The organism is Pseudomonas sp. Pso3, assembly GCF_055393275.1.
Window position 1 is genome coordinate 390,746 of the sequence record NZ_AP043687.1, and the last position, 111,474, is coordinate 502,219.

The window sequence follows — 111,474 nt, forward strand, 5'->3', positions numbered from 1 at the left end:
GCTGAACATCGCATCGCGTCCTTGCGAATCGAAAGCTCCAGTGTGCGCTACAGGGTTGCACCGACTCAAGCGCCGAAAGGTGCATTCTAGAGCCTTTTAACAGGCAGATTCTGGCGCAGTGCCTGGCTGGGAGGCGGCGAAGAGATCCCGCGGCGGCGGCAGTGCGCCTTCCAGTTCCAGCAGGAATTGCTTGGTCGGCAGGCCGCCGCCAAAGCCGGTCAGGGCGCCGGACGCCCCTATCACCCGGTGGCAGGGCAGCACGATGGGCAGCGGATTGCGCCCGTTGGCGGCGCCCACCGCGCGCATCGCCTGGGGTCGGCCGAGATGGCTGGCGAGTTGACCATAGCTCCAGGTCCGGCCGTGGGGGATCTCCGCCAGGGCCTGCCAGACCGCCAGCTGGAAGGGGGTGCCGCGCGGTGCCAGGGGCAGCTCGAAGGTCCGGCGCTGCCCGGCGAAGTACTCGCCCAGCTGCTCGCGGGCCAGGTCGAGGATGGGGTGGTCGGCGGCGCTCCAGCTGGCGTCGCGCTTGGCCAGGTAGCGATTCTCGGGAAACTCCACCACGCGCAGGCCACTGTCGTCGGCGGCCAGGGTGAGCGTACCTATGGGGCTGTCCAGCAGGCAGTAGGCGATCATCGGGGCGACTCCTTGGCGAGGCGGGTGGGGACGGGTTCGGCGGGGGCGTCGGCGGGCGCCTTCCAGGTGGCTTCGCGCCAGACCTGCATCACCCCGTAGGCACGCCAGGGCCGCCAGGCTTCGGCGCGAGCGTACAGGGCCTTGGCGGTCAGGCGCTCGCCGGGCGGCGCCAGCCGCTTCTGCAGCACCAGGTCTTCCACCGGGCAGGCATCCGGATGGGCCAGGGCACGCAGGGCGATGTACTGGGCGGTCCAGGGCCCTATGCCCTTGAGCGCGATCCAGCGCCGGGCGAAATCGTCCAGGGTGCGCCCGGTGTCGAAGTCCACCTCGCCGGCGCGCAAGGCCCGGGCCACGGTGCCGAGGGTGCCGGCGCGGGCGCGGATCAGGCCGAGGCCGGTGAGGTCTTCCAGGGCGGCATCGGCCAGGGCATCCACCGTGGGAAAGAAGTGATGCAGACCGGCTGGCGGTCGACTGGCCTCGTGACCAGGCTCGCCCCAGGGACGACCGAAGCGCTGCACCACCCGGGCGGTCATGGTGGTCGCTGCCACCACGCTGACCTGCTGGCCGATGACGGCGCGCACGGCGATCTCGAAGCCGTCCCAGCCACTGGGCAGGCGCAGGCCCGGGCGGCGCGCCACCAGTTCGGCCAGGGTCGGATCGACCGCCAGACCCTGGGCGATGGCTTCGGGATCGGCGTCCAGATCGAACATGCGGCGAATACGCGCCACCGCGGCCTGCAGCTCTCCAGGGGCGGCACCGTGCAATTCCAGGCGCAGCGCCGGCGTGTCGGCGTCCCAGGCCGAGACGCGCAGCCAGCCGGGCTGTTCGGGGGTACCGATCACCCGGGCGTAGCTGGTGTCGTCCAGCACCTCGACGCCGGGCAGGGCGTGGCCGCGGAGAAAATCCAGCTGGGCCGCGAAGTCGTAGGGCGGTCGATAGGCCAGGCGCAGGACCAGCACCGGCGAAGCCGCGGCCTGACCCTTGCGCACCTGACTGGGGGCCAGGCCGTAGGCGTCGCGAAAGGCGGTGTTGAAGCGCCTGAGACTGCCGAAGCCGGCGGCCAGGGCCACCTCGGTGATGGGTAGCCGGGTCTCGCTGAGCAATTGCTTGGCGAACAGCAGTCGGCGGGTGGTGAGCACCGCCAGGGGCGCGGCGCCCAGGCGCTCGACGAACAGCCGGCGCAACTGGCGTTCGCTGAGGTCGAGGCGGGCGGCGAGGGCGGGCAGGCCGCCGTCGTCCAGGCCTTCGTCCATCAACCGCAGGGCACGGGCCAGGGTGGCGTCGCCGCGTTGCCAGTGGCCGCCGGCGGGGGAGAGCTCCGGGCGGCATCTCAGGCAAGGGCGATAGCCCGCGGCCTCGGCGGCTGCGGCGCTGGGGTAGTAGCTGACGTTTTCCGGGCGTGGCGGTTGCGCCGGGCACACTGGCCGGCAGTAGATGCCGGTGGTGAGCACCGCGGTGTAGAACAGGCCGTCGAAGCGCGGATCCCGCGCCAGGCGGGCGCGTTCGAAGGCGGGAATATCGGGGAATGCGTTCATGGCGGCAGGTTAGCACCGCCGGGGAGGGGGGACTGGCCGTTTTCGGACGGGACCGCTGAGGTAGAGAGCTATCGCGGCCATGGGCCGCTCCTACAGGAGCATCAGGCGTTTGTAGGAGCGGCCCATGGCCGCGATAAGCCGTATTACTAGCGTCGTGGCGTGGAAAACGGCGCAGCCTTTTCTGCTGGGGACTTCGCGGCGAGGGGCGCCCTCACCCCAACCCTCTCCCAGGGGGAGAGGGGGCTTGCCGGAGCAGGCCGGTTCAGCGTCGTAGCGAGGAAAACGGCGCAGTCTTTTCCACTAGAGCTTCGTCGCGAGGGGCACCCTCACCCCAACCCTCTCCCAGGGGGAGAGGGGGCTTGTCGGAGCAGGCGGCCGGCTCAGCACCGTAGCGTGGAAAACGGCGCAGCCTTTTCCACTGAGGGCTTCGTCGCCCGGGGCGGCCTCATCCCAACCCTCTTTCGGAGGAAGAGGGTGCTTGACGAAGCAGGAGGCTGGCTCAGAAATCCCAATCCTCGTCCTCGGTGCTGACCGCCTTGCCGATGACATAGGACGAACCCGAGCCGGAGAAGAAGTCGTGGTTCTCGTCGGCGCTGGGCGACAGGGCGGCGAGGATCGCCGGGCTGACGTCGGTCATGCTGCTGGGGAACAGGGCTTCGAAGCCCAGATTCATCAGCGCCTTGTTGGCGTTGTAGTGAAGGAATTTCTTCACGTCCTCGCTCCAGCCGACGCTGTCGTAGAGGTCCTCGGTGTAGGCCACCTCGTTGTCGTAGAGATCTTGCAGCAGCTCGTAGGCGAAGTCCTTGACCTGCTGGCGACGCTCCGGGCTTTCCTTGGCCAGGGCCTGCTGGAATTTGTAGCCGATGTAGTAGCCGTGCACCGCTTCGTCGCGAATGATCAGGCGGATCAGGTCGGCGGTGTTGGTCAGCTTGGCGCGGCTGGACCAGTACATCGGCAGGTAGAAGCCCGAATAGAACAGGAAGGACTCCAGGAAGACGCTGGCCACCTTGCGCAGCAGCGGGTCCTCGGCGTGGTAGCGCGCGAGGATCAGGTCGGCCTTGGTCTGCAGATAGGGATTCTCCTCGCTCCAGCGATAGGCCTCGTCCACGTCCGGCGTCGAGCAGAGGGTGGAGAAGATCGAGCTGTAGGAGCGCGCATGCACCGCTTCCATGAAGCCGATGTTGGCGATCACCGCTTCCTCGTGGGGGGTGACGGCATCGGCCAGCAGGGTCGGCGCGCCCACGGCGTTCTGGATGGTGTCCAGCAGGGTCAGGCCGGTGAAGACGCGGATGGTCAGCTGCTGTTCCTTGGGCGTCAGGGTCGCCCAGGAGGGGATGTCGTTGGACAGCGGGATCTTTTCCGGCAGCCAGAAGTTGCCGGTCAGGCGATTCCACACTTCCAGGTCCTTCTCGTCCTGGATGCGGTTCCAGTTGATGGCGTTGATGCGATTCAGGCGCGGGGCGTTCATAGCTGCATTCATGACCTTTTCCTCACAGGCTGCAGGACACGCAGCCCTGCACCTCGGTGCCTTCCAGGGCGGCCTGGCGCAGGCGGATGTAATAGAGCGTCTTGATGCCCTTCTTCCAGGCGTAGATCTGCGCCCGGTTGATGTCGCGGGTGGTGGCGGTGTCGCGGAAGAACAGCGTCAGCGACAGTCCCTGGTCGACATGGCGGGTGGCCTCGGCATAGGTGTCGATGATCTTTTCCGGGCCGATCTCGTAGGCGTCCTGGTAGAACTCCTGGTTGTCGTCGGCCAGGTAGGGCGCCGGGTAGTAGACGCGGCCCAGCTTGCCTTCCTTGCGGATCTCCACCTTGGCGACGATGGGGTGGATGCTCGAGGTGGAGTGGTTGATGTAGGAGATCGAGCCGGTCGGCGGGATGGCCTGGAGGTTGCGGTTGAACAACCCGTGCGCCATCACCGAGGCCTTGAGTTCCTGCCAGTCCGCGCGGGTCGGCAGGCGGATGCCGGCCACCTCGAACAACTCGGCCACCCGCGGGGTGCGCGGGGTGAAGTCGCCCTCGGTGTACTGATCGAAATACTCGCCGCTGGCGTACTTGGAATCGGCGAAGCCCTGGAAGCTCTGGCCGCGCTCGATGGCCAGGCGATTGGAGGCGCGCACCGCATGGTAGGTGACGGTGTAGAAGTACAGATTGGTGAAATCCAGGCCTTCGGCCGAGCCGTAGTGGATGTGCTCGCGGGCCAGGTAACCGTGCAGATTCATCTGCCCCAGGCCGATGGCGTGGGAGGCGGCGTTGCCGGCGGCCACCGAGGGTACGCAGCGAATGTCGCTCATTTCCGAGACCGCCGTGAGGCCGCGGATGGCGGTTTCCACGGTGCGGCCCAGATCCGGCGAATCCATGGTGCGGGCGATGTTCAGCGAGCCCAGGTTGCAGGAAATGTCCTGGCCGACATGCTCGTAGCCCAGGTCTTCGTCGAAGCGGCTGGGGGTGTTGACCTGGAGGATCTCCGAGCAGAGGTTGCTCATGTTGATGCGCCCGGCGATGGGATTGGCGCGATTCACCGTGTCTTCGAACATCAGGTACGGATAGCCGGATTCGAACTGGATCTCCGCCAGGGTCTGGAAGAATTCCCGGGCGTTGATCTTGCGCTTGCGGATGCGCGCATCGGCCACCATCTCCGCGTACTTGTCACTCACGCTGATGTCGGCGAAGGGCACGCCATAGACCCGTTCCACGTCGTAGGGCGAGAACAGGTACATGTCGGCGTTGCGCTTGGCCAGCTCGAAGGTGATGTCCGGGATGACCACGCCGAGGGACAGGGTCTTGATGCGGATCTTCTCGTCGGCGTTCTCGCGCTTGGTGTCGAGGAATCTCAGGATGTCCGGGTGGTGGGCATTGAGATAGACGGCCCCGGCGCCCTGGCGCGAACCCAGCTGGTTGGCGTAGGAGAAGGCGTCTTCCAGCAGTTTCATGATCGGGATGATGCCGGAAGACTGGTTCTCGATGCGCTTGATCGGCGCCCCCACCTCGCGCACGTTGCTCAGCAGAAAGGCCACGCCGCCGCCACGCTTGGACAGCTGCAGCGCCGAATTCACCGCGCGGCCGATGGACTCCATGTTGTCTTCGATGCGCAACAGGAAGCAGGACACCAACTCGCCGCGCTGGAGCTTGCCGGCGTTGAGAAAGGTCGGCGTGGCCGGCTGGAAGCGCCCGCTGATCATCTCGTCCACCAGCGACTCGGCCAGGCCCTCGTCACCACGGGCCAGACTCAGGGCGACCATGCACACCCGGTCTTCGTAGCGTTCCAGGTAGCGCTGGCCGTCGAAGGTCTTGAGGGTGTAGCTGGTGTAGTACTTGAAGGCGCCCAGGAAGCTCTGGAAGCGGAATTTGTAGGCATAGGCGCGCTCGAACAGCGCCTTCACGAAGGCCGGCGCGTATTGCTCCAGCACCGCTGCCTCGTAGTAGCCCTTGTCCACCAGGTAGTCGAGCTTCTCGTCCAGGTTGTGGAAGAACACGGTGTTCTGGTTGACGTGCTGCAGGAAGTACTGGCGCGCCGCCTGGCGATCCTTGTCCAGCTGCAACTCGCCGTTGGGACCGTAGAGATTGAGCATGGCGTTGAGCGCGTGGTAGTCCGCCTCGCTGCCGGTCGGGGTCAGGCCTGACGTTGCCAAAAGTCGTTCACTCCCGTGCGCACCCGGTCGACGTCTTCCGTCGTGCCGAGCAATTCGAATTGGTAGAGCAGGGGTACCGCGCATTTCTGGGCGACGATGCGTCCGCCCAGGCAGTAGCCCTCGCCGAAGTTGGTGTTGCCGGCGGCGATGACGCCGCGGATCAGGGCACGATTGTGCGGATCGTTGAGAAAGTGGATCACCGGCTTGGGCACCGCGCCCTTGCTGCCGCCGCCGCCATAGGTCGGCAAGACCAGGATGTAGGGCTCGCGAGCCTTGAGCGGTTCGGCGGCGGGATCCTGGGGGATGCGCCGCGCCGGCAGTCCGAGTTTCTCGACGAATCTGTGGGTGTTCTCCGAGGTGCTGGAGAAATACAGCAGCTCGCCCATGGTCCTGGCCTCAGGCCACCAGCTGGCCGAGCTTGTCCGGGCGGAAGCCGGCCCAGTGGTCGTCACCGGCCACCACTACCGGTACCTGGCGATAGCCCAGGGATTCCACGGTCTGGCGCGCCTTGGCGTCCTGCTCGATGTCCACCACCTGGTAGGCGATGCCCTGGCGATCCAGGGCGCGATAGGTGGCGTTGCACTGCACGCAGGCGGGCTTGCTGTAGATGGTGATGGTCATGGCTGACTCCTGTCCGTAGTGGGGCGAACTCAAAGGAAAAAGCCTGTCGCCAGCCGGGCTCTGCCGGGGCGGCGCGGGTCCTTTCCTTTGAGTTCGACTTGGGTCTCAAGTTCGGTCCAGATACTACATATGGTGTTTTTGAATTTCTACACCACAACAAGTGGGGATTTTGATCTGGGTCATGGCTCTGCTCTATCACGCCTGGATGACGATTTCAGTCAGGCCATGGCCGCTGAACCAGGTAGTCCCTCCGCCCCTGGGGCTACCTGCGGACTTCCCCCTGCAGACCGCAAGACGCCGTGGCTGCAGCAGGGGCGTCTGGCCAGAGGGTGGATTTCTTTCCTGTCTGCCAAGAAGAGCGCCTTTTTGTAGTGCGAAAGTCGCCCTGACTACGCTCGCGACTCCCATTCGTCGTCGAACCGCCGCATAATCGGCCTTTCGCTTGCGCCCGAGTCCGTTCACGCATGAGTTCCGCTCGCTATCGCCTTGCTCTCAACGGCTACGGTCGCATCGGTCGTTGCGTGTTGCGTGCCCTGCACGAGCGCGGTGCGGCGAGCGAGCTCGCCATCGTCGCCCTCAACGACCTGGCCGACCGGCCCAGTCTCGAATACCTGACCCGCTTCGACTCCACCCATGGCCGCTTTCCCGGGCGGGTGGCGCTGGACGGCGAACGCCTGCGCATCGGCGACCAGGCCCTGGAGATCCGTCGCGAGGCGGAGCCCGAGCGGGTGGACTGGCGCGCGCTGGACGTCGATCTGGTGCTGGAATGCTCCGGCGCCTTCAGCACCCGTGCCGAGGCCGGGCGCTTTCTCGCCGCCGGTGCGCCGCGGGTGCTGTTCTCCCAGCCCATGGTCAGCGAGACCGACGTCGACGCCACCGTGGTCTATGGCGTCAACCAGCAGGCCCTGCGCGGTGACGAGACGCTGGTCTCGAATGCGTCCTGCACCACCAATTGCAGCGTCCCGGTGCTGAAACTTTTGCACGAGACCCTGGGTCTGGAGTACGTCTCCATCACCACGATCCACTCGGCCATGAACGACCAGCCCGTGATCGACGCCTACCATGCCGAAGATCTGCGTCGGACGCGGTCGGCGTTCCAGTCGATCATCCCGGTGGCGACCGGCCTGGCGCGCGGCATCGAACGCCTGCTGCCGGAACTGAGCGGGCGCATCCAGGCCCGCGCCGTGCGCGTACCCACGGTCAACGTCTCCTGCCTGGACATCACCTGCATCGTCGGCCGCGACACCACCGCGCCGGCGCTCAACACCCTGTTGCGTGACGCCGCCCGGAGCGGTCCCCTGGCCGGGCTGATCGACTACACCGAGTTGCCCCACGCCTCCTGCGATTTCAACCACGATCCCCATTCCGCCATCGTCGATGGCAGCCAGACCCGCGTTTCCGGCCCCCGGCTGGTCAATCTGCTGGTGTGGTTCGACAACGAATGGGGCTTCGCCAACCGCATGCTCGACGTCGCCGGCCATTGGCTGCGCATCGCCAAGCCCACCTGAAACAAGCACAACTAAGGGATTGCCTGTATGTCCGTGTTGAAAATGAGCGACCTCGATCTGAAGGGTAAGCGCGTCCTGATTCGCGAAGACCTCAACGTTCCGGTGAAGGAAGGCCAGATCAAGAGCGATGCCCGCCTGGTCGCCGCCCTGCCGACCCTCAAGCTGGCCCTGGAAAAGGGGGCCGCGGTGATCGTCTGCTCGCACCTGGGTCGTCCCACCGAAGGCGAGTTCAGCGAGGAAAACAGCCTGGCCCCGGTCGCGGCCTACCTGAGCAAGGCCCTGGGCCGCGAGGTGCCCCTGGTGAAGGACTACCTGGACGGCGTCCAGGTGGAGCCGGGTCAGCTGGTGCTGCTGGAGAACGTGCGCTTCAACGCGGGCGAGAAAAAGAACGCCGATGAGCTGGCGAAGAAATACGCCGCCCTGTGCGACATCTTCGTCATGGACGCCTTCGGCACCGCCCACCGCGCCGAGGGTTCGACCCATGGCGTGGCCAAGTTCGCCAAGGTCGCCGCGGCCGGTCCGCTGCTGGCCGCCGAGCTGGACGCCCTGGGCAAGGCGCTGGGCAATCCCGCCCGCCCGATGGCCGCCATCGTCGCCGGCTCCAAGGTCTCTACCAAGCTGGACGTGCTCAACTCCCTGGCGCAGATCTGCGACCAGCTGATCGTCGGCGGCGGCATCGCCAACACCTTCCTCGCCGCGGCCGGCTACAAGGTTGGCAAGTCGCTGTACGAAGCCGATCTGGTGGACACCGCCAAGGCCATCGCCGCCAAGGTCAGCGTGCCGCTGCCGGTGGACGTGGTGGTCGCCAAGGAATTCGCCGAGACCGCCCAGGCCACTACCAAGTCGATCAACGACGTGGCCGACGACGACATGATCCTCGACATCGGCCCGGTCAGCGCCCAGCAATTCGCCGACCTGCTCAAGTCGGCCAAGACCATCCTCTGGAACGGTCCGGTGGGCGTCTTCGAATTCGACCAGTTCGGCGAAGGCACCCGCACCCTGGCCCAGGCCATCGCCGACAGCGACGCCTTCTCCATCGCCGGTGGTGGCGACACCCTGGCCGCCATCGACAAGTACGGCATCGGCGAGAAGGTCTCCTATATCTCCACCGGTGGCGGCGCCTTCCTCGAATTCGTCGAGGGCAAGGTCCTGCCGGCCGTCGAAGTCCTCCAGCAACGCGCCCAGGAGTAATCGCCATGCGTACGCCGCTGCTCGTCTGTTCCGCTGTCCTGATGCTGGCCGGTTGCGCCGGTGGCAATGCCGACAAGGCCTGCGCGGTGTTCGCGCCGCCACCGGCGGCAGCCGCCACGCCCACGGCGCAGAATGGCGAGCGGGTCGATACGCTCAATGGCAACGCCAGCCGTCCTGCCAGCGGTTGCGCCCAGTGAAGGGGCGCACGCTCGCCCTCGGTCTGCTGGGTCTCGCCGTGCTGACCGGCTGTGCCGGTCGCGGCGCGCAGCAGACCGGCGGCTGGACCCACTGGGTCTGCGATTCCAAGGCGGCCTTCGACTGGCGCTATGTGGATCGCAGCCAGTCCATCGTCGACCTCAAGCTGGAAGGCGATGGCCTGATCCGTCATCTCAACCGCGAACCGGCCACCGATGGCCAGTCCTATACCGACGGGCTGGTGGCTTTGCACATCCGCGGCGACCAGGGACTCGTCTACTGGATCGCCAACAACGACCTCATCGGCCGCGGCTGCCGGACGCCTTGAAGCGGCGAATGTCAGCTGAACCGATTAATCCAGGGCGGCCAGGGGTCGGCCGCTTGAACCCTGCCAGCCGCTCATGCAGGCTGGCGCCACCACCGCCTTTGTAGGGAGATAATCACCAATGGCACTCGTCAGCATGCGTCAGCTGCTGGATCACGCCGCCGAATTCGGCTACGGCGTCCCGGCCTTCAACGTCAACAACCTCGAGCAGATGCGCGCCATCATGGAAGCCGCCGACAAGACCGATTCGCCGGTCATCGTCCAGGCCTCCGCCGGTGCCCGCAAGTACGCCGGCGCTCCCTTCCTGCGTCACCTGATCCTGGCCGCGGTGGAAGAATTCCCGCACATCCCGGTGGTCATGCACCAGGACCACGGCACCAGCCCCGACGTCTGCCAGCGCTCCATCCAGCTGGGCTTCTCCTCGGTGATGATGGACGGCTCGCTGATGGCCGACGGCAAGACGCCGTCCGACTACGACTACAACGTGCGCGTCACCCAGCAGACCGTGGCCTTCGCCCATGCCTGCGGCGTGTCCGTGGAAGGCGAGCTGGGCTGCCTGGGCAGCCTGGAAACCGGCATGGCCGGTGAAGAAGACGGCGTGGGCGCCGAAGGCACCCTGGATCACAGCCAGCTGCTGACCGATCCGGAAGAAGCCGCCCAGTTCGTCAAGGCCACCAAGGTCGACGCCCTGGCCATCGCCATCGGCACCAGCCACGGCGCCTACAAGTTCACCAAGCCGCCGACCGGGGACACCCTGTCGATCCAGCGCATCAAGGAAATCCATGCGCGCATCCCGGACACTCATCTGGTCATGCACGGCTCCAGCTCGGTGCCCCAGGAGTGGCTGAAGATCATCAACGAGTACGGTGGCGACATCAAGGAAACCTACGGCGTGCCGGTCGAAGAGATCGTCGAAGGCATCAAGTACGGGGTCCGCAAGGTCAACATCGACACCGACCTGCGTCTGGCCTCCACCGGTGCCATCCGCGAGTTCATGGCCAAGAACCGTAGCGAGTTCGACCCGCGCAAGTACCTGGCCAAGACCGTCACCGCCATGCGCGACGTCTGCATCGCCCGTTACGAAGCCTTCGGCACCGCCGGCCAGGCCTCCAAGATCAAGCCGATCTCCCTGGACGCCATGTTCGAGCGCTATGCCCGCGGCGAGCTGGATCCCAAGGTCAACTGATCCCGCGCTGCAGGAAAAGGCCCCGTATGGGGCCTTTTTTTATGGCCCGCAGTCAGGCTCAGGCGCTTTGTTGCAGCGACACCTGATCGGCTTCGGCGGCCAGGCAGGCGCGGGCGAGGAGCAGCCAGAGACGCTGGTGCAGGGTGTTGAGCGCAGGCAGCAGCTCCGCGCTGTGGCGATAGACCGCGGAGAGGGAATCCTCGGCGAGATCGAGCCGGGGGCAGTGACGCTGCAGGTAGTCGCCCAGGCTGACCGTGGCGATGGCGGGAGGCAGGGGCAGGTCGCAGGCCAGCCAGTCCGCGACCCGGCGTCGATAATCCTGCTTGGCGAATTCGCACAGGGCATTGATCTGACTGGGGCCCTGCGGTCGCCGCTGCAGGGTGCGGTATTCCTTCACCAGCAGGCGCGCCTCGCGCAGGCGCTCCACGTCCGGATAGCGCTCGGCCAGGGTGAGCAGCAGCCGATAGAGCTCGGCAGCCTGCTCCTGGCCGGGCAGACGCTGGGCCAGGGCCCGTTCGATGCGCTGCCGATAGAGCGGCGCCACGGCCAGCAACTGCTGGCGCGCGGCGGTCTGCCAGGTATCGATGGCCCGATACTCCTGCAGGTGCTCCTGGTTGAACGCCCCTTCGCCGTGAACGACGTGGGCCAGTCCATGACTGTGCAGCTCTTCGTAGAAGGCCAGCAGGCAGCGCCGCTGGCTTTGCTTTTCTGCTTCCTGCCAGGCGTCCGCGGTGCCGGCGGCCAGCAGCAGGATGCGTTCGCGGACAGTGTCTGCCTCGAGGGCGCGGGTGGTCCGCTCCAGCGGCAGGTGCAGGGGTAGCCAGGGGCAATCGGGCCAGGCATGGCCACTCCAGCGCTGCAGGTCCGTGTCACTGTCCTGGACCGGTTCCGGAACCAGCGTGGCCACCGTGGCCGCTGGCTCCGCCTCGGGCTGGCGGCCGGCCAGGCGATGGACCAGCAGGGTCAGGGCGCGGCCATGCGCATCGGGCTGCTCCAGCAGGGCACTGGCAGGGCGCCGGTCGTCCAGCAGTCCGGGGAGCGGATGCCGCTCGGCCCAGGCGATCCGCTGCCGATCCGCCGGATGACGACCCCAGTAGCGGCTGCTGGCGGAGGTCGGCGTGGGGGAGAGCGTCTGGCGAGCCAGCAGGGCCGCGTGCAACTCCAGCAGATTGCCGACCAGGCCCTGGGCCGCGGGTGCCGTCAGGCTGCGCCGTCTGGCTTCACGCCAGGCCTGCTGGGCCAGGCGCATCTGGTGCGCCGTTGTGCGAAAGGCCGCGCTGCCGCCCAGCAGGACCTGGTAATGATCGGCGCGGGCTTCCCGGCGCTGGCTGGCGGTGTGGGTGAGGCGCTGGCCGCTGGCAAAGAGCAGGCGGGCCCAGCCACGGGCGACGCGGGCGAGGAGCCCTCGGGACGCCGCCTGGCCGAGGCGTTCCAGTTGCGCGAGGCAGGCATTGAGCAGGGCGCCCCCCAGACGATCCAGAGCGCTCACCTGGTGCCCCAGCACATGGGCGAGGCTGGCCAGGTACTGATCGCGGGTGAGTGCCGTCATCAGCGGCAGGCCCAGGCGCAGCGTCCGGGTCCTGACCGCGAAGCGGATGTCGACCTCCGCCGTCAGCAGCAGGCGCCGAGGCGGGCAGACCCCCATGGCCTGGCAGAGCGCTGCGATCAGCGAATGCAGCGCCGGCTCCTGGGCTGGCGTCAGCGGCCGTTCGGCGGCGGCTTCTGTTCCTCGGCCCGGGCGCGGCGCCAGAAAGCCCAGGGCCAGCCAGGCGCCCAGGCCGGCCAGCGGCAGGGCCAGGCCACAGGCGACGACGATATCCTGGTGCGGCAGAGTGATGAAGGCCGCCAGGGCACAGATCGCCAGCAGCAATCCGGCCAGGCCCGGCAGCAGATAGAGCAGGCTGAGCGTCAGGCCGAGGAGCACGGCCGCCAGCAGTTGCAGGCGCTCACCCAGGGAGAAGGCCGGGCGCGGCAGGCCCGCTGCCTGCAACGCGGCCAGGCGCGCCTGCAGATCGAGGTCCTGGGCGACGGGGGTGGAGTCCTGGCGCTCGACCAGATGGACATCCAGTCCCGTATCCCGCAGCCGCTCGACCCATTCGTGGGCTTGCGCGCTGGCGAGGTCCCGCTTGAGGACACCCCTGGCCGGGGGCAGCAGGCGCTCCACCTGCTCCGGTGCCAGCTTGAGCTGATAGAGCAGGCTGATCCTCAGGGTGTCGGGGGAAACATCGTCGCGGCAGCTGCCGCTGAGCAGGAGATCGTAGCGAGCCATGGGCAATCCTTTGCGCAGTCGTCCGCCGGGGCGGTAGGTAGAAATCCAGAGCGGCTTTCTACCTCACTGCTGCAATCGCGTTGCGTGCATGGCTCTCAGTTGAGCGGTCCCGGGCCGCTCTGGCACGCCGTTCTCGCGGATTCGTGACCGATTACCGCTCCGCTGCGGTCAGGACCTCTTCCATCCAGGCCACCATGGCGGCGCCATCCATGCCCAGGCAGACCGTGACCGGCGGATTGCCGGACCAGCGCCCGTCCAGGTAGGCGCGCCCCTCGGGGGCGAAAAAGGTCTGGCCTTCCGCCAGGCCTTCGGTGCCGACGCTGAGATGACCGCGGGCGGTGTGGAACAGCTCGGGGCGGCGCAGATAGGCGAGGGCGCAGCTGTCGTGGGGATGGCAGCCGTCGATGTCCTTCACGCTGCGGTAGAAGTCCGCATAGAAGTCATAGCTGCGGGCGAGCACCTCGCCGAGGGCGCCCTGGCGCGCCGCGATGCGCTGCAGGCGGGGCGGATCGAGCACGGCGCGGTGGGTGGCATCGAGGCCGACCAGGGTCAGTGGCCAGGGAGCGGCGAAGACCCGCGCCGCGGCATGGGGGTCGGAAAAGATGTTGGCTTCGGCCACCGGCGTGACGTTGCCCGGCTCGACGATGGCGCCGCCCATCACCACCACTTCGCGGACGCGCTCGGCGACCGTGGGATCCAGCGCCAGGGCGAGGGCCAGGTTGCCCAGCGGCCCGACCGCCACCAGGGTGATCTCGCCCGGTCGCAGGCGGGTCTGCTCGACGATGAAGCGCGCCGCATCCAGGGCGTGGGGTGTCTGGCTTGGTGTGGGCAGCTGCTGGTTGCCCAGGCCATCCTGGCCATGCACGTGCAGGGCGTGGTTGCCGGCCGGCTTGACCAGGGGCTCGGCCACCCCTGCCGCGACGGGCGTGTCCCGGCCGGCCAGCTCGGTGAGCAGCAGGGCGTTGCGGGTCGCCGTGGTGACCGGCACATTGCCGAAGGTGGTGGTCAGCCCGATCACCTCGAAGGCGGGATCGGCAAACAGCAGGGCGATGGCCTGGGCGTCGTCCACGCCAGGATCGGTATCGAAGATGATGGGAAGGGACAAGAGGCTTTCTCCGGCTCAGATCTCTTCCCAGGCTACCCGAGGGGCAGCGCCCCTTGCTAGCTGGACAGGTCCAACTCGCCCAGCGCATCCGGCTGGTTGCGAAACGCCCGGGCGAAGACCTCGCGATTGCGGGCCATGAACAGCCCCAGGTCTTCGCACTGCTTCTCGGCAAGACCGGGTACGGCCTTGTCCAATACGCTGGCGAGCGACTCGGCCAGCTCCAACATCTTGTCGTGACGATCGGCTTCGGCTTTATCCATGAACAGGCGCTCCGGATCTCGGCTGCTGCGATACAACACTTCGACGGCCATGCGTCACCTCGTATTCTGTATCTGGTTATATATACAGTAGTTGGCTTGCCGCGGGATTGCAAGGACTACCGCTCGGCGGTCAGCCTTCGGTCACTCATGGCAATTTGCCAATCGTTCGACATTTCTGCGTGTCTCCAGATTTGCCTCGGGAAACTTAAGCGCGGAAGCTGGTCTCTGAGTCTGGACCAAACGGGCATCACTGCCCGCCTTTATCCGGATCACCTCCGGCTCACGGAACGAGACCGCCAATGCCTGCCATCTTTATCCGTCCGCTTATTGCCGCGCTTGGCCCGTCTGGGTCGATCGAGGTGCGGGCGTGAGTTCGACCCTCATCATCCTGGCCATCACGGTCGCCAGCTTTCTGCTGGGGTTCCTGCGCGACCTGTTGATCGCCCGCCAATTCGGCGTGAGCTGGGAAGCCGACCTGATCTTTGTCGCGCTCATCCTGCCGGTGTTCTTCGAGAGCTTCTTCGGCCTCGCCCTGCGCGATGCCATGATTCCCTATCTGCAACGCATCCGCGACCGCTGCAACGCCCAGTACGAGCAGGTCGGTCGCTGGCTGTACTGGCGCATCGGCCTGTTCGGCCTGCTGTTGTCGGTGATCGGCGTCCTCGCCAGTCCCTGGCTGATGCATGCCCTGGCGCCGGGCTGGAGCGACGAGCAGGTCGAGACCGGCAAGCTGGTCTTCGCCGTCGGTACCCTGCTGATCTGCGTGCAGGCCGTCCTCTATTGCCAGGGCGCGCTGCTCAACCTCGATCGCATCTTCATTCTGCCGATGACCCGCACCCTGATGCTCAATCTGGGCGCCATCCTGGCCATCGTCATCCTGCAGCCGAGCGGTATCGCGCTGTTCACCGGCATGCTGCTGCCCCAGGTGCTGCTGATCGTCATCCAGCACCGCCGCCTGGGCTATCTTGGCGAGCGCTCGGTGGCCTTCGAGAAGCCCGAAGGCAGTCCCTTCGCCGTGACCTTCGCTCCCGTGCTGCTCGCCGCCGGCGCCCAGCAGGGTTGCATGCTGGCGGAGCGTTTCTTCGCCTCGCTGCTGGCGGAGGGCAACATCACCATGCTGTCCTTCTCCTACCGCATCGTGACCATTCCGCTGACGCTCTATGCGCTGTCCATCCTGGCGATGATCTTTCCCGAGCTGACCCGCAGCTGGAACGAGGGCAATGCCGACAAGTACAGCGCGCTGATGCGCAAGGCGCTGCTCGGCACCCTGCTGTTCCTGGTGCCGGCCGCCGTGGTGCTGTTCAGCTACTCCGAGCCGGTGGTCAAGGTGCTGCTGGAGCGCGGGGCCTTTGGCGCCGAGCAGAGCGCGGCGACCGCCACCCTGGTGGTGGCCTATGCCCTGGGTCTGCCCTGGATGGGGCTGGCCCTGCTGTGGGGGCGTGCCCTGCTGTCGCAGCAGCGCGCCCGGACCTTCCTCTACGCCACCCTGGCCAGCTCCTTCATCACCGTGGCCCTGGACGCTGTTGTCTATCGGCCATTCGGTGCCCAGGGACTGGCCTACTCCTTTACCACCGGAGCCTTCCTGCAGGCGGTATTCATGGCGCTGGCGCTCTATCGCCACTCCCTGGCCGGCCTGCACCTGTCGCTGCTGCTGCGCTGGTTCAGCGCGGGCAGCGCAGTGGCCCTGCTGAGTTTCCTGTTGCCCAAGCCGGTCGGCCTGCTGGAGCTGATCGTCAGCGTCAGCGTGGCCATGCTGGGCTTCCTGGTGCTGTTGCTGGTCCTGGGCGAACGTGACCTGTTCCGCCGCGGCTATTGGGCGCGTGGTGACTCAGGCACAGGGCGCGCTGAACCGACGAGTTGAACGGCCGTCGCTGGACGGCAAGGAAAAAGGTGGCGATCTGCAGCCATTGGTCGCTATCTGTTACGAAGTCATGAATTTTTGATTTGGCTTCGAGTCGCACGGAAAGATTGATCCCAGTCAAAGAATTTCTGATGGAAGCTTTTTTCCATTTGCAAGAGATCGGACATGTAGTTGGGGTCGGCACTTCGCATGGTGGCTTTGCTCGCTACCGACATTCTCTTTGAAAGGAATCGATCCTATGTCCTCCCAATCCCCTGTCACCCGTATCGGCATCGTCGGTACCGGCATGATCTCGCGCTGCCTGGCCCGGCTCATCAGCCGTCACTATGACGACATGACCGTGACCCGCGTCCTGACCCGCCGGCCCATCGCCACGGTCACCGACTATCCGCTGACCGAGGCGCTCACCCAGTCGGTGGCGGATCTCATCGATCATTGCGACCTGCTGGTGGAGTGCAGCGGCGACCCCTACCACGGCACCGAGATCATCGAGCGCGCCTTCGAGGCCGGCATCAAGGTGGTCACCATCAATGCCGAACTGCAGGTGACGACCGGTTCCTACCTGGCCGGCAAGGGTTTCCTGACCGAGGCCGAGGGCGACCAGCCGGGTTCGCTGGCGGCGCTGCACGAAGAAGCCGTGCAGATGGGCTTCAAGCCGCTGGTCTACGGCAACATGAAGGGCTATCTGAACCACAACCCGACGCCGGAAGACATGGCCTACTGGTCCGCGCGCCAGGGCACCAGCGTCGACCAGACCACCTCCTTCACCGACGGCACCAAGGTGCAGATCGAGCAGGTGGTGGTCGGTAACAACTATGGCGCCACCATCACCCGCCAGGGGCTGGAAGGCCTGAATTCGACCAACCTGCAGGACAGCGCCAACATCCTCGCGCAGATGGCCGAGCAACTGGGCCAGCCCATCGTCGACTACGTGATCCCCAGCGGCTACTCCGCCGGTGGCGTCTTCGTGGTCGGTCGCCATGACGAAGACCAGGCCGGTGCCATCGAGTACTTCAAGCTGGGCAAGGGCCCGTACTACGTGCTGGTACGCCCCTTCCACCTGTGCTCCCTGGAGGTCGGCAAGACCCTGAGACGCGTCATCGCCGGCGGCAAGATCCTGCTCAACAACTCCACCACGCCGACCCTGAGCGTGGCCGCCATCATGAAGAAGCCCATGGCGGCCGGCGACATCATCGAGCGCGGCATCGGCGGCTACAGCGTGCGCGGCGAGGCGGTCAAGATCGCCGAGTGCCCGGATCACCTGCCGATCGGCCTGCTCAAGCACAGCGTGCTCAAGCGCGCCCTGGAGCCGGGTCAGATCGTCACCTTCGACGACGTCGAACTGACCCCCAGCCGCGCCCTGGACATCGTCCTGCAACAGCATCGCGAGGCGATCCATCGCCAGCTGCTGGAAACCCAGCTGAGCGAGTCGGCCTGGAACGCCAGCGCCGACCTGGCACCGGTCGCGCTGCCCAAGGCGGTGGGTGCGGTCCTGTCCTGATTTCGCCGAGGCGGAACGCGAAGGGGCCCTGAGGGCCCCTTTTCTATTGCCCGCCGCTGGCGGCGGCGCGGAGGCGGGCGACGGTCGCGGGGAGTTCGTCCATGTGCGCGATCAGCGCGGTTACGCCCAGCGCGCTCAGGGTCTCGCCATGGCTGGGCGGAATGTGGCTGGCGCCGGTAAAGCCGATGACGCGCATGCCGGCCGCCAGCGCCGCGCGCACGCCGGTGGCGCTGTCCTCGATCACCAGGCAGCGCTCCGGCGCGACGCCCATCGTCCTGGCGGCCAGGAGGTAGACATCGGGTGCCGGCTTGGGCTGGGCCACCATGTCGGCACTGAAGATATGGCCCGCCACCCGCTCGACCAGATCGGCCCGGCGGACCGAGGATTCGACGCTGTGCCTGAGGCTGTTGGAGGCGACCGCCAGTGGCAGGTCGATGCTCTCCAGGGCACGCTTCACCCCGGGAATGGCTTCCACGCTGGTGGAGATCAGCGTTTCCGCCTGGGTGCGCAGGTCGCTGAACAGCGCGGGCGGCAGGGTGATGCCGAAGCGCTGCTCGACCAGGGCGAAGATGTCCCGGGTGGTCAGGCCAAAGGTCCCGTGCAGCAGGGCTTCGAGTTCGGCGCGCGGTGCATGGGCGGCCAGGCCGTCGAGGACGACGCGTTCGGCGAGGATTTCGCTGTCGACCAGCACGCCATCGCAATCGCTGATCAGCAGTTCCACAGGGGTGACGTTCATCGGTATTCCTTGCAGGGGGATTTCATGGTCGGGCCGTGGGCCCGGGCCATTCGAAACGGCGGGAAAGAAGCGCGGAAGCAGGACTGGCGAGGGTTTGCGCCGCTGTCCGGGTGGTCGAAAACCGGCTCCACAGTACCTTGCATGGCGCGACAAATTACCTCTTGTCAAAAACGATTTCGGTCTCCGGAGGGTAATCGCTTTCCAGAAAAATATGGCGTAGAGTTCGAGAACTGTGTTTGCTTGGGTCGCCGTCGATCGTGACCTGAGGCGGTAGGCTTTCCGTCCACCCCTTGCTGCTCGATTCTTGTTACTCCTTGCAACTCAGTACCGGGTGCCTGGTCTATGCAACGCGCTGCCGCGCCAGCACCTGTCATAACAAACCCGTTATTCCAAGGAGCAACACCCGTCATGTCGAATCGTCAGAACGGCACCGTCAAATGGTTCAACGAAACCAAAGGCTACGGCTTCATTACTCCCGAGAGCGGTCCGGACGTGTTCGTTCACTTCCGCGCAATCGAAGGCAAAGGTTTCAAGACCCTGGCTGAAGGCCAGAAGGTCAGCTTCGAAGTCGTGCAAGGCCAGAAGGGCATGCAGGCAGAGCACGTACAGGTCATCTGACACCTGACGTCGCCCGAAGCTCACGAAAAACCCCGGCCAGGCCGGGGTTTTTCGTTTATGGCGTGTCGAGCGGTGCTATAGCCCGCTTCACTCGACGTTCTGCGCGCTCTTTTCCGGTTCGGCCGCCAGCGGCTTGACCCGACGCCCGGTCTCCCGCGAGGCCTGCAGGAAGATCGCCGCCGCCAGCATCGAGAGCGCGCCGACGCAGAGAAAGGTCGCGCGAAAGGCGGACAGCACCTCGGTATCGCCATAGTCGTCCTGGAAACCGCCCAGCAAGGCGGCCGCACAGGCCACGCCAAAGCTCATGGCCAGTTGCATCACCACCGACAGCAGGCTGTTGCCGCTGGCCGCCTGCTGGTCGTGCAGGTCGATGAGGGTAATGGTGTTCATGGCGGTGAACTGCATGGAATTCACCGCGCCGAGGATGCCGAGGTGGATGAGCAGCCAGACGAAGGGCGTCGAGGGACCGATCAGGGCGAGGCTGGCGATCAGGCAACCCAGCAGCAGGGTGTTGCCCACCAGCAGGCGGCGATAGCCGAGGCGCCCGATCAGCGGACCGGCGATGGGCTTGGCCAGCATCGCCGACAGCGCCAGGGGCATCATCAGCAGGCCGGCCTGGGTCGGCGAGTAGCCGAGGCCCACCTGGAACAGCAGCGGGATGAGAAAGGGCAGGGCGCCGCTGCCGAGGCGGGCGAAGAGATTGCCGAAGATGCCCACCGCGAAGCTGCGGATGCGAAACAGCTCGGCGGAGAACAGTGGCTGGTCGTGGTGCAGGGCGCGCAGCCAGTAGGCCACCATGCAGGCCATGCCGGCCATCAGCAACAGCACCACCCGCACATGGGGCAGGTGCAATTCGCCGAGGCCTTCCAGGGCGATGCTGATGAGGATCATGGAGGTGCCGAAGAGCAGGAAGCCCAGGCCGTCGAAGCGTTGCGGCAGGGGGCTGCGCAGATCCGGCAGCAGGCGGCGGGTGGCCAGGCAGCCGAGGATGCCCACTGGCAGGTTGATCAGGAAGATCCAGTGCCAGGACACGGCTTCCACCAACCAGCCACCCAGGGCCGGGCCGGCCAGGGGGCCGATCAGGCCGGGAATGGTGATGAAGCTGAGGATGCGGACCAGCTCGCTGCGCGGATAGACGCGCAGGATCACCAGGCGCCCCACCGGCAGCATCAGCGAACCGCCGAGGCCCTGGATTACCCGGGCGGCGATCAGCAGGTTGAGGCTGGGCGCCAGGGCGCAGAGCAGCGAGCCAAAGGTGAAGAGGGCGATGGCGGTGAAGAAGACGCGGCGACTGCCGAAGCGATCGGAAATCCAGCCCGAGGCGGGAATCAGCAGCGCGACAGTGAGCAGGTAGGCGATCACCACCCCCTGCATGCGCAGCGGATTCTCGCCGAGGTCGGCGGCCATGCGCGGCAGGGCGGTGTTGACGATGGTCGCGTCCAGCGACTGCATGAAGAAGGCCACGGCGATCAGCCAGGGAAGCCAGCGGGCCGTGGTGGTATCCAGGGTCGGGGAGGGCATGGGAGGTCCTTGTCGAGACAGCCGACTACCCGCTCTCTGACTGTCTGGCGGCGGCAGGGTGCCCCGCTCCTTCAGCGCGAGCGGGAATCTAGCAGCGCCTCGATCCGCTGGTCCTTCTCTGCCCAGAGCGTGCTGACCCACTGCTGGAAGCCTGCGCGGAATTCCGCATCTTCGCTGTAGTCACCCGCCCAGCGCGCCGGATCCAGAGGTCGCGCGCGAATATCGATGATAACGCGTTTGACTCGTCCGCAGAGCAGGTCCCAGAAGCCGGGCACGCGACCGTCGGGATAGACCAGGGTGACGTCCAGCAGGGTGTCCAGCTGCTCGCCCATGGCGGCGAGGACGAAGGCCATGCCGCCGGCCTTGGGCTTGAGCAGGTGGCGATAGGGCGACTGCTGCTCCGCATGCTTGGCGGCGGTGAAGCGGGTGCCTTCCAGGTAGTTGACGATGGTCACCGGCTGGCGGCGGAATTTCTCGCAGGCGCGGCGGGTGATGGCCAGGTCCGCGCCCTTGAGTTCCGGGCGGCGGGCCAGCTGGGCGCGGGTGTATCTCTTCATGAAGGGGTAGTCCAGCGCCCACCAGGCGAGCCCCAGGAAGGGTACCCAGATGAGCTCCTTCTTCAGGAAGAACTTGAAATAGGGCACCTTGCCGTTGAAGGTCTCGATGAGCGCGGGGATATCGACCCAGGACTGGTGATTGCAGATGACCAGGTAGGAGCGGTCACGGCTGAGCGCCTCGGTGCCGCGGATGTCCCAGTCGGTGGGGGTGAGGCGGGCGAAGATGGCCTTGTTGATCTCGGCCCAGGTCTCGGCGATGGCGGTGACCACCCGGGAGCAGAGGTCGCGCAGCGCGACAAGGGGCAGCAGCTTGATCAGGGCGAATACCAGTAGCGGACCGATCATGACCAGGGTGTTCAACAGGAGCAGCGCAGAGACGGTGATACCGGTCAGGAGGTGCATGGATTCTCTCGTCTAGAACTTGGGGCGATAGTCTTTGGCGTGACATAGCATTTTGCGATCATCCGCCTCTGGATGGCTGCTGCCGATCCGCTGCGAAGTGAACGCCATGCTCAAAAAGGTTACCAGTGCCGAGGTCTGCCTCGGCATGTACATCCACAAATTCGAAGGCAGCTGGATCGACCATCCGTTCTGGAAGGCGCGCTTCCTGCTGCAGGAGCCACGCGACCTGCAGAAGATCCAGGACAGCGCGGTGACCGCGGTGTGGATCGATATCGCCAAGGGCCTGGATTGCCGGACCCCGAGCGAATGCTCGCCCGCCCCGGATCCGGTGGCGGTCCCTGAGCCCGTTGCCGCGCCGGTCGCTGCCCCCGCGGCGCTCCCCGCTGCCGCTCCGACCCCGGAGACGGGCACCGCACCGGTCGCCGCCATCAGTTGTCCGCAGGAAATGGCGCAGGCGTCGGCGGTGAGCGCCCACGCCAAGCAGGAGGTGGCGCGGCTGTTCCAGGACGTGCGCCTGGGCCAGGCCATCGAGCTGAGCGAAGTGGCGACCGTGGTCGAGCAGATCTCGGCGTCGGTGTTGCGGCACCCCACGGCACTGATCAGCCTGACGCGGCTGCGCACGGTCGACGAGTATACCTACATCCATTCGGTGTCGGTCTGCGCTCTGATGACTGCGGTGGCGCGGCAGATGGACCTGCCGGCTGAGCAGGTGCTGCTGGCCGGCCAGGCCGGTCTGCTGCACGACGTGGGCAAGATGCGCACCCCCGTCGAGGTGCTCAACAAGCCGGGCAGGCTGACCGAGGCCGAATTCGCCGTGATGCGGCGGCATCCCGAGGAAGGCGTCGCCCTGCTGCGGCAGTGGGGCGCATCCGCGGAGGTCATCGACGTCTGCCTGCACCATCACGAGAAATTCGATGGCAGCGGCTATCCCCATGGCCTGGCCGGTACCCAGATCAGTCTGCTGTCGCGCATCGCCGCGGTCTGCGACGTCTATGACGCCGTCTCCTCGACCCGGCCCTACAAGACCGCCTGGAGTCCGGCCGAGGCGATCCGGCGCATGGCGGAGTGGAAGGGGCACTTCGATCCCCGGGTGTTCCAGGCCTTCGTCAAGACGCTGGGCATCTATCCGATCGGCTCCCTGGTGCGACTGAGCAACGAGCAGCTGGCGGTGGTGGTCGAGCAGCACCCGGACAGCCTGCTGACCCCGCGGGTGCGGGTGTTCTTTTCCGCGCGTTCGCGCACGCCACTGCCGCAGCGGCTGCTGGATCTCGCCCGGCCGCCCGCCGACGAACGCATCGTGCGGCGGGAAGATCCGCAGGAGTGGGGCTTTCGCAATCTGGAGCGGCTTTGGCAGCAGGCCTAGCGCCCGCTCAGGGACGGGTGGCCTGCAGCGAGGGCCGCTCGCCGGTACGGGCGTACCAGGCGGCGATGCGCGGACAGTCGCTGCGCCAGGCCCAGGTGGGGATGCGGAAGTCCAGATAGCCGAGCAGGCAGGCCATGCCCAGGCTGGCCACGTCGAATTCGCCCTCCAGCTCGGCGATGGCCTCGCGCTCGAAGTAGTCCAGCGCCCGGGCGATCTTTTCCTGCTGGTTGTCCAGCCAGAGCTTCCACTGCATGCCCGGTGGGCGCATGAAGCTCTCGTAGCGGATCTGCACCGCGGCTTCCATCATGGCGTCGCACAGCGAGGCCAGGGTCAGGCGCCGCCAGCGCTCCGGGCCCTGCCGCGGGATCAGCGGGGTGCGCGCGTGCAGGGTATCCAGGTAGTCGAGGATGACGCGGCTGTCGTGCAGGCAGGTGCCATCGGCCAGGCGCAGGGCGGGAATCTTGCCGGCGGGGTTGGTATCGAGGACGTCACGATTGGGGTTGAGCGGCGTCTGCTGGACGATTTCCACCTCCACCTGCTCGATCAGGTCCGTCTCGTGGAGCATCACCACGACTTTGCGACCGAAGGGCGAGGCGGGAGTGTGGTACAGGATCATGGACATGGGCCGGGCTCTCCAGAAGGCAGGACTGCATTCGCTTGTGGCGAATCCCTGCACTGTAAGCCCTAGGCCGTCCCGGGTAAAAGATGGCCTTGGTCGTAGGTGGCCGGATCAGGCCAGGCCGGGTAGCTCGACGTATACCCCCAGCCCGCGTCCCTGCAGGCCTTCGCCCAGGTGCAGGCTGCCGCCATGGATTTCGACGATGCGCTTGACGATGGGCAGCCCCAGGCCGCTGCCGACGTTCTGGCCAGCGCTCTCGCTGCGGTAGAAACGAGTGAAGATCACCGCCCGTTCTTCCGGACTGACCCCGGGGCCGCTGTCGCAGACGTCGATACGTACCTGGCCGGGCACCTCCTCGACGACCCGGACCAGCACCTGGCCGCCGCTGGGGGTATAGCGGATGGCATTGCCCACCAGGTTGGTGAGCAGCACGCCCAGCCAGGTGGGAATACCCGACAGCTTGACCTCCTGATCCTCCAGCACCAGGTCGATGTTCTTCTCGATGGCCAGGGGCGCGAGTTCCGACAGGGTATCCGCCGCCAGCCGGCCAAGATGGACGGGGACGAACTGCTCCTGCAGGGCGCCGCTGTCCAGCCGCGCCAGGAGCAGGATCTGCTCCATCAGCTGGCTGATGCGTTCGGCGCTGCGACGCACCTGCACCAGGCCGCGGGCATGGGCCTGGGGGTCGCTGGACCTCAGGGCGACCTGGGTGTGGGTCAGCAGACTGGCGAGGGGGGTGCGGATCTCGTGGGCGGCGTCGCTGGTCAGCCGGCGCTCCGCCTCCAAGGCCCCGTCCAGGCGTTCCAGCAGGGCGTTGATCTCCTCCACCAGGACCGCGGCTTCCAGCGGCACCCGGCTCAGCGGCAACGGCTCCAGGCGCTGGGCGGAGCGCTGCTTGATCTGCGCGGCCAGCTGGCGCAGGGGTTCCAGACCGCGGGTGACGCCGAACCAGATGAGGGCGGCCAGCACCGGCAGGGCCAGGGCCAGGGGAAACAGCGAGCCGAGCAGCAGCAGGTTGGTGGCGCCGCGGCGATCGGCCAGGTTTTCGTAGATCCAGATGCGCCCCTCGCCGCTGCTCAGCCGCAGCACGCGCCAGTGCTGCCCCTCGGCCAGCAGGCTGCTGAAGCCGGGCGGCTGGTCGGCCAGACCGGCCGGCGGCGCCGGGGTGCCGAGGCGCTGATCACCGGCCTGCAGCAGATAGCCCAGGGCGTTGCGCCGCTTGAACAGCGGCAGGTCGGCGATGGCCGTGCGGCTGCGCTCCAGGGCCCGGGCCGCGGGCGGCAGACTGCGGTCACCGCCCTCGCCCAGGGTGGCCAAGTGCAGGGCGGCCGAGCCGAAGTCGAGCATGTCCTCGTCCGCCAGGCGATTCACCTGGCGCAGGACCAGCTGGTAGGTCACCAGGGCGGCGATCAGCCAGCAGGCGAAGATGCCGCACAGCAGCAGCGTCAGCAGCCGCCGGCGCAGCGAGACGGCCGGGCCGTCGGTCATGGAGCCGGCCGCTCGGGCTGGTCGATGCCGTAGCCGATGCCGCGCACGGTGCGGATCAGGCTGGTGCCGAGCTTGCGTCTGAGGTGATGGATATGCACCTCGATGGCGTTGCTCTCGACGTCACCGTCCCAGCCATAGAGCGCCTGCTCCAGGCGATTGCGCGAGAGCACCTTGCCCATGTTTTCCAGCAGCAGGCGCAGCAGGGCGTATTCCCGCGGTGCCAGCTCCACCGGCTGGCCGGCCAGGGTCACCCGGTGGGTGGCCGGATCGACCCGCAGCTCGTTGTGCTCCAGTTGCGGCAGGGCCCGGCCGGCGCTGCGGCGGGTGAGGGCGCGGACCCGGGCGAGCAGTTCGTCCAGGTCGAAGGGTTTGGTCAGGTAGTCGTCGGCGCCGGTGTCCAGGCCGGTGACCCGGTCGGTGACCTTGTCGCGGGCGGTGAGGATCAGTACCGGGGTAGCGTCGCCGCGCTTGCGCAGCGCGGCCAGAACCTCGAGCCCCGAGCGGCGGGGCAGGCCGATGTCGAGCACCACCAGATCGAAGGGATCGGTTTCCAGCGCCGCCTGGGCGGCCTGGCCATCGGTCACCCAGTCGACGGTATCGCCTTCCAGGGCCAGGCCGGCGCGGATGCCGTCGCCCAGCAGCATGTCGTCTTCGGCCAGCAGTATTCTCATCGGATTTTCCCAGGCGGTTGAGCGGTTTTACCGCTCCGGGCCGGCCTCGGCAAGAGCGGTGACCATCTCCAGGATGGTCAGCCTCCAGCCTAGGCCAGGGCGCTTAAGGCCGGATTAACACGGCTCAGGGACGCTGGGCGCTGACCCGCCAGATCGTATTGCCGACATCGTCGGCCACCAGCAGGCCGCCGTGGCCATCGTTGACTACCCCGACCGGACGTCCCTGGGCCTCTTCCTTGCCATTGAGGAAGCCGGTAAGCAGTTCGCGCGGCGGGCCGCTGGGCTTGCCGTTCTGGAAGGGCACGAAGACGACCTTGTAGCCGCTCTTGGGATCGCGATTCCAGGAGCCGTGCTGGCCGACGAACATGCCCTGGCGAAACGCCGTCGGCAACCCGCTGTCGGCGCTCGCGAAGGCCAGGCCCAGGGAGGCGGTGTGGGTACCCAGGGCGTAGTCCGGGGTCAGCGCCTTGGCCACCAGATCCGGGCGGGGCGGCTGTACCCGGCTGTCCACGGTCTTGCCCCAGTAGCTGTAGGGCCAGCCATAGAAGCCGCCGTCCTGCACCGAGGTGGCATAGTCCGGCACCAGGTCGCTGCCGATCTCGTCGCGTTCGTTGACCACCGTCCACAGTTTGCCGGTGGTGGGCTCCCAGTCCAGCCCATTGGGGTTGCGCAGACCGGTGGCGAACAGGCGTTTCTGGCCGCTGGCGCGATCCAGCTCCCAGATGGCGGCGCGGCCTTCCTCGATATCCAGGCCGTTTTCGCCGACGTTGCTGTTGGAGCCCACGGTGAGATAGAGCTTCTTGCCGTCGCGGCTGGCGATGACGTTCTTGGTCCAGTGGTGATTGATGCCCGCCGGTAGCTCGGTGACCGTCACCGGCTGGCCTTCCAGGCGAGTCGCACCGGGGCGATAGGAGAAGCGCACCAGGGCATCGGCATTGGCGACATAAAAGTCCTCGCCCACCAGCACCATGCCGAACGGCGAATGCAGCTGTTCGGCGAAGACGGTGCGGGTCTCGGCGACGCCATCGCCGTCGGCATCGCGCAACAGGGTGATGCGGTCGGCGCTGGGCACCCCGGCGCCGGCCTTCTTCATGAACAGACCCGCGATCCAGTTCTTGATCCCGGGAAAGCCCTCGCGCTTGGGCGCATTGCTTTCCGCCACCAGCACATCGCCATTGGGCAGCACATAGAGCCAGCGCGGATGGTCCAGGCCACGGGCGAAGGCCTGGACCTGGGTGCCGGGCGCGGCAGTGGGCTTGCCGCCTTCGGGCCAGCCGACCGCCGGGGCCACGTTGATGGTCGGCAGCAGTGTCTTGTGGGGTTCCGGCAGGGTCGGCGTCGGCCCATAGCCGGCTTCGCGCTGCAGGCGCGCGGTCTCGCCGCAGCCGAGCAGGGTAACGGCGGCCAGGGTCAGGGCCAGGGTACGCAAGGGATAGGGCGTGCTCAGGGGCATGGCAGGGCTCTCGCGAGGGGCTCGCAGGATAGAGCCCGGCTGCCGGCGAACGTTCCGGGGCCGGTCCCATGGCCATCCTGGGCATCTGTGCAGTTCGGTTTTGAAAATGACTCTTTTTACCCAGTCGGTCTTTTTGAGTGCTCTGGCGCTGCGCTCGTTCTTTCACGGATACGGAAAGTCCTGCCGATTCAAGGCGTTAGCGAGACTGCGCCGAGGTCTGCGGAAAAGCGCCGGCTATCTGACGTAAATCAAAGCGTAACCATCTGTTTTTGAACGAAAAGATTCACTAAAGCTGGCGCAGCTGACGCCGATAGCTGCCCCAACAATGACGACGAAGTCGCACCCAGTGGCGCCGCAAGCGGACGCGGCCGCCTGAACTCGCCTACGCCAGGACCCGCTAGCTTGCGGGGGCGGGGAGTCTTTCTTTTCACAGGTGCAGTCATGCAATCCCTTACCCGGCGCTTGCGCCAGTTTTCCCTGCGGCTGGCCGGTACCCTGGCCCTGAGCAGCGCACTCCTGGGTTCGGCCCAGGCGGTCGACCTGGTCGGTCTCAACTTCTCCGGTGCCGGCTTCGCCAGCCAGGTGCTACCCGGCCTCAACAACCGCAACTACATCTTTCCCAGCGAACAGCACTTCAAGGACTGGAGCGCCAAGGGCATCAAGCTGGTGCGCTTTCCGATCATCTGGGAGCGCATCCAGCCCAACCTGAATTCGATGCTGGATCCGGACTATGGCGCCCTGGTCACCCAGACGCTGAATTACGCCCAGAAGTATGGCGTCAAGGTGATCCTCGACCTGCACAACTATGCGCGCTATCGCGGCGAGGTGATCGGCGCCGGCAAGGTCACCTACTTCAACTACTGGGACGTGACCTATCGCCTGGCCTTCCGCTTCGGCAAGCACCCGGCGCTCTTCGGTTACGACATCATGAACGAGCCCCACGACGCCGTGGCCTTCTGGCCGACCGCCGCCCAGCACGGCATCAACGGCATCCGTACCGTGGACAGCGTCCACCCCATCATCGTCGAGGGCAACGGCTGGTCCAGCGCCGTGCGCTGGCCGCAGTGGAACGATCCGCTGCTGGCGCTCAAGGACCCGGCCAACAAGCTGATCTTTTCCGCCCACGTCTATTTCGACAATGACGGTGGCGGCCAGTACGCCAGCAAGGACATGAGCGGCTTCGACCCCATGGTCGGGGTGAATCGCGTCAAGCCCTTCGTCGACTGGCTGAAGAAGAACGGCAAGCAGGGCTACATCGGCGAATTCGGCGTGCCGGACGACGATCCGCGCTGGCTGGTGGCCATGGACAACATGCTGGCCTATCTCAAGCAGCACTGCATTCCGGCCAGCTACTGGGCCGCCGGTCCCGGCTGGGGCAACTACAACCTGGCGGTGGAACCCATCAACGGCGTGGATCGACCCCAGTGGGCGACCCTGAAGAAGTACGTCGACAGCAGCAGCTGCGCGAGCATCGGTCCCAAATAAGCCCGGCCAGCGATGGCGGTCCCCGGGGTCGGCAGGCTACCCTTGCCTTTTAACCGTGCCAGCCCCGAGGACCTCTCATGAGCCAGATTCCCGCCGACCTGCGTTATGCCGCCAGCCACGAATGGGCCCGTCTGGAAGCCGACGGTAGCGTGACCGTCGGCATTTCCGACCATGCCCAGGAAGCCCTGGGCGATGTGGTCTTCATCGAACTGCCGGAAGTCGGCAAGACCCTCGCCGCCGGTGACCAGGCCGGGGTGGTGGAATCGGTGAAGGCGGCCTCGGACATCTATGCCCCGGTGGGCGGCGAGGTGATCGCCGTCAACGAGGCCCTGGCCGACGCCCCCGAGCAGGTCAATGGCGAGCCCTATGGCGCCTGGTTCTTCAAGCTCAAGCCGCAGGATGCGGCCGAGCTGGACAAGCTGCTCGACGCCGACGGCTATCGCGCCGCCAGCGAGAGCTGAGGCGCCATCCGCCGCCCGGACCCCGAGCAAAAAAGAACCCCGCGCGGCGTGGCCGGCGGGGTTCTTTTTTGCCTGGCCCTTACTGGCTCAGGATACGCATGGCGAGATCGCTGTCGCTGGCCTTGAGGCCCGGCTCGGCGGCGCGCATGTCGCGCAGCGCGGCCTCCAGGTAGGGGCCACGGATCTGGCCGTTGCTGGCCAGGTAGGAGCTGGCGTCGTCCTGGGTGGCGGCGACGATCTTGTGGTCGTCACGGCTGGTGGTATAGAACGAGCCCGAGGTCGCCCCGAGGGTCGCGGCATGCCGCCAGAACCGAGCATCCGCATTGGCGGCGGTGGTCGCGGCCAGCAGCGGCAGGCCGATCAGGGAAACCAGAGCAAGCTTCTTCAGGCGCATGGATGAGATCTCCTTCTTGAGGTTTCCTATAGAGAGCTCAGACGTCCTTCGAGTTCCAGCGCCCTGTGCCGGCTTCTTCGCCAGTGCCTAGCGTTGGATCATGCTGTGGATGCGCTCGGCCAGGGCATCGATGTCGAAGGGCTTGATCAGCATGTCCATGTTCTCGCCGAGGAATTCGCCGCGCACCTTGGCGTTCTTGGCATAGCCGGTGATGAACAGCACCTTGAGCTCGGGGCGCCGACCACGGGCGATCTCGGCGAGCTGGCGGCCGTTCATGCCGGGCAGGCCGACGTCGCTGATGAGCAGGTCCAGCCGCTGATCGCTCTCGATGATCGGCAGGGCGCCATCGGCATCGCTCGCCTCCAGCGCGGTGTAGCCCAGCTCCGCGAGCACCTCCAGCACGATCATGCGCACCGCGTATTCGTCCTCCACCACCAGCACGGTCTGGCCGGCCTCGGCGCGGGGCGCGACCTTGAGCGTCGGCTGATCGGTGGCGGCGGCCGCCACCTCCGGATGGCGCGGCAGATAGAGACTGATGGTGGTGCCCTGGCCCTGTTCGGTGTCGATGCGCGCGGTGCCGCCGGACTGCTTGACGAAGCCGTAGATCATCGACAGGCCGAGCCCCGTGCCCTGGCCGGCCGGCTTGGTGGTGAAGAAGGGTTCGAAGGCCTTGGCCTTGACCTCCGGTGGCATGCCGGTGCCGGTGTCGGCCACGCTCAGGCGCACATAGTCGCCCGGGGTCAGGGATTCGCGGGCCGCCGCCTCGGCGTCGAGGCTGAGGTTGGCGGTGGCGATGCACAGCTCGCCGCCGGCGGGCATGGCGTCGCGGCCATTGATGACCAGGTTGAGCAGGGCGTTTTCCAGCTGGTGGGTATCGCTGTGGGCCAGCCAGGCGACCGGCGCCAGATCCAGGCGCAGGGCGACGTTTTCGCCCACGGTGCGCACCAGCAGGTCCTGCAGCGAGCCAACCAGCTGGTGGACGTCCACCGGCTGCGGGTCCAGGGTCTGGCGGCGGGCGAAGGCCAGCAGCCGGTGGGTGAGGGCGGCGGCACGGTCGGCCGAATTGACCGCGGCGTTGATGTAGCGATCCAGGTCCTGGGTGCGGCCGTTGGCGATGCGCAGACGGATCAGGTCGAGGGCGCCGACGATGCCGGTGAGCATGTTGTTGAAGTCGTGGGCGATGCCGCCGGTGAGCTGGCCGATGGCTTCCATCTTCTGCGACTGGCGCAGGGCTTCCTCGGTGCGCTCGCGTTCGTAGATCTCGGCGATCAGCCGCGCATGGCTGCGCCCCAGTTCCTGGGTGCGTTCGGCGATGCGCTGCTCCAGCTGGTCGGTGGTCTGCCGTGCCTCGGTGACGTCCACGCCACAGCCCACCAGGCCATGGAATTCGCCGTCGAGCTCCAGGCGCGGGGTGCCCTCCAGGCGCAGCCAGCGCCATTCGCCCTGGGCGTTGCGCACCCGCACCTCGGCACGCAGCGCGCTGTGGGTGGCGACGGCCTGCTTGAAGGCGCCCTCGAAGGCCGGGCATTCGCTGTCCGGCAGCAGGGCGCTCCAGCCCTGGTCGTGCAGATCGGCGTCGTGCAGATCGAATTCGCTGGCGAAGCGCTGGTTGACGAATTGCAGCTGGCCGTCGGCGTCGCAAGCCCAGATCAGCACCGGGGCGCTGTCGGCCATGAGCCGGAAACGGCCCTCGCTCTCGCGCTGGGCGTCCTGGGAGCGCTGCCGGCAGATGGCCGACCAGAGCCGGTCGGTGACGTCGCGCAGAAATTGCACCTCGCCTTCCGTCCACAACCGGGCGCGCTGATCATGGGCGACGAACAGCGCGCGCAGGCGACCGTCTTCATAGAGCGGGATGTCCACCAGCGCCGCGATCTCCAGATCGAGCAGGCGCTGCGCATTGGCCTGGGCGCGCGGGTCCTGGCTGACGTCGTCGATCACCAGGGGCGCTTCGCCCTCCTGGCTGCCCAGGCTGTCGGGGGCGAGCAGCGGATAGGCCAGGGCCTGGTCGAAGTGGCCATTGGGCGTCCACATCTGGTGCGGGACGAAGGTGCCGCGACTCTCGTCCAGACGGGCATAGCCGACCCGGCGCAGGCCCAGTCGGGTACCCACCAGTTCCAGGGCCGCGGCCACCCCGGCGCTTTCCGGGTCGCCTTCGCGCAGGCGGTCGCCCAGTTCGATGAGGGCGTGCTGGCGGGCTTCGGCGGCGCGGCGCTCCTCGATCTGCCGGCGCAGCTGGCGATTGGTCTCGCTGATGCGATCAGCGTCATGGCGTTCGCGGGTGATGTCGCGGGCGATGCCCACCAGCCGCCGCTGACCGCCGGGCTCCAGGCGTTCGCGGCCGCGGATGCTCAGCCACACCGGTTCGCCCTGGCGCGGACTGCGCACGCGAAAGGTCAGCCGCAGGTCATAGGCATTGCCGCCGCCCTGGATGGCCGCGCTGACATAGGCTCGCACCCGGGGCGCATCGGCGGGGTGCAGGGCGCGCAGGAGCGCCGCGCCGCGCAGGGTGCAGCGGCGCTCCGTGGCCCCGACCAGATGGGCGAGGCGCGAATCCCAGCTGATCAGGTCGCGGTCGATGTCATAGTCCCAGACGCCCAGGTCGGCCACGTCCATGGCCAGGGCGATGCGCTGCTCGGCCAGGCGCAGGGCGTCGGCTGCGGCGGTGCGCTCGATGACGATGCGGATGCGCTCGGCCACCTCGCGTACCAGGGCGACATCGCCGATGGTCCAGTGGCGGGGCGTGTCGGCATAGAGGAACAGCAGACCCACCAGCTGTTCTTCGGCGAGCAGGGGCACCACCAGGCCGGCGCGCACGCCATGCTCCACCAACTGGGTGCGCATCTCGCCCAGGCGACTGTCCTGGGTGCTGTCTTCCACGCTGACGATGATGCCGCGGCGCAGCTCCTCCACCGCCGAGGTGTGCCAGTGCGCCAGGCTGGGCAGGTTGAGACGGTGGGTTCGGCCCTGTTCGAGCCAGTCGCTGTCGATGGTCAGGCTGCCGTCGCGGCCGACCCGGGCATAGCCGATGCGCTGCACGGCGAGCAGGTGGCCGAGGCTGTCGCCCAGTACCGAGGCGACTTCGCCGGTGTGGGTCACGCCATGCAGCAGGTCGCCCAGTTCGAGCAAAAAGCGCTGGCGGTCATGGCTGCGAATACGTTCGCTGAGGTCGACGAAGGTGCAGATGGCGCCCTGGACCTCGCCGTCGCGCCAGAGCGGCTGGGCGCGCCATTCCACCGGCAGCAGACTGCCGTCCTCGCGCAGCAGGGCGTCGGCGGACAGGTGCAGGGTGGCGCCTTCGCTGGCGGCGCGCTGCAGGGCCCGGGCGCCATCCTCGCTGCGGGCGGAGCTGAGCCGGGTGTCGAGGCGCTCGCCGAGGATGTCGCGGTCCTCGGGCAGGCCGAGCATCTGCCGGAAGGCGCGGTTGCAGAGGGTGGCACGGCCCTGGCGATCCAGGGCGCAGAAGCCCTCGTGGGTCGATTCGAGCAGCAGGTGGGCGAAGGCCTCGCTCTCCCGCAGCGCCGTTTCCGCCCGCTTGCGGCTGTCGATGTCCTGGGCCACGCCCACCCAATGCTCGATCTCGCCGCTGGCATTGGTGAAGGGCATGGTGCGGGTTTCGAACCAGCGATAGTGACCCTCGGCATCGCGCAGCTGCAATTCCAGGCTGCCGGCGACGCGTTGCTCGCGCACCTCGCGCCAGCGCCGCAACAGCTGCGGACGCTGCTCGGGATGGATGGCGCCGGCCCAGAGATCGGGGTCGGCGACCACGCTGGCCGGACTCAGGCCGCTGTATTCGTACCAGTAGCGATTGGCGTATTCGAAGCTGCCATCGGGCCGCGCGAACCAGATGATCTGCGGATTGACGTCCATCAGGGCGCGGTAATGGGTTTCGTCGAGGGTGCTGTGCCGCGCCGGCGAGGCCGCCTGCAACCGCGTCTCGAACAGGCGCAGCACCTGGCGCGCCAGGCGTTCGAGGCCGCTCAGGCGTGCGGCGTTCAGCTCGCGCGGTTGCCAGTCGAGCACGCAGAGGGTGCCGAGAAAGACGCCTTCGGCCGTCCGCAGCGGAGCGCCGGCATAGAATCTCAGCCCGGCCGGATCGGTCACCAGGGGATTGTCGGTAAAGCGCGGATCCTGGCTCAGGTCCTCGATCTGCCGCGCCTCCCGGGCGTCGTGCAGGTGCTGGCAGAAGGACAGCGCCAGGGGAATTTCCGCCACGCCCAGGCCGCGTTCGGCGATGAACAGCTGCTGCTCCTCGCCAAGCAGGTTGACCGCGGCGATGGGCGTCTCGCAGAGGGTGGCCGCCAGTTCCACCAGGTCGTCGAGGGCCGGCTCCGGCTGGCCGTCGAGCAGGCCGCAGGTGGCCAGGAGCGCCTGGCGGCGACGGCGCTGCTCGGCGTCCTCGGCACCCACGGCAGGGTTCACGACGGTTGTCTGCACGGCTGGCTATCCTTGTTCCGCTCGCGGGCTGCTGGACCTAACGTTCGCTCTGGGGCGTGACGCGCAGTACTTCTTCCACGGTGGTGAAGCCGGCGGCGATCTTTTGCGCACCGGACAGCCGCAGGCTGCGCATGCCTTCCTTGAACGCCTGCCGCCGCAGCGCGGTGATGTCGGTATCCGCCGTCACCAGTTCGCGCAGACTATCGGAGAGGGTGAGGATTTCGTATACCCCGGCACGACCGCGATAGCCGGTGTCACGACATTCCGGGCAACCCACCGGTTGCATGACGCCGGTGGGCAGCGGGGCGTTCCACGGCTTGGTCAGTTCCTGCCAGGCGGCCGGGTCCAGTTCGGTGGGCGTCTTGCAGGCCGGGCAGAGGGTCCGCACCAGCCGCTGGGCCATGACGCCGAGCACCGTGGCGCGGATCAGGTAGTAGGGCACGCCCAGTTCGATCAGGCGACTCACCGAGCTGGGGGCGTCGTTGGTGTGCAGGGTGGAGAGCACCAGGTGACCGGTCAGGGCCGCCTGGATGGCCATCTCGGCGGTTTCCAGGTCGCGGATCTCGCCGATCATGATGATGTCCGGGTCCTGCCGCATCAGCGCCCTGACGCCACTGGCGAAGGTCACCTCGATGTTGGGCTGCACCTGCATCTGGTTGAAGGCGTCCTCCACCATCTCGATGGGATCTTCGATGGTGCAGACGTTCACCTCGGGCGTGGCCAGCTGCTTGAGGGTGGTGTACAGCGTGGTGGTCTTGCCCGAACCGGTGGGGCCGGTGACCAGGATGATGCCGTTGGGTTGCCCGGTCATGCCGGCCCAGCGGCGCAGGTCGTCGGCGGAGAAACCGAGCTGGTCGAAGCTCTTGAGCAGCACGTCCGGGTCGAAGATCCGCATCACCAGCTTTTCGCCGAAGGCGGTGGGCATGGTCGACAGGCGAAGTTCGACTTCCTTCTCGCCAGCCATGCGCGTCTTGATCCGGCCGTCCTGGGGCTTGCGCTTCTCGGCGACGTTCATGCGCCCGAGGTTCTTGATCCGGCTGACCACCGCCAGGGTGACCTGGGCCGGGAACTGGTAGACGGTGTGCAGCACCCCGTCGATGCGAAAGCGTACCGCGCCCTGCTCGCGACGCGGCTCGACGTGGATATCGCTGGCGCGCTGCTGGAAGGCGTACTGGAACAGCCAGTCGACGATGTTGACGATGTGGGCGTCGTTGGCATCCGGCTCGCCATCGGCGGCGCCGAGATTGACCAGCTGCTCGAAGTTGCCGACGCCGCTGGTCTTCTGCTCCACCGCCGAGGCGCCGGTGACCGAGCGCGCCAGGCGAAAGAATTCCTGGGTGTAGCGGGTGATGTCCGCCGGGCTGGCCACCACGCGCTTGATCGGCCGCTGCAGCACATGGGTGAGGTTGCTTTCCCAGCTGTGCACGAAGGGCTGGGCGCTGGCCACCGTCACCTCGTCCGGGCTCACCGCCACGGCGAGGATCTTGTTGCGCTGGGCGAAGGCGTAGGACATCAGCGGGGTGACCGAGGCCACGTCCACCTTGAGCGGATCGATGCGGTAGAAAGGCTGGCCCGAATACTCGGCGAGCCAGCGGGTGAGGCTGTCCAGATCCAGCTTGCGCCCCGGGCGACTGAGGTCGTCCACGCTCTGCGCCGCCAGGAACTCCAGCGGATGCTGCTGCGGATTGGCCGAACCGCGGCGCAGGAGCAGGCACTGTTCGGCGGTCTGCTGGTCGATCCGCTGCTGGCTGACCAGCTCGCGCAGGATGTCGCCCAGGTCGAGCCAACGATCAGCGGAAGGGGAAGCTATGGCGGACATCTGGACTCCTTGAAAAGGTGGTCGCACTCGGGGTGGCGCCCGGTGCCTGACCGGGGACGACCCGCCTGCGCTACCCGCCAGGTTGGTCGCCTCCTCCAGCATAGCGATTTTGTATTAAGGAATCGCTCGCGGCCTTGTGCCATCAGGATGGACGGCCGGATGCGCCAGCCGTTCCCGCCATTCGGCGGCTCAGGCCAGAGCTTTCCAGGGCGTCAGGCCATGGATCAGGCGCGCCTGCTCGGCCACCCCGGCGAGGTCGCCATGGGCGCTCAGCGGCGCCAGCTTGCCCAGTTCGCCATACAGCCGATCGGCTTCGGGCAGGTCCAGCGCGCCCCGCGCCAGGTGCAGCCAGACCTGCATGCGCTCCAGGCGCGGCAGCTGCTGCTCGATCAGCTCCGGTTCGGTGATGGCGCGCAGCAGCGGCAGCTCGGCCGCTTCCAGGGCGAGGAAGCGCGGCAGCCACTGGCCCAGGGGCGTCGCGCCCTGGCGTTCGCCACGGCCGGTGCGGCCCTGGGTCCAGGCGCGCTCGTGCAGCCAGCGCGCGGCGCGCAGGGAGAACAGGCCCCAGCGCGGCTGCTCTAGTTCGGCGGCGAAGCGCTGCGGTGCCTGGCGGCGGGCTTCCTCGTCGTCTTGGCCGATGGCGGCCAGCGGGCGCCAGTCGGCGAGCAGCTCGTCGAGGGTCTGGCGCAGGTCGCGGCTGGTGGCCCGCGGAGCGGCCTGGCCAAGGCTGCCGAGCAGGGCGCGCAGGTCGATCAGCTGGTGCACCCAGTCCACCAGCAGGCGCCAGTGGCCATTCCAGCGATACTGTTCGGCCAGGCGCTGGCTGCCGGCCAGCAGGTGTCCGCCGAGGCGGGCGACGGCCTCGTCCAGCGGCGTTTCGGCGTCGAGTTCCGGCGCAGAGAGGTAGAGGGTGTAGCTCGCCGCATCGTGCAGGCGATAGCCACGCTCGGCCTTGCTGATGTCGCAGGGCATCAGCGGGAATTCGGCGGCCAGTTGTTCGGCCAGTTCCAGCAGCGCGGCCGGTTCGCCCTGGCGCAATTCCAGCTCGACCTCGGCGATGGCCTCGCGCTGGTCGCCGGCACGCACCTCGCCCTGGTCGAGGGCGACTTCGATGATGGTTCGGGCCTTGCCCCGGCCCCAGGCGATCTCCGCGGCGTCGCGGACGAAATCGGTGTCGAACACCGGCTGCAGGCGGCGCAGGTCCAGGTCGGCCAGTTCCGCCGGCCAGCAGCTGTCGTCGAACAGCGCGGTGTCCAGGGTGGCATCGGCCAGCGGCCATTCCCACTCGTTGCGCTCGGACAGCCCGGCCAGGCTCTGGCCGCGACTCTTGAGCGTCTGGATGAAACGCTCGCCATCACGGCGCACACGCAGGGCGACCTTGGCATGGGCCAGGTCGCGGGTGTCGGTGTCGTAATAGCAGTTGGAAAGCTCGTGGCGCTGCCAGCCGTCCTTGCAACGCTTCTTCAGCAGCGGATGAGCGCGCAGGGCGTCGAGGGTCGCCGCACTGGCGCGCAGCTTGATTTCGGTTTCTTTGGCCATTGGAGGATCCTGGCGCCGGAAGAGAACGGTCCGGCTCCGTGCCGAGCGCGTCATGACGACGGACGGCGAGAACGTGGGCGCTAGTTTAGCCCGTCCCGCCCCCCTGGCGCATGAAGGTTTCATCGCGCGGCGGATGGCGCCATGATGGAGGCGTGACCAGGAGACCCCGCATGACCCTGCCCGCGCTGAAAGCTCTGTTCTCAACCCTGATCGCCGAAAGCTCGGTGAGCTGCACCCAGCCCGCCCTGGACCAGTCCAACGCTGGCGTCATCGCCCGCCTGAGCGACTGGTTCGGCGCCCTGGGCTTCGCCTGCGAGACCCAGGAGGTAGCACCCGGCAAGTTCAACCTGATCGCCACCCTGGGCAGCGGGCCGGGCGGTCTGGTGCTGGCCGGCCATACCGATACCGTACCCTATGACGCCGCGCTCTGGCAGGCCGATCCCCTGCGTCTGCGCGACGCCGACGATCGCTGGTACGGCCTGGGCAGTTGCGACATGAAGAGCTTCTTCGCGTTGATCCTCGAGGCGGTACGCGACCTGGATCCGCGCCAGCTGCGCCAGCCGCTGATCGTGCTGGCCACCTGCGACGAGGAATCCTCCATGGACGGCGCCCGGGTACTGGCCGAAGCCGGCCGCCCCCTGGGCCGCGCCGCAGTGATCGGCGAGCCGACCGGATTGCGGCCGATCCGCCTGCACAAGGGCATCCTCATGGAGCGCATCGACATCCTCGGCCAGAGCGGCCACTCCTCCGATCCGAGCCTGGGCCACAGCGCCCTGGACGCCATGCAGGCGGTGATGGGCGAGCTGCTCGACCTGCGCGCCCAGTGGCAGCGTGAATACCGCAATCCGCTGTTCCTGGTGCCCCAGCCGACGCTGAATCTGGGCTGCATCCATGGCGGCGACAATCCCAACCGCATCTGCGGCCAGTGCGCTCTGGAATTCGACCTGCGCCCCCTGCCGGGCATGCAGCCCGAAGCCCTGCGCCAGGCCATCCGCGGGCGGCTGCTGCCGGTCGCCGAACGCTTCGGGGTACGGATCGACTACCAGCCGCTGTTTCCCGCCGTACCGCCCTTCGAGCAGCCCGCCGAGGCCGAACTGGTGCGCCTGGCCGAGCGGCTCACCGGCCACCGCGCCGAGGCCGTGGCCTTCGCCACCGAGGCGCCCTATTTGCAGGCGATCACCCAGGAGGTACTGGTGCTCGGCCCCGGCGACATCAGCTGCGCGCACCAGCCCGAGGAGCACCTGGCGCTGGCGCGGATCGCGCCTACCGTCGAGCTGCTGCAGCAGCTGATCGGCCACTACTGCCTGGGCGCGGCCGCAGCGGTCCGATGAACAGACCCGCGCGTCCGGCGTGACTTTTTGTAAACTCCAGACGGTCTACTGAGGCTGTCTGCCCATCCGCTCCCTGTCGAGGAACCCCCGTGCTGCGACGACGCTGAACGCCCTGCCTGCCCCCGTTCACCCTCCCGCCTATCCTCCAAGGGTCTTCGTCTCGATGCACGAATACGTCAACTGGCTTCGCCACGCCTCGCCCTATATCAACGCCCACCGCGACGCCACCTTCGTCGTCATGCTGCCCGGTGACGGCGTCGCCCACCCCAACTTCGGCAACATCGTCCACGACCTGGTGCTGCTGCACAGCCTGGGTGTGCGCCTGGTGCTGGTGCACGGCTCCCGTCCGCAGATCGAATCGCGCCTGGCCGCGCGGGGCATCGAGCCGCGCTTCTACAACGACCTGCGCATCACCGACGGCCCGACCCTGGAAGCGGTGATCGACGCCGTCGGCAGCCTGCGCAGCGCCATCGAGGCGCGCCTGTCCATGGACATGGCTGCCTCGCCCATGCAGGGCTCGCGGCTGCGGGTCGCCAGCGGCAATCTGGTCACCGCGCGCCCGGTGGGCGTGCAGGATGGCGTCGACTTCCACCACACCGGCGAAGTCCGCCGCATCGACCGCCGCGGCATCGGCCGCCTGCTCGACGAGCGCACCATCGTGCTGCTCTCGCCATTGGGCTATTCCCCCACCGGCGAGACCTTCAACCTGGCCTGCGAAGACGTCGCCATGCGCGCCGCCATCGATCTGGGCGCCGACAAGCTGGTGCTCTACGGCGCCGAACCGGGCCTGCTGGACGAACACGGCGCCCTGATCCGTGAGATCGGTCCGCAGCAGATCCCCACCCATCTGGCGCGCCTGGGCAGCTCCTACCAGGCCGAACTGCTCGACGCCGCCGCCCAGGCCACCCGCGGTGGCGTACGCCGCTGCCACATCGTCGGCTACGCCGAGGACGGCGCCCTGCTCACCGAACTCTTCACCCGCGCCGGCAGCGGCACCCTGGTGGCCCAGGAACCCTTCGAGACCCTGCGCGAGGCGACCATCGCCGACGTCGGCGGCCTGATGGAGCTGATCCGCCCGCTGGAAGAACAGGGCATCCTGGTGCGCCGTTCCCGCGAGGTGCTGGAGCGCGAGATCGAGCAATTCAGCATCGTCGAACGCGAAGGCCTGATCATCGCCTGCGCGGCGCTCTATCCCATCGCCGACTCGGCGGCGGGCGAGCTGGCGTGCCTCGCGGTCAATCCCGACTACCGCCACGGCGGTCGCGGCGACGCCCTGCTGGCCCGCATCGAACAACGCGCCCGCGAGCGCGGCCTGAGCACCCTGTTCGTGCTCACCACCAAGACCGCCCACTGGTTCCGCGAACGCGGCTTCGAACCCAGCAGCGTGGAGCGCCTCCCTGCGGCGCGGGCCTCGCTGTACAACTTCCAGCGCAATTCGAAGATCTTCGAGAAGGGCCTGTAAGAGCGCGCGCTCGTAGGTTGGGCTGAGACGGCTGCATCGTCGAAGCCCAACACCGCCAAGCCCCTCGTCATCGCGGCCATGGGCCGCTCCTACAGTTTCAAGGCACACCCGTAGGAGCGGCCCATGGCCGCGATAGCGCCAGTCCCAACGGAAACCGCTACAAGGCGAAGCTGGCACTTCCTGCATCGATACCGGAAGGCGCACTCGTCAACCATCGAGTCGCCCGCTGGCGCCTGGAGACGTAGCGTGGAAAACCGCGCAGCGTTTTCCACTAATGGGCTCCGCTGCTCAGCGGACAAGGCTTCGCCGCTGTCCCCGCTACGGGCTACGGGCTACGGGCTACGGGCTACGGGCTGCGGGCTACGGGCTGCGGGCTGTTCAGGGTTCTTCATCCAGAACCTCCAGGCTGGCGAATCGCCCCGTTCAGCAGGGCGAGCGCCAGTGTCGTGGAGTGGGTCGAGCCGCATGGATGCGGCGAGAGGTCCAGTGGGCCATGGACGGCCCATCTGGACCGACCCCGGAACGGCACTGGCGTGAGCGAAACGTAGCGTAGCGAAGTAACAGCCGTAGGCTGGCCCGAAGGGCGAGCAACGCGAGTCACCCGGAGGGCAGCGGAGGGCCGGATGGTCGGGGCAAGCGTTTTTGCTTACTTTTTTCCGGGGCGCGCAGCCGCGACTGAAAAAAGTGAGTCGCCCGAGGGGGCGAAACAAGATCCATCAGCAAAGCACGACAATCAGCTAAGGCACCAACAAGCTCTTCGGCACTTGGCACCGCAATGTTGGGCTTCGCTCTCGCTCAACCCAACCTACGTATCTACACCCCGATCGTCGCCAGAATGCTCGCCTGATACGCCGCCACGAAGGTATCGAAATCCCCCTGGGGCGCCGCCTCGATCTCCGCCTGCTCTTCCAGCGACTGGCGTGCCATCTGGGCATAGCAGGCCTGCTCGCCGGCGCTCAGCGGGTGGCTGGCGAAATAGGCCGCATGAGCCTCGCTCTGGCGCAGACCGAAGTCGGCGAAGCTCTCGCCTCTTTCGCGCAGCTCCTGCAGCACCCGCGCCGAGGGGGTGAGGCGGACATCGGCGACCTTCTGCCGCTGCACCGCCACCGCCCGGCGATGGGCGTCGCCGCCCAGGCTGGCGTCCAGGGTCTCGGCGCAGCGCTCGATCTGATCGAGCATCTCCGCCGCCCAGTCGATCATGGTCACCGAGGCGCCATGACGCTGCAGGCGAAGGCCCGGCTTGCGGCCTTCGCGCACCACGCTGGCGAAGTTGTCGGTGCATTCGCTGCACTCGCCGTTGAGCGGCGGGCTGCCTTCCAGGGCGCAATAGAGCAGGAAGGCGTCGAGGAACAGCGCGGCGGTGGTATCGATGCCCAGCGGCAGGAAGGGATCGATGTCCAGGCAGCGCACCTCGATGTACTGCACGCCGCGCGCCATCAGCGCCTGCACCGGCCGCTCGCCGCTGCGGGTGACGCGCTTCGGGCGGATGGTGGCGTAGTACTCGTTCTCGATCTGCAGGATGTTGGTGTTGAGCTGCACCCACTCGCCGTTCTGGTGCGTGCCGATCTCCGCATAGGGCGGGTAGGGCGTACCCACCGCGCGTCTCAGGCTCTCGGTATAGGTGGTCAGATCGTTGTAGTCCGGCGTCAGGCTGGCCTGGGCGTTGCTCTGATAGCCCAGGTCGCTCATGCGCAGGCTGGTGGCATGGGGCAGGTACAGGGTCCGCTCGTCGAGGGTCTGCAACCGATGTGGCCGACCCCGCAGGAAGCCTAGGTCCAGCGCCGGCGAGGCGCCGAACAGGTACATCAGCAGCCAGCTGTAGCGGCGGAAGTTGCGGATCAGGGCGATATAGCGCGCCGACTGGTAGTCGCGGGCATCGCGGGCGTCACCTTCCTGCTGGCGCAGGAGCTCCCAGGCCGCTTCCGGCAGCGAGAAATTGTAGTGGATGCCGGCGATGCACTGCATGGTGCGGCTGTAGCGCAGGGCCAGGCCGCGGCGGTAGACGTGCTTGAGCCGGCCGATGTTGGAGCTGCCGTAGTCGGCGATGGGGATCTCGTCCTCCGCCGGCAGCGCGCAGGGCATGGAGCCGCTCCAGAGGCGCTCGCCGTCGAGTTCGGCGACCGCGGCGCGATGCACCCGATCCAGCGCGTCCAGCACCTCGGGCGTGCGGGTACCGGTGGGGGTGATGAATTCGAGCAGGGCCTCGGAGTAGTCCGTGGTGATCTGCGGATGGGTCAGGGCCGAGCCCAGCGCCCGGGGATGGGGGCGGCGGGACAGCTGGCCACGGGCGTCCACCCGCAGGGTCTCGCGCTCGATGCCGTGCAGGCATTCGGCGAGAAGGGTGGGATCAGCGCCGAGCAGGGCCAGGCGGCGGGACAGGATATCGCTCAAGTTGACTTCCTATGGCGGTACTCGCCCCGGGCAGGGTAGAAGAAACCGACTGAAATGAGGGTTGCCGGCCAGGGCCGACGCGGGGGCAGCAGTCACTGCTGCGGTCCGGGTTCAAGCCTCAGACCGCAACCCGCTCAGTTGTCTCCCAGCGTAGCTCAGGCGACGGCAAAGGGCGATATGCGCCGCTTCGCTGCCGCCCGCTCTGGCCGGTCACAGACAGGCGAAGGTCGCCTGGGCCAGGGCGATCAGCTTGTCGCCCTGATGCACCTGGGCTTCCAGCACATGGGTCTTGCGGCCCGGGTGGATCACCCGGGCGCGGCAGACCAGTTCGCCGTCGCTTACGCCACGCACGTAGTTGACCTTGCATTCCAGGGTCACGCTGCCGGCCTGGCCATCGAACAGGCTGTGGCTGGCCTGGCCCAGGGCGGTGTCGATCAGCGAGAAGATGGCACCGCCGTGCAGCTTGCCGTGCAGGTTGATGAGCGTGTCCTGCACGCTCATGCGCACCTCGGACTCGCCACCCTCGGCCTTGTGGATGGTCATGCCCAGCAGGGTGCTGAAGGCGCTGTCTTTGCCTGCAAGAGAACCGCTCATGCCTATTTCCTCAGTTGCTTGGCGTTGGCGAACAGGGACGCCATGGCATTGTTGGCCGGCGCGGCCTGGGTTTGGCGCGGGGCGCCCTTGTCGGTGCGCGGCTTGCCACCGTTGCCGCGAGCCTGGCCGCCGGGCTTGCCGTCGACCTTCTCGCCGGGGGTGTCACCCATGCGCATGGACAGTCCCACGCGATTGCGCGGCACGTCCACCTCCATCACCTTGACCTTGACGATGTCGCCCGCCTTGACCACCTCGTAGGGATCCTTGACGAACTTCTCCGACAGCGCGCTGATGTGCACCAGGCCGTCCTGGTGCACGCCGATGTCGACGAAAGCACCGAAGTTGGTGACGTTAGTGATGACGCCCTCCAGCACCATGCCGGGCTTGAGGTCGGAAAGCTTTTCCACGCCGTCCTGGAACACCGCGGTCTTGAACTCCGGACGCGGATCGCGCCCCGGCTTGTCCAGTTCCTGGAGGATGTCGGTCACCGTCGGCAGGCCAAAGCTCTCATCGGTGAACTTCTTCGGATCCAGACGCTTGAGAAAGGCCGAATCGCCGATCAGCGAGCGGATGTCGCGGCCGGTGTCGGCGGCGATGCGCTGCACCAGCGTATAGGTCTCCGGGTGCACCGCCGAGGCGTCCAGCGGATTGGCGCCGCTCATCACGCGCAGGAAGCCGGCGGCCTGCTCGAAGGTCTTGTCGCCCAGGCGCGGCACCTTCTTCAGGGCTTCGCGGGTGGCGAAGGCGCCGTTGGCATCGCGGAATTGCACGATGTTCTGCGCCAGGGTGGCGTTGAGCCCGGAGATCCGCGCCAGCAGGGCGGCGGAGGCGGTATTCACGTCCACGCCCACGGCGTTCACGCAGTCTTCCACCACGGCGTCCAGGCTGCGCGCCAGCTTGAGCTGGGAGACGTCGTGCTGGTACTGGCCCACGCCGATGGACTTGGGCTCGATCTTCACCAGCTCGGCCAGCGGATCCTGCAGGCGGCGGGCGATGGACACGGCACCACGCAGGGAGACGTCCAGCTCGGGAAATTCCCGGGCGGCCAGTTCCGAGGCGGAATACACCGAGGCACCGGCTTCGCTGACCATCACCTTGGTCAGGCCGAGTCCCGGGTACTTGCTGATCAGCTCGCCGGCCAGCTTGTCGGTCTCGCGGCTGGCGGTACCGTTGCCGATGGCGATCAGGTCCACGCCATGCTTGGTGCAGAGCACGCCGAGGGTGGCCAGGGTCTGGTCCCACTGATTGCGCGGCGCATGGGGATAGACCGTATCGGTGGCCAGCAGCTTGCCGGTGGCGTCCACCACGGCGACCTTGCAGCCGGTACGCAGACCCGGGTCCAGCGCCAGGGTGGTGCGCGGGCCGGCCGGCGCGGCCAGCAGCAGGTCGTGCAGGTTGCGGGCAAAGACCGCGATGGCCTCTTCCTCGGCCTTTTCGCGCAGCTCGCCGAGCAGGTCGGTTTCCAGGGAGGTATAGAGCTTGACCTTCCAGGTCCAGCGCACCACCTCGGAAAGCCACTTGTCCGCGGCGCGGCCCTGGTTCTTCAGCTCGAAATGCGCGGCGATCAGGCCTTCGCAGGGATGGGCGATGCCCGGGCCTTCTTCGCCGAGCTTGAGCGCGACGCTGAGGATGCCCTCGTTGCGGCCACGGAAGATCGCCAGGGCGCGGTGCGAGGGCACTGCCTTGAAGGGCTCGTCATGCTCGAAGTAGTCGCTGAACTTGGCGCCTTCGGTCTCCTTGCCGGGCACTAGGCGCGCGCTGAGGATGGCGTCCTGCTGCAGGACGCCGCGCAGCCGCGCCAGCAGGTCGGCGTCCTCGGCGAAGCGCTCCATGAGGATGTACTTGGCGCCATCCAGAGCGGCCTTGACGTCCGCCACGCCCTTGTCCGCGTCGACATAGCCGGCGGCTTCGGACTCCGGGGTCAGGGTCGGATCCTGCAGCAGCGCCTCCGCCAGCGGGCCGAGACCGGCTTCCAGGGCGATCTGGCCCTTGGTGCGGCGCTTCTGCTTGTAGGGCAGATAGAGGTCTTCCAGGCGGGTCTTGGTGTCGGCCAGGTTGATCTCGCGGGCCAGCTCGGGGGTCAGCTTGCCCTGCTCCTCGATGGAGGCCAGCACCGCGCCGCGGCGCTCTTCCAGCTCGCGCAGATAGCGCAGCCGCTCTTCGAGATGACGCAGCTGGGTGTCGTCCAGGCTGCCGGTGACTTCCTTGCGGTAACGGGCGATGAAGGGCACGGTCGACCCTTCGTCGAGCAGGGCCACGGCGGCGGCGACCTGTTGCGGGCGGGCGCCGAGCTCTTCGGCGATGCGGCTATTGATATCCATCGGGCTACCTGGCTTGCACGAGAAAAAGCGGGCGGCAGTATACCCGAGCCCGCCGGAGCCCTGCCTCCCATGCCGGCACCGCCACCCCGGAGTGGGCAAAATCTGCTAACAATGGCCCAATGCCGCGGTCGGATGGCCTACGGCATAATCCAGTGCTAGATCACAAGGAGATATTATGAGCACCCCCGTTGCCCCGGAAGGTGAAAAGATCCTGGTCGTCGACGACGACGCCCGGTTGCGTCGCCTCTTGGAGCGTTTTCTGGCCGAGCAGGGTTATCGCGTGCGTACCGTCGAGAGCGCCGAACAGATGGACCGCCTGCTGGCGCGCGAGGTCTTCAACCTGGTCGTGCTGGACCTGATGATGCCCGGCGAAGACGGCCTGTCCGCCTGCGGCCGGCTGCGCGAGAGCGGCAACCGCATCCCCATCATCATGCTGACCGCCAAGGGCGACGAAGGCAGCCGCATCCAGGGCCTCGACCAGGGCGCTGACGACTATCTGGCCAAGCCCTTCAATCCGCTGGAGCTGGTGGCCCGCATCAAGGCCGTGCTACGCCGTCAGGCGCCGGTGGTGCCCGGCGCCCCTGCCGGGACCGACGAGGTGGTGACCTTTGGCGACTACGCCCTGCACCTGGCTACCCGCGAACTCAAGCGCGGCGAAGAGACCCACATGCTCACCACCGGCGAATTCGCCGTGCTCAAGGCACTGGTCGACCACGCCCGCGAGCCGCTGACCCGCGACAAGCTGATGAACCTGGCCCGCGGTCGCGAATGGGACGCCCTGGAGCGCTCCATCGATGTGCAGATCTCGCGCCTGCGCCGGATGATCGAACCCGATCCGTCCAAGCCGCGCTATATCCAGACCGTCTGGGGCGTGGGCTACGTCTTCGTACCGGACGGCGCCGGCAAATAAGCTCTCACCGCCACACTTAGGTGTCGACGATACAGAGCGTGTTCAAAGTCTTGCGAGCTAGAGTCAAACGAGGCGAAAAGACCTGAGGAAGCGGAGTTTACAAGGCGTAAATGAGCATTCCGAAGGTCTTTTCAACGCTGTTTGGCCGACGCGCAGCTGACTTTGAATAGACTCAGGCGAACAGCCCCTGATGCACGCCGATCAGCAGGAAAATCCCCAGCAGCGCGCGATAGATGATGAAGGGCCAGGTCGAGAAGCGCTCCAGAAAGCGCATCAGGCCCCAGATCGCGGCAAAGGCCGACAGGCTCGCCACCAGCAATCCCACCAGCAGCAGCGACCAGGCTTCGGCCGGGATGTGCGCGTGCCAGAGCACCACCAGCTCCTTGAGTCCGGCCAGGGCGATGGCCGGCAGACCCAGCAGGAAGGAGAAGCGTGCGGCTTCTTCGCGACGCAGATTGAGGAACATGGCGGCGGTCAGGGTCGAGCCCGAGCGGGACACGCCCGGAATCAGCGCTCCGACCTGGGCGATCCCCACGATCAGCGCATCGCGCAGCCGCATTTGCGAGATGTCCCTGTTGTGCCGGCAGATCCGCTCCGCCAGCGCCAGCAGCGCGGCCATGGCCAGGCAGGCGTAGCCGATGACGCTGAGGCCGCGCAGCGGCGAGTCGCAGGCGTTGAGCAGGGGCGCCAGCAGCAGACCGGCGATGCAGATGGGAATGGTCGCCAGCACGATCATCACCGCCAGCAGGAAGTCCGGGCTGTCGAAGTCGCGCTGGCGCACCGCGGCCAGGCTGCCGCGGGTCACGCCACTCACATCGCGCCAGAAATAGCTGATCACCGCGGCCAGCGCCGCCATCTGCATGGCGGCGGAAAAGGCCGAGCCGGGGTCGCGCCAGCCGAGCAGGGCGGGTACCACCCGCATGTGTGCCGTGGACGAAATGGGAAGCAGCTCGGTGATACCCTGCACCACGCCGAGAAAGGCGATCTGCGCGTAGCTGAGCGAGGCGAAGCCGATGTCCAGGCCGGTCTGGCAGATGTCGGACACGAGAGAACTCCAGGTTGAAGGGAAGAAATGGACGAGCAAATGTATCCGAATGTGTCCGCGTCCGGTGGCCTATCTGGACCCTGCAATCCCAGAGGTTGTGATGGCTTTCGCGCCGTTTTGCGCGGAAATCCTGGCCAATGAAGGCGCCCAGCTGGTTTCCCCAGAGTTTCTTCGCCCGCTCGCTGTGGATGGTCCTGCTCGCGGTGCTGTTTTCCAAGGCGCTGACCCTGGTCTATCTGCTGCTCAATGAGGACGTCCTGGTCGATCGCCAGTACAGCCATGGCGCGGCCCTGACGCTCAAGGCCTACTGGGCCACCCCGGAGTCCGAGCGACCGCGCATCGCCCAGGCCGCCGGTCTGCGCTACGAATCACCGGAAACCGTGCCGGCCGGGGAATACCACTGGCCCTACAGCGAGATCTTCGAGCGCCAGATGAAACAGGAACTGGGCGAGGAGACCGAGGTGCGGGTGCGGGTCCAGCACGGTCCGGCGCTCTGGGTGCTGGCGCCGAGCTTGGGACCGGACTGGATCAAGATTCCGCTGATGGCCCACCCGCTGCGTGGCCAGCACATCTGGAGCGTGCTCGGCTGGTTTTTCGCCATCGGCCTGCTGTCCGTGGGCGCCGCCTGGGTCTTCGTGCGGCAGCTCAACCAGCCCTTGCGGCGCCTGGTGAACGCCGCGCGCGAGCTGGGCAAGGGCCGCAGCGTGCGGCTGCCGGAGACCGATGCCCCGAGCGAGATCCAGGATGTCTACCACGCCTTCAACCAGATGGCCGAAGACGTCGAGCAGGCCGGCCGCGAACGCGAACTGATGCTGGCCGGGGTCTCCCACGACCTGCGCACGCCCCTGACCCGCCTGCGTCTGGCGGTGGAACTGATGCCGCCGGCCGAGCGCGAAGAAGCCGAGGACATGATCCGCGACATCGAGGACATGAACGCCATCCTCGACCAGTTCCTCGCCTTCGTCCGCGATGGCCGTGACGAACCCCAGGAACTCACCAATCTCAACGAATTGGCCCGCCAGGTGGTGGCGCCCTACAACCAGGAGACGGAGCGGGTACGGCTGATGCTGGACGTGCTGCCGCCGCTGCCGGTGCGGCGCATCTCCTTCAAGCGGCTGCTGACCAACCTGGTGGAAAACGCCCTGCGCCATGGCGGCGGTGGCGGTATCGAGGTGGTCGGACAGGTCGCGGGCTCCGCCACGGCGCCCTATGTCGCTCTGAGCGTGATGGATCGCGGTCCCGGCATCGATCCCAAGGACCTGCAGGACATCTTCAATCCCTTCACCCGCGGCAATCGCGCCCGCACCGTCAGCGGTTCCGGGCTGGGCCTGGCCATCGTCAAGCGCATTGCCGCGCAGCACGGCGGCAGTGCCGAGCTGCGCAATCGCGAAGGTGGCGGGGTGGAAGCCCGGGTACTGCTGCCCTTGGGCCTGCTGCTGCCCCGCAGCGCCAGCTGACGCCGGATGCTGCTTCTGCACTTTGTAGGAGCGGCCGCATCGGCGGACCGCCATGGCCGCGATGCTGTGGCATAGCGAAATGGCCTCGACATCGGGCTCGCGCGATTTATCAGGAGATAGGGAGGTTGGGCCAGACGCCAGCGCAGCCCAACCTCCCAAGCCACGGCCTCAGCCCTTGCCCTTGGTCCGTGTCAGCCCCGGCTCGGCGTTCTTTTCCAGGTATTCGATGATGATCCCGGCGACGTCCTTGCCGGTGGTCTGCTCGATGCCTTCCAGGCCGGGCGAGGAGTTGACCTCCATCACCAGCGGGCCGTGGTTGGATCTGAGTATGTCCACCCCGGCCACGCTCAGGCCCATGGCCCGGGCCGCACGCAGGGCGGTCATGCGTTCCTCGGGGGTGATCTTGATCAGGCTGGCGGTGCCGCCACGATGCAGATTCGAGCGGAATTCCCCGGGCGCCGCCTGGCGCTTCATCGCCGCGATCACCTTGTCGCCGACCACGAAGCAGCGGATGTCCGCACCGCCCGCCTCGCGGATGTATTCCTGCACCATGATGTTCTGCTTGAGCCCCATGAAGGCCTCGATCACCGACTCGGCCGCCTTCTCGGTTTCGCACAGCACCACGCCGATGCCCTGGGTGCCTTCCAGCACCTTGATCACCAGGGGGGCGCCGTTGACCATCTGGATCAGGTCCGGTACGTCGTCCGGCGAGTGGGCGAAGCCGGTCACCGGCAGGCCGATGCCCTTGCGCGAGAGCAGTTGCAGGGAGCGCAGCTTGTCGCGCGAACGGCTGATGGCCACGCTCTCGTTGAGCGGAAAGACGCCCTGCATCTCGAATTGGCGCAGCACCGCGCAGCCATAGAAGGTCACCGAGGCGCCGATGCGCGGGATGACCGCATCGAAGCCTTCCAGCGGTTTGCCACGGTAATGGATCTGCGGCTTGTGGCTGGCGATGTTCATGTACGCGCGCAGGGTGTCGACCACGACCACCTCATGGCCGCGGCTGACGCCGGCCTCGACCAGGCGCCGGGTGGAATACAGGTTGGGGTTACGCGAGAGAACGGCGATTTTCATGGGGCACCGGAGGCCGGAGTAAGGGACAACTGGGGTTTGTCTTGCGCATAGGAGACGGCCGGATTCACCAGCAGGCCACCATCGATCAACGCCTTGGAGCCGAGCAGCATGCGATAGCGCATGCTCTTGCGGCAGGCCAGGGTGAATTCCACCGGCCACTGGCACTCGCCCAGGGCCAGCAGGGTACGGATGACGTAACGGGTCTGGGCGATGCCATTGGAGCTGCGGATGGTCTTTTTCGCCACCAGTGGCGCTTCGCAATGGCGGTGCCGGGACTGGACCAGGGTGCCCAGGTGCACGGTGAATCTCACCCAGCGCTCCTTGCCGCGCATGAACGGCTGGACTTCCGTCGCATGCAGCGCCGAGGTACTGGCGCCGGTGTCGATCTTGGCTCTCAGCCCGACCACGCCCAGATCGGGCAGGGCCACCCACTCACTCAGGCCGATAATGACCGGTTCGGCGGAATTGCTCATCGCTGCTCCTTGAAATCAGTGGCCTCCGCCTAAATGTTGCGGATCAACGAGCTGCTTGAAGGCTGGTTTGGCGAACAGATAGCCCTGCATCAGCTCGATCCCGAGGTCCCGCAGGCAATCGCGTTCGGCGACGGTCTCCACGCCTTCGGCGATCACCTGGGTGCCCAGTTCGCGGCACATGACGATCAGGTTGCGCACGATGGTCCGTCGCACCTGATCCTGGTCGATGCCGCGGATGAGCGCCATGTCGAGCTTGACCAGGTCCGGCTGGAATTCGGCCAGCAGGGTCAGGCCGGAATGACCGGCGCCAAAGTCGTCGATGGCGGTCTTGAAGCCGAATTGCTGATATTCGCGCAGGATGTGCGTCAGGTGGTTGCTGGCCACGTGCTCGGTTTCCACCGTCTCGAAGATCAGGCGCTCCAGGGGAAAGCCATGCTCGCGCGCGGCGGCCAGAGTGCTGCGGATGCACAATTCCGGACGATAGACAGCGTTGGGCAGAAAGTTGATCGAGAGACTCTCCTGCATGCCCAGGGCCGCCGCGGTGGCGATGGCCTTGGTGCGGCAGAGCTGGTCGAATCTATAGCGGTTGCTGTCGGTTACCTGATTGAGCACCGACAGTGCGCCTTCGCCGCCTGGTCCGCGCACCAGCGCTTCCCGGGCGAAGACCGCGCCTCTGCCCAGATCCACGATGGGCTGATAGGCAAAGTCGAAGTCGAAGCCCAGGGGTTCCGACTGCTGGCACCCCGCGCAGCGGGTCTGACCGGTCAGGTCGGAAGGAAAGAATGTGGTCATGGCTCTCCAGAGGCGCGCTTGCAGCGTCGGTCCGATGGTTTAGAGTTCTTGAGAAGAGTCTAAGACCCAATAGGGGACCTTTTATTCGATGTATGCAGTAGATCACACTGAAGAACGGATGCGCCTTGATAAATGGCTCTGGGCGGCACGTTTTTTCAAGACCCGCGCGCTGGCCAAGGCGGCCCTCGAAGGCGGCAAGGTCCAGTGCCGTGGCGAACGCTGCAAGCCCAGCAAGGAGCCGCGTGTCGGCGATGTCCTCACCATCCGTCAGGGCTATGACGAGAAGACCGTGGTGATCGTCGCCCTGTCGCAGAACCGCCGTGGTGCGCCCGAGGCCCAGCAGCTCTATACCGAGACGCCGGAAAGCCTCGAGGCGCGCGAACAGGCCGCTGCGGCGCGCAAGGCGGGCAACCTCGGTCTGCAGACCGACGGCCGTCCCACCAAGAAGCAGCGGCGCCAGATCCACCAGTTCCGCGAGTACGTCCATCCGTTCGACGACTGATCCCGTCGCGACTCGCCGGATCCTCTCAATGGCCAGGACCGCTCGGCGGCCCTGGCGTGTGCCGCAGCGTCAGGCTTCGCGGCCTCCTTCCTTATATAGGTAGTTCATGACTTCCCACGATTTCACCCAGCGCTTCCTGTTCGACGAAACCGATGTCCGCGGCGAACTGGCCACCTTGGATCGCAGCTATGTCGAGGTCCTCGCCAAGCACGCCTACCCGGAGCCCGTCGCCCAATTGCTGGGCGAGATGCTGGCGGCGGCCGCGTTGCTGTGCGGAACCCTCAAGTTCGAAGGGCTGCTCGTGCTGCAGGCGCGTTCCAGCGGGCCAATCCCGCTGCTCATGGTCGAGTGCTCCAGCGAGCGCGAGGTGCGCGGCATCGCCCGCTATGAAGAGGCCGAGATCAGTGCGTCCGCCTCCCTGGGCGAACTCATGCCTGATGGCGTCCTGGCCCTGACCATCGATCCCCGCCACGGTCAGCGTTACCAGGGCATCGTCCCGCTGGAGGGCGCGAACCTGGCCGAATGCCTGTCCGGCTACTTCGCCACCTCGGAACAACTGCCCACCCGTTTCTGGCTGAATGCCGATGGTCGCCGCGCCCGTGGCCTGCTGCTCCAGCAGTTGCCGCCGTCACGTATCAAGGATGCCCAGGCCCGCCAGGACAGCTGGGAGCACGTCGTCACCCTGGCCGATACCCTCACCGCCGAAGAACTGCTGGGCCTCGACAACGAGGTGATCCTGCATCGCCTGTTCCACGAGGAAACGGTGCGTCTGTTCGACGAGCAACCGGTGGCCTTCAGCTGCAGCTGCTCCCGCGATCGGGCGGCCAATGCCCTGATCAGCATGGGGCAGCCGGACGTCGAGAGTCTGCTCGACGAACAGGACGGACAAATTCGGGTCGATTGTCAGTTTTGCAATGAGCAGCAGGTCTTCGACGCCGCCGATATCGCGCAGATTTTTGCGGGCGGCGGCACGCAAACCCCAGGAAATACCCGGCACTAGCCGTTGCAAAAGCCCGAAGGCTTTCTGGCATAATCCCGCAACGTGTAGTTCTGCCGTGTAAGAGCTACAAGCATGAGGAACGGCCCAGGGCCATGGGGAACGAAATGACGAAAGCCAACGTGTATACCGATATCAGCGTCGCGCAGTTAGTGGAAGAGTCCCTGCGACGTGGCGAAGGAGAGCTGGCCGCCAATGGCTCGCTGGTCGTCAAGACGGGGCATCGCACGGGGCGTTCGCCGGTAGATCGCTTTATCGTCGAGGAAGCCTCCACGCGCGACGCCATCCACTGGGGGCCGATCAACCGGCCTTTCCCGGAGGAGAAGTTCGCCCCGCTGTGGGAGCGCGTCAGCGCCTACCTGGACGAGCGTGATCAATTCGTCTCCCACGTCCATGTAGGCGCCGATGTCGAGCACTACCTGCCCGTCGTCATGCGCACCCAGACCGCCTGGCACAACCTGTTCGGCCGCTGCCTGTTCATCAATCCGGCCGAATACAATCCCCAGTCCAAGCCGGCCTGGGAGATCCTCAATGCGCCCGAGTTCGTCTGCGAGCCCGAGCGTGACGGCACCAATTCCGACGGCACCGTCATCATCAACTTCGCGGCCCGCAAGGTGCTGATCGCCGGCATGCGCTACGCCGGCGAAATGAAGAAGGCCATGTTCTCGGTGCAGAACTTCCTGCTGCCGGAAAAGGATGTGCTGCCGATGCACTGCGCCGCCAACGTGGGCGAGGAGGGGGATGTCACCCTGTTCTTCGGCCTCTCCGGCACCGGCAAGACGACCCTGTCCGCCGACCAGAGCCGCTACCTCATCGGTGACGACGAGCACGGCTGGGGCGTGGGCACGGTCTTCAACATGGAAGGTGGCTGCTACGCCAAGTGCATCGACCTGTCCGAGAAGAACGAGCCGGTGATCTGGAAGGCCATCCAGTTCGGCGCCGTGCTGGAGAACGTGGTCCTGGATCCCCAGACCCGTCAGCCCAACTATGCCGACGACAGCCTGACCCAGAACAGCCGGGCGGCCTATCCGCGCGAGCTGATCGACAAGCGCGCCGAGCACAACCTGGGTGGCGAGCCCAATGCGGTCATCTTCCTGACCTGCGACCTCACCGGTGTGCTGCCCCCGGTTTCCATCCTTAATAATGAGCAGGCGGCCTATCACTTCCTGTCCGGCTACACCGCCCTGGTCGGCTCGACCGAGATGGGTTCCGGTCCCGGCATCAAGTCGACCTTCTCCACCTGCTTCGGTGCGCCCTTCTTCCCGCGCCCGGCGGCCGAGTACGCCGATCTGCTGATCAAGCGCATCCAGGGCTTCGGCTCCAAGGTGTACCTGGTCAACACAGGCTGGACCGGTGGTGGCTACGGCGTGGGCAAGCGCTTCAACATCCCCACCACTCGCGCGGTGATCGCGGCCATCCAGAGCGGCGCCCTCATCGGTGCCGAGACTCGCCATGTGCCGGTCATCAATCTCGACGTCCCGGTCGCCGTGCCGGGCGTGGACAGCGTCCTGCTCAATCCGCGCGACACCTGGCAGGATGGCGCCGCCTATGACGCCGCCGCTCGGGAGCTGGCCGGCAAGTTCGTCGAGAATTTCAAGAAGTTCTCCGGCGTCTCCGAAGGCATCGTGGCGGCCGGTCCCCAGCTGTAATCGGGGGTCGCCGTCTGCAAACAAAGGCCGCCGCTAGGGCGGCCTTTGTTTTTTAAGCTTTTTTTTCGTTTTGGGGTTGCGCACTCCGCCGTGGTTGCATAAACTGCGCCCGCTTTCGCTGATAACGCTAGCGAGCGAGGCGAAAGCACTGATTGTTAAGGAGATTTTAAAAAGATCCTTGACAAGAGGAGGGCAGATGAAGAAAATGCCGCCTCACTTTGGAGGGGTTCCCGAGTGGCCAAAGGGATCAGACTGTAAATCTGACGTCGCAGACTTCGAAGGTTCGAATCCTTCCCCCTCCACCAGATTGCTAGAGCGTTTAGGCTCTGCGGGTATAGTTCAGTGGTAGAACCTCAGCCTTCCAAGCTGATGATGCGGGTTCGATTCCCGCTACCCGCTCCAGTTTGACTGGCAAATGTTTCGCTCATGTAGCTCAGTTGGTAGAGCACACCCTTGGTAAGGGTGAGGTCAGCGGTTCAAATCCGCTCATGAGCTCCATCTTAAAAAGGCAGATATGAAAATATCTGCCTTTGTTTTAATGGCGGCATTGCTTTGCTCAATTCGTGAAGGGAGAGAGTGTCGATGGCTAAAGAAAAGTTTGAACGTAACAAGCCGCACCTGAACGTGGGTACCATCGGTCACGTTGACCATGGCAAGACCACTCTGACCGCAGCGCTGACCAAAGTCTGTGCCGACACCTGGGGCGGTTCCGCTCGTGGTTTCGACCAGATCGATAACGCGCCGGAAGAAAAGGCTCGCGGTATCACCATCAACACCTCCCACGTTGAGTACGACTCGGCGATCCGTCACTACGCGCACGTCGACTGCCCCGGCCACGCCGACTACGTGAAGAACATGATCACCGGTGCTGCCCAGATGGACGGCGCGATCCTGGTTTGCTCGGCTGCTGACGGCCCCATGCCGCAGACCCGCGAGCACATCCTGCTGTCCCGTCAGGTAGGCGTTCCCTACATCGTCGTGTTCCTGAACAAGGCCGACATGGTTGATGACGCCGAGCTGCTGGAACTGGTCGAAATGGAAGTTCGCGATCTGCTGAACACCTACGACTTCCCGGGCGACGACACTCCGATCGTCATCGGCTCCGCGCTGATGGCTCTGAACGGTCAGGATGACAACGAGATGGGCGTTTCCGCCGTGCGCAAGCTGGTCGAGACCCTGGACTCCTACATCCCCGAGCCCGAGCGCGCCATCGACAAGCCGTTCCTGATGCCGATCGAAGACGTGTTCTCGATCTCCGGTCGCGGCACCGTGGTAACCGGTCGTGTCGAGCGTGGCATCGTCAAGGTCCAGGAAGAAGTCGAGATCGTGGGCATCAAGGCCACCGTCAAGACCACCTGCACCGGCGTTGAAATGTTCCGCAAGCTGCTGGACGAAGGCCGTGCTGGCGAGAACGTCGGCGTGCTGCTGCGTGGCACCAAGCGTGAAGACGTGGAGCGTGGCCAGGTTCTGGCCAAGCCGAACACCATCAAGCCGCACACCAAGTTCGAGTGCGAAGTGTACGTGCTGTCCAAGGAAGAAGGTGGTCGTCACACCCCGTTCTTCAAGGGCTACCGTCCGCAGTTCTACTTCCGCACCACCGACGTGACCGGTAACTGCGAACTGCCGGAAGGCGTCGAGATGGTGATGCCGGGCGACAACATCAAGATGGTTGTCACCCTGATCGCTCCGATCGCGATGGAAGATGGTCTGCGTTTCGCCATCCGTGAAGGCGGTCGTACCGTCGGCGCCGGTGTGGTTGCCAAGATCATCGAGTAATCGATTGATCTTGGACTGTCAGGCCGGCATAATGGTCGGCCTGATTCAAGTTACAGGCCAGTAGCTCAATTGGCAGAGCGGCGGTCTCCAAAACCGCAGGTTGGGGGTTCGATTCCCTCCTGGCCTGCCAGATTCCCATCTGGCACTCCTTACAGGATTCATGCAATGAGCATCAAGGCGGAAGCCAAAGAGTCGCGCTTCGATGCGCTGAAGTGGCTGGTGGTTGTCGTTCTGGTAGCGGTCGGTGTTGTTGCCAACCACTACTTCGCTGCTCAGTCCATCCTGTATCGAGTGGTAGGTCTGTTGGTGCTGGCAGCCATTGCTGCCTTTGTTGCCCTGCAGACCGCCAAGGGGCAGGCCTTCTTCGGCTTGCTGAAAGACGCCCGTACCGAGATTCGCAAGGTTGTCTGGCCTACCCGGCAAGAGACCACTCAGACCACGCTGATCGTGGTTGCCGTGGTGCTCGTGATGGCTTTGTTGTTGTGGGGGCTCGACTCCCTGCTCGGTTGGCTGGTTTCCACGATTGTTGGTTGAAAGGGTTCGCCGTGGCTAAGCGTTGGTACGTCGTGCATGCCTACTCGGGTTACGAGAAGCATGTCATGCGTTCGTTGATCGAGCGCGTCAAGCTGCACGAAATGGAAGACCAGTTCGGCGACATTCTCGTGCCCACCGAAGAAGTGGTGGAAATGCGCAATGGCCAGAAGCGCAAGAGCGAGCGCAAGTTTTTCCCGGGCTACGTCCTGGTGCAGATGGAAATGAACGAAGGGACCTGGCACCTGGTCAAGGATACCCCTCGGGTCATGGGCTTCATCGGCGGTACCGCCGATAAGCCGGCACCCATCACTGATCGTGAGGCGGACGCAATCCTGCGTCGTGTCTCCGACAGCAGCGACAAGCCCAAGCCGAAGACCCTGTTCGAGGCTGGCGAAACGGTTCGGGTGGTAGATGGTCCGTTCGCCGACTTCAACGGCGTCGTCGAAGAAGTGAATTACGAGAAGAGTCGCATCCACGTGGCGGTACTGATCTTTGGTCGGTCGACCCCTGTGGAGCTTGAGTTCAGCCAGGTCGAAAAGGTCTAGGTTGTCCGCATCCCTCACCCCGTAGCCCAGGCTGCGGGGTTTTGTCGTCACTGGGATATAGCAAGTAATTGGGGAGCCCCGCGGGGCGTTGAACCCATCATTGGAGTAGCACATGGCTAAGAAGATTCAGGCTTACATCAAGCTGCAGGTTAAGGCCGCTCAAGCCAACCCGAGCCCGCCGGTCGGTCCGGCGCTGGGTCAGCACGGCGTCAACATCATGGAATTCTGCAAGGCGTTCAACGCCCGCACCCAGGGCATGGAGCCCGGTCTGCCCACCCCGGTGATCATCACCGTGTACAGCGACCGCAGCTTCACCTTCGAAATCAAGAGCACCCCGGCTTCCGTGCTGCTCAAGAAGGCTGCTGGCATTCAGAGCGGTTCCGCTCGTCCCAACAGCCAGAAGGTCGGTACCGTCACCCGCGCCCAGCTGGAAGAGATCGCGAAGACCAAGAATGCCGATCTCACCGCCGCCGATATGGACGCCGCCGTGCGTACCATCGCCGGTTCCGCTCGTAGCATGGGTCTGAATGTGGAGGGCGTGTAATGGCCAAGCTCACTAAGCGTCAAAAGGCTATCGCCGAAAAAATCCAGGCTGGCAAGCAGTACGGCTTCGAAGAAGCTGCAGCCCTGCTGGCCGAGCTGTCCACCATCAAGTTCAAGGAGTCCGTCGACGTCTCCGTGAACCTGGGCGTGGATCCGCGTAAATCCGACCAGGTCGTCCGTGGCGCCACCGTGCTGCCCAACGGCACTGGCAAGTCGGTTCGCGTTGCCGTGTTCACCCAGGGTGCCAATGCCGAAGCTGCACTGGCCGCTGGTGCCGAGAAAGTCGGCATGGACGAACTGGCTGCCGAAATGAAGGCCGGCGACCTGAACTACGACGTCGTCATCGCCTCGCCGGACGCCATGCGCGTTGTTGGCCAGCTGGGTCAGCTGCTCGGCCCGCGCGGTCTGATGCCCAACCCCAAGGTTGGCACCGTGACCCCGGATGTCGCTACCGCCGTCAAGAATGCCAAGGCTGGTCAGGTGCGTTTCCGTACCGACAAGAACGGCATCATCCACGCTTCCGTTGGCAAGATCGATTTCGAGCCCGTGAAGCTGAAGCAGAACGTTGAAGCTCTGCTGGCCGACCTGAAGCGCCTGAAGCCCTCGACCTCCAAGGGCATCTACGTCAAGCGCATCACCCTGAGCTCCACCATGGGCCCGGGTCTGCAGATCGACCAGGCTTCCCTGGAAGCCTAAGCAAGTTGCAAGTCGCCGTGCCCTCGGGCACGGCGCCAAGATTGGGGTCCCTGCCTGGCGGGGGCTGTCCAAGACCGTAGGGGACGCAGGTCTTAAACCGGGGAAACCCTAGCCTACGCAGATGGTGCTCCCGATTCGGTTACCGAGTCAGACACCAAAACGCCGCCCAGTCCATCGGGCGAAACGGTAACATCCAGGAGTTAAACCCGTGGCAATCAAACTCGAAGACAAGAAGGCTATCGTCGCTGAAGTCAACGAGGCTGCCCAAGGTGCCCTGTCCGCTGTCGTGGCCGATGCCCGTGGCGTGACTGTGGGTGCCATGACCGGACTCCGTAAAGAGGCCCGCGCGGCCGGTGTCTATGTACGTGTCGTACGTAACACCCTGCTGCGTCGTGCCGTTGAAGGTACGTCTTTCGACGTCCTCAACGACACCTTCAAGGGCCCGACCCTGATCGCGTTCTCCCAGGAGCATCCGGGCGCTGCCGCCCGTATCTTCAAGGATTTCGCCAAGGGTCAGGACAAGTTCGAGATCAAGGCCGCCGCGTTCGAAGGCAAGCTCATTCCGGCTAACCAGATCGACGTACTGGCATCGCTGCCGACCTACGACGAAGCTGTGTCCCAGCTGATGAGCGTCATCCAGGGCGCTACCAGCAAGCTGGCTCGTACCCTCGCCGCCATTCGCGACCAAAAGGAAGCTGCCGCCGCCTGATCAGGCGTGCTGCGTTTCCTGCAAGTCTTTCTTATTATTTGCGGCCTGAAGCCGCACCCTGTTATAGGAATATAGAGTCATGGCTCTGACCAACGAAGACATCATCAACGCCGTATCCGAAATGTCCGTCATGCAAGTGGTGGAACTGATCAAGGCGATGGAAGAGAAGTTCGGCGTGACCGCCGCTGCCGCCGTTGCCGCTGGCCCGGCTGCTGCCGCTGCCGTCGTCGAAGAGCAGACCGAATTCACCATCATGTTGACCGAAGCCGGCGACAAGAAAGTGAACGTCATCAAGGTCGTTCGTGAACTGACCGGTCTGGGCCTGAAAGAAGCCAAGGCTGTCGTTGACGGCGCCCCGGGCGTGGTCAAGGAAGGCGTTTCCAAAGAGGAAGCCGAGGCTGCCAAGAAGTCTCTGGAAGAAGCAGGCGCCAAGGTCGAGCTCAAGTAAGTTCGGTTCTTGCGTCTACAGCCAGAACGTCTCACGTTCGGCTGATGGCTGGTGGCGAACGCCACCGGCCTTTTGCCGTTTTGTGCAGGGCGAGCATATCCGCCTGGCAAAACGCGCTGTATCCACCTCGCTCTCGGGGTGCGGCAAACCAAGGGTTTGCACGATTTTCCGGCTGCTCCCGTCGGAGAGGCCAAACAAGCTGGTGACCAAGCTGGGGAACGCTGATGGCTTACTCATACACTGAGAAAAAACGTATCCGCAAGGACTTTAGCAAGTTGCCGCACGTCATGGACGTGCCCTATTTGCTGGCTATCCAACTGGATTCGTACCGCGAATTCCTGCAGGCGGGCGCAGGCAAAGACCAGTTCCGCGATATCGGCCTGCATGCGGCCTTCAAGTCCGTTTTCCCGATTATCAGCTATTCCGGCAATGCGGCCCTGGAATACGTCGGCTATCGCCTGGGCGAGCCGGCTTTCGATGTCAAGGAATGCGTCCTGCGCGGCGTGACCTTCGCCGTCCCGCTGCGGGTCAAGGTTCGCCTGATCATTTTCGACCGCGAGTCGTCGAACAAGGCGATCAAGGACATCAAGGAGCAGGAAGTCTACATGGGGGAAATCCCCCTGATGACCGAGAACGGTACCTTCATCATCAACGGTACCGAGCGTGTCATCGTGTCCCAGCTGCACCGCAGCCCGGGCGTGTTCTTCGATCACGACCGCGGCAAGACCCACAGCTCGGGCAAGCTGCTGTACTCGGCGCGCATCATTCCCTACCGCGGCTCCTGGCTGGACTTCGAGTTCGACCCCAAGGACGCCGTGTTCGTGCGTATCGACCGTCGCCGCAAGCTGCCGGCCTCGGTACTGCTGCGCGCGCTCGGCTACAGCACCGAAGAAGTGCTGGATGCCTTCTATGACACCAACGTCTTCCACATCAAGGGCGAGACCCTGAATCTGGAACTGGTGCCCCAGCGCCTGCGTGGTGACATCGCCAGCTTCGACATCAAGGACGAAACCGGCAAGGTGATCGTGGAGCAGGGCCGTCGCGTGACCGCTCGCCACATCAACCAGCTGGAGAAGTCCGGCATCACCGAGCTGGAAGTGCCCTTCGATTACGTCATTGGCCGTACCACTGCCAAGGCCATCGTGCACCCGTCCACCGGCGAGATCATCGCCGAGTGCAACACCGAGCTGACCCTCGACATGCTGGCCAAGATGGCCAAGGCCAATGTCGTACGGCTCGAGACGCTGTACACCAACGACATCGACTGTGGTCCGTTCATCTCCGATACCCTGAAGATCGATTCCACCGGCAACCAGCTGGAAGCCCTGGTCGAGATCTATCGGATGATGCGTCCTGGCGAGCCGCCGACCAAGGAAGCTGCCGAGACCCTGTTCAACAACCTGTTCTTCAGCGCCGAGCGTTACGACCTGTCCGCCGTCGGCCGCATGAAGTTCAACCGCCGTATCGGTCGCGATGCCATCGAAGGCTCGGGCGTCCTGAGCCGCGAAGACATCGTCGATGTGCTCAAGACCCTGGTCGACATCCGTAACGGCAAGGGCATCGTCGACGACATCGACCACCTGGGCAACCGTCGCGTCCGTTGCGTCGGTGAAATGGCCGAGAACCAGTTCCGCGTGGGCCTGGTGCGGGTGGAGCGTGCTGTCAAGGAACGCCTGTCCATGGCCGAAAGCGAAGGCCTGATGCCGCAGGACCTGATCAACGCCAAGCCGGTGGCCGCCGCGATCAAGGAATTCTTCGGTTCCAGCCAGCTGTCGCAGTTCATGGACCAGAACAACCCGCTGTCGGAGATCACCCACAAGCGCCGTGTCTCCGCACTCGGCCCGGGCGGTCTGACCCGTGAGCGCGCCGGCTTCGAAGTCCGTGACGTACACCCGACGCACTACGGCCGGGTCTGCCCGATCGAAACGCCGGAAGGTCCGAACATCGGTCTGATCAACTCCCTGGCTGCCTATGCCCGCACCAACCAGTACGGCTTCCTCGAAAGCCCGTACCGCATGGTCAAGGACGGCGTGGCCACAGACGAGATCGTCTTCCTGTCGGCCATCGAAGAAGCCAACCACGTGATCGCCCAGGCCTCCGCCGGGCTGGACGAGAACAACCGGCTGATCGACGAGCTGGTCGCCGTGCGTCACCTGAACGAATTCACCGTCAAGGCGCCCGAAGACGTCACCCTGATGGACGTTTCGCCCAAGCAGGTCGTCTCCGTAGCCGCCTCGCTGATTCCGTTCCTCGAGCACGACGACGCCAACCGCGCGTTGATGGGTTCGAACATGCAGCGTCAGGCCGTACCGACCCTGCGTTCGGACAAGCCGCTGGTAGGTACCGGCATGGAGCGCAACGTCGCCCGTGACTCCGGCGTCTGCGTCGTGGCCCGTCGGGGTGGCGTGATCGACTCCGTCGATGCCAGCCGTATCGTGGTGCGGGTCAACGATGACGAAGTCGAGACCGGTGAAGCCGGCGTCGACATCTACAACCTGACCAAGTACACCCGTTCCAACCAGAACACCTGCATCAACCAGCGTCCGCTGGTGAGCAAGGGTGATCAGGTGGCCAAGTTCGACATCCTGGCCGATGGCCCCTCGACCGATATGGGCGAGCTGGCACTGGGTCAGAACATGCGCGTAGCCTTCATGCCCTGGAACGGCTTCAACTTCGAAGACTCCATCTGTCTGTCGGAGCGCGTGGTCCAGGAAGACCGCTTCACCACTATCCACATCCAGGAACTGACCTGTGTGGCCCGTGACACCAAGCTCGGCCCGGAGGAGATCACCTCCGACATCCCGAACGTGGGTGAGGCTGCGCTGAACAAGCTGGACGAGGCCGGTATCGTCTACGTCGGTGCCGAAGTCGGTGCCGGTGACATCCTGGTCGGCAAGGTCACGCCCAAGGGCGAAACCCAGTTGACCCCGGAAGAGAAGCTGCTGCGCGCCATCTTCGGCGAAAAGGCCAGCGATGTTAAGGACACCTCCCTGCGCGTGCCCACCGGTACCAAGGGTACCGTCATCGACGTCCAGGTCTTCACCCGTGACGGCGTCGAGCGCGACTCCCGCGCCCTGGCCATCGAGAAGTCCCAGCTCGACGAGATCCGCAAGGATCTGAACGAAGAGTTCCGCATCGTCGAAGGCGCGACCTTCGAGCGTCTGCGTCAGGCTCTGGTCGGTCAGGTCGCCGAAGGCGGTCCGGCGGTCAAGAAGGGTGCCGTCATCACCGACGAGTACCTGAACGGGCTCGAGCGCGGTCAGTGGTTCAAGCTGCGCATGGCGGAAGATGCTCACAACGAGCAGCTGGAAAAGGCCCAGGCCTACCTGTCCGACCGTCGCCAGCTGCTGGACGACAAGTTCGAAGACAAGAAGCGCAAGCTGCAGCAGGGCGATGACCTGGCTCCGGGCGTACTGAAGATCGTCAAGGTCTACCTCGCCATCAAGCGCCGCATCCAGCCGGGCGACAAGATGGCCGGTCGCCACGGTAACAAGGGTGTGGTCTCGGTGATCATGCCGGTCGAAGACATGCCCTACGACGCCAACGGCACGCCGGTGGACATCGTGCTGAACCCGCTGGGCGTACCTTCGCGGATGAACGTCGGTCAGATCCTCGAAACCCACCTGGGCCTCGCGGCCAAGGGCCTGGGCGAGAAGATCAACGTGATGATCGAAGAGCAGCGCAAGGTCGCCGAACTGCGTGGCTTCCTGCACGAGATCTACAACGAGATCGGTGGCCGTCAGGAGAAGCTGGACGACCTGAGCGATCAGGAAATCCTCGACCTGGCGAAGAACCTGCGCGGTGGTGTTCCCATGGCCACGCCGGTGTTCGACGGTGCCAAGGAGCGCGAGATCAAGGCTATGCTGAAGCTGGCCGATCTGCCCGAGAGCGGCCAGATGCGTCTGTATGACGGTCGCACCGGCAACGCCTTCGAGCGCACCACCACCGTTGGCTACATGTACATGCTCAAGCTGAACCACCTGGTGGACGACAAGATGCACGCCCGTTCCACCGGCTCCTACAGCCTGGTTACCCAGCAGCCGCTGGGTGGTAAGGCGCAGTTCGGTGGTCAGCGTTTCGGGGAGATGGAGGTCTGGGCACTGGAGGCCTATGGCGCGGCTTATACCCTGCAGGAAATGCTGACGGTGAAGTCGGACGATGTGAACGGCCGGACCAAGATGTACAAGAACATCGTGGACGGGGATCACCGCATGGAGGCCGGCATGCCCGAGTCCTTCAACGTACTGATCAAGGAAATCCGCTCGCTCGGCATCGATATCGAACTGGAAACCGAATAACACGAGACCCTAGAGGAGACGACCGCGCGGCGGTCGTCTCCGGTCCGTGAGGAGGAAAGGCCTTGAAAGACTTGCTCAATCTGTTGAAAAACCAGGGTCAACTCGAAGAGTTCGATGCCATCCGTATCGGTCTGGCCTCGCCCGAGATGATTCGTTCCTGGTCGTTCGGTGAAGTGAAGAAGCCGGAGACCATCAACTACCGTACCTTCAAGCCCGAGCGCGATGGTCTGTTCTGCGCCAAGATCTTTGGCCCGGTCAAGGACTACGAGTGCCTGTGTGGAAAGTACAAGCGCCTCAAGCACCGCGGCGTGATCTGCGAGAAGTGCGGCGTGGAAGTCGCCCTGGCCAAGGTGCGCCGCGAGCGCATGGGCCACATCGAGCTGGCTTCGCCCGTCGCCCACATCTGGTTCCTGAAGTCGCTGCCGTCCCGTATCGGCCTGCTGCTGGACATGACCCTGCGTGACATCGAGCGCGTGCTCTACTTCGAGAGCTACGTGGTGATCGACCCGGGCATGACCACCCTCGAGAAGTACCAGCTGCTCAACGACGAACAGTACTTCGAGGCCCTGGAAGAGTTCGGCGACGACTTCGATGCCCGCATGGGTGCGGAAGCCGTGTTCCAACTGCTCGGCGCCATTGATCTGGAGCACGAGATCGGCCGCCTGCGCGAAGAGATTCCGCAGACCAACTCCGAGACGAAGATCAAGAAGCTGTCCAAGCGCCTGAAGCTGATGGAAGCCTTCCAGGGCTCCGGCAACAAGCCGGAGTGGATGGTCATGACCGTGCTGCCCGTGCTGCCGCCGGACCTGCGTCCGCTGGTGCCGCTCGATGGCGGCCGCTTCGCGACCTCCGACCTGAACGATCTCTATCGTCGCGTCATCAACCGGAACAACCGCCTCAAGCGGCTGCTCGACCTCGCCGCGCCCGACATCATCGTGCGCAACGAGAAGCGCATGCTGCAGGAAGCCGTTGACGCCCTGCTGGACAACGGCCGTCGCGGTCGTGCCATCACCGGTTCCAACAAGCGCCCGCTGAAGTCCCTGGCCGACATGATCAAGGGCAAGCAGGGTCGTTTCCGTCAGAACCTGCTGGGCAAGCGCGTCGACTACTCGGGTCGTTCCGTGATCACCGTGGGCCCGACCCTGCGTCTGCACCAGTGCGGTCTGCCCAAGAAGATGGCCCTGGAGCTGTTCAAGCCGTTCATCTTCGGCAAGCTGGAAGCCCGTGGCATGGCGACCACCATCAAGGCCGCCAAGAAGATGGTCGAGCGCGAACTGCCCGAGGTCTGGGACGTTCTCGCCGAAGTCATCCGCGAACACCCCGTGCTGCTCAACCGCGCCCCGACCCTGCACCGTCTGGGCATCCAGGCGTTCGAGCCGGTCCTCATCGAAGGCAAGGCGATCCAGCTGCACCCGCTGGTCTGCGCCGCGTACAACGCCGACTTCGACGGTGACCAGATGGCCGTGCACGTGCCGCTGACGCTGGAAGCCCAGCTGGAAGCGCGCGCCCTGATGATGTCGACCAACAACATCCTGTCGCCCGCCAACGGCGAGCCGATCATCGTGCCGTCGCAGGACGTGGTTCTGGGTCTGTACTACATGACCCGTGAAGCCATCAACGCCAAGGGCGAAGGCCGCGTGTTCGCCGACCTGCAGGAAGTCGATCGCGTCTTCCGTGCCGGCGAAGCCGCGCTGCACGCCAAGGTCAAGGTGCGCATCAACGAGACCATCCGTCACAAGGACGGCAGCCTGACCAAGAACACCCGCATCGTCGACACCACCGTCGGCCGCGCGCTGCTGTTCCAGGTCGTGCCCGCCGGTCTGCCGTACGACGTGGTCAACCAGTCGATGAAGAAGAAGGCCATCTCCAAGCTGATCAACCACTGCTACCGCGTGGTGGGTCTGAAGGACACCGTCATCTTCGCCGACCAGCTGATGTACACCGGTTTCGCCTATTCGACCCTGTCCGGCGTCTCCATCGGCGTCAACGACTTCGTCATCCCGGACGAGAAGGCCCGCATCATTGATGCCGCCACCGCCGAGGTGAAGGAGATCGAGAGCCAGTACGCTTCCGGCCTGGTGACCCAGGGCGAGAAGTACAACAAGGTGATCGACCTCTGGTCGAAGGCCAACGACGAAGTGTCCAAGGCGATGATGACCAACCTCTCGAAAGAGAAGGTCATCGATCGCGAGGGCAAGGAAGTCGACCAGGAGTCCTTCAACTCCATGTACATGATGGCCGATTCCGGCGCCCGGGGTTCCGCGGCCCAGATTCGTCAGCTCGCCGGCATGCGTGGCCTGATGGCCAAGCCGGACGGCTCCATCATCGAGACGCCCATCACCGCCAACTTCCGTGAAGGCCTGAACGTACTCCAGTACTTCATCTCCACCCACGGTGCCCGTAAGGGTCTGGCGGATACCGCTCTGAAGACCGCGAACTCCGGTTACCTGACCCGTCGTCTCGTCGACGTGGCCCAGGATCTGGTGGTGACCGAGGTCGACTGCGGTACCGAGCGCGGCCTGATCATGACCCCGCACATCGAAGGCGGCGACGTGGTCGAGCCCCTGGGTGAGCGCGTTCTGGGTCGGGTCATCGCCCGCGACGTGCCCAAGCCGGGTACCGAAGAGATCATCGTGCCGGCCGGCACCCTGGTCGACGAGCGCTGGGTCGAGTTCCTCGAACTCAACAGCGTCGACGAAGTCGTGGTGCGTTCGCCGATCACCTGCGAAACCCGTCATGGCATCTGCGCCAAGTGCTACGGTCGCGATCTGGCCCGTGGTCACCAGGTCAACATCGGTGAAGCGGTCGGCGTCATCGCCGCCCAGTCCATCGGTGAGCCGGGTACCCAGCTGACCATGCGTACCTTCCACATCGGTGGTGCGGCCAGCCGGACTTCCGCGGCCGACAGCGTCCAGGTCAAGAACGGCGGTGCCATCCGCCTGCACAACCTGAAGCACGTCGAACGTGCCGACGGTGCCCTGGTTGCCGTGTCCCGTTCCGGTGAACTGGCGATCGCCGACGACTTCGGTCGTGAGCGCGAGCGCTACAAGCTGCCCTACGGTGCGGTGATTTCGGTCAAGGAAGGCGACAAGGTCGACGCTGGCGCCATCGTCGCCAAGTGGGACCCGCACACCCACCCCATCGTCACCGAGATGGACGGTACCGTGGCCTTCGTCGGCATGGAGGAGGGCATCACCATCAAGCGCCAGACCGACGAACTGACCGGTCTGACCAACATCGAGGTGCTCGACGCCAAGGATCGCCCGACTTCCGGCAAGGACATCCGTCCGGCGGTCAAGCTGATCGACGCCAACGGCAAGGACCTGCTGCTGCCGGGTACCGACGTACCGGCCCAGTACTTCCTGCCGCCGAACGCGCTGGTCAACCTGAGCGACGGTGCCAAGGTGCATGTGGGTGACGTTATCGCCCGTATCCCCCAGGAAACCTCCAAGACCCGCGACATCACCGGTGGTCTGCCCCGCGTGGCCGACCTCTTCGAAGCGCGTCGTCCCAAGGAGCCGGCAATCCTGGCGGAGATCAGCGGTACCATCTCCTTCGGCAAGGAAACCAAGGGCAAGCGTCGTCTGGTCATCACCCCGACCGATGGCACCGATCCCTACGAGGAGCTGATTCCGAAGTGGCGCCACCTGAACGTCTTCGAAGGCGAGCAGGTAAGCCGCGGCGAAGTCATCTCCGACGGTCCGAGCAACCCGCACGACATCCTGCGTCTGCTGGGTGTCAGCGCGCTGGCCAAGTACATCGTCAACGAGATCCAGGACGTGTACCGCCTGCAGGGCGTGAAGATCAACGACAAGCACATCGAGACCATCCTGCGGCAGATGCTGCGCAAGGTCGAGGTGAGCGACACCGGCGACTCGAGCTTCATCAAGGGCGATCAGGTCGAACTGACCCACGTCCTGGAAGAGAACGAGCAGCTGGTCGGCAATGATCGCTTCGTCGCCAAGTACGAGCGCGTGCTGCTGGGTATCACCAAGGCTTCGCTGTCCACCGAGTCCTTCATCTCGGCCGCTTCCTTCCAGGAGACCACCCGTGTCCTGACCGAGGCCGCCGTGACCGGCAAGCGCGACTTCCTGCGCGGCCTGAAGGAAAACGTGGTGGTGGGTCGTCTGATCCCGGCCGGTACCGGTCTGGCCTACCACAGCGAGCGCAAGCGCCAGCGCGAACTCGGCAAGCCGCAGCGCGTGAGCGCCAGCGAGGCCGAAGCCGCCCTGACCGAAGCGCTGAACTCCAGCGCCAGCTGAGTTCGGTAGCAGGTCTCGCTTGACAAAGCCCCCGGCGCCCCAGGCGTCCGGGGGCTTTGTCTTGACTGGGGCGCCGAAGCTCTTTAGACTTTCGTTCCCCGAAAATGGGCAGGACTGACGTTCTGCTATTTCGTTTATGTCGCAAGACAATCAGTGGAGCTATAGATGGCAACTATCAACCAGCTGGTGCGTAGTGCACGCAAGCGTATCGTCGAGAAATCCGACGTACCTGCGCTGCAAAACTGCCCGCAACGTCGTGGCGTGTGCACCCGCGTGTACACCACCACTCCCAAGAAGCCCAACTCCGCACTGCGGAAGGTCTGCCGTGTGCGTCTGACCAACGGCTTCGAAGTCACCTCCTACATCGGCGGTGAAGGTCACAACCTGCAGGAACACAGCGTCGTGCTGATCCGCGGTGGCCGGGTCAAGGATCTGCCGGGTGTGCGTTATCACACCGTGCGCGGCTCGCTGGACACCACCGGTGTGAAGGACCGCAAGCAGGGCCGTTCCAAGTACGGCACCAAGCGTCCGAAGTAACCACCTTTCTTTTTGTTCGAGTCGATAAGAGTAAGGTCGGGCAACGAGTCCCGAGCTAACCTGAAGACCGTTTTGAGGGCTTATCAATGCCAAGACGTCGTGTAGCGGCCAAGCGCGAAATACTTGACGATCCGAAATACGGAAGCCAGATCCTGGCCAAGTTCATGAACCACGTGATGGAGAGCGGCAAGAAAGCCGTTGCCGAGCGTATCGTTTATGGTGCTCTGGACAAGGTCAAAGAGCGTTCCAAGAATGCCGAACCCCTGGAAGTTTTCGAAAAAGCGCTCGACGCCATCGCTCCGCTGGTCGAAGTGAAGTCCCGCCGTGTCGGCGGTGCTACCTACCAGGTGCCGGTTGAGGTTCGTCCTTCCCGTCGTAATGCCCTGGCCATGCGCTGGCTGGTGGACTCCGCGCGCAAGCGTGGTGAGAAGTCCATGGCTCTGCGCCTGGCGGGTGAACTCATGGACGCTTTTGAAGGCAAGGGTGCCGCAGTCAAGAAGCGCGAAGACGTGCATCGCATGGCAGAAGCCAACAAGGCCTTCTCGCACTACCGCTTCTAAGCCTAGCGCTTCCAATCAAGCGAGGACCTTATGGCTCGTACAACCGCTATTAACCGCTATCGGAACATCGGTATCTGCGCCCACGTGGACGCAGGTAAGACGACTACTACCGAGCGGATTCTGTTCTACACCGGCGTGAACCACAAAATGGGTGAGGTTCACGACGGCGCTGCGACCATGGACTGGATGGTGCAGGAGCAGGAGCGTGGTATCACCATCACCTCCGCTGCCACCACCGCGTTCTGGTCCGGTTCGACCAAGCAGTACGACAAGTACCGCGTAAACATCATCGATACCCCCGGCCACGTGGACTTCACCATTGAGGTGGAGCGTTCCCTGCGCGTGCTGGACGGTGCGGTCGTGGTATTCTGCGGCACCTCCGGTGTCGAGCCTCAGTCCGAAACCGTATGGCGTCAGGCCAACAAGTACGGCGTACCGCGCATCGTCTACGTCAACAAGATGGACCGTGCCGGCGCCAACTTCCTGCGCGTCGTCGAGCAGATCAAGAAGCGCCTGGGCCACACTCCGGTCCCGGTTCAGCTGGCCATTGGCGCGGAAGAGAACTTCCAGGGCCAGATCGACCTGCTGAAGATGAAGGCCATCTTCTGGAACGATGACGACCAGGGCATGACCTATCGCGAGGAAGAGATTCCTGCGGGCATGCTGGCCGATGCCGAGCAGTGGCGCTCCAACATGGTCGAGGCTGCTGCCGAAGCCAACGAAGAGCTGATGAACAAGTACCTGGAAGAGGGCGAGCTGTCGATCGACGAGATCAAGGCCGGCCTGCGTCAGCGTACCATCGCCTGCGAAATCGTCCCGGCCGTCTGCGGTTCGTCCTTCAAGAACAAGGGCGTGCCCCTGGTTCTGGACGCCGTGATCGACTTCCTGCCGGCGCCCATCGAGATTCCCGCGATCAAGGGTACCAACCCGGACAACGAGGAAATCACCGACGAGCGTCATGCAGACGACAACGAGCCCTTCTCGGCTCTGGCGTTCAAGATCGCTACCGACCCCTTCGTGGGTACCCTGACCTTCGCCCGCGTCTACTCGGGTGTACTGAGCTCCGGTGACTCCGTCATCAACTCGGTGAAGGGCAAGAAGGAGCGCGTCGGCCGTATGGTGCAGATGCACGCCAACACCCGTGAAGAGATCAAGGAAGTTCGCGCTGGCGACATCGCCGCACTGATCGGCATGAAGGACGTCACCACCGGTGACACCCTGTGCTCGATCGAAAAGCCGATCATCCTCGAGCGCATGGACTTCCCGGAGCCGGTGATCTCGGTCGCCGTCGAGCCGAAGACCAAGGCCGACCAGGAAAAGATGGGCATCGCACTGGGCAAGCTGGCCCAGGAAGACCCCTCGTTCCGCGTCAAGACCGACGAAGAGTCCGGTCAGACCATCATCTCCGGCATGGGTGAGCTGCACCTGGACATCCTGGTGGACCGCATGAAGCGCGAATTCGGCGTGGAAGCGAACATCGGTAAGCCTCAGGTCGCCTACCGCGAAACCATCCGCAACACCTGCGAGATCGAAGGCAAGTTCGTTCGTCAGTCGGGTGGTCGTGGCCAGTTCGGTCACTGCTGGATTCGCTTCGCACCGGCCGACGAAGGTCAGGAAGGTCTGGAGTTCGTCAGCGAAGTCGTGGGTGGTGTGATTCCGAAGGAATACATCCCGGCGATCCAGAAGGGCATCGAAGAGCAGATGAAGAACGGTATCGTTGCCGGCTATCCGCTGCTTGGCCTGAAGGCCGCTGTGTTCGACGGTTCCTACCACGACGTCGACTCCAACGAGATGGCGTTCAAGATCGCTGCCTCCATGGCGACCAAGCAGCTCACCCAGAAGGGTGGTGCCGTGCTGCTCGAGCCGATCATGAAGGTCGAGGTCGTGACCCCGGAAGACTACATGGGCGACGTCATGGGCGACTTGAACCGTCGTCGTGGCCTGATCCAGGGTATGGAAGACACCGTGACCGGCAAGGTCATCCGTGCCGAGGTTCCGCTGGGCGAGATGTTTGGCTACGCTACGGATGTCCGCTCCATGTCTCAGGGTCGCGCAAGCTACTCCATGGAGTTCTCCAAGTACGCCGAAGCTCCGTCGAACATCGCCGAAGCCATCATCAAGAAACAAGCTTAATCAGCGCTTTGACTAGAGGTTTTATCTCGTGGCTAAAGAAAAATTCGAACGTAACAAACCGCACCTGAACGTGGGCACCATCGGTCACGTTGACCATGGCAAGACCACTCTGACCGCAGCGCTGACCAAAGTCTGTGCCGACACCTGGGGCGGTTCCGCTCGTGGTTTCGACCAGATCGATAACGCGCCGGAAGAAAAGGCTCGCGGTATCACCATCAACACCTCCCACGTTGAGTACGACTCGGCGATCCGTCACTACGCGCACGTCGACTGCCCCGGCCACGCCGACTACGTGAAGAACATGATCACCGGTGCTGCCCAGATGGACGGCGCGATCCTGGTTTGCTCGGCTGCTGACGGCCCCATGCCGCAGACCCGCGAGCACATCCTGCTGTCCCGTCAGGTAGGCGTTCCCTACATCGTCGTGTTCCTGAACAAGGCCGACATGGTTGACGACGCCGAGCTGCTGGAACTGGTCGAAATGGAAGTTCGCGATCTGCTGAACACCTACGACTTCCCGGGCGACGACACTCCGATCGTTATCGGCTCCGCGCTGATGGCTCTGAACGGTCAGGATGACAACGAGATGGGCGTTTCCGCCGTGCGCAAGCTGGTCGAGACCCTGGACTCCTACATCCCCGAGCCCGAGCGTGCCATCGACAAGCCGTTCCTGATGCCGATCGAAGACGTGTTCTCGATCTCCGGTCGCGGCACCGTGGTAACCGGTCGTGTCGAGCGTGGCATCGTCAAGGTCCAGGAAGAAGTCGAGATCGTGGGCATCAAGGCCACCGTCAAGACCACCTGCACCGGTGTTGAAATGTTCCGCAAGCTGCTGGACGAAGGCCGTGCTGGCGAGAACGTCGGCGTGCTGCTGCGTGGCACCAAGCGTGAAGACGTGGAGCGTGGCCAGGTTCTGGCCAAGCCGAACACCATCAAGCCGCACACCAAGTTCGAGTGCGAAGTGTACGTGCTGTCCAAGGAAGAAGGTGGTCGTCACACCCCGTTCTTCAAGGGCTACCGTCCGCAGTTCTACTTCCGCACCACCGACGTGACCGGTAACTGCGAACTGCCGGAAGGCGTCGAGATGGTGATGCCGGGCGACAACATCAAGATGGTTGTCACCCTGATCGCTCCGATCGCGATGGAAGATGGTCTGCGTTTCGCCATCCGTGAAGGCGGTCGTACCGTCGGCGCCGGCGTGGTTGCCAAGATCATCGAGTAATCGATTGATCTGAAACGAAAAAAGGCCCTTCGGGGCCTTTTTTCTTGCCTCATGAAATTGACAGATGGCAAAAGAGGCGTTCTTGACAGCTGTCAGCGACATCCTTAGAATTGCGCCTCCTTTAATCGGGCACCTTTTTGCCCGAGGGGAAAGCTTGGAGTCTGAGGTCAAATGCAAAATCAACAAATCCGTATTCGGTTGAAGGCTTTTGATCATCGCCTGATCGATCAATCTACCCAGGAAATCGTGGAAACCGCGAAACGTACTGGTGCTCAGGTGCGTGGTCCGATTCCTCTGCCAACCCGCAAGGAACGTTACACAGTGCTGATTTCTCCGCACGTCAACAAGGACGCTCGTGACCAGTACGAAATTCGTACCCACAAGCGTGTGCTCGACATCGTTCAGCCCACCGACAAGACCGTCGATGCGCTGATGAAGCTCGATCTCGCCGCTGGCGTTGAAGTGCAAATCAGCCTCGGCTGAGACCGTCAAGGTTTCAGTCGTGTAACGCTCTGAAATGGGCGGCCATAGCGGGTGAAAGCCCCGTACACTCAAGAGGTTCTCAACATGACGATTGGTTTAGTCGGTCGTAAATGCGGTATGACCCGCGTTTTCACCGAAGAAGGCGTTTCCGTTCCGGTTACGGTCATTGAGATCGAGCCGAATCGCGTAACCCAATTCAAAAGCGAAGAAACCGATGGCTACCGTGCCATTCAGGTAACCGTGGGCGAGCGTCGTGCTTCCCGCGTGACCAAGGCGCAAGCCGGTCACTTCGCCAAGGCCAGCGTTGCTGCTGGTCGTAGCGTCCTCGAATTCCGCCTGGAAGACGGTGAGTACAAGGCTGGCGACGAAGTCACCGTAGCCCTGTTCGAAGCCGGTCAGATGGTTGATGTCACTGGTCAGTCCAAAGGTAAGGGCTACGCCGGTACCATCAAGCGCTGGAACTTCCGTGGTCAGGACAACACCCACGGTAACTCCGTTTCCCACCGTGCACCTGGTTCCATCGGCCAGTGCCAGACTCCTGGTCGAGTGTTCAAGGGCAAGAAAATGTCCGGTCACCTGGGTGCGGAGCGTGTAACCGTTCAGTCGCTGGAAGTCGTGCGTGTAGACGCCGAGCGCAACCTGCTGCTGGTCAAGGGTGCCGTCCCCGGCGCGCCGGGTGGTGACGTGATCGTGCGTCCCGCTGTCAAGGCCCGTGGTTGAGAGGAGAGAGAACATGCAACTCAATGTGAATGGCTCTCAAGCTATCGAAGTCTCCGAGCACACCTTCGGCGGTGAATTCAACGAGACCCTGGTTCACCAGGCAGTCGTTGCCTACATGGCGGGCGGTCGTCAGGGCACCCGTGCCCAGAAGACCCGTTCCGAAGTCAGCGGCGGCGGCAAGAAGCCCTGGCGTCAGAAGGGCAGCGGTCGTGCCCGTGCCGGTACCATCCGCAGCCCCATCTGGCGTTCCGGTGGCGTGGCTTTCGCAGCCAAGCCCCAGGATCACAGCCAGAAGCTGAACAAGAAGATGTACCGCGCTGCACTGCGCTCCATCCTCGCCGAGCTGGTCCGTCTGGATCGTCTGGTCGTGGTTGACGACTTCGCCGTCGACGCGCCCAAGACCAAGACCCTGGTCAGCAAGCTGGACGGCCTGGGCCTGAGCGACGTGCTGATCGTGACCGACGCTGTCGACCAGAATCTGTATCTGGCCGCCCGCAACCTGCCTTTCGTCGACGTGCGTGATGTCCAGGGTTCCGACCCGGTCAGCCTGATCGCCTACGACAAGGTGCTGGTCACTGTGTCCGCCGTGAAGAAATTCGAGGAGCTGCTGGCATGAACCAGGAACGCGTATTCAAAGTGCTGCTTGGCCCGCACATCTCCGAGAAGGCCACCATGCTGGCGGACAGCCAGAAGCAGTTCGTATTCAAGGTTGCCACCGATGCAACCAAGCTGGAAATCAAGAAGGCCGTCGAGCAGCTGTTCGAGGTCAAGGTTCGCAGCGTCAGCACCCTGAACGTCCAGGGCAAGACCAAGCGCACCGCTCGTGGTCTGGGCAAGCGTAACGACTGGAAAAAAGCGTACATCGCGCTCCAGCCGGGCCAGGATCTCGACTTTTCCAGCAGCGCCGAGTAATCAGGGGGCATCATGGCAATCGTAAAATGCAAGCCGACCTCCGCTGGCCGCCGCTTTGTGGTCAAGGTGGTCAACTCTGATCTGCACAAAGGCGCGCCCTACGCTCCTTTGCTGGAGAAGAAGAGCAAGTCCGGCGGCCGTAACAACAATGGTCGTATCACCACTCGCCACATCGGCGGTGGTCACAAGCAGCACTATCGTCTGGTCGATTTCCGTCGCAACAAGGATGGCATCCCTGCCGTCGTTGAGCGTATCGAATACGATCCGAACCGTACTGCACACATCGCTCTGCTGAAGTACGCCGATGGCGAGCGTCGCTACATCATCGCCCCCAAGGGCGTTGCTGCCGGTGACCAGCTGCTGTCCGGCGCTGGCGCGCCCATCAAGGCCGGCAACAACCTGCCGCTGCGTAACGTGCCGGTCGGTAGCACCATCCACGGTATCGAGCTGAAGCCTGGCAAAGGCGCTCAGATCGCTCGTTCCGCGGGTACCTCCGCTCAGCTGGTCGCCCGCGAAGGCGCCTACGTCACCGTGCGTCTGCGCAGCGGTGAAATGCGCAAGGTGCTGTCCGAGTGCCGTGCCACCCTGGGCGAAGTGTCCAACGGTGAGCACAGCCTGCGTTCGCTGGGTAAGGCCGGTGCCACCCGCTGGCGTGGCGTGCGTCCGACTGTTCGTGGTGTTGCCATGAACCCGGTCGATCACCCGCACGGTGGTGGTGAAGGTCGTACTTCCGGTGGCCGTCATCCGGTTTCGCCGTGGGGCGTCAAGACCAAGGGTCTCAAGACGCGCTCCAACAAGCGTACCGACAAGATGATTGTCCGTCGCGGCAAGTAATCAGTAGAGGATTCGACTGTGCCCCGTTCTCTGAAGAAAGGTCCTTTTATCGATCTTCACCTGTTGAAGAAGATCGAAGTCGCGGTGGAAAAAAACGAACGCAAGCCGATCAAGACCTGGTCGCGTCGTTCGATGATCCTGCCGCAGATGGTCGGCCTGACCATCGCTGTGCACAACGGTCGTCAACATGTCCCCGTTCTGGTGAACGAAGACATGGTCGGCCACAAACTCGGCGAGTTCGCTGCTACCCGCACCTATCGCGGTCATGCGGCTGACAAGAAAGCCAAGCGTTAAGGGGTAAGGAAGATGGAAGTAGCCGCTAAGCTGTCGGGCGCTCGTATCTCCGCCCAGAAAGCCCGCTTGGTCGCCGACCAGATTCGCGGGAAGAAGGTGGGCGAAGCGCTCAACCTGTTGACTTTCAGCAGCAAGAAAGCCGCTGAAATCATGAAGAAGGTGCTGGAGTCGGCTGTTGCCAACGCCGAGCACAATGAAGGCGCCGACGTGGACGACCTGAAGGTCTCCACCGTCTTCGTAAACGAAGGTCGTTCGCTCAAGCGCATCATGCCGCGTGCCAAAGGTCGTGCTGATCGCATCGTGAAGCGGTCTTGCCATATCACGGTCAAGGTTGCGGACAAGTAACGGAGTCGATCAGATGGGTCAGAAAGTACATCCCAATGGCATTCGCCTGGGTATCGTCAAGGAGCACACTTCGGTCTGGTACGCGGATAAGCGCACTTATGCGGACTATCTGCTGGCCGACCTGAAGGTTCGTGAGTACCTCCAGGACAAACTAAAAAGCGCGTCCGTAAGCCGTATCGATATTCATCGCCCGGCTCAAACCGCACGCATCACCATCCACACCGCCCGTCCCGGTATCGTGATCGGCAAGAAAGGTGAGGATGTCGAGAAGCTGCGTCAGGACCTGACCGCAAGAATGGGTGTGCCCGTGCACATCAACATCGAAGAGATCCGCAAGCCGGAGCTCGACGGTGCCCTGGTTGCGCAGAGCGTTGCGCAGCAGCTTGAGCGTCGTGTGATGTTCCGTCGCGCCATGAAGCGCGCCGTGCAGAACGCGATCCGCATTGGTGCCAAAGGCATCAAGATTCAAGTGAGCGGTCGTCTGGGCGGTGCTGAAATCGCCCGTACCGAGTGGTATCGCGAAGGTCGTGTGCCCCTGCACACCCTGCGTGCCGATATCGACTACGCCACTGCGGAAGCTCACACCACCTACGGTGTGATCGGTGTGAAGGTCTGGATCTTCAAGGGTGAGGTCATTGGTGGCCGCCAGGAAGAGCTCAAGCCCGTCGCCCCGGCTCCGCGCAAAAAAGCTGCTGCTAAGTAAGGAGTACGCAACATGCTGCAACCCAAGCGTACAAAATTCCGCAAGCAGATGACCGGCCACAACCGTGGTCTGGCTCATCGCGGTAGCAAGGTCAGCTTCGGCGAGTACGCGCTGAAGGCTGTCGGCCGTGGCCGTCTGACCGCTCGCCAGATCGAATCCGCACGTCGTGCGCTGACCCGTCACGTGAAGCGTGGCGGCAAGATCTGGATCCGCGTCTTCCCTGACAAGCCTGTCACCAAGAAGCCTCTCGAAGTGCGGATGGGTAAAGGTAAGGGTAGTGTCGAGTACTGGGTAGCCCAGATCCAGCCGGGCAAGGTCCTGTACGAGATCGAGGGTGTTTCCGAGGATCTGGCTCGTCAGGCATTCGCCCTGGCCGCTGCCAAGCTTCCCGTCGAAACCTCCTTTGTTAAGCGGACGGTGATGTGATGAAAGCGAAAGATTTGCGTGAGAAATCCGTAGAGGAGCTGAACGAGCAGCTTCTCAACCTGCTGCGTGACCAGTTCAATCTGCGTATGCAGAAGGCAACTGGCCAGTTGGGTCAGTCTCACATGCTCTCGCAAGTGAAGCGCGACATCGCTCGCGTCAAGACTGTGCTGAACCAGCAAGCAGGTAAGTGATCATGGCTGAAGCTGAAAAAACTGTCCGTACGCTGACCGGCCGAGTGGTCAGCGACAAGATGGACAAAACCGTGACCGTACTGATCGAGCGTCGCGTAAAGCACCCGATCTACGGCAAATACGTGAAGCGTTCCACCAAGCTGCACGCTCACGACGAAACCAATCAGTGCCGCATTGGTGACCTGGTCACCATTCGCGAAACCCGCCCGCTGGCCAAGACCAAGGCGTGGACCCTGGTTGACGTCGTCGAGCGCGCCGTTCAGGTATAAGGGTAGAGAGCCATGATCCAGACTCAATCCATGCTTGACGTCGCCGACAACAGCGGCGCTCGTCGCGTGATGTGCATCAAGGTGCTCGGCGGTTCCCACCGCCGCTACGCCGGCATCGGCGACATCATCAAAGTCACCGTCAAGGAAGCAATTCCGCGCGGCAAGGTGAAGAAAGGTCAGGTGATGACTGCTGTCGTCGTGCGTACCAAGCACGGCGTCCGCCGCACCGACGGTTCCATCATCCGCTTCGACGGCAACGCCGCGGTTCTGCTGAACAACAAGCAAGAGCCGATTGGCACCCGTATCTTTGGGCCGGTGACCCGTGAACTTCGCTCCGAGAAGTTCATGAAGATCGTCTCCCTTGCCCCCGAAGTGCTGTAAGGAGTAGCCGACATGCAAAAGATTCGTCGTGACGACGAGGTAATCGTCATTGCCGGCAAGGACAAGGGCAAGCGTGGCAAGGTGCTGAAGGTGCTCGCCGATGACCGTCTGGTCGTTGGCGGGGTCAACCTGGTCAAGCGCCACACCAAGCCCAACCCCATGCTGGGCGTTCAGGGTGGCATCGTAGAGAAAGAAGCCCCTCTGCATGTCTCCAACGTTGCCATTTTCAACTCCGAGACCAACAAGGCTGACCGCGTTGGTTTCAAAGTCGAAGACGGCAAGAAGATTCGTATCTTCAAGTCGACCCAAAAAGCGGTCCAGGCCTGAAGCTGCTAGGTAGATCACCATGGCTCGATTGAAAGAGATTTATCGGAAGGAAATCGCGCCCAAGCTGAAAGAGCAGCTTCAGCTGGGTAACGTGATGGAAGTTCCGCGCATCACCAAGATCACCTTGAACATGGGTCTGGGCGAAGCAGTCGGTGACAAGAAGATCATCGACAACGCTGTAGCTGACCTGGAAAAGATCGCTGGTCAAAAGCCGGTCGTGACTTATGCCCGCAATTCCATTGCTGGCTTCAAGATCCGCGAAGGCTGGCCGATTGGCGTCAAGGTGACCCTGCGTAGCGATCGCATGTATGAATTCCTGGATCGTCTGCTGTCCATCTCCCTGCCGCGCGTGCGTGACTTCCGCGGCCTGAATGCCAAGTCCTTCGATGGTCGTGGCAACTACAGCATGGGCGTGAAAGAGCAGATCATCTTCCCGGAAATCGATTACGACAAGATCGATGCGCTGCGTGGTATGGACATCACCCTGACCACCACCGCTCGTACCGACGAGGAAGGCCGTGCGCTGCTGCGCGCGTTCAACTTCCCGTTCCGTAACTGATTGAGGTCTTCAAATGGCTAAGCAAAGCATGATTAACCGTGAGCTGAAGCGTCAGCAAACGGTTGCCAAGTACGCCAAGAAGCGCGCCGAGCTGAAGGCGACCATCGGTAACGTCAACGCCTCTCCCGAGGAGCGTTGGAATGCCCAGGTCGCCCTGCAGAAGCAGCCCCGTGACGCCAGCGCCAGCCGCATGCGTAACCGCTGCCGCCTGACCGGTCGTCCGCATGGCGTGTACCGCAAGTTCGGTCTGTCCCGCATCAAGCTGCGTGAAGCAGCCATGCGCGGTGACGTGCCCGGCCTGGTGAAGGCCAGCTGGTAACAGCTAGCGCCTTTCATCGCGGTAACTGAATCAAGCCCCTTTTGGGGCTTGATTCGTTTCAGGCCGATCTCTAGAATGCTCGGCTCGCCCGAATCGGCCTATTGCCGAGGGGTGATTTTGAGAGCCGGTAGGCTCAATTTCTGTATTAGGAGCTAATAGCCCATGAGTATGCAGGACCCGTTAGCAGACATGCTAACTCGTATCCGTAATGCCCAGATGGCTGAAAAGGCCGTTGTGAGCATGCCTTCTTCCAAGCTGAAGGCTGCCGTCGCCAAAGTCCTCAAGGACGAAGGTTACATCGCGGATTTTCAGGTCAGCGCGGAATCCAAGCCGTCGCTGTCCATCGAGCTGAAGTACTTCGAAGGCAAGCCTGTCATCGAAGAGCTGAAGCGTAGCAGCCGTCCCGGTCTGCGCCAGTACAAAGCCGTTGACCAGCTGCCGAAAGTGCGTGGCGGTCTGGGCGTGTCGATCGTTTCCACCAACAAAGGTGTGATGACTGATCGCGCAGCCCGTGCTGCTGGTGTTGGCGGCGAAGTGCTCTGCACAGTCTTCTAAGGGGAATCAGCATGTCTCGCGTTGCTAAAAACCCTGTAAGACTGCCTGCAGGCGTCGAAGTTAATCTGGCCGGTCAGGCCCTTTCGATCAAGGGTGCCAAGGGCGCTCTGGAGCTGAAGGTCCATCCGTCCGTTGAAGTCACTCAAGAGTCCGGTGAGCTGCGTTTCGCTGCTCGCAATGGCGATCAGCAGACCCGTGCGATGGCCGGCACTACCCGTGCCCTGGTCAACAACATGGTGGTCGGCGTCAGCCAGGGCTTCGAGCGCAAGCTGCAACTGGTCGGTGTGGGCTACAAGGCCCAAGCCAAAGGTCAGGTGCTGAACCTCGCTCTGGGCTTCTCTCACCCCGTGGACTACGACCTGCCGCAAGGCATCACCGCAGAAACCCCCAACCAGACCGAAATCCTGATCAAGGGTATCGACAAGCAGCTGGTCGGCCAGGTTGCGGCTGAGATTCGTGGTTTCCGTCCGCCGGAGCCTTACAAGGGCAAGGGCGTACGGTATGCCGACGAAGTCGTCCACCGTAAAGAAGCCAAGAAAAAGTAGGGCATAGCAAATGACCGTCAAGAAAGAAACCCGACTGCGTCGCGCTCGCAAGGCTCGCCTGAAGATGCGCGAGCTGGAAGTGGTGCGTCTGTGCGTGTACCGCTCTTCCCAGCACATCTATGCCCAGGTCATCGCGGCCGACGGCAGCAAGGTCCTGGCCAGCGCTTCTACGCTGGACAAAGAACTGCGCGAAAGCGCTACCAGCAACGTCGAGGCGGCCAAGAAAGTTGGTCTGCTGGTCGCCGAGCGTGCCAAGGCCGCTGGCGTTACCCAGGTGGCCTTTGATCGTTCTGGCTTCAAGTACCATGGTCGCGTCAAAGCGCTGGCCGACGCTGCTCGTGAAGGCGGGCTGGAGTTCTAAGTCATGGCAAATAACGATCAAAAGCGCGACGAAGGCTACATCGAGAAGCTGGTTCAAGTTAACCGCGTAGCCAAAACCGTGAAAGGCGGCCGTATCTTCGCCTTCACCGCTCTGACCGTGGTTGGCGATGGCAAAGGCCGCGTTGGCTTCGGCCGTGGCAAGGCGCGTGAAGTGCCTGCTGCCATCCAGAAGGCTATGGAAGCTGCTCGCCGCAACATGATCCAGGTGGATCTGAACGGCACCACCCTGCAGTACCCGGTCAAGGCCGCCCATGGCGCCTCCAAGGTGTACATGCAGCCCGCTTCCGACGGTACCGGCATCATCGCCGGCGGTGCCATGCGCGCCGTGCTGGAAGTCGCCGGTGTGCAGAACGTCCTGGCCAAGTGCTACGGCTCCACCAACCCGGTAAACGTGGTGTACGCGACCTTCGAAGGTCTCAAGCACATGCAGGCGCCGGAAGCTGTTGCCGCCAAGCGTGGCAAGAGCGTCGAGGAGATTCTCTGATCATGGCTAACGCAACCGTCAAGGTCACGCTGATCAAGAGCGTCCATGGCCGTCTGGCCAATCACAAGGCTTGCGTCAAGGGTCTCGGCCTGCGTCGCATTGGTCACACCGTCGAAGTTCAGGACACCCCTGAGAATCGCGGCATGATCAACAAGGCCTATTACCTTCTGCGTGTGGAGGGTTAAGTCATGAAATTGAATGATCTGCGTTCCGCTCCCGGCGCTCGCCGCGAGAAGCTGCGTCCCGGTCGTGGTATCGGTAGCGGCCTGGGCAAGACCGGTGGCCGCGGCCACAAGGGTCTGACCTCCCGTTCCGGTGGCAAGGTTGCCCCCGGCTTCGAGGGCGGCCAGCAGCCGCTGCACCGTCGTCTGCCCAAGTTCGGCTTCGTTTCGCTGAAGGCCCTGGACCGCGCCGAGGTTCGTACCTCCGAGCTGGCCAAGGTTGATGTCGATGTCGTCGATCTGCAGGCGCTGAAAGACGCCAACGTGATCAGCCGCGACATCAAGCGTGTCAAGGTTGTGCTGTCCGGCGACGTCACTCGTGCCGTCACCCTGAAGGGCATTGGTGCCACCAAGGGTGCACGTGCAGCCATCGAAGCAGCTGGCGGCAAGATCGAGGAATAAATGGCTAAGCAAGGTGCTCTCTCTGCGCTCAGCAAGACCGGTGGTATGTCCGAGCTGTGGACCCGCCTCCGATTCCTGTTCCTGGCGATCATCGTCTACAGGATCGGTGCGCACATCCCTGTTCCGGGTATCAATCCCGATCAGCTGGCCGCACTGTTCAGGCAGAACGAGGGGACCATTCTTAGCCTCTTCAACATGTTCTCTGGCGGTGCGCTGGAGCGGATGAGCATCTTTGCACTGGGGATCATGCCGTACATCTCGGCATCGATCATCATGCAGCTGCTTACCGCGATCAGCCCACAGCTGGAGCAATTGAAGAAAGAGGGTGAGTCTGGTCGTCGCAAGATCAGCCAGTACACCCGTTACGGCACACTGGTTCTGGCGCTCGTTCAGGCCACCGGGATGTCGGTTGGACTTGCCAGTCAGGGCGTGGCGTTCAGTGTGGGCTTCAGCTTCTACTTCGTAGCTGTCACCACCTTCGTCGCCGGCGCACTGTTCATGATGTGGCTGGGTGAGCAGATCACCGAGCGCGGTATCGGCAATGGCATCTCGATGCTGATCTTCGCCGGTATCGTCGCGGGCTTGCCTCGCGCCATCGGTCAGTCCTTCGAGTCGGCACGGCAGGGCGATATCAACATCTTCGCGCTGATCATGGTCGGTGTGGTGGCGGTCGCCATCATCGCCTTCGTGGTGTTCATCGAGCGTGGGCAGCGTCGTATCGCCGTGCACTACGCCAAGCGTCAGCAGGGTCGCAAGGTCTTCGCTGCGCAGAACAGCCATCTGCCGCTCAAGGTGAACATGGCCGGGGTCATCCCGGCGATCTTCGCCAGCAGCATCCTGCTGTTTCCGGCATCGCTCGGTTCGTGGTTCGGTCAGTCCGAAGGTCTCGGTTGGTTGCAGGACGTGGCTCAGGCCATCGCGCCCGGTCAGCCGCTGAACATCTTGCTGTTTAGTGCAGGGATCATCTTCTTCTGCTTCTTCTATACGGCACTGATGTTCAACCCCAAGGACGTGGCAGAGAACCTGAAGAAATCCGGGGCGTTCATCCCGGGTATTCGTCCTGGTGAGCAGTCCGCGCGCTATATCGATGGCGTGCTGACCCGACTGACCATGTTCGGTGCCCTGTACATGACGGCGGTGTGCTTGTTGCCCCAGTTCCTGGTGGTCGCGGCGAACGTGCCGTTCTATCTCGGCGGGACCTCGTTGCTGATCGTGGTGGTAGTGGTCATGGACTTCATGTCCCAGGTCCAATCCCATCTCGTATCTCATCAATACGAGTCCCTGATGAAGAAAGCCAACCTGAAGGGCTACGGCAGCGGCATGATGCGCTGATCCGTTACCCGTAAGGTTAGAGGAGTTGTCATGAAAGTTCGTGCATCGGTCAAGAAGCTGTGCCGTAACTGCAAGATCATTCGCCGCGAAGGCGTCGTGCGCGTGATCTGCAGCGCTGAACCGCGTCACAAGCAGCGCCAAGGCTGAGTGTGAATCACGCGTCTAACCCGGCAGCTAGTGTGCTGCCGGGTTGATCATTTGTTCCTACAGCGTTAATATCGCGCGCCCTTTTCTTGGCTTCCGGGGCGTCGGTAGCTGTCAATTGGAGTTTTTCTGAATGGCCCGTATTGCAGGCGTCAACATTCCAGATAACAAGCACACTGTTATCTCGCTGACCTACATCTATGGTGTCGGTCGCACCACCTCTCAGAAGATCTGCGCGGCCACCGGCATCGAGCCGACCGCCAAGATCAAAGAACTGAGCGACGAGCAGGTCGATCAGCTGCGTAACGAGGTCGCCAAAATCCTCACCGAGGGTGACCTGCGCCGCGAAATCAACATGAACATCAAGCGCCTGATGGATCTGGGTTGCTACCGCGGTCTGCGTCACCGCCGTGGTCTGCCGGTCCGTGGTCAGCGCACCAAGACCAATGCCCGTACCCGTAAGGGCCCGCGCAAGCCGATCCGCAAGTAATCGCATCCGCGAATCGACAGGAATCTAGTCATGGCAAAACCTGCTGCTCGTCCTCGTAAGAAAGTCAAAAAGACAGTGGTTGATGGCATCGCCCACATCCATGCGTCTTTCAACAACACCATCGTGACCATCACCGATCGTCAGGGCAATGCTTTGTCCTGGGCGACCTCCGGTGGCTCCGGCTTCCGTGGCTCCCGTAAGAGCACCCCGTTCGCTGCCCAGATTGCAGCCGAACGTGCCGGCCAAGCCGCTCTGGAATATGGTCTGAAGAATCTGGACGTGAACGTCAAAGGTCCCGGCCCCGGCCGCGAGTCCGCTGTTCGCGCCCTGAATGCCTGTGGTTACAAGATCGCCAGCATCACCGACGTGACGCCCATCCCGCATAACGGGTGCCGTCCGCCGAAGAAGCGTCGCGTGTAATAGGAGACAGTGAGAAATGGCTCGTTACATTGGTCCCAAGTGCAAACTGTCCCGCCGCGAAGGCACTGACCTCTTCCTGAAGAGCGGCGCTCGTGCCCTCGACTCGAAGTGCAAGCTGGAAACCGTTCCTGGCCAGCATGGTCAGCGTCGCGGTCGTCTGTCCGACTACGGTCTGCAGCTGCGTGAAAAGCAGAAAGTCCGCCGCATGTACGGTGTCCTCGAGCGTCAGTTCGCCGGTTACTACCAGGAAGCTGCCCGTCGCAAGGGCGCTACCGGTGAAAACCTGCTGCAACTGCTCGAGTGCCGTCTGGACAACGTGGTGTATCGCATGGGCTTTGGTGCCACTCGCGCTGAATCGCGCCAGCTGGTCTCCCACAAGTCGATCACCGTCAACGGTCAGACCGTCAACATTCCCTCCTATCAGGTCAAGGTCGGCGACGTCGTCGCGGTCCGCGAGAAGGCCAAGAACCAGCTGCGTATCGCTCAAGCTCTCGAGCTGTGCGGCCAGCGTGGCCGTGTTGAGTGGGTCGAAGTGAGCACCGAGAAAAAGGAAGGCACCTTCAAGAGCGTGCCGGCCCGTGGTGATCTCTCCGCCGACATCAACGAAAACCTGATTGTCGAGCTCTACTCCAAGTAAGGGCTAGAAAGTAGGTGCATCCATGCAGAGTTCGGTAAATGAGTTCCTGACCCCCCGCCATATCGATGTGCAGGCGGTTAGTCAGACCCGTGCCAAGATCACCCTCGAGCCTCTCGAGCGTGGTTTCGGCCATACCTTGGGCAACGCGCTGCGGCGTATCCTGTTGTCCTCCATGCCTGGCTGCGCGGTAGTCGAAGCAGAGATCGACGGTGTCCTGCACGAGTACAGCGCCATCGAAGGCGTGCAGGAAGACGTGATCGAGATCCTGCTCAATCTCAAGGGTCTGGCCATCAAGTTGCACGGCCGTGACGAAGTCACCCTGAGCCTGAGCAAGAAAGGTCAGGGGCCGGTTCTGGCCTCTGACATTCAGGTCGATCACGACGTCGAGATCGTCAACGGTGAGCACGTCATCGCCCACCTGGCGGACAACGGTTCGCTGAACATGAAGCTGAAAATCGCCCGCGGTCGTGGCTATGAGCCCGCCGACGCGCGTCAGAGCGAAGAAGACGAAACCCGCGCAATCGGTCGTCTGCAGCTCGATGCTTCGTTCAGCCCGGTTCGTCGCGTGGCCTATGTGGTGGAAAACGCCCGGGTCGAACAGCGTACCAACCTGGACAAGCTCGTGCTTGACCTGGAAACCAACGGTACCCTGGATCCGGAAGAAGCCATCCGTCGTGCCGCCACCATCCTGCAGCAGCAGCTGGCAGCGTTTGTCGACCTCAAGGGCGACAGCGAGCCGGTCGTGGTCGAGCAGGAAGACGAGATCGATCCGATCCTGCTGCGTCCGGTGGACGATCTGGAACTGACCGTTCGTTCGGCCAACTGCCTCAAGGCGGAGAACATCTACTACATCGGTGACCTGATTCAGCGTACCGAAGTGGAGCTGCTCAAGACCCCGAACCTGGGCAAGAAGTCCCTGACCGAAATCAAGGACGTCCTGGCCTCCCGTGGTCTGTCGCTCGGTATGCGCCTGGACAACTGGCCCCCTGCAAGCCTTAAGAAGGACGACAAGGCTACTGCCTGATCGTCATTGTTCACCGAACGATAGTTTGGGAAGGAATTTCAATCATGCGTCATCGTAAAAGTGGTCGTCATCTGAGCCGCACGAGCGCACACCGCAAGGCCATGTTCCAGAACATGGCTGTGTCGCTGTTCGAGCACGAGCTGATCAAAACTACCCTGCCGAAAGCCAAGGAACTGCGCCGCGTTGCCGAGCCGCTGATCACCCTGGCCAAGGAAGACAGCGTCGCCAACCGTCGTCTGGCTTTCGACCGTACCCGTTCGAAAGCTGCCGTTGGCAAGCTGTTCAACGACCTGGGCAAGCGCTACGCCAACCGTCCGGGTGGCTACCTGCGTATCCTGAAGTGCGGCTTCCGCGCTGGCGACAATGCGCCCATGGCGTATGTCGAGCTGATCGACCGTCCGGTCGGCGGTACCGTGGAACAGGCTGCTGAATAAGTAGCTGCGTTCTAGAAAAAGCCGGGCTCTTGCCCGGCTTTTTCATGCCCGGCGTTTGGTGAAGACCAGGCCCTTCGCATCCGACTTCTGATCGCAGATTTTTCTATCAGGATGCTAGGATCAATAAATTAGTCCTAAAGTATTGCCCTGGCGATACTTCTCTCAAGCGATCAGCCAACGCTTTTAGAGGGAGATACCTGTGACTGATACCAAGATCCTAACCACCGCCAGCGGCATTCCGGTGGCCGACAACCAGAATTCCCGCACCGCCGGTCCGCGCGGTCCGCTGATGCTCGACGACTTCCATCTGATCGAGAAGCTGGCGCATTTCAACCGTGAAGTCATTCCCGAGCGACGCGTGCATGCCAAGGGCTCCGCGGCCTATGGCACCTTTACCGTCACCCGGGACATCACGCACCTCAGCAGCGCCAGGCTGTTCGCCGAGGTCGGCAAGCGGACCGAGACCCTGCTGCGCTTTTCCACCGTGGGCGGTGAGCGCGGCTCGGCGGATACCGAGCGCGATCCCCGCGGTTTCGCCGTGAAGTTCTATACCGAAGAAGGCAACTGGGACATCGTCGGCAACAACACCCCGGTGTTCTTCATCCGCGATCCGTTGAAATTCCCCGACTTCATCCATACCCAGAAGCGCGATCCCTGGAGCAACCTGAAGAGTCCGCAGATGATGTGGGATTTCTGGTCGCTGTCGCCCGAATCGCTGCATCAGGTCACCATCCTGTTCTCCGATCGCGGCATTCCGGACGGCTATCGCTTCATGCATGGCTTCGGCAGCCATACCTTCAGCCTGATCAACGCCCAGGGCGAGCGGCACTTCGTGAAGTTTCACTTCAAGAGCCAGCAGGGGATCAAGAACCTGGCACCGGCCGACGCGGCACGCCTGGCCGGTACCGATCCGGACTACAGCCAGCGCGACCTGTTCCAGGCCATCGAGCGCGGCGAATTCCCGCGCTGGACGCTGTGCATCCAGGTGATGAGCGAACAGGAAGCAGCTAGCCGTGCCGAGAATCCCTTCGACGTGACCAAGGTCTGGTCGCAGCAGGACTATCCGCTGCAGGAGGTGGGGGTGCTGGAGCTCAACCGTAATCCGCAGAACTACTTCGCCGAGGTGGAGCAGGCCTCCTTTGCGCCGAGCAACGTGGTGCCGGGCGTGGGGCTGTCGCCCGATCGCATGCTGCAGGGCAGGGTATTCGCCTATGCCGACGCCCAGCGCTACCGGGTGGGCACCAACTATCAGCAACTGCCGGTCAACGCACCCCGTTGCCCCTACGCCAACAACCAGCGTGACGGGGCCATGAGATTCGATGGCAATGGCGGTTCGCAGCCGAACTACGAGCCGAACAGCTATGGCCACACGCCCAAGCAGGCGCCCCAGTATCGCGAGCCGGCGCTGAATTTCGCCGGTCCGGCCGATCGCTACGATCACCGGGTGGACGCGGACTACTTCAGCCAGGCCGGAGCGCTGTTCCGCCTGATGAATGCCGACCAGCAGGCGCTGCTGATCGGCAACATCGTCGGCGCCCTGGGTACGGTGACCCGCGAGGTGCAGCTGCGGCAGATCGGTCACTTCCTCAAGGCCGATCCCGCCTATGGCGTGGGCGTGGCCAAGGGCCTGGGGATAGATCCCAGCGAAGTGGCCTGATCCAGGGGTAGAAAAGAGCCCGGCAGCCGCCGGGCTTTTTTTCGTCCGCGAAAAAAGTGCGGGAAAGGCTGTCTCGGACGCCGCTTGCGACGTCGCAGTGCTAAGGTTCGCATCAAGCGCGAAAACACGAGGCTCGCTCTCCCGTCATGACTGTGTTTGGAGTGTCTTTGCGCCAGCTCTGGGCGCACGAAAAGGCCAGCTATGGCGTTCGCGTCTTTGTCGCCCTGAGCGGCGCCATGGCGGTCTGCTGGTCGCTGGGCGATCTGCGCGCGCTGTCGCCGGTATTCCTCGGCATCATCGCCAGCGCCCTGGCGGAAACCGACGACAGCTGGCTGGGGCGACTCAAGTCGCTGGCGGTGACGCTGCTGTGCTTTACCGTGGCGGCCTTCGCGGTCGAGCTGCTGTTTCCCTATCCCTGGATCTTCGTGGTGGGCCTGGGCCTGGCCACCTTCAGCCTGACGATGCTGGGCGCCATCGGCGAGCGCTACGCCTCGGTGGCCCAGGCCACGGTGATCCTGTCGATCTATGCCATGATCGGGGTGGATCAGCGCCTCGGCGCCCAGGTGCCGCTATGGTACGAGCCGGCACACCTGCTGGCCGGGGCATTGTGGTACGGCCTGCTCTCGGTGCTCTGGTGCGCGCTCTTCGCCCACCAGCCGGTGCGACAGAATCTGTCCGCCCTCTATGGCGAACTGGGGACCCTGCTCAGGCTCAAGGCCGAGATGCTCGAGCCGGTGCGCGGGGTGGACCTGCACCGGCGTCGGGTGCTGCTGGCCCAGCAGAACGGCAAGGTGGTGCAGGCGCTGAACCAGGCCAAGGCGACCATCCTCAATCGCTTCGGCCGCTCGGGACGGCCCGGTGCGCGTTCGGGGCGCTATTTCCGCCTGTATTTCATGGCACAGGACATCCACGAGCGCGCCAGCTCTTCGCACTATCCCTACAGTGCCCTGACCGAGGCCTTCTTTCACAGCGACATCCTCTTTCGCTGCCAGCGCCTGCTCAAGTTGCAGGCCACGGCCTGCCTCAACATGGGCGAGGCGATCCGGCTCGGACAGCCTTTCGAATACGGCCAGCAGAGTCAGCAGGGACTGACCGATCTGCAGGCCTCGCTGGAGTATCTCAAGCAGCAGCAGAATCCGCGCTGGCGGGGCCTGCTGCGCTCCCTGGACCTGCTCGGGCACAACCTTTCGACCCTGGAGCGGCAATTCTCCGAGGCGGGCAACAGCGACTCGGGGGCGGCGGATCTGGATACCAGCCTGCTGGATCCGGCGGCACGCTCCCTGCGCGAGGTGTTCCAGCGTATCCGCCTGCAGCTGACCCCGACTTCGCTGCTGTTCCGCCATGGCCTGCGCATGGCGCTGGCGCTGATGGCCGGCTATGGCGTGCTGCACCTGATCCACCCGGTGAACGGCTACTGGATCCTCTTGACCACGGTGTTCGTCTGCCGGCCGCAGTATGGAGCGACCCGGGTGCGGCTGGTGCAGCGGATCGTGGGTACGGTGATCGGGCTGTTGCTGGGCAGCGCCCTGCTGGAGCTGTTCGGGCAGCCGGAGATCCAGCTCTTGCTGGCGCTGGTGGGCGGCCTGGTGTTCTTTATCACCCGAACGGATCGCTACACCGTCGCCACCGCGGCCATCACCCTCATGGTGCTGTTCTGCTTCAACCAGGTGGGCAACGGTTTCATGCTGATCTGGCCGCGGCTGCTGGATACCCTGCTGGGCTGCCTGATCGCGGTACTGGCGGTGTTCTTCGTCCTGCCGGACTGGCAGGGGCGGCGGCTGCACCAGGTGATGGCCAATACCCTGCGTACCAATGCGCTCTATCTGCGCCGACTGCACGAGCAGTACCGCACCGGCAAGCGTGACGATCTCGACTACCGGGTGGCGCGGCGCAACGCCCACAACGCCGATGCGACGCTGTCGGCCGCGCTGGCCAACATGCTGCGCGATCCCGGGCACTTCCGCCGTAACCTGGAAGCGGGCTTTCGCTATCTGGCGCTGTCCAACACCCTGCTGGGCTATTTGTCGGCCCTGGGCGCCCATCGCCGCCAGCTGGAGGCGGCCGAGCACGACGCCCTGGTGGAGCGCGCCGTGACCCGCATCGCCGAGGGTATGGAATCCATCGCGGCGGCGGTGGCGGAACGCCGCAGTCTGCCGCCGACCGCCGAGGAGGAGACCAGCCTGGCCGATGAGCTGGAGGCCGCGGCCGAGGACAACGACGACGGCTACCGGCTGGTGTGCACCCAGCTGGCGCTGATCTGCCGCCTGCTGCCCAATCTCAAGAGCGCCGCCAACCATACCCTGCGCGAACAAACCCGCGAGCAACCGGCCGCAGGTACCGCCGATGCTTGAGCAAGGTTGGCGCGACGCGCTATGTTGACCGATGTCCGTCGAGTCTTTCGACGCCTGTTTATGCTGGTTTGAAGGCTGTTCCAACACATGCGTATGCGTCTTCTAGTAGTGGGCGGGGAGAGCGCCCTGGGCAAGGCGCTACTCGCCGCCGGTGCCGAAGCGGGCATCGAATTCGTCGCCCCCGAGACTCCCACGGAGGGCTGGTACGCCGCCGGGCTGACCGAGGTCCTCGACCGGGTCCGACCAGGGGCGGTGATCAATCTCGCCTATTACCACGACTGGCTGCAGGCCGCGGACTTCGATCCGGCGCTGATGCAGCGCCAGGCGCTGGCCGTGCAACGCCTGGCCGGCCTCTGCCAGCACTATCAGATTCCGCTGATCCAGCCGTCCAGCTATCAGCTGTTCGATGGCTCGCGCGTGGCCGGCTATAGTGAAAAGGATCTTCCGCGGCCCCCCGGGGCACGGGGCGAGGCGCTCTGGCGGGTCGAGCAGCTGGTGCGGGCGCTGTGCCCGATGCACATCCTGCTGCGCCTGGGCTGGGTCCTGGATGACTCCCGTGACGGTCGCCTGGGGCGGTTGCTGCGGCAGCTGGGCACCGAGCAGGTGGTGCCGATGGCGGGCGACCGGCGCGGCAATCCGACCACCGTGGGCGATGCCGCCCGGGTGCTGCTGGCCGTGGTCAAGCAGCTCGACTGCGGCGCGCCGCTCTGGGGGACCTATCACTACGGCGCCCAGGAAGCGGTGTCGGAGTTGGGTCTGGCCGAGACCGTCGCCCAGCTCTGGCAGGAATTCGACCGGCCGGTGCGCTGCGAATGGCAGGAGGTGGCGCACCTCGAGCGTGCGGATGCCGCGGAAGAGCCACAACAGGGGGTGTTGATCAGTCGCAAGCTGCTCAACACCTTTGGTATCAAGGCGCGGCGCTGGCAGCAGGAGCTGCCGGCGCTGTTGCAGGGCTTTCGGCAGGACGAGGTAGGTTTCGATGAGTGATGCGCCCATTCTGATCACTGGCGGTGCCGGTTTCATCGGCTCTCACTTGGCCGACGCGCTGCTGGCGCGGGGCAGGCGGGTGCGGGTGCTGGACGACCTGAGCACCGGCAAGCGCGAGAATCTGCCGCTGGACGACGACCGCATCGAATTGCGGGTGGGAGACGTGGCCGATGTCGCGACCCTGGAAGCGGCGATGGCCGGCTGCGCGGCGGTGGTGCACCTGGCCGCGGTGGCCTCGGTGCAGGCGTCGGTGGAGGACCCGGTGGGCACCCACAGGGCCAACTTCATCGGCACCCTGAATCTGTGCGAGGCCATGCGCAAGGCCGGGATCAAGCGGGTGGTCTATGCCTCCAGCGCGGCGGTCTATGGCGCCAACGGCCAGGGGCAGGCCATCGACGAGGAGTTGCCCAAGGCGCCGCTGACGCCCTATGCGGCGGACAAGCTGGCGGGCGAATACTACTTCGACTTCTATCGTCGCGAGCACGGTCTGGAGCCGGCGATCTTCCGCTTCTTCAACATCTATGGTCCGCGTCAGGATCCGTCTTCGCCCTATTCGGGGGTGATCAGCATCTTCACCGAACGCGCCCGCCGGCAGACGCCGATCACGGTGTTCGGTGATGGCGAGCAGACCCGCGATTTCGTCTATGTCGCCGATCTGGTGGGCATCCTGGTGCAGGCGCTGGAAGCCCCCGAAGTGACGGCCGGGGCGGTGAACGTGGGGCGCGGCGAGACCATCAGCCTGAACGGCCTGCTGGCGGAGATCGGCCAGGTGCTGGGTGGCCTGCCGCCGGTAACCCATGGCGCGGCGCGGGCCGGGGACATCCGCCATTCGAAGGCGGACAACCGCCGCCTGCGCGAGCGCTTCGATTTCAGTCAGCCCACGAGCATGGGCACGGGGCTGGCAGCACTGCTGCGGGATTAGCGGCCGCGGCCAGGGGCACTCCCTGGCCGGTTGGGCGTCGACGCTGGAGCTGCCCAGCGCCAACCTGCGGGCGAGTGGCTTGCGCTGGCCTAGAAGCGATAGCCCAGGCCGACCATGTAGACCCAGGGATCCACGTCCAGATCGACCTTGGCGCGGGCGCCGAGGGCGGTGTTGTCGACATGGGCGGTGGTGGCGATGTCGATATAGCGGATCTGGGCGTTGAGCATCACCCGGTCGGTGAGCATGAGATCGGCGCCGACCTGGGCGGACCAGCCCCAGGAGTTGTCGGCGCGGAAGTTGTCGAAGCCGGCCGCGCTGGCGCCGCTGCCGACGTGCTCGTCGTAGATCCAGGTGTAGTTGAGGCCGGCGCCGACATAGGGCTGGAACGTCGCCTTAGCGTCCAGCGGGTAGTAGACCAGGCTCAGGGTCGGCGGCAGGTGCTTGAGGCTGCCGAGCTTGCCGTTGGCGGCGTCCAGCCCGGTGCCCTTGATATTGACCTGGTGCTCGAAGGGCGTGGCCGCCAGCAATTCGAGGCCCAGGTGGTCGGTGAGCATGTAGGCGACGTTCAGCCCCAGCTGGGTGTCGCTGTCCATGGTCGCCTTGCCGCCCAGATTGGCGCCGCTCAGGGCGCCTCTGTCGATCTTGACGTCGGAGCTGCGCTCGTGGGGATCCACGGTGATGGCGCCGGCGCGCAGGATGATGTCGCCGGCCTGGTGGGCCTGGGCGAAGGGCGCGGCCAGGGCAAGGGCGAGCAGGCTGAGACGGAAGAGGGGACGCATGGCGAGGGCTCCGAAGGCATTGAAAAAGGGCTGGGAGCAGCCTAGCGAAGCTGAAACGGCGGACTCTTGATCTCGCTCAAGGGTGGGGCGGATCGCCTTAGGAACCGTCGCCCTTGAGAATGTAGGGCTGGATGCGTTGGGCCTGCAGCCAATAGCCGGCGACGGCCACCTCGCTGCGCTGGCTGCCCACGCCCAGGCGGCCTTCCACCCAGTAGGGCAGGTGCAGTTTGGACAGCCAGAGGTCGTGGCTGCCTTTCACGTAGACGATCTGGTTGCCCGGCGGCGGCGGTACGTGGATGCAGGCGCCGTAATAGGGGACCAGCAGGAATTCGGTGACCTCGCCCTCGTCGGTGACCATCAGCGGCACCACGTAACCGGGCAGGCGCACCTCCTGGCCATCCAGGGCGGCCACCGTGGGGGCGTCCGGCCAGGGCTGGCTGGCGGCCGGGCCGTCTTCGCCGAGGCCGTGGTCGACGCTGCCGGGATTGAAGCGCGGCGCATCGGCCGGCACCAGTTCGCGCCAGGCGAGTTGGCGGGGTTCGGCCTGGGCCCAGGGCAGCCAGCAGAGCAACAGCAGGAGCGCCAGGCGCATGGTGGGGCCTCGTCTAGAGTCGCACGGACAACCCGTCCGTGAGGGCCTGGCGACAGCCGCGCCAGGCCGGGATGCAGCCGAGCACCAGGGCCGCGAGCAGGATGCCGCCGAGCAGTTGCCCATCGTAGAGCGAGGGCCAGTCCAGCGGCAATGCCAGGCCGTATTCCGCCAGCAGCCAGGGCCGGCCCAGGGCGATGGCGCCATAGAGCAGCGCCAGCCCGGCGAGACAGCCGGCCAGGGTGAGGGTCAGGGCCTCTGCCAGCAACAGGCCGAACAGGTGGCGCGGCTGGGCGCCCACCGAGCGCAGGATGGCCATTTCCCGGCGTCTTTCGTTGAGGCTGGCGAGCAGGGCGGTGAGCATGCCCACCAGCCCGGTGAGCACCACGCACAGCGACATCACCAGCAGCGCCTGTTCCGCCGTGCCGAGCAGGCCCCAGAGCTCCTGCAGGGCCACGCCGGGCAGGATGGCCAGCAGCGGCTCGCCACGGTACTCGTTGACCGCGCGCTGTACGGCAAAGGTGGCCACCCGACTCTTGAGGCCGACCAGGGCGGCGGTCAGGTCCTGGGGCGTGAGATCGCGCCGGCGCACCTCGGCGTCGCTCAGCGAAGGCCCGGGCAGGCCGCCGCGCCAGTCCAGGTGCAGGGCGGTCATGCCGCTCAGCGGGATGTGCAGGGTGCGATCGACCGGGGTGCCGGTGGGGGCGAGGATGCCGACCACGGTGAAGGGGTGGTCGCTGTGCTCGGTCAGACTGATGGTGGCGACGCCATGGGCCAGCACCACCTTGTCGCCCAGCCGATAGTGCAGCGCCTTGGCTACCTCTGCGCCCAGCACCACCTCGAAGACGTCGGCGAAGGGCCGGCCCTGGGCCAGCCGCAGCGGCTGGTTGCGCCCGTAGTGGTAGTGGGTGAAGTAGTTGCCGTCGGTACCCAGCACTCGGTAGCCGCGGTGGGAATCGCCCAGGGACAGCGGGATGGTCCAGGCGACGCGGGGATCGGCGGCGAGCTTCTCGTAGCTCTCCCAGCGGATGTTGTTGGTGGCGTTGCCGATGCGGAACACCGAGTAGAGCAGCAGGTTGACCGCGCCGGAACGCGCGCCCACCACCAGGTCGGTACCGGCGATGGTGCTGGCGAAACTGGCCTTGGCCTCGGTGCGCAGGCGTTCGACACCCAGCAGCAGGGCCACCGAGACGGCGATGGTGAAGACGGTGAGCAGGGCGGTGGCGCGGCGATTGCGCAGGCTGGCCCAGGCCAGTTGCAGGAGCGGCATCCTAGGTCTCCGGCCGGGCGGCGTTGAGCTGGGCCAGGGTTAGGTGGCGGTCGAAGCGACTGGCCAGACTGCGGTCGTGGCTGACGAACAGCAGGCCGGCACCGGCGGCGGCGCACTCGGCGAACAGCAGTTGCAGGAAGGCATCGCGGCGGTCGCTGTCCAGCGCCGAGGTGGGTTCGTCAGCGATCACCAGTTCCGGCTGGCCGATCAGGGCGCGGGCGGCGGCGACGCGCTGCTGCTGGCCGATGGAGAGTTCGCGGGCCGGACGGCGGGGCAGCGCGGGATCGCTCAGCCCCAGGGCGCGGAGCAGGGTCAGGGCCGCGCCCTGGGGATCGCCATGCCGCGCCGAAGCACGCTCGCGGCGCAGCGCCGAGAACTGGCAGGGCAACAGGACGTTGTCCAAGACCGAGAGAAAGGGCAGCAGATTGAATTGCTGGAAGAGAAAGCCGGTGTGGTCGACGCGAAAACGGTCGCGCCGGGCGGTGGCGAGGGCGCCCAGGTCCTGACCGAGCAGGCGCACCTGGCCGCGACTGGGACGCTGCACGCCGCCGAGCAGGCCGAGCAGGGTGGTCTTGCCGCTGCCGGAAGGGCCTTCAAGAAACAGCGCCTCGCCGGGCGCCAGCTGGAAGTGCCGGATGTGCAGGCATTCCGCCTGGCCGGGCCAGGCGAAGCCGAGGTCCTGGATCTCGACCAGGGGGGCAGAGGTCACGACCGTCCTACCACTTGAGCTGCGGTTGCCGGGCGGTCAGTTCGGCGCCCTGCTGGCCGCTGGCGACGATGGCCTGGACCTCGACGCTGTGACTGTTGGGGAAACGGGCGAACCAGCCGGAGAGATCCAGGCTGGCGAGCGCGCCCGGCTTGCTGCAGTTGAAGCTCATGCTGGCCTCCACGTCGAGATGGCCGCTGGCGCTGGAATCCTTGGCAAACAGCGGGCTGATGGCGCTGGCTTCGGTCAGGCGGCAATCGGCGGCGGCGGGCAGCTTCACCAGGGCCTGGGGATTTTCCAGACTCTGGCGCAGGGCGGCGACGGCGTCTTCTTCCTGTCGATTGCGCGGGGCATGCTCGAAGCCCAGCAGATCAGCCGCCGGACTGCGCCACTGGAGTTCCAGGCCGCTGTCGGTCTGGGCCACGTCGAGGTGGGATTCGCCGTGCACATGGGCGCCCAGGGCGCCGTGCTCGTGTTCGTCATGGTCGTCATCGGTACCATGAGCAAAGGCCGGTTGGGCGAGCACGGCGGCAAGACAGAGGGTCAGCAGGGGCAGGCGCATGGTGGACTTCCAAAGGGTGGAGAGGCGCTATGTTATGTTGTTGCATTTATGCGCTGCAACCTCGGTTTGGCGTGGGCCGATGGCTGTGGGAGCATGGGCCTCTGCACGACGAGGAGAACACCATGGTACGCATTCGCGGAACCATCGGCAGCCAGCCCGTGGATCTCACGGTGGAACTGGAGGAGGCCGACTGGCAACGCCTGGCCGCCGCCCTGCGGCCGACCGAGGCGTCCCTGCCTGCCGCGGCCGTGAGCGCCGCACCCAGCGGACCCAAGTCGGGTGGCGACATGCTCTGGGATCAGGTGGTGAAGCTGCTCAGCTCCGCCGGGCGGCTCAGCGGGCCGGACATCCTCGTGGCGCTGGAAAAGCTCACCGGCAATCTGGGCGTGGCCAAGCAGCTGCTGGTGCGGCTGAGGCACAGTCCCCAGGTGCGCATGGAGCGGGTGGGGGAGGCGCAGTTCTATATCTGGCAGGGGTGAGGCTGGAGCGGGGGAGTGGAAAACGCTGCGCGGTTTTCCACGCTACCGAATGTCCACTGCGCTGGGAGGGCGCCCGCAGTGGATAAGGCTGCGTCCGAGGCGACGCAGCCATGGTTGACCGGCGCTTAGTACAGCGCCTGGTACAGGCGGCGGCGATAGGTGGCGACCAGCGGATGGTCGTTGCCCAGCAGATCGAAGACCTGCACCAGGGTCTTGCGTGGCAGGTCGTCGCCGTAGCCGCGATTGCGGCGGAACAGATCCAGCAGGCCATCCAGTGCCGGTTCGTATTGCTGGCGGGCCAGTTGCTGCACGGCCAGTTGGTAGGCGGCCTCGTCGTCGCCGGCATCGCGAGCCAGGCGGCTCTTGAGGTCGGCGACCTCGGGCAGGCTGGCGGCCTGGCGCAGGAAGGTCAGCTGGGCACGGGCACCAGCCAGGGCCTGCTTGTGTTCGTCACCCTTGACCGCGTCCAGCACGGCCTGGGCATCGTCCAGTTCATTGCGCTCGGCCAGGCAGCGGGCATAGAGGATCAGCGCCAGGGCGTCGCTGTTGTCTTCTTCCAGCACGGCCTTGAGCAGCGCCTCGGCTTCGGCGAAACGACCCTCGGCGAACAAGGCCTGGGCCGCGTCCAGCGGATCTTCCTCGGCCGGCGGCAGGGCCTGGACATGGGGTTCGAGCAGGGCGCGGATGGCCGATTCCGGCTGGGCGCCGGCGAAGCCGTCGACCGGCTGGCCATCCTTGAACAGCACCACGGTGGGCAGGCTGCGGATGCCGAATCTCATCACCAGTTCCTGCTCGATGTCGCAGTTGACCTTGGCCAGGTGCAGGGCGCCGCCATAGGACTCGGTGATCTTGGCCAGCAGCGGCATCAGCACCTTGCAGGGCGCGCACCACTCGGCCCAGAAGTCCACCAGCACCGGGGTGCTGAAGGAGGCATCGATGACCTGTTGCTGGAAGGTGTCGAGGGTGGCGTCGAAAATGTAGGGGACCTGGCTCATGGCGGACTCGGCAGACGAAAGTTGCACTATAGGTGGGGGCGCCGGGCTTGGAAACAAGGCGGGCCGGCTCAGCCCCGATAGAGCGCCACGCGGCGGAATTCGTCCGGCTCGGCCAGATCCGGCAGGGTGCAGGCCTGGAGCATGGCGACGCGGGTGAAGCCGGGGTGGGCGAGGTCGCGTACCCGCGAATCGGCCAGCAGGATCCGCTCGGCGCGCGCCTGCAGGAGGTCCAGCAAGGGCAGATTGGCACGGTCGTAGAGGACGTCGGCGGCCAGGATGAGATCGAAGCGCTCGGTGCTGGCAGAGAAATCGTCCAGCGTCTCGATCTGCACGGCGTTGGCCTGGGCATTGGCGCGACAGGCCGCCAGGGCCAGGGGATCGAGGTCGCAGCAGACCACCCGCGCCGCGCCGGCCCGGGCGGCGGCGAGTCCGGCGATGCCCGAGCCGCTGCCGAAATCCAGGACCTGGCGCCCGGCAACGTGCTCGGGATGGGCGACGATCCAGCGTGCCAGGGCCAGGCCACTGGCCCAGCAGAAGGCCCAGTAGGGTGGTGCCTCCAACAGGCGCTGGGTTTCCGCGGGGGAAAAGGCCCGCGCCATGTTGGCCGGATCGATCAACCACAGCGACAGGTCGCTGTCGGGCAACGCCTGCAGACAGAGACGGGCGTCGCCGAGCAGAGCCGTCAGGGCGGCGACGAGGTCGGCCGGGGGCGTCACGGGGTCTGGTTCAGCACCAGTTCGCCGAGATTCTGCGTGGTCGGTCCGCCGACATTCACCGGCGGCAGATAGCTGGCCAGCTGACCGGCCTGGATCAGGCGCGCGTGGAATTCCACCTTGAGATCCGGGCGGGTGGGAAAGATCTCGGGATTGAAGGGCAGGCGGAAGGCCAGGGGCGCGCCCTTGCCGGTCACCGTCTCGCTGGCCAGCAGGCGCTGCGGCAGGCCCTTGGCATTGACCGCCAGCAGGGCGATCTCCACCTGGGCGCCGGCCGGGACCAGGCCCTGGGCATTGCGCAGCACCCCGGAGATCTCGCGCAGATTGGCCGGGGTGGGAGCGCCGGCCACCGGGACCGGCTCGTCGGCCGGGGTGGTGGGCTGCGGCGGCGTGGTTTCGGGTGGGCTGGAGCAGGCCACGAGCAGACCGGTGAGCAGCAGGGGCAGGAGGACGCGTGGGGTCATGGCGGGATCCGGAGGTCGCCGCCGGCGAGGGCGGCACGGGAGGCTGGAGAGGGGTCGTCGAACACAGTGCGCTCTTATAGCCCGGCGGCTCCTGGCTGTCGATTCGTCTGGTACCCGGAGGTTCCCGCCAGGGGGTGATCGGGTACCATGAGGGCTTTCCCTTCCGGCGGTTGACTCCCCATGCATTGTCCCTTCTGCGGCGCCCACGACACCAAGGTCACGGATTCCCGGCTGGTTGCGGCCGGCGAGCAGGTGCGCCGGCGGCGTGAGTGCCTGGCCTGCCAGGAACGCTTCACCACCTTCGAGACCGCCGAGCTGGTGCTGCCACGGCTGATCAAGCAGGACGGCACCCGCCAGCCCTTCGACGAGGACAAGTTGCGCGCCGGCATGCAGCGCGCCCTGGAGAAGCGCCCGGTCAGCGTCGAGCGCTTGGAAGAGGCCATCGCCCTGATCAAGCACCGGCTGCGCGCCACCGGCGAGCGGGAGATCCGTTCGCGGGTGGTGGGTGAACTGGTGATGGACGAACTGCGCAAGCTGGATCAGGTGGCCTACATCCGCTTCGCCTCGGTCTATCGGCAATTCCAGGACCTGGCCGAGTTCCGCGACGAAATCGAGCGGCTGGCCCAGGACCCGGGCAAGCAACCGGTATGAGCGACACGGACGCGGTGAACGACGAATTCTGGATGGCCCGCGCCCTGGCGCTGGCCGCCTGCGGCCGCTACAGCACGGCGCCCAATCCGCGGGTGGGCTGCGTGATCGTCCGTGACGGCCAGGTGGTGGGCGAGGGCTGGCATCGCCAGGCCGGCGGTCCCCATGCCGAGGTGCATGCGCTGCGCCAGGCAGGCGAGGCCGCGCGTGGCGCCACCGCCTATGTGACCCTGGAACCCTGCAGCCACCATGGCCGCACCCCGCCTTGCGCGGATGCCCTGGTGGCCGCCGGGGTGGCCGAGGTGGTGGCGGCCATGACCGATCCCAATCCGCTGGTGGCCGGTCGCGGCCTGGCGCGCCTCGCCGCCGCCGGCATCGCTACCCGCGCCGGGGTGCTGGAAGCCGAGGCGCGGGCGCTCAATGCCGGTTTCATCCAGCGCATGCTGACCGGGCGGCCCTTCGTGCGGGTCAAGCTGGCACTGAGCCTGGATGGCCGCACCGCCATGGCCAACGGCGAAAGCCAGTGGATCACCGGGCCGGCGGCGCGCCAGAGCGTGCAGCGACTGCGTGCTGAGGCGGGGGTGGTGATCACCGGCGCCGACACCGTGCTGGCCGATGGCGCGCGCCTGACCGTGCGCCCGAGCGAATTGGGCCTGAGTGGCCCAGAACTGGAGCTGGCCACCCTGCGCACGCCGCAGCGGCTGCTGGTGGACGGTCGTGGCCGGGTACCGCTGGACGCCCCCTTTTTCCAGGCCGGCACGGCGCGGGTCGTCGGTATGGCCGGCGAGGCGCCGGCCTATGCGGCGGCCGGGCACGACTACCTGGCGCTGCCCGGCGCCCAGGGCCAGGTCGATCTGGCGGCGCTGCTGACCCGCCTGGGCCGCGAGCAGGTCAACGATGTGCTGGTGGAAGCCGGACCGCGTCTGGCCGGTGCCTTCGCCCAGGCCGGACTGGTCGATGAATATCACCTGTTCCTGGCGCCCAAGTTCCTCGGTTCCAGCGCCCGGCCGTTGCTGGAATGGCCGCTGGAGCACCTGGCCCAGGCGCCGCAGCTGGAAATCCTCAGTGCCACGCCGGTGGGCGCGGACCTGCACCTGATCGCCCGACCGGCCCGGGACACCTGACGCCCCTGGCCCCGCGGCGGCGAACTGTGTTACAAAACCTGCGCTGCCTGCGGGCGGCGAGTTCTCAGGGCGGGGTGCAATTCCCCACCGGCGGTAACGCCCGATCAGTCGGGACGAGCCCGCGAGCGCTCTCTCGTCCTCTGCGGCGGGGGAGGTCAGCAGACCCGGTTGGATTCCGGGGCCGACGGTCATAGTCCGGATGAGAGAGAACGGGATAGCCTCGCCTGGCAGGGGTGCGAGCCCCTCGTCCGTCTGATTTCCCTTCTGTCCGTGCGCCCTGTTTTTTCACCGAAACAGGAGTTCGTCGATGTCTAGCTGCACCGCCTTTCCGGCTCTACCTCTCGGAGGCCTGAGCTGATGTTTACCGGAATCATCGAAGCCCTCGGCGAGATCCGCGCCCTCACGCCCAAGGGCGGCGACGTGCGCCTCTATGTCGCCACCGGCAAGCTCGACCTTGCCGACGTCAAGCTCGGCGACAGCATCGCCGTCAATGGCGTCTGCCTCACCGCCGTGGAATTGCCCGGCGACGGCTTCTGGGCCGACGTCAGTCGCGAGACCCTGAGCCTCACCAGCCTGGGCGGTCTCAAGCCCGGCAGCCGGGTCAACCTGGAAAAGGCGCTGATGCCCACCAGTCGCCTTGGCGGCCACCTGGTCAGCGGCCACGTGGACGGACTCGGCGAAGTGGTCTCCCGCGCCGATAACGCCCGCGCCGTGCAGTTCCGCCTGCGCGCCCCGGCCGAGCTGGCCCGCTACATCGCGCTCAAGGGCTCGATCACCGTGGACGGCGTCAGCCTCACGGTGAACGCCGTGGACGGCGCCGAATTCGAGCTGACCATCGTCCCCCATACCCTCGGCGAGACCATCATGGCCGACTACCGGCCCGGACGCCGGGTGAACCTGGAGGTGGACCTGCTGGCCCGCTACCTGGAGCGCCTGCTGCTGGGCGACAAGGCCGCCGAGTCCAGCAAGGGCGGCGTCACCGAACACTTTCTCGCCGAACACGGCTATCTGCAGCGCTAAGGACGACACCGTGGCACTTTCCAGCATCGAAGACATCATCCAGGACATCCGCGCGGGCAAGATGGTCATCCTCATGGACGACGAGGACCGCGAGAACGAAGGCGACATCATCATCGCCTCCGAATGCGTCACCGCCGAACACATCAACTTCATGGCCCGCCATGCCCGCGGCCTGATCTGCATGCCCATGAGCAAGGGCCTCTGCGAACGCCTCAACCTGCCGATGATGGCCAGCCGCAACGCCTCTGGCTTCGGCACCAAGTTCACCGTGTCCATCGAGGCCGCCGAAGGCATCAGCACCGGCATCTCCGCCGCCGACCGCGCGCGCACCGTGCAGGCCGCCATCGCCAAGGACGCCAAGGCCGGCGATGTGGTCAGCCCCGGCCACATGTTTCCGCTGATGGCCCAGCCCGGCGGCGTGCTGGCGCGTGCCGGCCACACCGAAGCCGCCTGCGACCTGGCGCGCATGGCCGGTTTCGCCGAGAGCGGGGTGATCTGCGAGGTGATGAACGACGACGGCACCATGGCCCGGCGCGACGAACTCGAAGCCTTCGCCGAGCAGCACGGCCTCAAGGTCGGCACCATCGCCGATCTGATCCACTACCGTCTGCTCCACGAGCACACCGTCAAGCGTATCGACGAGCAGCAGCTGGAGACCGAACTCGGTCCGTTCAAGCTGGTGACCTACCGCGACGAGGTGGAGGGCGACGTCCACCTGGCGCTGATCCGTGGCGACCTGGCCGGCCAGGAGCTGCCGCTGGTGCGGGTGCACAACATGGATCCGCTGCGCGACCTCCTGCAGGTGCACCAGCCAGGTCGCTGGAGTCTGCGCAGTGCCATGGAGCGCGTGGCCCGCGAAGGCACCGGCGTGGTGCTGCTGCTCGGTCACTCGATCGAGGGCGACGACCTGCTGGCGCACCTGCGCGAGCCGCTGCCGGTGCCCAAGGCGCTGTCCACCTACAGCACCGTCGGGGCCGGTTCGCAGATCCTCCGCGACCTGGGCATTCGTCAGATGCGTCTGCTCAGCTCGCCGATGAAGTTCAATGCCATATCCGGCTTCGACCTGGAAGTAGTAGACTATCTGCCTCCTGAAGAATGACCCTTCCGCCTGGCGCGCCCCGCCCGGGTGGCATGGCGCGCTTCACCTGGATTTCCACGGACGGCCTGGCACTGCCGGCCGTCCGGCTCTTTGACAACTGGACCCGCACATGAACATCAAGACCTTTGAAGGCACCTTCATCGCTCCTCAGGGCCGTTTCGCCCTGGTGGTCGGTCGCTTCAACAGCTTCGTCGTCGAAAGCCTGCTGCAGGGCGCCATCGACGCCCTGGTGCGTCACGGCATCAAGCCGGACGACCTGACCATCATCCGCGTCCCCGGCGCCTTCGAGATCCCGCTGGCGGTGCAGAAGATCGCCCAGCGCGACGAATTCGACGCCATCATCGCCCTCGGCGCGGTGATCCGTGGCGGCACCCCCCACTTCGAATACGTGGCCGGCGAGTGCACCAAGGGTCTGGCCCAGGTCTCCATGGAATTCGGCGTGCCGGTGTCCTTTGGCGTCCTGACCGTCGATTCCATCGAGCAGGCCATCGAGCGCTCCGGCACCAAGGCCGGTAACAAGGGCGCCGAAGCCGCCCTGTCCGCTCTGGAAATGGTCAGCCTGCTGGCGCAGCTGGAGGCCAAGTGAGCGGCGATCTGACTCCGCCCGCGGCCGGCAGGCCCGCGGGCAAGAAGGCCCCCACCGGCAAACTGGCTGCCCGCCGCGAAGCGCGCAGCCTGTCGGTCCAGGCCCTGTACCAGTGGCACATGGCGGGCCAGGCGATCAACGAGATCGAGGCGCAGTTTCGCGTCGACAACGATTTCGCCAAGGTCGACGGCGCCTATTTCCATGAAATCCTCCACGGCGTCCCGGCCAACAAGGGCGAGATCGACGGTCTGATCCTGCCCTGCCTGGACCGTGCCATGGACGAGGTCGACCCGGTCGAGCTGGCCGTGCTGCGACTGTCCTGCTACGAACTGCTCAAGCGCATCGACGTGCCCTATCGCGTGGTGATCAACGAGGGCATCGAGCTGGCCAAGATCTTCGGCGCCACCGACGGCCACAAGTTCGTCAACGGCGTGCTGGACAAGCTGGCGCCCAAGCTGCGCAGCGCCGAGTTGCGCGGCAAGCGCTGATCGCCCGCGGGCATGGGTGAATTCGAACTCATCCGTCGCTATTTCGCCGCGGCGCCTTGCGCCCGTGGCGGACCCGGCGTTGCACTGGGCATCGGTGACGACTGCGCGCTGCTGGCACCCGCCCCGGGTGAACAGCTGGCGGTCTCCACCGATACCCTGACCGCCGGGGTGCATTTCCCCGATCCCTGCCCGGATGCCCATGGCCTCGGCCAGCGCGCCCTGGCGGTGAGCGCCAGCGACCTCGCCGCCATGGGCGCCACGCCGCTGGGCTTCACCCTGGCGCTGACCCTGCCGAGCATCGAGCCCGCCTGGCTGGAAGGCCTGGCGGCAGGCCTTGCGCAGATGGCCGAGCAGTGCGAGCTGCGCCTGGTCGGTGGTGACACCACCCGCGGTCCGCTGTCCCTCACCCTCACGGTCTTCGGTCAGGTACCGGCCGGTCAGGCGCTCTTGCGCAGCGGCGCCCGCCCGGGTGATCTGCTGTGCCTGGGCGGTGCGCCGGGCGAGGCCGGCGGGGCCTTGCCCTTCGTCCTCGGTCAGCGTGCCGCGGAGGGTGCCGCCAGTTGGCACCTGCTGGCACGCTACTGGGCACCCCAGCCGCAATTCGACCTCGGCCTCTGGCTGCGGGGTCGGGCGACGGCGGCCCAGGACGTCTCCGATGGCCTGGTGGCCGATTGCGGCCATATCGCCGCGGCCTCCGGCGTCCGCCTGGTCGTGGAGACGGCGCGGCTGCCGGTGAGTCCGGCGCTGGCCGAACTCTTTCCCGCCGACGAGGTGCTGCGCCTGGCCCTCGGCGCAGGCGACGACTATCTGCTGGTCTTCACCCTGCCGCCGGGCCAGGCGCCGGCCCTGGCCGCCGCCTGGCCCCAGGCGCAGGTGATCGGGCGAGTCGAGGCGGGCAGTGGCGTTGTCGTCCTCGCTGCCGACGGTCAGCCCATGATCCCGGCGCAGGCCGGCTTCCAACATTTCTAGCGCCCCGCGCGGAGTCCTCTCTTGAGTGAACAGCAAGCCCCCGCCCAGCCGGTCCCTCCGTCGGTCTGGCGCGATCCCTGGCACTTCCTGGCCTTCGGCCTGGGTTCCGGCACCCTGCCCAAGGCGCCCGGGACCTGGGGTTCGCTGATCGCCTTGCCCTTCCTGCCGCTCTGGCAGCTGCTCGGCGGCTGGAGCTATCCGCTGCTGCTGGTGCTGCTGACCGTCTTCGGCTGCTGGTTGTGCGGCAAGGTCGCCCGCGAGCTGGGCGTGCACGATCACGAGGGCATCGTCTGGGACGAGATGGTCGGCATCTGGATCACCTTCTGGCTGGCGCCGCCGGGCCTGATCTGGCTGCTGGTGGGTTTCGTCGCCTTCCGCGTGCTGGACATCTGCAAGCCCTGGCCAATCCGCTGGCTGGATGTCAATGTCCGCGGCGGCGTCGGCATCATGGTCGACGATGTACTGGCCGGCATCCTCGCCTGGCTGGTGGTTCAGGGATTACACATCGGTTGGGGTCATCTCGTCGGCTGACGAGACGCAGGCCCAAGGAGCAGGGCAGTGAAAAGACTGGGCGCGTACGGCCTCCTGTTGGCCGTCGGTTCGCTCGCCTGGGCGCAACCCCAGGTCAGGGTCGTGGGGTTGTTCAACGGCGCGGCGGTGGTCAACGTCAATGGCCAGCGCAAGTTGCTGCGGGTCGGCCAGCGCCTGGACGACGTCGAGGTGGTCAGCGCGGATCCCCAGCAGGCGGTGCTGCGCATCGACGGCCGGACCCAGGCCTTTACCCTCGACCGCGAATACAGCGATGGCTACAGCGCCCCGCAGCGCCGCGAATTCAGCGTGCCGCGCAGCAACAACGGCCATTACCAGGTCACCGCCAACGTCAATGGCCGTCCGGTGTCGCTGCTGGTGGACACCGGCGCCACCAGCGTCGCCCTGAGTGGCGCCCAGGCCGATCAGCTGGGCATCAGCTATCGCGACGGCACCCCGGGCTGGGTGGAGACCGCCAGCGGCCATGCCCGCGCCTGGCGCACCACGCTCAAGCAGGTGCGCCTGGGCGATGTCGAGGTGGTCGGGGTGGACGCCATGGTCCTGGAAGGCAACTATCCCAGCCAGGGCCTGCTGGGCATGAGTTTCCTCAACCGCGTGGGCTGGCGCGAGGCCCAGGGCATCTTCTACGTCCAGGCACGCTGATAGATCATCGGGTATCGACGTCATAACCCCTGGCGATGACGCCGGAGCCGGGGAAAAGGTTACAATGTACGTCTTTCCCCGCCAGGAGCCCGCAGGTGTCCGTCGTCTTTGTCGCCGCCTCCCAACTGCCCACCCCCTTTGGCCTGTTCACCATGCACGGTTTCCTCGACGAAACCGATGGCAAGGAACACGTCGCCCTGACCTTCGGTGACGTGGCCGATGGCGAGCCGGTCCTGGGACGGCTGCATTCCGAGTGCCTGACCGGCGATGCGCTGTTCAGCCTGAGATGCGACTGCGGTTTCCAGCTGGAAGCGGCGCTGCGCGCCATCGCCGAGGCCGGGCGTGGCGTGCTGCTCTATCTGCGCCAGGAAGGACGCGGCATCGGTCTGCTCAACAAGATCCGCGCCTACGAGCTGCAGGATGCCGGTGCTGATACCGTGGAAGCCAACGAGCGCCTGGGCTTCGGTGCCGACCAGCGCACCTACGCCCTATGCAAGCCGATGCTCGACCACCTCGGCATCATCTCGCTGCGGCTGATGACCAACAATCCGCGCAAGGTGAAGGCGCTCGAGGTCCTGGGCATCCCGGTCGCCGAGCGGGTGCCGCTGCAGGAAGGCCTCAATCCGCACAACCGCCGCTATCTGCTGACCAAGGCCGGCAAGCTCGGCCACATGCTCGGCAATCTGCATCAGAACGAAGAGACCGCCGATCCGGCCTCCTGATCAGCCGGCTGCGCGCGCCGGTTCCAGGCGCTGCGCGGCTTCCTGCAATTCCAGTACCTGTTGATCCACGTTGCGACTGGCGCCCAGGGTGGTCTGGGCCAGCTCGGCGCTGCGCCGTGCCTGGTCCTGGGCCGCCTGGCTGCGTAGCTGCAGCTGGTTGCCGCTGGTATCCAGGGCCTCCAGGGTGTGGCCGATGTGGGTCAGGTGCTCCTGCAGCGCGCCGACATCGCGATCGATGGCGCCCAAGGCCTCCTGGGCCTGGTCCGAACGACTGCGCGAGGTCTGGGCGTCCGCCTTGCAGCGCTGCATGGCGGCCACCGCCTGTTCCGACAGCAGGCGGATCTGGTCGAGGATGCTGGCGATCTCGCGGGTGGAATCCGCCGAATGATTGGCCAGGCGCCGTACCTCGTCGGCGACCACGGCGAAGCCGCGTCCCTGATCGCCGGCGCGGGCCGCTTCTATGGCGGCGTTGAGCGCCAGCAGGTTGGTCTGTTCGGCGATGCCGCGGATGGTGTCGGTAACATGGCGCACCGCGTGAGTCTGCTCGTTGAGCGCGCTGATGGTGCCGGCCGAGGTGCCGATGGTGCCATCGAGGATTTCCAGATCGCGGGCCACCTGGCCGACCAGCAGATTGCCGTGGTCGCTGCCGTTGCGTGCCCGGGTCGAGAGGCCACTGCTGTCGCGCACATGGGCGGCCATCTCCTGGCTGCCCTGCAGCATCGTCTGCATGGCCTGGGTGTTGGCCTCGGCCGCCTGCCATTGCTGTTCGGCTTCCTGGCTGGCGTGCTGGGCCCCGCGCTGCAGACTGGCGGCATCGGCGCTGAGGGCGCGGGTGACCTGCTTGACGGTCTGCAGCGAGGTGTCGAGGCGATCGACGAAGCTGTTGATCCAGACCGCCAGCTCGCCGGTCTCGTCGGCGCGAAAGCCCTGGCGATCCAGGCGCTGGTCGAGACTAGCGCCGCATTCGGCGATGTCGAGGAAGAAGTCGCCCAGGCGTTGCAGACGGCGGGTACAGGGCCTGACCACCAAGCCGGCGTACAGGACCAGCGCCAGGGCGGCGCTGCCCAGGGCGAAGGCCCCTTGCCAGGCCGGTTGCCAGAGACTCAGGGCGGCTTGCAGGCCCCAGGCGCCCGCGCCCAGCAGCAGGGCGCCGAGCAGCAGGTGCTGGGTCAGGCTGCCGCCACGATAGGCTTCTTCCAGATCCGCTTCGCAGAGCAGGCCCCAGGTATCCGGCGAACCGGGCAATTGCAGGGTAAGGCCGGCGCCGATCACCGGGACGTGGCGGTAATCGGAATAGCCTGGATAGGCGACGAACAGATTGCGCCCCTTGCGAATGGTCTCGCGCACCCCAGGGTGCAATTCCTTGGTCGCCGGGGCGGTGAATTTCAGCTCGAACTCGGTGTGCTCGCGGATCCGTACCGTCCCGAAGGGGGTGGCGACCCCTTGCTTGAGGTTATCGCCGGCGGTGAAGGTGGCGTCTTCGAAGCGCGAGCGCGACAGCGCGGTGCCGGGCGCTATGCTGGGGTCGGCGACCGCCTTGACCATGAACAGGTAGTTGTCGCCGGAATCCGGAAAGACATGCCCAGCCTCGCGCTGAATGAGATCGCTGAGAACATCGTTGGGCAGGCGCAGACAGAGACAGCCCAGCGGCTTGCCGGCTTGGCGCAGCGGCTGGTGGAACAGCAGGGTGACGGCATCGTGGAAGGCCGAGGTGGTCGGGCCCAGGGCAAGGGTGACCGGATCGCGATAGGGGCCTTGCAGAAAGGGCGCCTGCAGACCGCGGGCGAGGGCCGCGGCGTCGTGCCGCTGCCCCTGGCGCTGACGTGCGGTGGAGGCGAGGACCAGGCCCTGGGTATCCACCACGAAGAGTTCGGAGGCCGCGCTCAGGTGCAGCAGGGCGTCGTCCAGGATTTGGGGATCCAGCGCGGGCCAGCCGGTCTCCACCGCCGCGGCGATCCGTTCCAGTTGCTGCCAGTGTCTCTGGGTCCAGGTCAGCAGCAGATCACGACGGGTGCCGGCCAGGCCGGCAAAGGTCTTTTCCAGGCGTGCCTGTCGACCTCCGTTGCGCAGGCAGGCCCAGCCACGGGCAATCTTTCCATTGCGCCCCAGCCAGGGCAGCCAGCGGCGCTCGGGGCCGCTCAGATCCATGTCACTCATAACACCCATCCTTGTCGCCACGCTGATTGCAGTCAGCAGCCAGCATGGTGGGGGCTCCAGCCGCGCACTAGAGCGGCTGGACGAGGTGTCGGTGCCTTCAGATCAGCGGTGCGCGGCCCTTTAGGCGGAGGCACCGCGGGCCAGGCGTGGCGAGGTATCGGCCTGGGCGGCTTCCAGCAGTGCCAGGCGCTCGCGTACCGCGCGCTCGATCCCCGCGACGTCCAAACCGCACTCGGCCAGCATGTCGGCCGGCTTGGCGTGTTCGATGTAGCTGTCCGGCAGACCCAGATTCAGCACCGGCTGGACCAGGGCATTGGCCTGCAGGAATTCGTTGACCGCACTGCCGGCACCGCCCATGACGCTGTTTTCCTCGACGGTGACCAACAGGTCGTGGTCGGCGGCGAACTGGCGGATCAGGGCTTCGTCCAGCGGCTTGACGAATCTCATGTCGGCCACGCTGGCGTCCAGGCGCTCAGCGACCTGCAGGGCCTCGGCCAGTTGCACGCCAAACACCAGGAAGCCGACGGTGGGGCCGTTTTTCAGGCTGCTCTGGCGACGCACCACGCCCTTGCCGATGGGCAGGGGTTCCAGGCCCGGATCCAGGGCGGCGTTGGGACCGCTGCCACGCGGGTAGCGCACCGCAGCGGGACCCTGATGGCGATAGCCGGTGGTGAGCAGTCGCCGTAGCTCGTTCTCGTCACTGGGCGCCATGATGACCATGCCGGGGATGCAGCGCAGGTAGGACAGGTCGAAGCTGCCGGCATGGGTCGGGCCGTCTTCGCCCACCAGGCCGGCGCGGTCGATGGCGAAGAGCACGTCCAGATGCTGCACCGCCACGTCGTGGATCAGCTGATCGTAGCCACGCTGCAGGAAGGTGGAGTAGATGGCCACCACCGGCTTCATGCCGTCGCAGGCGAGGCCCGCGGCCAGGGTCACCGCGTGCTGCTCGGCGATGGCCACGTCGAAGTAGCGCTCGGGATAGCGTTCGGCGAAGCGGATCAGGTCGGAGCCTTCCTTCATCGCCGGGGTGATGCCCACCAGCTTGGCATCGGCGGCGGCCATGTCGCACAGCCAGTCGCCAAAGATGTTGGAGTACTTGGGCGCGCCCGGGCGCTTGGGCTTGGCGTCCAGCGGCTCCAGCTTGGTGATGGCGTGGTAGCCGATGGGGTCTGCCTCGGCGATGGACAGGCCCTTGCCCTTGCGGGTGATGACATGGAGGAACTGCGGGCCCTTGGCGTCGCGCAGATTGCGCAGGGTGGTGACCAGGGTCGGCAGGTCATGACCGTCGATGGGGCCGATGTAGTTCCAGCCCAGTTCCTCGAACAGGGTGCCGGGTACCAGCATGCCCTTGGCGGCTTCTTCGGTGCGGCGGGCGATTTCCCAGGCACCGGGCAGCTTGGAGAGGGCCTTCTTGCCGTTCTCGCGCAGGTGCTGGTAGGTGCGGCTGGAGAGCAGTCGCGCCAGGTAGTTGGACAGGCCACCGACGTTGCGCGAGATGGACATGTCGTTGTCGTTGAGCACCACCAGCATGTTGGCGCCGGTGTCCGAGGCGTGGTTGAGGGCCTCGAAGGCCATGCCAGCGGTCAGGGCGCCGTCGCCGATCACCGCCACCGACTTGCGCTCGATGCCTTGCAGCTGGGCGGCGATGGCCATGCCCAGGGCGGCGCCGATGGAGGTGCTGGAGTGACCGACGCCAAAGGTGTCGTACTCGCTCTCGCTGCGGCGCGGGAAGGCGGCCAGGCCGTCCTTCTGGCGCAGGCTGGCCATGCCTTCGCGGCGACCGGTGAGGATCTTGTGCGGATAGGCCTGGTGGCCGACGTCCCACACCAGCCGGTCTTCCGGGGTGTTGAAGACGTAGTGCAGGGCCACGGTCAGTTCGATGACGCCGAGGCCGGCGCCGAAGTGACCGCCGGTCTGGCCCACGGTCCACAGGAGAAAGGCGCGCAGTTCGTCGGCGACGGCTTCCAGCTCGGCATCACCGAGCTGGCGCAGCTGGACCGGCGAGTCGATGCGGTCGAGCAGGGGCGTCGCGGGACGCTGGCGGGGAATCTCGTGAAACGTCTTGGGCATCTGGCTGATCACTTTGCGCAGAGAATTAGGCAGTTTACCCGATGCCCGCGTGGCATCCCAACAGCGGACAGGGCGTCTTGTTATGCCCCTGTGACAACGGACCCGGGGGCAAATGCGGCCCGGGTCACGAGTTTTTCCGCGGGCGAGCGCTCAGTTGCGCCGCTCGACGATGTAGCGGGCCAGGGCGCGCAGGGGTTCGGCGGGCTCGCCCAGGGGCTCGATGGCCGCCAGGGCAGTGTCGCGCAGCTCCAGGGCATAGGCCTTGGCCACGTCCAGGCCGAGCAGTGCCGGGTAGGTCGGTTTGTCGCGGGCGAGGTCGGCGCCCTGGCGTTTGCCCAGGGTCTGCGTATCGCTCTCGATGTCGAGCACATCGTCCCAGACCTGGAAGGCCAGGCCGATGGCCTCGGCATAGCGGGCCAGGGCCTCACGCTCGGCGGCACCGGCGGCTTCG

Annotated in this window: 112 protein-coding genes, 4 tRNA genes, 1 pseudogene and 1 riboswitch (2 of these 118 only partly in view); of the genes and pseudogenes, 78 read left to right on the top strand and 39 right to left on the bottom strand. The window is 65.2% G+C overall.

Features of this window, described 5'->3' with window-relative positions; genetic code table 11:
- The 7 genes from ACZ5R1_RS01815 to nrdH form a co-directional block, all read right to left on the bottom strand.
- Positions 1-9 carry the 5' end (the start) of a type VI secretion system Vgr family protein gene (locus ACZ5R1_RS01815; RefSeq protein WP_464712779.1) on the bottom strand. 1,857 nt of this gene lie to the left of the window's left edge, so the window shows 9 of its 1,866 coding nt (coding positions 1-9); the start codon lies at positions 7-9; its stop codon lies beyond the left edge, outside the window.
- Between the two features lie 87 nt (positions 10-96).
- The gene (locus ACZ5R1_RS01820; protein ID WP_044341089.1) at positions 97-633 is read right to left on the bottom strand and encodes a methylated-DNA--[protein]-cysteine S-methyltransferase; all 537 of its coding nucleotides are present in this window, start codon (positions 631-633) and stop codon (positions 97-99) included.
- A complete protein-coding gene (locus ACZ5R1_RS01825) occupies positions 630-2,168 on the bottom strand; it encodes a DNA-3-methyladenine glycosylase 2 (protein ID WP_027598227.1) in 1,539 nt (512 codons plus the stop codon). Before ACZ5R1_RS01825 ends, ACZ5R1_RS01820 begins: the two co-directional genes overlap by 4 nt.
- A 499-nt stretch (positions 2,169-2,667) precedes the next feature.
- Entirely contained in the window at positions 2,668-3,648 is a 981-nt protein-coding gene (gene nrdF, locus ACZ5R1_RS01830) for a class 1b ribonucleoside-diphosphate reductase subunit beta (RefSeq protein ID WP_284670313.1), read from the bottom strand.
- 10 nt (positions 3,649-3,658) lie between these two features.
- Positions 3,659-5,800, bottom strand: coding sequence for a class 1b ribonucleoside-diphosphate reductase subunit alpha (nrdE, locus tag ACZ5R1_RS01835; RefSeq protein ID WP_464712780.1), 2,142 nt, complete (start codon positions 5,798-5,800; stop codon positions 3,659-3,661).
- Entirely contained in the window at positions 5,782-6,186 is a 405-nt protein-coding gene (gene nrdI, locus ACZ5R1_RS01840) for a class Ib ribonucleoside-diphosphate reductase assembly flavoprotein NrdI (RefSeq protein ID WP_027598230.1), read from the bottom strand. The genes nrdE and nrdI overlap by 19 nt, the downstream gene beginning before the upstream one ends.
- A gap of 10 nt (positions 6,187-6,196) precedes the next feature.
- A complete protein-coding gene (nrdH, locus tag ACZ5R1_RS01845) occupies positions 6,197-6,421 on the bottom strand; it encodes a glutaredoxin-like protein NrdH (RefSeq protein ID WP_007161291.1) in 225 nt (74 codons plus the stop codon).
- Positions 6,422-6,885: 464 nt separating this feature from the next.
- On the opposite strand from nrdH, the gene epd reads away from it, so the two are divergent.
- From epd to fba, 5 genes are all read left to right on the top strand, one after another.
- Positions 6,886-7,929, top strand: coding sequence for an erythrose-4-phosphate dehydrogenase (epd, locus tag ACZ5R1_RS01850; protein WP_464712781.1), 1,044 nt, complete (start codon positions 6,886-6,888; stop codon positions 7,927-7,929).
- Between the two features lie 27 nt (positions 7,930-7,956).
- On the top strand, positions 7,957-9,120 hold the full coding sequence (locus ACZ5R1_RS01855) for a phosphoglycerate kinase (protein WP_027598233.1): 1,164 nt from the start codon (positions 7,957-7,959) through the stop codon (positions 9,118-9,120).
- Positions 9,121-9,125: 5 nt separating this feature from the next.
- A complete protein-coding gene (locus ACZ5R1_RS01860; protein ID WP_007161288.1) occupies positions 9,126-9,317 on the top strand; it encodes a hypothetical protein in 192 nt (63 codons plus the stop codon).
- Complete coding sequence (locus ACZ5R1_RS01865) at positions 9,314-9,643, top strand: MliC family protein (protein ID WP_027598234.1); 330 nt, start codon at positions 9,314-9,316, stop codon at positions 9,641-9,643. The genes ACZ5R1_RS01860 and ACZ5R1_RS01865 overlap by 4 nt, the downstream gene beginning before the upstream one ends.
- Positions 9,644-9,761: 118 nt before the next feature.
- Positions 9,762-10,826 (top strand): class II fructose-bisphosphate aldolase, encoded by a 1,065-nt coding sequence (gene fba, locus ACZ5R1_RS01870; RefSeq protein ID WP_007161286.1) that lies wholly within the window; start codon positions 9,762-9,764, stop codon positions 10,824-10,826.
- A 58-nt stretch (positions 10,827-10,884) separates the two neighbouring features.
- On the opposite strand, the gene ACZ5R1_RS01875 is transcribed toward fba, so the two are convergent.
- The 3 genes from ACZ5R1_RS01875 to ACZ5R1_RS01885 all read right to left on the bottom strand — a co-directional run bounded on the left by ACZ5R1_RS01875 (position 10,885) and on the right by ACZ5R1_RS01885 (position 14,511).
- The gene (locus ACZ5R1_RS01875; RefSeq protein WP_464712782.1) at positions 10,885-13,095 is read right to left on the bottom strand and encodes a M48 family metalloprotease; all 2,211 of its coding nucleotides are present in this window, start codon (positions 13,093-13,095) and stop codon (positions 10,885-10,887) included.
- Positions 13,096-13,246: 151 nt separating this feature from the next.
- On the bottom strand, positions 13,247-14,200 hold the full coding sequence (locus ACZ5R1_RS01880) for a nucleoside hydrolase (RefSeq protein WP_115945149.1): 954 nt from the start codon (positions 14,198-14,200) through the stop codon (positions 13,247-13,249).
- Between the two features lie 56 nt (positions 14,201-14,256).
- A complete protein-coding gene (locus tag ACZ5R1_RS01885; RefSeq protein WP_464712783.1) occupies positions 14,257-14,511 on the bottom strand; it encodes a YebG family protein in 255 nt (84 codons plus the stop codon).
- A 316-nt stretch (positions 14,512-14,827) separates the two neighbouring features.
- Here ACZ5R1_RS01885 and ACZ5R1_RS01890 point away from each other — a divergent pair, with 316 nt between their 5' ends.
- Together ACZ5R1_RS01890 and ACZ5R1_RS01895 are read left to right on the top strand one after the other, a co-directional pair.
- Positions 14,828-16,321: a lipid II flippase MurJ gene (locus tag ACZ5R1_RS01890; protein WP_027603073.1), complete on the top strand. Its 1,494-nt coding sequence runs from the start codon at positions 14,828-14,830 to the stop codon at positions 16,319-16,321.
- A 286-nt stretch (positions 16,322-16,607) separates the two neighbouring features.
- On the top strand, positions 16,608-17,822 hold the full coding sequence (locus ACZ5R1_RS01895; RefSeq protein WP_169854534.1) for an NAD(P)-dependent oxidoreductase: 1,215 nt from the start codon (positions 16,608-16,610) through the stop codon (positions 17,820-17,822).
- Positions 17,823-17,865: 43 nt separating this feature from the next.
- Here the strand turns inward: ACZ5R1_RS01895 and ACZ5R1_RS01900 are convergent, their stop codons facing one another.
- Positions 17,866-18,558 carry an HAD family hydrolase gene (locus ACZ5R1_RS01900; protein ID WP_027598238.1) on the bottom strand — a complete coding sequence of 231 codons (693 nt, stop codon included), beginning with the start codon at positions 18,556-18,558 and terminating at the stop codon, positions 17,866-17,868.
- A gap of 408 nt (positions 18,559-18,966) precedes the next feature.
- Here ACZ5R1_RS01900 and ACZ5R1_RS01905 point away from each other — a divergent pair, with 408 nt between their 5' ends.
- Complete coding sequence (locus ACZ5R1_RS01905) at positions 18,967-19,176, top strand: cold-shock protein (RefSeq protein WP_007161279.1); 210 nt, start codon at positions 18,967-18,969, stop codon at positions 19,174-19,176.
- Between the two features lie 87 nt (positions 19,177-19,263).
- Here ACZ5R1_RS01905 and mdtD read toward each other — a convergent pair whose 3' ends face one another.
- Both mdtD and ACZ5R1_RS01915 read right to left on the bottom strand, forming a co-directional pair.
- Positions 19,264-20,697, bottom strand: a complete 1,434-nt coding sequence (gene mdtD / locus ACZ5R1_RS01910; RefSeq protein ID WP_007161278.1) for a multidrug transporter subunit MdtD — start codon at positions 20,695-20,697, stop codon at positions 19,264-19,266.
- 71 nt (positions 20,698-20,768) lie between these two features.
- The gene (locus tag ACZ5R1_RS01915) at positions 20,769-21,656 is read right to left on the bottom strand and encodes an acyltransferase (protein WP_077171364.1); all 888 of its coding nucleotides are present in this window, start codon (positions 21,654-21,656) and stop codon (positions 20,769-20,771) included.
- Positions 21,657-21,762: 106 nt separating this feature from the next.
- Here ACZ5R1_RS01915 and ACZ5R1_RS01920 point away from each other — a divergent pair, with 106 nt between their 5' ends.
- Positions 21,763-23,019, top strand: a complete 1,257-nt coding sequence (locus tag ACZ5R1_RS01920; protein WP_464712784.1) for an HD-GYP domain-containing protein — start codon at positions 21,763-21,765, stop codon at positions 23,017-23,019.
- 7 nt (positions 23,020-23,026) lie between these two features.
- Here ACZ5R1_RS01920 and ACZ5R1_RS01925 read toward each other — a convergent pair whose 3' ends face one another.
- From ACZ5R1_RS01925 to ACZ5R1_RS01940, 4 genes are all read right to left on the bottom strand, one after another.
- Entirely contained in the window at positions 23,027-23,641 is a 615-nt protein-coding gene (locus ACZ5R1_RS01925) for a glutathione S-transferase family protein (RefSeq protein ID WP_037007333.1), read from the bottom strand.
- A 108-nt stretch (positions 23,642-23,749) separates the two neighbouring features.
- Complete coding sequence (locus ACZ5R1_RS01930) at positions 23,750-25,126, bottom strand: sensor histidine kinase (protein WP_042135380.1); 1,377 nt, start codon at positions 25,124-25,126, stop codon at positions 23,750-23,752.
- Entirely contained in the window at positions 25,123-25,797 is a 675-nt protein-coding gene (locus ACZ5R1_RS01935) for a response regulator (protein ID WP_027598241.1), read from the bottom strand. The genes ACZ5R1_RS01930 and ACZ5R1_RS01935 overlap by 4 nt, the downstream gene beginning before the upstream one ends.
- A gap of 124 nt (positions 25,798-25,921) precedes the next feature.
- Complete coding sequence (locus tag ACZ5R1_RS01940) at positions 25,922-27,250, bottom strand: PQQ-dependent sugar dehydrogenase (RefSeq protein WP_464712785.1); 1,329 nt, start codon at positions 27,248-27,250, stop codon at positions 25,922-25,924.
- A gap of 441 nt (positions 27,251-27,691) precedes the next feature.
- Between ACZ5R1_RS01940 and ACZ5R1_RS01945 the strand changes: the two genes are divergently transcribed.
- The gene (locus ACZ5R1_RS01945) at positions 27,692-28,735 is read left to right on the top strand and encodes a glycoside hydrolase family 5 protein (protein ID WP_464712786.1); all 1,044 of its coding nucleotides are present in this window, start codon (positions 27,692-27,694) and stop codon (positions 28,733-28,735) included.
- A gap of 77 nt (positions 28,736-28,812) precedes the next feature.
- Positions 28,813-29,196, top strand: coding sequence for a glycine cleavage system protein GcvH (gene gcvH, locus ACZ5R1_RS01950; protein WP_007161270.1), 384 nt, complete (start codon positions 28,813-28,815; stop codon positions 29,194-29,196).
- 79 nt (positions 29,197-29,275) lie between these two features.
- On the opposite strand, the gene ACZ5R1_RS01955 is transcribed toward gcvH, so the two are convergent.
- From ACZ5R1_RS01955 to ACZ5R1_RS01970, 4 genes are all read right to left on the bottom strand, one after another.
- A complete protein-coding gene (locus ACZ5R1_RS01955) occupies positions 29,276-29,590 on the bottom strand; it encodes a DUF2388 domain-containing protein (protein ID WP_464712787.1) in 315 nt (104 codons plus the stop codon).
- 87 nt (positions 29,591-29,677) lie between these two features.
- Positions 29,678-34,024 carry a PAS domain S-box protein gene (locus ACZ5R1_RS01960; protein WP_464712788.1) on the bottom strand — a complete coding sequence of 1,449 codons (4,347 nt, stop codon included), beginning with the start codon at positions 34,022-34,024 and terminating at the stop codon, positions 29,678-29,680.
- 37 nt (positions 34,025-34,061) lie between these two features.
- On the bottom strand, positions 34,062-35,843 hold the full coding sequence (tfpB, locus tag ACZ5R1_RS01965) for a type IV pilus assembly ATPase TfpB (protein ID WP_464712789.1): 1,782 nt from the start codon (positions 35,841-35,843) through the stop codon (positions 34,062-34,064).
- Positions 35,844-36,032: 189 nt separating this feature from the next.
- A complete protein-coding gene (locus tag ACZ5R1_RS01970; RefSeq protein WP_464712790.1) occupies positions 36,033-37,382 on the bottom strand; it encodes a CYTH domain-containing protein in 1,350 nt (449 codons plus the stop codon).
- 170 nt (positions 37,383-37,552) lie between these two features.
- Here ACZ5R1_RS01970 and argE point away from each other — a divergent pair, with 170 nt between their 5' ends.
- Both argE and argA read left to right on the top strand, forming a co-directional pair.
- On the top strand, positions 37,553-38,713 hold the full coding sequence (gene argE / locus ACZ5R1_RS01975) for an acetylornithine deacetylase (protein ID WP_464712791.1): 1,161 nt from the start codon (positions 37,553-37,555) through the stop codon (positions 38,711-38,713).
- Between the two features lie 163 nt (positions 38,714-38,876).
- Entirely contained in the window at positions 38,877-40,175 is a 1,299-nt protein-coding gene (gene argA / locus ACZ5R1_RS01980) for an amino-acid N-acetyltransferase (RefSeq protein ID WP_007161264.1), read from the top strand.
- An 813-nt stretch (positions 40,176-40,988) separates the two neighbouring features.
- Here the strand turns inward: argA and gshA are convergent.
- From gshA to ACZ5R1_RS01995, 3 genes are all read right to left on the bottom strand, one after another.
- Positions 40,989-42,566 (bottom strand): glutamate--cysteine ligase, encoded by a 1,578-nt coding sequence (gene gshA, locus ACZ5R1_RS01985; RefSeq protein WP_108581502.1) that lies wholly within the window; start codon positions 42,564-42,566, stop codon positions 40,989-40,991.
- Positions 42,567-42,776: 210 nt separating this feature from the next.
- Positions 42,777-43,160 carry a PaaI family thioesterase gene (locus tag ACZ5R1_RS01990; RefSeq protein ID WP_051398714.1) on the bottom strand — a complete coding sequence of 128 codons (384 nt, stop codon included), beginning with the start codon at positions 43,158-43,160 and terminating at the stop codon, positions 42,777-42,779.
- A gap of 2 nt (positions 43,161-43,162) precedes the next feature.
- On the bottom strand, positions 43,163-45,481 hold the full coding sequence (locus ACZ5R1_RS01995) for a Tex family protein (RefSeq protein ID WP_464712792.1): 2,319 nt from the start codon (positions 45,479-45,481) through the stop codon (positions 43,163-43,165).
- A gap of 175 nt (positions 45,482-45,656) precedes the next feature.
- Here ACZ5R1_RS01995 and ompR point away from each other — a divergent pair, with 175 nt between their 5' ends.
- Positions 45,657-46,391, top strand: a complete 735-nt coding sequence (gene ompR, locus ACZ5R1_RS02000; RefSeq protein WP_027598251.1) for an osmolarity response regulator transcription factor OmpR — start codon at positions 45,657-45,659, stop codon at positions 46,389-46,391.
- Positions 46,392-46,563: 172 nt separating this feature from the next.
- Here ompR and ACZ5R1_RS02005 read toward each other — a convergent pair whose 3' ends face one another.
- Complete coding sequence (locus tag ACZ5R1_RS02005) at positions 46,564-47,436, bottom strand: undecaprenyl-diphosphate phosphatase (RefSeq protein WP_027603084.1); 873 nt, start codon at positions 47,434-47,436, stop codon at positions 46,564-46,566.
- A 137-nt stretch (positions 47,437-47,573) separates the two neighbouring features.
- Here ACZ5R1_RS02005 and ACZ5R1_RS02010 point away from each other — a divergent pair, with 137 nt between their 5' ends.
- Complete coding sequence (locus tag ACZ5R1_RS02010) at positions 47,574-48,893, top strand: ATP-binding protein (RefSeq protein ID WP_027603085.1); 1,320 nt, start codon at positions 47,574-47,576, stop codon at positions 48,891-48,893.
- Between the two features lie 168 nt (positions 48,894-49,061).
- Here the strand turns inward: ACZ5R1_RS02010 and rimK are convergent, their stop codons facing one another.
- Genes rimK through rimA form a run of 3 tightly spaced genes read right to left on the bottom strand, consistent with a single transcriptional unit; the run spans position 49,062 to position 51,232 of the window.
- A complete protein-coding gene (gene rimK, locus ACZ5R1_RS02015) occupies positions 49,062-49,967 on the bottom strand; it encodes a 30S ribosomal protein S6--L-glutamate ligase (protein ID WP_027598254.1) in 906 nt (301 codons plus the stop codon).
- On the bottom strand, positions 49,964-50,440 hold the full coding sequence (rimB, locus tag ACZ5R1_RS02020) for a retropepsin-like aspartic endopeptidase RimB (RefSeq protein WP_027598255.1): 477 nt from the start codon (positions 50,438-50,440) through the stop codon (positions 49,964-49,966). The genes rimK and rimB overlap by 4 nt, the downstream gene beginning before the upstream one ends.
- A gap of 15 nt (positions 50,441-50,455) precedes the next feature.
- A complete protein-coding gene (gene rimA / locus ACZ5R1_RS02025; protein WP_027603086.1) occupies positions 50,456-51,232 on the bottom strand; it encodes a S6 modification regulatory phosphodiesterase RimA in 777 nt (258 codons plus the stop codon).
- Positions 51,233-51,320: 88 nt separating this feature from the next.
- Here rimA and ACZ5R1_RS02030 point away from each other — a divergent pair, with 88 nt between their 5' ends.
- From ACZ5R1_RS02030 to ACZ5R1_RS02285, 52 genes are all read left to right on the top strand, one after another.
- The gene (locus ACZ5R1_RS02030) at positions 51,321-51,734 is read left to right on the top strand and encodes an RNA-binding S4 domain-containing protein (protein WP_186304710.1); all 414 of its coding nucleotides are present in this window, start codon (positions 51,321-51,323) and stop codon (positions 51,732-51,734) included.
- Between the two features lie 106 nt (positions 51,735-51,840).
- Complete coding sequence (gene hslO, locus ACZ5R1_RS02035; RefSeq protein ID WP_074585103.1) at positions 51,841-52,734, top strand: Hsp33 family molecular chaperone HslO; 894 nt, start codon at positions 51,841-51,843, stop codon at positions 52,732-52,734.
- A gap of 104 nt (positions 52,735-52,838) precedes the next feature.
- Positions 52,839-54,380: a phosphoenolpyruvate carboxykinase gene (locus ACZ5R1_RS02040; protein ID WP_007161252.1), complete on the top strand. Its 1,542-nt coding sequence runs from the start codon at positions 52,839-52,841 to the stop codon at positions 54,378-54,380.
- Between the two features lie 220 nt (positions 54,381-54,600).
- Positions 54,601-54,685, top strand: a tRNA-Tyr gene (locus ACZ5R1_RS02045).
- 23 nt (positions 54,686-54,708) lie between these two features.
- A tRNA-Gly gene (locus ACZ5R1_RS02050) sits at positions 54,709-54,782 on the top strand.
- Between the two features lie 20 nt (positions 54,783-54,802).
- A tRNA-Thr gene (locus ACZ5R1_RS02055) sits at positions 54,803-54,878 on the top strand.
- 84 nt (positions 54,879-54,962) lie between these two features.
- Positions 54,963-56,156 (top strand): elongation factor Tu, encoded by a 1,194-nt coding sequence (gene tuf / locus ACZ5R1_RS02060; RefSeq protein ID WP_027603089.1) that lies wholly within the window; start codon positions 54,963-54,965, stop codon positions 56,154-56,156.
- A gap of 54 nt (positions 56,157-56,210) precedes the next feature.
- A tRNA-Trp gene (locus ACZ5R1_RS02065) sits at positions 56,211-56,286 on the top strand.
- A gap of 35 nt (positions 56,287-56,321) precedes the next feature.
- Positions 56,322-56,690 carry a preprotein translocase subunit SecE gene (gene secE, locus ACZ5R1_RS02070; RefSeq protein WP_027601417.1) on the top strand — a complete coding sequence of 123 codons (369 nt, stop codon included), beginning with the start codon at positions 56,322-56,324 and terminating at the stop codon, positions 56,688-56,690.
- Between the two features lie 11 nt (positions 56,691-56,701).
- Positions 56,702-57,235, top strand: coding sequence for a transcription termination/antitermination protein NusG (gene nusG / locus ACZ5R1_RS02075; protein ID WP_007163096.1), 534 nt, complete (start codon positions 56,702-56,704; stop codon positions 57,233-57,235).
- Between the two features lie 112 nt (positions 57,236-57,347).
- Positions 57,348-57,779, top strand: a complete 432-nt coding sequence (gene rplK, locus ACZ5R1_RS02080; protein ID WP_007163095.1) for a 50S ribosomal protein L11 — start codon at positions 57,348-57,350, stop codon at positions 57,777-57,779.
- Complete coding sequence (rplA, locus tag ACZ5R1_RS02085; protein WP_145249206.1) at positions 57,779-58,474, top strand: 50S ribosomal protein L1; 696 nt, start codon at positions 57,779-57,781, stop codon at positions 58,472-58,474. The genes rplK and rplA overlap by 1 nt, the downstream gene beginning before the upstream one ends.
- A gap of 208 nt (positions 58,475-58,682) precedes the next feature.
- On the top strand, positions 58,683-59,183 hold the full coding sequence (gene rplJ / locus ACZ5R1_RS02090; protein WP_007163093.1) for a 50S ribosomal protein L10: 501 nt from the start codon (positions 58,683-58,685) through the stop codon (positions 59,181-59,183).
- A 79-nt stretch (positions 59,184-59,262) separates the two neighbouring features.
- Positions 59,263-59,631, top strand: a complete 369-nt coding sequence (gene rplL, locus ACZ5R1_RS02095; protein ID WP_017641869.1) for a 50S ribosomal protein L7/L12 — start codon at positions 59,263-59,265, stop codon at positions 59,629-59,631.
- 224 nt (positions 59,632-59,855) lie between these two features.
- Positions 59,856-63,929 carry a DNA-directed RNA polymerase subunit beta gene (gene rpoB, locus ACZ5R1_RS02100; RefSeq protein WP_027599187.1) on the top strand — a complete coding sequence of 1,358 codons (4,074 nt, stop codon included), beginning with the start codon at positions 59,856-59,858 and terminating at the stop codon, positions 63,927-63,929.
- 62 nt (positions 63,930-63,991) lie between these two features.
- Positions 63,992-68,191 (top strand): DNA-directed RNA polymerase subunit beta', encoded by a 4,200-nt coding sequence (rpoC, locus tag ACZ5R1_RS02105; protein WP_017641871.1) that lies wholly within the window; start codon positions 63,992-63,994, stop codon positions 68,189-68,191.
- A 165-nt stretch (positions 68,192-68,356) separates the two neighbouring features.
- Positions 68,357-68,728 (top strand): 30S ribosomal protein S12, encoded by a 372-nt coding sequence (gene rpsL, locus ACZ5R1_RS02110; RefSeq protein ID WP_007163089.1) that lies wholly within the window; start codon positions 68,357-68,359, stop codon positions 68,726-68,728.
- An 86-nt stretch (positions 68,729-68,814) separates the two neighbouring features.
- The gene (rpsG, locus tag ACZ5R1_RS02115; RefSeq protein ID WP_007163088.1) at positions 68,815-69,288 is read left to right on the top strand and encodes a 30S ribosomal protein S7; all 474 of its coding nucleotides are present in this window, start codon (positions 68,815-68,817) and stop codon (positions 69,286-69,288) included.
- Between the two features lie 30 nt (positions 69,289-69,318).
- Positions 69,319-71,421 carry an elongation factor G gene (fusA, locus tag ACZ5R1_RS02120; protein WP_027599186.1) on the top strand — a complete coding sequence of 701 codons (2,103 nt, stop codon included), beginning with the start codon at positions 69,319-69,321 and terminating at the stop codon, positions 71,419-71,421.
- 28 nt (positions 71,422-71,449) lie between these two features.
- Positions 71,450-72,643, top strand: coding sequence for an elongation factor Tu (gene tuf / locus ACZ5R1_RS02125; protein ID WP_027603089.1), 1,194 nt, complete (start codon positions 71,450-71,452; stop codon positions 72,641-72,643).
- Positions 72,644-72,814: 171 nt separating this feature from the next.
- Entirely contained in the window at positions 72,815-73,126 is a 312-nt protein-coding gene (gene rpsJ / locus ACZ5R1_RS02130) for a 30S ribosomal protein S10 (protein WP_003243886.1), read from the top strand.
- Between the two features lie 84 nt (positions 73,127-73,210).
- Positions 73,211-73,846 (top strand): 50S ribosomal protein L3, encoded by a 636-nt coding sequence (gene rplC, locus ACZ5R1_RS02135; RefSeq protein ID WP_007161251.1) that lies wholly within the window; start codon positions 73,211-73,213, stop codon positions 73,844-73,846.
- Positions 73,847-73,859: 13 nt separating this feature from the next.
- Positions 73,860-74,462 carry a 50S ribosomal protein L4 gene (gene rplD / locus ACZ5R1_RS02140; RefSeq protein ID WP_007161250.1) on the top strand — a complete coding sequence of 201 codons (603 nt, stop codon included), beginning with the start codon at positions 73,860-73,862 and terminating at the stop codon, positions 74,460-74,462.
- Positions 74,459-74,758: a 50S ribosomal protein L23 gene (rplW, locus tag ACZ5R1_RS02145; RefSeq protein ID WP_007161249.1), complete on the top strand. Its 300-nt coding sequence runs from the start codon at positions 74,459-74,461 to the stop codon at positions 74,756-74,758. The genes rplD and rplW overlap by 4 nt, the downstream gene beginning before the upstream one ends.
- 12 nt (positions 74,759-74,770) lie before the next feature.
- Positions 74,771-75,592, top strand: a complete 822-nt coding sequence (rplB, locus tag ACZ5R1_RS02150) for a 50S ribosomal protein L2 (RefSeq protein WP_007161248.1) — start codon at positions 74,771-74,773, stop codon at positions 75,590-75,592.
- Positions 75,593-75,610: 18 nt separating this feature from the next.
- The gene (gene rpsS / locus ACZ5R1_RS02155; protein ID WP_007161247.1) at positions 75,611-75,886 is read left to right on the top strand and encodes a 30S ribosomal protein S19; all 276 of its coding nucleotides are present in this window, start codon (positions 75,611-75,613) and stop codon (positions 75,884-75,886) included.
- Between the two features lie 12 nt (positions 75,887-75,898).
- Positions 75,899-76,231, top strand: a complete 333-nt coding sequence (gene rplV, locus ACZ5R1_RS02160) for a 50S ribosomal protein L22 (RefSeq protein ID WP_007161246.1) — start codon at positions 75,899-75,901, stop codon at positions 76,229-76,231.
- A gap of 13 nt (positions 76,232-76,244) precedes the next feature.
- A complete protein-coding gene (gene rpsC / locus ACZ5R1_RS02165; RefSeq protein ID WP_007161245.1) occupies positions 76,245-76,934 on the top strand; it encodes a 30S ribosomal protein S3 in 690 nt (229 codons plus the stop codon).
- A gap of 12 nt (positions 76,935-76,946) precedes the next feature.
- Complete coding sequence (rplP, locus tag ACZ5R1_RS02170) at positions 76,947-77,360, top strand: 50S ribosomal protein L16 (protein ID WP_007161244.1); 414 nt, start codon at positions 76,947-76,949, stop codon at positions 77,358-77,360.
- Positions 77,360-77,551 carry a 50S ribosomal protein L29 gene (gene rpmC, locus ACZ5R1_RS02175; protein ID WP_007161243.1) on the top strand — a complete coding sequence of 64 codons (192 nt, stop codon included), beginning with the start codon at positions 77,360-77,362 and terminating at the stop codon, positions 77,549-77,551. Before rplP ends, rpmC begins: the two co-directional genes overlap by 1 nt.
- 2 nt (positions 77,552-77,553) lie before the next feature.
- Positions 77,554-77,820: a 30S ribosomal protein S17 gene (rpsQ, locus tag ACZ5R1_RS02180; RefSeq protein WP_007161242.1), complete on the top strand. Its 267-nt coding sequence runs from the start codon at positions 77,554-77,556 to the stop codon at positions 77,818-77,820.
- A gap of 12 nt (positions 77,821-77,832) precedes the next feature.
- On the top strand, positions 77,833-78,201 hold the full coding sequence (gene rplN, locus ACZ5R1_RS02185; protein ID WP_007161241.1) for a 50S ribosomal protein L14: 369 nt from the start codon (positions 77,833-77,835) through the stop codon (positions 78,199-78,201).
- A 12-nt stretch (positions 78,202-78,213) separates the two neighbouring features.
- Positions 78,214-78,528: a 50S ribosomal protein L24 gene (gene rplX, locus ACZ5R1_RS02190; RefSeq protein ID WP_007161240.1), complete on the top strand. Its 315-nt coding sequence runs from the start codon at positions 78,214-78,216 to the stop codon at positions 78,526-78,528.
- A 19-nt stretch (positions 78,529-78,547) separates the two neighbouring features.
- Positions 78,548-79,087, top strand: coding sequence for a 50S ribosomal protein L5 (rplE, locus tag ACZ5R1_RS02195; protein WP_007161239.1), 540 nt, complete (start codon positions 78,548-78,550; stop codon positions 79,085-79,087).
- A gap of 13 nt (positions 79,088-79,100) precedes the next feature.
- Positions 79,101-79,406, top strand: a complete 306-nt coding sequence (gene rpsN, locus ACZ5R1_RS02200; protein WP_007161238.1) for a 30S ribosomal protein S14 — start codon at positions 79,101-79,103, stop codon at positions 79,404-79,406.
- Between the two features lie 162 nt (positions 79,407-79,568).
- Positions 79,569-79,961 (top strand): 30S ribosomal protein S8, encoded by a 393-nt coding sequence (rpsH, locus tag ACZ5R1_RS02205; RefSeq protein ID WP_017640285.1) that lies wholly within the window; start codon positions 79,569-79,571, stop codon positions 79,959-79,961.
- Positions 79,962-79,972: 11 nt separating this feature from the next.
- The gene (gene rplF / locus ACZ5R1_RS02210; protein WP_017640286.1) at positions 79,973-80,506 is read left to right on the top strand and encodes a 50S ribosomal protein L6; all 534 of its coding nucleotides are present in this window, start codon (positions 79,973-79,975) and stop codon (positions 80,504-80,506) included.
- A gap of 10 nt (positions 80,507-80,516) precedes the next feature.
- A complete protein-coding gene (gene rplR, locus ACZ5R1_RS02215) occupies positions 80,517-80,867 on the top strand; it encodes a 50S ribosomal protein L18 (protein ID WP_007161235.1) in 351 nt (116 codons plus the stop codon).
- A 3-nt stretch (positions 80,868-80,870) separates the two neighbouring features.
- Positions 80,871-81,371, top strand: coding sequence for a 30S ribosomal protein S5 (rpsE, locus tag ACZ5R1_RS02220; RefSeq protein WP_007161234.1), 501 nt, complete (start codon positions 80,871-80,873; stop codon positions 81,369-81,371).
- Between the two features lie 2 nt (positions 81,372-81,373).
- A complete protein-coding gene (gene rpmD, locus ACZ5R1_RS02225) occupies positions 81,374-81,556 on the top strand; it encodes a 50S ribosomal protein L30 (RefSeq protein WP_007161233.1) in 183 nt (60 codons plus the stop codon).
- Positions 81,557-81,559: 3 nt separating this feature from the next.
- Positions 81,560-81,994 carry a 50S ribosomal protein L15 gene (gene rplO / locus ACZ5R1_RS02230; RefSeq protein ID WP_007161232.1) on the top strand — a complete coding sequence of 145 codons (435 nt, stop codon included), beginning with the start codon at positions 81,560-81,562 and terminating at the stop codon, positions 81,992-81,994.
- Complete coding sequence (gene secY / locus ACZ5R1_RS02235) at positions 81,995-83,326, top strand: preprotein translocase subunit SecY (RefSeq protein WP_027599183.1); 1,332 nt, start codon at positions 81,995-81,997, stop codon at positions 83,324-83,326. It begins immediately after the preceding gene.
- Positions 83,327-83,356: 30 nt separating this feature from the next.
- The gene (gene rpmJ / locus ACZ5R1_RS02240) at positions 83,357-83,473 is read left to right on the top strand and encodes a 50S ribosomal protein L36 (protein ID WP_002555468.1); all 117 of its coding nucleotides are present in this window, start codon (positions 83,357-83,359) and stop codon (positions 83,471-83,473) included.
- Between the two features lie 130 nt (positions 83,474-83,603).
- A complete protein-coding gene (gene rpsM, locus ACZ5R1_RS02245; protein ID WP_007161230.1) occupies positions 83,604-83,960 on the top strand; it encodes a 30S ribosomal protein S13 in 357 nt (118 codons plus the stop codon).
- Positions 83,961-83,990: 30 nt separating this feature from the next.
- Positions 83,991-84,380 carry a 30S ribosomal protein S11 gene (gene rpsK / locus ACZ5R1_RS02250; protein ID WP_003281811.1) on the top strand — a complete coding sequence of 130 codons (390 nt, stop codon included), beginning with the start codon at positions 83,991-83,993 and terminating at the stop codon, positions 84,378-84,380.
- A 16-nt stretch (positions 84,381-84,396) separates the two neighbouring features.
- A complete protein-coding gene (gene rpsD, locus ACZ5R1_RS02255) occupies positions 84,397-85,017 on the top strand; it encodes a 30S ribosomal protein S4 (protein WP_007161229.1) in 621 nt (206 codons plus the stop codon).
- A gap of 22 nt (positions 85,018-85,039) precedes the next feature.
- Entirely contained in the window at positions 85,040-86,041 is a 1,002-nt protein-coding gene (locus tag ACZ5R1_RS02260) for a DNA-directed RNA polymerase subunit alpha (RefSeq protein ID WP_027599182.1), read from the top strand.
- Between the two features lie 44 nt (positions 86,042-86,085).
- The gene (gene rplQ, locus ACZ5R1_RS02265) at positions 86,086-86,475 is read left to right on the top strand and encodes a 50S ribosomal protein L17 (protein ID WP_007161227.1); all 390 of its coding nucleotides are present in this window, start codon (positions 86,086-86,088) and stop codon (positions 86,473-86,475) included.
- Positions 86,476-86,674: 199 nt separating this feature from the next.
- The gene (locus tag ACZ5R1_RS02270; protein WP_042137282.1) at positions 86,675-88,132 is read left to right on the top strand and encodes a catalase; all 1,458 of its coding nucleotides are present in this window, start codon (positions 86,675-86,677) and stop codon (positions 88,130-88,132) included.
- Between the two features lie 146 nt (positions 88,133-88,278).
- Positions 88,279-90,483 (top strand): YccS family putative transporter, encoded by a 2,205-nt coding sequence (gene yccS, locus ACZ5R1_RS02275; protein ID WP_027599180.1) that lies wholly within the window; start codon positions 88,279-88,281, stop codon positions 90,481-90,483.
- Positions 90,484-90,570: 87 nt separating this feature from the next.
- Positions 90,571-91,470: a sugar nucleotide-binding protein gene (locus ACZ5R1_RS02280; protein WP_314585191.1), complete on the top strand. Its 900-nt coding sequence runs from the start codon at positions 90,571-90,573 to the stop codon at positions 91,468-91,470.
- A complete protein-coding gene (locus ACZ5R1_RS02285) occupies positions 91,463-92,392 on the top strand; it encodes an NAD-dependent epimerase/dehydratase family protein (RefSeq protein ID WP_027599178.1) in 930 nt (309 codons plus the stop codon). Before ACZ5R1_RS02280 ends, ACZ5R1_RS02285 begins: the two co-directional genes overlap by 8 nt.
- An 89-nt stretch (positions 92,393-92,481) precedes the next feature.
- Here ACZ5R1_RS02285 and ACZ5R1_RS02290 read toward each other — a convergent pair whose 3' ends face one another.
- The 5 genes from ACZ5R1_RS02290 to ACZ5R1_RS02310 all read right to left on the bottom strand — a co-directional run bounded on the left by ACZ5R1_RS02290 (position 92,482) and on the right by ACZ5R1_RS02310 (position 96,298).
- Positions 92,482-93,171: an OmpW/AlkL family protein gene (locus ACZ5R1_RS02290; RefSeq protein WP_027601114.1), complete on the bottom strand. Its 690-nt coding sequence runs from the start codon at positions 93,169-93,171 to the stop codon at positions 92,482-92,484.
- 97 nt (positions 93,172-93,268) lie between these two features.
- Positions 93,269-93,763, bottom strand: coding sequence for a DUF3299 domain-containing protein (locus ACZ5R1_RS02295; protein WP_007161221.1), 495 nt, complete (start codon positions 93,761-93,763; stop codon positions 93,269-93,271).
- A gap of 13 nt (positions 93,764-93,776) precedes the next feature.
- A complete protein-coding gene (locus tag ACZ5R1_RS02300) occupies positions 93,777-95,030 on the bottom strand; it encodes an ABC transporter permease (protein WP_027599176.1) in 1,254 nt (417 codons plus the stop codon).
- A gap of 1 nt (position 95,031) precedes the next feature.
- Positions 95,032-95,739 (bottom strand): ABC transporter ATP-binding protein, encoded by a 708-nt coding sequence (locus ACZ5R1_RS02305; RefSeq protein WP_288405570.1) that lies wholly within the window; start codon positions 95,737-95,739, stop codon positions 95,032-95,034.
- A gap of 7 nt (positions 95,740-95,746) precedes the next feature.
- Positions 95,747-96,298, bottom strand: a complete 552-nt coding sequence (locus ACZ5R1_RS02310) for a DUF2796 domain-containing protein (protein ID WP_027599174.1) — start codon at positions 96,296-96,298, stop codon at positions 95,747-95,749.
- Positions 96,299-96,420: 122 nt separating this feature from the next.
- Between ACZ5R1_RS02310 and ACZ5R1_RS02315 the strand changes: the two genes are divergently transcribed.
- Complete coding sequence (locus tag ACZ5R1_RS02315) at positions 96,421-96,777, top strand: hypothetical protein (protein WP_288405566.1); 357 nt, start codon at positions 96,421-96,423, stop codon at positions 96,775-96,777.
- 125 nt (positions 96,778-96,902) lie between these two features.
- Here ACZ5R1_RS02315 and trxA read toward each other — a convergent pair whose 3' ends face one another.
- The 3 genes from trxA to ACZ5R1_RS02330 form a co-directional block, all read right to left on the bottom strand.
- Entirely contained in the window at positions 96,903-97,772 is an 870-nt protein-coding gene (gene trxA / locus ACZ5R1_RS02320; RefSeq protein ID WP_027601110.1) for a thioredoxin, read from the bottom strand.
- 68 nt (positions 97,773-97,840) lie between these two features.
- Entirely contained in the window at positions 97,841-98,488 is a 648-nt protein-coding gene (locus ACZ5R1_RS02325) for a class I SAM-dependent methyltransferase (protein ID WP_042137291.1), read from the bottom strand.
- Entirely contained in the window at positions 98,485-98,949 is a 465-nt protein-coding gene (locus ACZ5R1_RS02330) for a YbaY family lipoprotein (RefSeq protein ID WP_027599172.1), read from the bottom strand. Before ACZ5R1_RS02330 ends, ACZ5R1_RS02325 begins: the two co-directional genes overlap by 4 nt.
- Positions 98,950-99,129: 180 nt before the next feature.
- On the opposite strand from ACZ5R1_RS02330, the gene nrdR reads away from it, so the two are divergent.
- The 10 genes from nrdR (at position 99,130) to ribA (ending at position 106,796) form a co-directional block, all read left to right on the top strand.
- Positions 99,130-99,600 (top strand): transcriptional regulator NrdR, encoded by a 471-nt coding sequence (gene nrdR / locus ACZ5R1_RS02335; protein WP_007161213.1) that lies wholly within the window; start codon positions 99,130-99,132, stop codon positions 99,598-99,600.
- A complete protein-coding gene (gene ribD / locus ACZ5R1_RS02340; RefSeq protein ID WP_464712793.1) occupies positions 99,597-100,721 on the top strand; it encodes a bifunctional diaminohydroxyphosphoribosylaminopyrimidine deaminase/5-amino-6-(5-phosphoribosylamino)uracil reductase RibD in 1,125 nt (374 codons plus the stop codon). Before nrdR ends, ribD begins: the two co-directional genes overlap by 4 nt.
- Before the next feature lie 56 nt (positions 100,722-100,777).
- A riboswitch (FMN riboswitch) is annotated at positions 100,778-100,936 on the top strand.
- 142 nt (positions 100,937-101,078) lie between these two features.
- Complete coding sequence (locus ACZ5R1_RS02345; protein WP_007161211.1) at positions 101,079-101,741, top strand: riboflavin synthase; 663 nt, start codon at positions 101,079-101,081, stop codon at positions 101,739-101,741.
- 61 nt (positions 101,742-101,802) lie between these two features.
- Positions 101,803-102,840, top strand: coding sequence for a bifunctional 3,4-dihydroxy-2-butanone-4-phosphate synthase/GTP cyclohydrolase II (ribBA, locus tag ACZ5R1_RS02350; protein WP_249784815.1), 1,038 nt, complete (start codon positions 101,803-101,805; stop codon positions 102,838-102,840).
- 109 nt (positions 102,841-102,949) lie between these two features.
- Positions 102,950-103,426 (top strand): 6,7-dimethyl-8-ribityllumazine synthase, encoded by a 477-nt coding sequence (gene ribH, locus ACZ5R1_RS02355; protein ID WP_007161209.1) that lies wholly within the window; start codon positions 102,950-102,952, stop codon positions 103,424-103,426.
- An 8-nt stretch (positions 103,427-103,434) separates the two neighbouring features.
- Complete coding sequence (gene nusB / locus ACZ5R1_RS02360) at positions 103,435-103,914, top strand: transcription antitermination factor NusB (protein ID WP_186353918.1); 480 nt, start codon at positions 103,435-103,437, stop codon at positions 103,912-103,914.
- A gap of 12 nt (positions 103,915-103,926) precedes the next feature.
- Positions 103,927-104,883, top strand: coding sequence for a thiamine-phosphate kinase (gene thiL, locus ACZ5R1_RS02365; RefSeq protein ID WP_464712794.1), 957 nt, complete (start codon positions 103,927-103,929; stop codon positions 104,881-104,883).
- A 21-nt stretch (positions 104,884-104,904) separates the two neighbouring features.
- A complete protein-coding gene (locus ACZ5R1_RS02370; RefSeq protein WP_044341058.1) occupies positions 104,905-105,414 on the top strand; it encodes a phosphatidylglycerophosphatase A family protein in 510 nt (169 codons plus the stop codon).
- Between the two features lie 27 nt (positions 105,415-105,441).
- Entirely contained in the window at positions 105,442-106,074 is a 633-nt protein-coding gene (locus ACZ5R1_RS02375) for a retropepsin-like aspartic protease family protein (RefSeq protein WP_027599166.1), read from the top strand.
- A gap of 95 nt (positions 106,075-106,169) precedes the next feature.
- On the top strand, positions 106,170-106,796 hold the full coding sequence (gene ribA / locus ACZ5R1_RS02380; protein ID WP_464712795.1) for a GTP cyclohydrolase II: 627 nt from the start codon (positions 106,170-106,172) through the stop codon (positions 106,794-106,796).
- Here ribA and ACZ5R1_RS02385 read toward each other — a convergent pair.
- The 3 genes and pseudogenes from ACZ5R1_RS02385 to ACZ5R1_RS02395 all read right to left on the bottom strand — a co-directional run.
- Positions 106,797-107,309, bottom strand: a pseudogene (locus ACZ5R1_RS02385) (methyl-accepting chemotaxis protein); the annotation flags it as partial.
- A 1,764-nt stretch (positions 107,310-109,073) separates the two neighbouring features.
- The gene (dxs, locus tag ACZ5R1_RS02390; RefSeq protein ID WP_027599164.1) at positions 109,074-111,023 is read right to left on the bottom strand and encodes a 1-deoxy-D-xylulose-5-phosphate synthase; all 1,950 of its coding nucleotides are present in this window, start codon (positions 111,021-111,023) and stop codon (positions 109,074-109,076) included.
- A 150-nt stretch (positions 111,024-111,173) separates the two neighbouring features.
- Positions 111,174-111,474: the end of a polyprenyl synthetase family protein gene (locus tag ACZ5R1_RS02395; RefSeq protein ID WP_074585219.1), read on the bottom strand. 578 nt of this gene lie beyond the right edge of the window; 301 of the gene's 879 nt are visible here — the last part of the coding sequence; its start codon lies off the right edge, out of view — the gene reads right to left on this strand; it ends in the stop codon at positions 111,174-111,176.

Excerpts from the sequence above, each read along its gene's own strand:
- ACZ5R1_RS01820 (WP_044341089.1), bottom strand. The coding sequence starts at position 633 with ATGATCGCCTACTGCCTGCTGGACAGCCCCATAGGTACGCTCACCCTG.
- ACZ5R1_RS01825 (WP_027598227.1), bottom strand. The coding sequence starts at position 2,168 with ATGAACGCATTCCCCGATATTCCCGCCTTCGAACGCGCCCGCCTGGCG.
- nrdF (WP_284670313.1), bottom strand. The coding sequence starts at position 3,648 with ATGAATGCAGCTATGAACGCCCCGCGCCTGAATCGCATCAACGCCATC.
- nrdI (WP_027598230.1), bottom strand. The coding sequence starts at position 6,186 with ATGGGCGAGCTGCTGTATTTCTCCAGCACCTCGGAGAACACCCACAGA.
- nrdH (WP_007161291.1), bottom strand. The coding sequence starts at position 6,421 with ATGACCATCACCATCTACAGCAAGCCCGCCTGCGTGCAGTGCAACGCC.
- epd (WP_464712781.1), top strand. The coding sequence starts at position 6,886 with ATGAGTTCCGCTCGCTATCGCCTTGCTCTCAACGGCTACGGTCGCATC.
- ACZ5R1_RS01855 (WP_027598233.1), top strand. The coding sequence starts at position 7,957 with ATGTCCGTGTTGAAAATGAGCGACCTCGATCTGAAGGGTAAGCGCGTC.
- ACZ5R1_RS01860 (WP_007161288.1), top strand. The coding sequence starts at position 9,126 with ATGCGTACGCCGCTGCTCGTCTGTTCCGCTGTCCTGATGCTGGCCGGT.
- fba (WP_007161286.1), top strand. The coding sequence starts at position 9,762 with ATGGCACTCGTCAGCATGCGTCAGCTGCTGGATCACGCCGCCGAATTC.
- ACZ5R1_RS01875 (WP_464712782.1), bottom strand. The coding sequence starts at position 13,095 with ATGGCTCGCTACGATCTCCTGCTCAGCGGCAGCTGCCGCGACGATGTT.
- ACZ5R1_RS01885 (WP_464712783.1), bottom strand. The coding sequence starts at position 14,511 with ATGGCCGTCGAAGTGTTGTATCGCAGCAGCCGAGATCCGGAGCGCCTG.
- ACZ5R1_RS01895 (WP_169854534.1), top strand. The coding sequence starts at position 16,608 with ATGATCTCGCGCTGCCTGGCCCGGCTCATCAGCCGTCACTATGACGAC.
- ACZ5R1_RS01900 (WP_027598238.1), bottom strand. The coding sequence starts at position 18,558 with ATGAACGTCACCCCTGTGGAACTGCTGATCAGCGATTGCGATGGCGTG.
- ACZ5R1_RS01905 (WP_007161279.1), top strand. The coding sequence starts at position 18,967 with ATGTCGAATCGTCAGAACGGCACCGTCAAATGGTTCAACGAAACCAAA.
- mdtD (WP_007161278.1), bottom strand. The coding sequence starts at position 20,697 with ATGCCCTCCCCGACCCTGGATACCACCACGGCCCGCTGGCTTCCCTGG.
- ACZ5R1_RS01915 (WP_077171364.1), bottom strand. The coding sequence starts at position 21,656 with ATGCACCTCCTGACCGGTATCACCGTCTCTGCGCTGCTCCTGTTGAAC.
- ACZ5R1_RS01920 (WP_464712784.1), top strand. The coding sequence starts at position 21,763 with ATGCTCAAAAAGGTTACCAGTGCCGAGGTCTGCCTCGGCATGTACATC.
- ACZ5R1_RS01925 (WP_037007333.1), bottom strand. The coding sequence starts at position 23,641 with ATGTCCATGATCCTGTACCACACTCCCGCCTCGCCCTTCGGTCGCAAA.
- ACZ5R1_RS01930 (WP_042135380.1), bottom strand. The coding sequence starts at position 25,126 with ATGACCGACGGCCCGGCCGTCTCGCTGCGCCGGCGGCTGCTGACGCTG.
- ACZ5R1_RS01935 (WP_027598241.1), bottom strand. The coding sequence starts at position 25,797 with ATGAGAATACTGCTGGCCGAAGACGACATGCTGCTGGGCGACGGCATC.
- ACZ5R1_RS01940 (WP_464712785.1), bottom strand. The coding sequence starts at position 27,250 with ATGCCCCTGAGCACGCCCTATCCCTTGCGTACCCTGGCCCTGACCCTG.
- ACZ5R1_RS01945 (WP_464712786.1), top strand. The coding sequence starts at position 27,692 with ATGCAATCCCTTACCCGGCGCTTGCGCCAGTTTTCCCTGCGGCTGGCC.
- gcvH (WP_007161270.1), top strand. The coding sequence starts at position 28,813 with ATGAGCCAGATTCCCGCCGACCTGCGTTATGCCGCCAGCCACGAATGG.
- ACZ5R1_RS01955 (WP_464712787.1), bottom strand. The coding sequence starts at position 29,590 with ATGCGCCTGAAGAAGCTTGCTCTGGTTTCCCTGATCGGCCTGCCGCTG.
- tfpB (WP_464712789.1), bottom strand. The coding sequence starts at position 35,843 with ATGTCCGCCATAGCTTCCCCTTCCGCTGATCGTTGGCTCGACCTGGGC.
- ACZ5R1_RS01970 (WP_464712790.1), bottom strand. The coding sequence starts at position 37,382 with ATGGCCAAAGAAACCGAAATCAAGCTGCGCGCCAGTGCGGCGACCCTC.
- argE (WP_464712791.1), top strand. The coding sequence starts at position 37,553 with ATGACCCTGCCCGCGCTGAAAGCTCTGTTCTCAACCCTGATCGCCGAA.
- argA (WP_007161264.1), top strand. The coding sequence starts at position 38,877 with ATGCACGAATACGTCAACTGGCTTCGCCACGCCTCGCCCTATATCAAC.
- ACZ5R1_RS01990 (WP_051398714.1), bottom strand. The coding sequence starts at position 43,160 with ATGAGCGGTTCTCTTGCAGGCAAAGACAGCGCCTTCAGCACCCTGCTG.
- ACZ5R1_RS01995 (WP_464712792.1), bottom strand. The coding sequence starts at position 45,481 with ATGGATATCAATAGCCGCATCGCCGAAGAGCTCGGCGCCCGCCCGCAA.
- ompR (WP_027598251.1), top strand. The coding sequence starts at position 45,657 with ATGAGCACCCCCGTTGCCCCGGAAGGTGAAAAGATCCTGGTCGTCGAC.
- ACZ5R1_RS02010 (WP_027603085.1), top strand. The coding sequence starts at position 47,574 with ATGAAGGCGCCCAGCTGGTTTCCCCAGAGTTTCTTCGCCCGCTCGCTG.
- rimK (WP_027598254.1), bottom strand. The coding sequence starts at position 49,967 with ATGAAAATCGCCGTTCTCTCGCGTAACCCCAACCTGTATTCCACCCGG.
- rimB (WP_027598255.1), bottom strand. The coding sequence starts at position 50,440 with ATGAGCAATTCCGCCGAACCGGTCATTATCGGCCTGAGTGAGTGGGTG.
- rimA (WP_027603086.1), bottom strand. The coding sequence starts at position 51,232 with ATGACCACATTCTTTCCTTCCGACCTGACCGGTCAGACCCGCTGCGCG.
- ACZ5R1_RS02030 (WP_186304710.1), top strand. The coding sequence starts at position 51,321 with ATGTATGCAGTAGATCACACTGAAGAACGGATGCGCCTTGATAAATGG.
- hslO (WP_074585103.1), top strand. The coding sequence starts at position 51,841 with ATGACTTCCCACGATTTCACCCAGCGCTTCCTGTTCGACGAAACCGAT.
- ACZ5R1_RS02040 (WP_007161252.1), top strand. The coding sequence starts at position 52,839 with ATGACGAAAGCCAACGTGTATACCGATATCAGCGTCGCGCAGTTAGTG.
- tuf (WP_027603089.1), top strand. The coding sequence starts at position 54,963 with ATGGCTAAAGAAAAGTTTGAACGTAACAAGCCGCACCTGAACGTGGGT.
- secE (WP_027601417.1), top strand. The coding sequence starts at position 56,322 with ATGAGCATCAAGGCGGAAGCCAAAGAGTCGCGCTTCGATGCGCTGAAG.
- rplK (WP_007163095.1), top strand. The coding sequence starts at position 57,348 with ATGGCTAAGAAGATTCAGGCTTACATCAAGCTGCAGGTTAAGGCCGCT.
- rplA (WP_145249206.1), top strand. The coding sequence starts at position 57,779 with ATGGCCAAGCTCACTAAGCGTCAAAAGGCTATCGCCGAAAAAATCCAG.
- rplL (WP_017641869.1), top strand. The coding sequence starts at position 59,263 with ATGGCTCTGACCAACGAAGACATCATCAACGCCGTATCCGAAATGTCC.
- rpoB (WP_027599187.1), top strand. The coding sequence starts at position 59,856 with ATGGCTTACTCATACACTGAGAAAAAACGTATCCGCAAGGACTTTAGC.
- rpsL (WP_007163089.1), top strand. The coding sequence starts at position 68,357 with ATGGCAACTATCAACCAGCTGGTGCGTAGTGCACGCAAGCGTATCGTC.
- rpsG (WP_007163088.1), top strand. The coding sequence starts at position 68,815 with ATGCCAAGACGTCGTGTAGCGGCCAAGCGCGAAATACTTGACGATCCG.
- fusA (WP_027599186.1), top strand. The coding sequence starts at position 69,319 with ATGGCTCGTACAACCGCTATTAACCGCTATCGGAACATCGGTATCTGC.
- rpsJ (WP_003243886.1), top strand. The coding sequence starts at position 72,815 with ATGCAAAATCAACAAATCCGTATTCGGTTGAAGGCTTTTGATCATCGC.
- rplC (WP_007161251.1), top strand. The coding sequence starts at position 73,211 with ATGACGATTGGTTTAGTCGGTCGTAAATGCGGTATGACCCGCGTTTTC.
- rplD (WP_007161250.1), top strand. The coding sequence starts at position 73,860 with ATGCAACTCAATGTGAATGGCTCTCAAGCTATCGAAGTCTCCGAGCAC.
- rplW (WP_007161249.1), top strand. The coding sequence starts at position 74,459 with ATGAACCAGGAACGCGTATTCAAAGTGCTGCTTGGCCCGCACATCTCC.
- rplB (WP_007161248.1), top strand. The coding sequence starts at position 74,771 with ATGGCAATCGTAAAATGCAAGCCGACCTCCGCTGGCCGCCGCTTTGTG.
- rplV (WP_007161246.1), top strand. The coding sequence starts at position 75,899 with ATGGAAGTAGCCGCTAAGCTGTCGGGCGCTCGTATCTCCGCCCAGAAA.
- rpsC (WP_007161245.1), top strand. The coding sequence starts at position 76,245 with ATGGGTCAGAAAGTACATCCCAATGGCATTCGCCTGGGTATCGTCAAG.
- rplP (WP_007161244.1), top strand. The coding sequence starts at position 76,947 with ATGCTGCAACCCAAGCGTACAAAATTCCGCAAGCAGATGACCGGCCAC.
- rpmC (WP_007161243.1), top strand. The coding sequence starts at position 77,360 with ATGAAAGCGAAAGATTTGCGTGAGAAATCCGTAGAGGAGCTGAACGAG.
- rpsQ (WP_007161242.1), top strand. The coding sequence starts at position 77,554 with ATGGCTGAAGCTGAAAAAACTGTCCGTACGCTGACCGGCCGAGTGGTC.
- rplN (WP_007161241.1), top strand. The coding sequence starts at position 77,833 with ATGATCCAGACTCAATCCATGCTTGACGTCGCCGACAACAGCGGCGCT.
- rplX (WP_007161240.1), top strand. The coding sequence starts at position 78,214 with ATGCAAAAGATTCGTCGTGACGACGAGGTAATCGTCATTGCCGGCAAG.
- rplE (WP_007161239.1), top strand. The coding sequence starts at position 78,548 with ATGGCTCGATTGAAAGAGATTTATCGGAAGGAAATCGCGCCCAAGCTG.
- rpsN (WP_007161238.1), top strand. The coding sequence starts at position 79,101 with ATGGCTAAGCAAAGCATGATTAACCGTGAGCTGAAGCGTCAGCAAACG.
- rpsH (WP_017640285.1), top strand. The coding sequence starts at position 79,569 with ATGAGTATGCAGGACCCGTTAGCAGACATGCTAACTCGTATCCGTAAT.
- rplF (WP_017640286.1), top strand. The coding sequence starts at position 79,973 with ATGTCTCGCGTTGCTAAAAACCCTGTAAGACTGCCTGCAGGCGTCGAA.
- rplR (WP_007161235.1), top strand. The coding sequence starts at position 80,517 with ATGACCGTCAAGAAAGAAACCCGACTGCGTCGCGCTCGCAAGGCTCGC.
- rpsE (WP_007161234.1), top strand. The coding sequence starts at position 80,871 with ATGGCAAATAACGATCAAAAGCGCGACGAAGGCTACATCGAGAAGCTG.
- rpmD (WP_007161233.1), top strand. The coding sequence starts at position 81,374 with ATGGCTAACGCAACCGTCAAGGTCACGCTGATCAAGAGCGTCCATGGC.
- rplO (WP_007161232.1), top strand. The coding sequence starts at position 81,560 with ATGAAATTGAATGATCTGCGTTCCGCTCCCGGCGCTCGCCGCGAGAAG.
- secY (WP_027599183.1), top strand. The coding sequence starts at position 81,995 with ATGGCTAAGCAAGGTGCTCTCTCTGCGCTCAGCAAGACCGGTGGTATG.
- rpmJ (WP_002555468.1), top strand. The coding sequence starts at position 83,357 with ATGAAAGTTCGTGCATCGGTCAAGAAGCTGTGCCGTAACTGCAAGATC.
- rpsM (WP_007161230.1), top strand. The coding sequence starts at position 83,604 with ATGGCCCGTATTGCAGGCGTCAACATTCCAGATAACAAGCACACTGTT.
- rpsK (WP_003281811.1), top strand. The coding sequence starts at position 83,991 with ATGGCAAAACCTGCTGCTCGTCCTCGTAAGAAAGTCAAAAAGACAGTG.
- rpsD (WP_007161229.1), top strand. The coding sequence starts at position 84,397 with ATGGCTCGTTACATTGGTCCCAAGTGCAAACTGTCCCGCCGCGAAGGC.
- ACZ5R1_RS02260 (WP_027599182.1), top strand. The coding sequence starts at position 85,040 with ATGCAGAGTTCGGTAAATGAGTTCCTGACCCCCCGCCATATCGATGTG.
- rplQ (WP_007161227.1), top strand. The coding sequence starts at position 86,086 with ATGCGTCATCGTAAAAGTGGTCGTCATCTGAGCCGCACGAGCGCACAC.
- yccS (WP_027599180.1), top strand. The coding sequence starts at position 88,279 with ATGACTGTGTTTGGAGTGTCTTTGCGCCAGCTCTGGGCGCACGAAAAG.
- ACZ5R1_RS02280 (WP_314585191.1), top strand. The coding sequence starts at position 90,571 with ATGCGTATGCGTCTTCTAGTAGTGGGCGGGGAGAGCGCCCTGGGCAAG.
- ACZ5R1_RS02285 (WP_027599178.1), top strand. The coding sequence starts at position 91,463 with ATGAGTGATGCGCCCATTCTGATCACTGGCGGTGCCGGTTTCATCGGC.
- ACZ5R1_RS02290 (WP_027601114.1), bottom strand. The coding sequence starts at position 93,171 with ATGCGTCCCCTCTTCCGTCTCAGCCTGCTCGCCCTTGCCCTGGCCGCG.
- ACZ5R1_RS02295 (WP_007161221.1), bottom strand. The coding sequence starts at position 93,763 with ATGCGCCTGGCGCTCCTGCTGTTGCTCTGCTGGCTGCCCTGGGCCCAG.
- ACZ5R1_RS02300 (WP_027599176.1), bottom strand. The coding sequence starts at position 95,030 with ATGCCGCTCCTGCAACTGGCCTGGGCCAGCCTGCGCAATCGCCGCGCC.
- ACZ5R1_RS02310 (WP_027599174.1), bottom strand. The coding sequence starts at position 96,298 with ATGCGCCTGCCCCTGCTGACCCTCTGTCTTGCCGCCGTGCTCGCCCAA.
- ACZ5R1_RS02315 (WP_288405566.1), top strand. The coding sequence starts at position 96,421 with ATGGTACGCATTCGCGGAACCATCGGCAGCCAGCCCGTGGATCTCACG.
- trxA (WP_027601110.1), bottom strand. The coding sequence starts at position 97,772 with ATGAGCCAGGTCCCCTACATTTTCGACGCCACCCTCGACACCTTCCAG.
- ACZ5R1_RS02330 (WP_027599172.1), bottom strand. The coding sequence starts at position 98,949 with ATGACCCCACGCGTCCTCCTGCCCCTGCTGCTCACCGGTCTGCTCGTG.
- nrdR (WP_007161213.1), top strand. The coding sequence starts at position 99,130 with ATGCATTGTCCCTTCTGCGGCGCCCACGACACCAAGGTCACGGATTCC.
- ribD (WP_464712793.1), top strand. The coding sequence starts at position 99,597 with ATGAGCGACACGGACGCGGTGAACGACGAATTCTGGATGGCCCGCGCC.
- ACZ5R1_RS02345 (WP_007161211.1), top strand. The coding sequence starts at position 101,079 with ATGTTTACCGGAATCATCGAAGCCCTCGGCGAGATCCGCGCCCTCACG.
- ribBA (WP_249784815.1), top strand. The coding sequence starts at position 101,803 with ATGGTCATCCTCATGGACGACGAGGACCGCGAGAACGAAGGCGACATC.
- ribH (WP_007161209.1), top strand. The coding sequence starts at position 102,950 with ATGAACATCAAGACCTTTGAAGGCACCTTCATCGCTCCTCAGGGCCGT.
- thiL (WP_464712794.1), top strand. The coding sequence starts at position 103,927 with ATGGGTGAATTCGAACTCATCCGTCGCTATTTCGCCGCGGCGCCTTGC.
- dxs (WP_027599164.1), bottom strand. The coding sequence starts at position 111,023 with ATGCCCAAGACGTTTCACGAGATTCCCCGCCAGCGTCCCGCGACGCCC.